This is a genomic window from Methylobacterium radiodurans (assembly GCF_003173735.1).
GTDB lineage: Bacteria > Pseudomonadota > Alphaproteobacteria > Rhizobiales > Beijerinckiaceae > Methylobacterium > Methylobacterium radiodurans.
This window is the reverse complement of sequence record NZ_CP029551.1, coordinates 3,844,099-3,952,281: the sequence shown is the minus strand read 5'-3', so window position 1 is coordinate 3,952,281 and position 108,183 is coordinate 3,844,099. Positions and strand designations below refer to the sequence as shown.

Below are 108,183 nucleotides of genomic sequence, written 5' to 3'. Positions count from 1 at the left end.
TCGGACGACGACTACGCGGCGATGCGCAAGGTGGTGGGCTACGTCCACCGGCACCTGAAGCAGGGCGGCAAGGCCCGCAACGACCCGGATTCGGCCTGGCGCATGTCGCTGATGAACTGGGGACACGACCCGCAGAAGGATTGAGCGTCGCACCGCACCGCTCTTCCCTCCCCGGCAGAAGGGGGAGGGAGACGACGCGCGTGTCAGCGCAGGGCAGCCCCAAGCGTCTCCGCGCGGTACGTCCCCGACCCGGCGGCAACCGTCTCCGCCTCCCGCAGCACGCCCGCATAGACCCCCTCCAGCCCGTCGAGATGGCGGTCGAGCGTCAGCGGGTCGGCCCAGAAGCGGTCGTAGGCCGCATCCGACATCGCCCGCGCCAGGGCGTCGTCGGCGAGGCGCCGCATCGCGTCGGCCAGCGCGTCGGCGCTCCCTGAGCGGAACCACAGCCCGGTGACCCCGTCCGCCACCGCCTCGCGGCCGGCGCAGACGTCGCTGACGATGACGGGCAGGCCCAGAGCCTGCGCCTCCAGCACGGTGAGCGGCTGGCCCTCGTACCAGACGGAGGGGAAGACCAGGGCGCGGGCGTCCCGCATCAGGGCGTGCACCTCGGCGGGCGCCTTCCAGCCGAGGATGCGGGCCTCGGGGTAGCGCGCCCGGATCTCGTCAGCCTGCGGCCCGTCGCCCACGAAGGTCGCGGGCAATCCGGCCCGGCGCGCCGCCTCGGCGAAGAGGAGCGGGCCCTTCTCGGGCGAGATCCGGCCGACGAAGACGAAGCCGCCGGGCGCGCCCGTCCGGCGCCCGAGCGGGGCGACGTCGACCGGGTTGCCGACCTCGGCGAAGCGGGTGTCGGCGGGCAGGTAGGGTGCCATCGCGGCCCGCTGCAGGCGGCTGATCGTGACGACCGCGTCGGCGCTCCGGGCGAGCCCCGTCCCCTGCATCAGCCAGTGCCGGCCGACCCGCATCAGCTTGCGGGCGTAGCTGCGGGAATCGCAATTGTGCGCGAGGCAGGCCGGCGAGCCGGGCTTGCGGTGGCAGGGGGCCGAGACGGGATAGTCGTAGAAGCCGCCGTTCGGGCAGGCGAGGTAGTACTCGTGCAGCGTGAACACCACCGGCAAGCCGCAGCCGCGCAGCACCGGTCCGATGGAGGGCGAGAGCGCCTTGGCCCAGCCATGGACGTGGACCACGCTGGCGCGCGGGTCGAGCCCGGCGAGCAGGGCCCGCAGGCGCGCGGCGGCCGTGCCGTTCCAGAGCCACTGCGCGCCGAACCGGGTGAGCGAGCGCGTGTTCATCACGTCGACCTGGTCGGTGAGAACCACCGCCACGCCGGCATCCGCGAGCCGGGGATCGGCCGGCCCCACCGCCGCGAAGACGGTGACAACGTGGCCGCGGGCGGCGAGCCCCAGCGCGCTCTCCACCACCACCTTGGCCTGTCCGCCGTTGATGTAGGCGTGGTCGGCCACCAGCACGATCTGCATGGGGTCGGCTCCTCTCCTACTTGCGCGCCACCACGTAGGCGAAGCTCGTGACGGCGCGCCAGTCGCGGGCGCGGGCGAGGCGGGTGAAGGCGGCATCGACTTGGCGGACGCCCGGGATCTTCCAGAAGTAGCTGTAGCCGTAGAACGGCAGCACGATCACCTCGCGGAACCCGATCTCGCGGAGCAGCGGCACCAGCGGCGCCTCGGAGCCGCGGCAGAGGTTGTAGTGGGCCGGGAATTTCGGGTTGTCGCCGTCGTCGTGCCGGTCCGGGAACAGGGTGTGGACGATCGCCCGGGACAGGCGCTCGGGCATCAGCTCGTTCAGCACGAAGGGCGGCGCGAACAGGGTCGGGAAGAAGCTCAGCGCCACGCCGCCCGGCGCCAGGATGTCGTGGACATTGCGCCACATCCGGGCGACGTCGGGCACGTGCTCCATCACCATGCGGCAATAGGCGAAGTCGAAGCGCTCGCGCCCGACGCGGTCCACCGTGTCGGGTGCGGCGATGTCGCAGCGCAGCTTGGCGAAGGCCGGCGGCGCCAGCATCAGCTCGTGCTCGGAGATGTCGTTGAGCGTCACCGAGAAGCCGTGGCGGCCGAGTTCGTCCGGCGTGAAGAGCGGGTCGCGCCCCCCGCCGATCTCGAGGTGCCGTCGCAGGCCGTAGCCCTGCGCCAGGGCCAGCACCATCGGCTTGTAGTTCTCCCAGGCCCAGTTCCAGTCCGAGGAATAGCCGAGCCCGTCGGCGACCGCCCGCAGGCCCTCCGGCGCTGGGGCGGCCGGGCAGGGGTCGCGGAAGGTCGGAGGCGGGGTCACGTGGACGGTCATGGGCACGGCCTTCGGCGTCTGATCGCCGAAGACTGGCCACGGGCGGCTCAACACTCCGCAAAGATCGAGGGTTAACGAAAAACCCTTCTCCGTCCGGCGCGCTACCGTCAGCCGAACTGCTCGCGCAGGATGCGCTCGTCGAGGCTGTGGCCGGGATCGTGCAGCAGGACGAGCTCGGTCGCCCGGTCGAGCCAAGTCTCGACGGTGCAGACCCGGCGGAACTCGGTGTGGTCGGCCACCGCCGCGACGGGGCGGTGGGCGGCGTCGAGCACCTCGACCCGGATGCGGGCGTAGTCGGGCAGGAGCGCGCCGCGCCAGCGCCGGGGACGGAAGGCCGAGATCGGGGTCAGCGCGAGCAGCTTGGCGTTGAGCGGCAGGATCGGCCCCCCGACCGAGAAGTTGTAGGCGGTCGAGCCCGCGGCGGTGGCGCAGAGCACGCCGTCGGCGATCAGCTCCTCCAGCCGCACCTGCCCGTCGATGGCGATCTTCAGCTTGGCGGTCTGGTGGGTCTGGCGCAGCAGGTAGACCTCGTTGATCGCCCGCGCGGTGTGGCCGCGCCCCTCGGTGTCGCGCGCCTCCATCAGCAGGGGATGGATCACGCTGCGATGGGCGGCCTCCAGGCGCTCCAGAAGGCCGTCGCCCCGGTACTCGTTCATCAGGAAGCCGACGGTGCCGCGGTTCATGCCGTAGATCGGCTTGGCGATGTCCATGAAGCGGTGCAGCGCCTGCAGCATCAGGCCGTCGCCGCCGAGCGCCACCACCACGTCGGCCTCCTCGGGGGGCACGTTGTCGTAGCGCCGCATCAGGGTCTCGGCGGCCTCGCGCGCATCCGGCGTCGGGCTCGCGATGAAGGCGATCTTCTGGAAGCGCATGCGCGTCGGATCCGCCCTCGTCCCCGGGTTGACGCCGGCGCACCGGCGCGCCTGAATCCCGGCGCCACCTGCCCGGTCCCATCCTCTGGGGAGAGCCATAGCATGGAGCGCGCGCTCCTCGTCTATACCACATTCGCCGATGCCGAGACCGCGCTCGCGGTCGGCGAGAGCCTCGTGCGCGACCGGCTCGCCGCCTGCGTCAACGTCCTGCCGGGGATGCGCTCGGTCTACGCCTGGAAGGGCGCGGTCGAGCGGGGCGCGGAGGTGGTGGCCCTGGTCAAGAGCCGCGAGGGGCTCGGGCCCGCGCTCGCGGCGGCGCTCAAGGCGCGCCATCCCTACGAGACGCCGATCATCCTGCACTTGGCCGTGGAGGGGGCCGATCCCGATACGCTCGCCTGGATCCTGGCCGAGACGGGCGCCGCCTGACGAGCCCACGCGGACGGCGGATCGCGGGCGAGGGCGCCGACTCGCCCCGTCCCCTTCGGATCCGGACAATCGAAGCGGCCTACGCCGCTGTTTCCCAACACGATAGCCGTGAAATTCAGCCAATTCCGATGATAAAAATCAAATAACCACGAGCTTTTTCTGAAATTTCGCTTGATAATTTTCCTGACGATCTGTACGTATCGATCCATCGGACCAGATCCTGTCGGCCCGCTCTCTTGCTCTTAATCGAGCGCCGAGTCCGGTTTTCCGCTTCCATCGACGTTTGATCGCCGCACGACCTGCGGCGCGCCCGTTGCACGCCGCGTCGCGCAACGCTCCGAAATACGCCCGCCGTGCCGCGCCCAGAGCCGACACGGCCTATGGACACCCATGCATTCCATCCCCGATCCGAGGCCCGCGACGGCACAGCTCCGTCCGCAGGCGACCGTGCGGCCCGTCTCCGGCCCGGCGCCGTGGAGGCCCCAATCCTGCGGCCTGTCCCGCGAAGAACTGCGCAGGATCGTCCTGGAGGCCATCGGCTGACCCTCGGGTCGCCCGAGACGCATCGACGATCCGACCAGACATCCTGACCAACATCCAGACCAGAGGAATTCCCATGACCATCGGCACCGTGAAGTGGTTCAACGGCACCAAGGGCTTCGGCTTCATCCAGCCCGAGGACGGCAGCAAGGACGTCTTCGTGCACATCTCGGCCGTCGAGCGGTCCGGCATGCAGACCCTCAGCGAGGGCCAGCGCATCGCCTTCGAGATGGAGACCGACCGCCGCACCGGCAAGCAATCGGCCGGAAACCTGAAGGCGGCCTGAGGTCGGCCTCCGGCTCCGCCTGAGCCTCGCCTCGGCGGAACCGACGCTTCGGGAGATCGCTCCGGCCGGAGCGGCTTCCCTCCTACTTTCCCATCCGCCGCGGGTGCGGTCCGTTCAGGGAGTCCACGTGGGTCAATTCAAAGAGAACCAACTCGTCGATCGTCTCGCCGCCGCCGCAAAGGCGCGGGAGGCCACCATCGCCCGTCTCCGGGCCCGGCCCGGGGCCGACGACCCGACCGTCCTCGCACGGCAGGCCGCTCGCCGGGCGATCGTCCAGGCCCGTGAGGTCAGGGTGGCGGAGCGGGAGGCGGCCCGCCAAGCCGCGGAGGCCCGTCGCGCCGCCGAGGCGGCCGCCGAGCTGGAGCGCCAAGCCGCCGAGGTCGCGCGCCTCGCCGCCGAGCGCGCCGAGCAGCAGGCACAACTCGCCGCCGCCCAGAAGGCCGCCCGCGACGCGCGCTTCGCCGCCCGGAAGGCCAAGGCCCGTCGCTGACCCGCCGCCGAGGAGCGGCACCCGCCCTCAGCCGAGATCTCAAGGAGGTCCGATGTCCCACAAGTTCAAGATCGGTCAGCACGTCAGGCAGGCCAGGATCGGCTACGCCGATGCCGGTGGCGTCCCGGGCGCTCTCTTCGTCGTGGTGCGCTTGATGCCGGAGGATCGGACGGGCGAGGTCTCGTATCGCGTCAAGTCCGCGGCCGGCGAGCGGGTCATGCGCGAAGGTGAGATGACGCTCGCCTCGTGATAAAGCCCGCTCTTCAGCCGGTTCCATTGCCGGGACAGGCTCGCAAAGCCGCGTCCCAGCACCCATTTACAATCGTTCCCTCCGCGCGATCCTGTGCCTTGGGCGTCGATGGAGGCCGGACATGGCACGCACACTCAACACAGGCCGGGCGTCGTCCGTCTCGACGGACGACTTCAACGCGCGCGTGAAGCAGCTCCTGGCCGACAAGCCGGACCCGCGCAGGCCCGACGACCAGCGCAAGAAAGCGCCACGCCGTTCGAAGCCCGAGCCGACGCAGCCGGCCTGAGAGGCGATTTCGGGCCCGTCCAGCCGACAGTCGTGGAACGGGCCACCAGGACGCCTCAGCCCGGCCATCGCGCACGGGATCGCGCGCGGAAAGCCGCGCTTGTCCCGGAGCGTCGGCCGAAACCCGCCGACGAGGCCCCATGCGTCTGACGCTCTCCCTTCTCCTCATCGCAGCCGTCGCGCTCTACGGCGCCTCGTTCCTGCAAGCCGCCGGCTCCGCGCCCTGAGATCCGTCCCCTGGCTGGAAGCGGGCGCGTCCCGCCCGGCGACGGGCACAGCCGGCCGACGGGCGGAGTGGCGCGGCAACCCGATTGTGCTGCTCGAACCCAGTGGGGGGCGCGCAGGCCGTACAGGCGCTGGGGGACGGCGCCGGCATCGGGCGTCCTAGCCGTAACGGGCGGCGCGGCCCGGCAGGAGGATCTCGACCAGGGTGCCCTCGTCCTTGCGGCTGGAGATGGAGAGGCGCCCGTCATTGGCCTCGACCAGCGCCCGGCTCAGCGGCAGGCCGAGGCCGGCTCCCGCCTGGGTACCGTCGAGGCCGCCGGCCTCGGGACGGCCGCGGAACGGCTCCAGCGCGAAGGCAATCTCCTCCGGGCTCATGCCGGTGCCGGTGTCGCGCACCCGCAGCGCCACGCCGCCGCGCTCGGCCGGGTTCGTCGAGACGATGACCTGCCCGCCCGCGCCGGTGAGCCGGATCGCGTTGCCGATGACGAGGCGCGCGGCGCGCGCCAGCGACGGCTCGTCCGCCTCCAGCGGCGCCAGGTCCTCGGCGAAGCTCGTGCGCAGCACGATCCGGCCGCGGGCGGCCTCGGCCTGCATCTCGGCGACGCAAGCCGCGACGAGGTCGTTCAGCGGCAGGGGCCGGCGGCTCATGGGCAGCCCCCCGGTCTCGACGGTGGCGAGGTCCACGAGGTCGGCGACGAGGCCGAGGACCTGCTCGCCCGAGGCTCGGACATCGCTGAGATAGGAGCGGTAGCGGGCGTGGCCGAGCGGCCCGTAGGGCTCCTTCAGCATCACGTCGACGAAGCCCAGGATGCCGGTCAGCGGCGTGCGGATCTCGCGGTCGAGCTGGGCGAGGAAGCGGGCCACGAAACCCGGGCCCTCCGGCGGCGGCGGCTCCGGCCGCAGCAACAGCGCCCGCCGCCCCGCGCCGAGGGCGGCGGAGTGCAGGGCGAGACGCCGGCCATCTATCGCGATCGCGCCGTCCGGGCCCTCATCCGCCCCGGGCAGGAGGTCGCCGAGCGCCGCGCCGCGCGCGGCGCGGGGGTCGCGGCCGAGGAGATCCGCCGCGGCCCGGTTGAGCGCCAGGACCCGGCCCGCCGCATCGGCCACGACGACCCCCTCGGCCACCGCGTCGAGGGCGGCGCCCAGGGTGTCGGCATCGGCGCCGGGCTCGGCTTCCCGGCCCGGGAGCGGCAGGGCGGGCCGAGTGGCGGGCGCAAGAGCCGGCCCGTCCGACGTCGCCTCCGCGAGCGGGCGGAGCAGCAGGCAGGCGGCCGGCCCGCCGGGCCAGGGCATCGCGCCTTGGGCGAGCGCGACGGTCCGGACGGTGCCGTTCCGGGTTTGCAGGGCCCGCGTCGCGCCCTCCGGGAGCGGATCGGGCAGCGGGGCCGGGAACAGCCGCGCGAGCCCCGCCGCCCGGAGCGCGGCGAGATCCGGGTAGCCGGCGAGATCGAGGAAGGCCCGGTTGGCCGCCAGGATCTCGGGTCCGCGGAGCAGGAGGAGCGGGCCCGGCACCCCGTCGAGCAGCGCCGCCGGCTCCGGCTCGGGCCGGGCGGTGGGGGCGGCGAACGAGAAGGGCATCACCGCACCCCGCTCGGCCGGGTCGGCGGGCGCTCCCTCGGAGGCCGCGTCCACCGCGTCGCCCGCGTAGCGCACGCCGAGCGCGCGCGCGATCTCCCGGAAGGCGTCGTGCTCGCTCATCGAGAGCGCGGATGCCGGTGGTTCGGCCTCCTCCGCCACGGGGTCAGGCTCCGGCCCGTCCTCCGGACGATCCGCGATCATCGGCGCGGGATCCAGCGTCGCCGCAGGGTTGGCCGCCGCAGGCACGGGCGCCTGCACGGCGGCCGGCTCTTGGACAGGCCCTTGGACAGGTTCTTGGACAGGCCCTTGGACGAGCCCTTGCGCAGGCACCGGGTCGGAGATCCGGGCGGGCGGGCCGAACCAGTCCTGCCGGAGCCAGGCGGCGAGGAGCGGGGCGGCCATCGTGGCCATCGCGACCGTGTCGGCGCCCAGGCCCGGACCGAAGGGCGGGGCCAGCGGGTAGGACGCGGCGAGGGCATCCGGCTCTCGGGGCACGGATGCGGGCTCGGCAGGCTCGAGGGCAGGCTTGGAGACGACCTCGGCCAGGTCCTCTGTCTCCGCCGCGCCCGCGGCGTCCCGGTGCCCGACCGCGTCCTCCCGGACCGCGGTCGCGGCCGCGCCGGCGACGGGCGTCTGGGGCGCCGCCGCGGCACCGTCGGCCTCCCGTTTGCCAACGGCGCGCACGATGCCGAAGCCGCCGTAGCCCTGGAAGGCCTGGCCCGGCCGGCCGAGGGGGGCGCCCGACAGGTCGGCGGCGACCGCGAGGCCGTCGTCGAGCGCGAGGACAGCCCCGAGCCCGCGGAAGGTGCGGCGCTGCGCCAGCGCGTCGAGGAAGGCGGCAGCCTCGTCGAGCCGGCCCGAGCCGGCGAGGTCGGCCCAGGACGCGCCGACGAGGCCGGCGAGTGCGTCGCCCCCGCCGGAGACCTGGGTGAGCGCGTCCGCGGCGTCGCTCCGCCAGAGGAAGCGGTCGCCCGGGCGCGGCGCGTCCGGCTCCGAGGCGGTGGGCGAGGGGACGGCCGAGGGCGGCGATGGGTTGGGATCTTCGTCGGGCGACGCGGCCGGAGCTGCGTCGGGCACCCGGACCGGAGCGGGCGCGGCGCGCAGGGCCGGCAGCGTTCCGATCACCGCCAGCAGGATCAGGCCGCTTCCGTCCGCCGCCCGGCCCTGCACGGCGCGGCAGAGGGTCGGCGGCGCGATCCCGCGCGGATCGAGGCGCAGGCGCAGCATCCGGGGACCGCGCCCAGCCTCGACACCCCGGCGGATCTGCCGGGCGATGGCGGGCGGCAGCGCACCCTCCGGCGCGAGGGCGCGCACGAGGCCGCTCGCGCCGGGCTCGGCGCGCAGCACCCGCGCACCGTCCTCCGCGAGCACGAGGCGGGCGCCCCCGGCGCTGGGCGGCTCGCCGTCCCAGGAGTCATCCCAGTTGGTATCCCAGGCGGCGTCGGGTGCCGGCACGGTCCCAGAGCCGCTGCTGTCCCTGTCGTTCAACCCTGCGCCCCCGGCCATCCGGCCCCGTTTAGCGGCAAAAATCTGACGTCGGCAGTCTTTCTTAGCGCCCCGGCCCGGCCGGCCGCTGGACACTTCAATGTCGCGTCACACGTTTACGTCATGTCAACCTTAATGGCGCTGCCCGCGTGGGGCCCGGGGGCTGGCATTTGGCGGCGCACGTGCTATTGTGCACTGCACAATGCGTCCTGGCAGGACGTCCTGAGGACGCGAATCAAGAGGAGACGACATGAGCACCAACCCGACCTACGAAGTGCCGACCGAGATGCGCGACTTCGCCGAGAAGAGCGTCGAGCAGGCGCGCAAGGCCTTCGACAGCTTCATCGGCGCCGCCCGCCGCACCGCCGACACTGTGCACGGCTCCGCGGAACTCGCCCGGACCAACGCTCAGGACGTCTCCGCCCGCGGCTTTGAGTACGCCGAGCAGAACGTGAACGCCGCCTTCGACCTCGCCCAGAAGCTTGTGCGCTCGCGCGATCTCCAGGAGGCGATGCAGCATCAGGCCGAGTTCGTCCGCAGCCAGTTCGCGGCGATCCAGTCGCAGGCCAAGGAGTTCAGCGGCCTCGCCCAGAGCGCGATGCAGCAGGGCGCCGAGCGCGCCAAGAGCGCCATGCAGGAGAGCGCCGACCAGGCCCGCAAGGCGATGGAGCAGGGCGCCAACGCGGCCCAGCAGACCGCCCAGGACGCGCAGCACGCCGCCCAGAACACCGCCGAGAAGTCGGGCTACTGAGCTCAGGCGGCCGCGCACCGCGCGGCCTCGACGAACCATCGACGGCCCGCCCGTTCCTCCGCGGCGGGCCGTTCCACGTCCGGAACGCCCGCACTTTCGCCCGTATTGCCGCGAAGACGGGTTCCGGACCCGGCGCTTCCGCCGGTGCAGGATGGAGAGAGCCATGCGGCAGATCCGCGGATTCGGTCTCGCGACCGGCGCGCTCGCCGGACTTCTGGCGGCCGGGAGCGCGCAGGCGCAGTATTACGACGCGCCTCCGCGGCGGGGCACCTACGAGGATCGCCCCTACGCGCCGCCGCCGCCGCCGCCGCGCCGGGCGGTCGGGCTCAATTGCGACGCGGTCCAGCGCGGCCTGACCGGGCCGCAGCCCTTCTCCTGCCCGCTGCCGGGCCCGCGCCCGCTCGGCGCGCGCTGCTTCTGCGACCTGCCGCTCGCCCCGCTGAGCGCGCCTCAGACCGCCGTCGGCCGCGTGGTGCCCTGATCGGCGGAACGCCGCACGCGGTGCGGTATCCTTCCGCCGCCGGGCTATCGCAAGCACATAACGGGTGTCGGACACTCACAACACCCACCCTCCTGTGCGGGGGAGGGAGAGCGGCTGATGTCAGGGCACGGTGACCGTCCGTACCTGAAACGAAAAACGGGACGGCTCCCGCCGTCCCGTTTCGAGGCCTCGCCCTAGCGGCCGAGGAAGATGGATGCCAGTCGCTGGAGCAGGCCCCGCGGTGCGGGCGGAGGCGCGCTCTGCCCAGGACTGTCCCCGATCTAAGCGTTCGCGGCGAAGGGGTGCGAGGCCGAGTTGCGCTGCTCGGTGACCGTCGAAGCCTTCGGCTCACCGTTCACGGCGCGCTGGATCGAGAGCTTGGTGGCCTCGTAGTTGTACTGCTGGATCTTGGCGTCGTCGGCCGCCTCCCAGTGGATGAACACGCCGACCAGGATGTAGAGGTCGTCGGCCTCGTCGGCCGGGATGATGCCCTCGGCGACGCAGTCCTGCACGGCCTTGGCGACGCCGTGCTGGGCGGGGCCGAACATCTGGACGGCCTGACGGGCGTCGTTGATGGTGACCTTGTTGAACATCAGCGTGTTCGGCTTGCACGGCAGGTTCGGCGCGATGACCGCGAGCAGGCTGGTGAAGCCGTGCTTGTTGTTCACGAGGCCGTTGCAGAAAGCCGTCTCGGCCGGCGAGCCGCGCGGTCCGATGATGAGGTCGATGTGGGCGACCTCGTTGCCGTCGCCGACGAGAGCCTCGCCGACCTGAACCTTGGTGATCTTCGCCATTCGGGGTCTCTCCCTGGAATTCCAAGTGTAGGGCTGCGGCTAAGGGCAGGGCCACAGCCGGGGAGCCATCCTTGTTTGCGACGCGCGGCGCCCTCGCGGGGCCGCACCGGTTTGCCCGGATAGCGGCGCGGACCCTACAGCGGGCCCCTGCCTGTCACAACCCTGGGCAAGGCGCTGAAATCGATAAATCTTTGCAATGGCCGGCGCGGGCCGGCGGGTACAGTTCCGCATGGTCGGACCGGGGCTTTCGTCAAGTCCCATCTGCGACATCGCGGGTCGCCGCGGGGCCCTCTTGCGCGCCGTCTTGGCTCCGCAGTCTTGGCACCGCCAGCTCGGCTACGCGGCCGCGCGCAGGGCCTCGGCGAACAGAGTCGCGACCGTGAAATCGGCGCTCGTGCCCGGATTGATGCCGCGCGCCTTCAGGGCACGGTCGAGAGCGAGGAGCGCGGCGACCGGCTCCGTCCGAAGATCGATCTCCGTCCGGACTGCCTCGGCCCGGGCCCTCACCGCAGCGGCGACCTCGGGGCCGTGCTTGCGGCGGACGTGGCTGTCCTCCACCGCGGCGAGGTAGGCGAGGTGCACGGCAGTGGTGCACCAGGTCGGCCCGAGACCCGCCCCGCGCGCGGCCGCGAGCGCCGGCAGCCCGATCGCGTCGAGATCGGCGAAGCCGTCGACGTAGGCGCGGGCGATCGCGTCCCGGGAGGCGGCCTCCGACATGGCGTCGAGCAGGGACGGGGGCGCCGCCTCCGCGACGTCGTGGCGGCCCGCCTGCCCGAGCCCGCCGGGATTGGCTTGGCGGATCGCCGCGAAGACGTCCTGCGCATCGCGCGCGTCAAGGTCGGCGAGCACCGCGGCGACGCTCTCGCACCGCTCGGCCGCGCGGGCGAGCGGGGCACAGAGCAGCAGGATGCCGAGATTCGTGTTCTGCCCGACCGCCTCCCTGGTGGCGGCGACGCCGCCGAGCACCCGGGCGCCGACCCGGGCACCCGCCGCGGCGAGCGGGGGGGCCGAGACCTCGGCGCTGGCGACGAAGTCGGAAACCGCCATGCGGTGGCCGGCCGCGAAGGCGTGGACGTTGCCGGGCTTCAGCGCGTCGAGTTCGGCGAGGCAGGCCGCGCGGTAGAGCGTCGCGATCTGAGCGGGGGGAAGACCCGGCATCTCAGGCGACGACCCGCGCCGGGCGGTGCGCGCCCCGCACCGCCGCCAGGAAGCCGCGGCAGACCGCTGTGGCGATGTCGGTCTCGCAGACCTGCTGCAGGCCGGACCAGGCGGGCATCGAGTTCACCTCCAGCACGAGGTAGCCGCCGTTCCCGTCTTCCACGAGGTCGATGCCGGTATAGTCGACGCCGACGGCCGCCGCCGCGGCCTCGGCGAGCTCGGCCGCGCGGGCCGGCATCGCCCAGGCCAGCGGCCGGCCGCCCCGGTGCACGTTGGTGATCCAGCCGTCGCCCTCGCGGATCATGCCGGCGACCGCCCGGCCCTCGCAGACGAAGACCCGGTAGTCGCGCCAGAGCCCGTCGGCGCGCGGCACGTAGCGCTGCAGGTAGTAGACGCGGGAGACGGCCGCCTCGTCGGGCAGGTCCTCCGGGCGCTCGACCAGCATCAGCCCTTCCCCTTGCGAACCGAACAGGGGCTTGAGCACCAGCGGCCGGCCCGGCCGCGCCTCGCGGGTGATGCAGTCCGCGGCGGCCTCGCGCCTGGAGAACACCCAGGTCTCGGGGGTCGGCAGGCCGGCGCGCGCGACGAGCAGCGAGGTCGCCGCCTTGTCGACGGAGCGCTCGATCGCGACCGGGTGGTTCCAGACCGTGACGCCGGAGGCGACCAGCGCGTGCAGCACGCCGAGCCGCATCGTGGTGGCCTCGAAGGTGCCGCCCGCGATGGTGCGGAGCAGGACGCCGTCCGGCAGGGCGTCGGAGAAGCCCGGCACCCGCAGCGGCTCGGCCGCCGAGGTGACCACCGCGACGTCGGCCAGCGAGAACAGCACCGGCTCGACCCCGAGCGCGCGGAGCGCCGCCAGCAGGCGGTTCTTGTGCCAGTTGCCGTTGTCGGCCGCGAGCCCGATGCGCATGGGGTCAAAACATCCGCGACATCAGCCCTCCCCCCTTGCGGGGGAGGGTGGCCCTCGCGTCGGCGAGGGTCGGTTCGGGACAAAGTCCCGCAGAGAGGGGAGCGACGGTGCAGATGAGGGCACCGACGCTGACGAAGGGTGCGCCTGTACCGGAAGCGGGGCTCCCCCTTGCGGGACTTCGCCCCAGCCCGTCGCCCTTCGGGCGCCACCCTCCCCCGCAGAGGGGGAGGGAGAGTTGCGCTTACGCGAACGAGGCCTCGACCAGCGTCGGCTCCAGCCGCCCGCCCCGGAAGGTCGCGCCGGTGCGCACCGAGGTGACGATGGCCTCGGCCGGCGAGAACAGGGCGCCGTCGATCTTGTAGAAGTCGCCGTTCACCCGCCCGAAGATGTCGGCGAAGGGCGCGCCGTGGTCGGCCGAGGTGGTCGAGGGCAGCTGCTCGGCGAGCTGCTTGGCGTCGGCGTCGTCCGCGTCCACGAAGAGCTGCACCCGGCCGCCGTAGATGATGGCGTCGTTGGTGCGGCCCATCGCCTTGATGAAGTCCGGGTGCTGCGGCGAGAGCGGGGCCGTGCCGATGCCGTCCACGATGGCGTGCAGGTCGAAGCCGACCGTGTGGGCCTTGTGCAGCGCCACCTCCAGCACGCGGGCCACCACCTGGGTGGCGCCGGCGAGGCTCTGCGTCGGGGCGAAGATGAAGGTGAGGTTCTCGGGCGCGATCCCCGTGGCCTCCGCCACCTTGGCGACGACGCTCGACGGGGGACCGCCCGCGGCCTCCAAGACCAGGGCGGTGTGCGTGGCGGAATCCTTGTAGGCGAGCTCGGTGTAGAGTTCCTCGACGGTCGCCACCGCGCGGCCCGGGCCCGAGCCGAGGGCGAAGAAGCCCGAATCACCCGTCTCGTCCGCGAGACTCCAGCCCGCGTACTGGCTGCCCAGGCAGGCGAGGACCGGGTCGGCGGCATGCACCACCACCGAGTTCGGCCAGGCGGCGATCGGCCCGGTTGGGCTGATGCTCACGGTGCCGAGCCCCCCGAGGCAGATCTCGGCGATGCGCCGGCCCGCCTCGATCGAGCCGCGGGCGCTGGCGCCGGCATCGACCATGCGGGCGCCGCCGGGCTCCTGCCGGACGTCGAGCCGGAGCAGGCCGGCATCCGCCACGAGGCGCTCGACCAGGGGGGCGCTCAGCGCGTTGAGACTCGGGTACTGGGTGCTCATCCGGGGGCTTCCTCCTGCGCGAGCGCGGTCCGCAGCGCCGTCGCCCGCGCCCGCAGCGTTTCTCTGGTTGCCGCCGCGTCCGCGCCCGTGGCCAGCACGGTGCAGAGCGGCGCGTCCCGCCGCACCGTGGTGCCGGCGCGGGGACGGTCGCGCACGTGGTCCGGCCAGGCGTGGGCCGGCACGGGCGCGAGGTCCCGGTCCGCGTAACAGATCTCGGCGGCTGCCGCATCAACCGGTTGCGAATCGACGGGCGGCATGCCTCCGCGGCTTGCCGCCAGATGGGCGAGGAGGAGCGGCGTCGCGCGCCGGTCGAGCACGTCGAGGGTGGCGCCGGGACGGGGATTGATCTCGGTGAGCCACCAGCCCGTCTCGGCCACGAGGCAGTCGGCGCTGGCGAGGCCGCGGAGCCCGGTGCGGGCGACGAGCCGGGCGACCGCGCCCGCGATCTCCGCGGCGATGGCGGGCTGAACGGGCGGGGCCTCGGCCGCGCCGCGGGCCAGCGCCCCGGCGTAGCGGAACGGCCGGAGCGGGGAGGGGGCGCACCATTGCTCGGTGAGCGCCAGCACCCGGATCTCGCGCCCGTCGCTCAGAAAATTCAGGGCGTGCGGCCGGCCCGGTACCCGGGCCTGGAAATACGCGCCCGGCGGGGCCCGGCCCCGTCCCGCCCGGCGGATATGACTGCCCCCGGAGCCGCCGACGCGCTTGCAGAGCCAGTTCGCCGGGTCGGGCCGCGGCTCCACCGCGACCGCCGGGTGCGGGATCGCGAGTTCCACGCAGAGCGCCGCGAGGCGGAACGGGTCCTTGAGCGCCGCGACGGAAGCGGGCGCGGCGCCGAGCAGGCGGTGGCGGGCTGCGATGCCCCCCATCAGGTCGGGCGCTCCCTCGAAGCCGCTGCCGAGCACCACACCGACCGGACGCCGGCCGGCCTCTGCCGTGAGATCGTCGAGAGCGTCGAGCAGGGCCGACCCGCCGACCCGCCCCGAGCCGAACCGGCCGGGCAGGGGGCGGTAGGCCTCCGCGAGCTCGAGGGTGTCGGCGTCACCGAACAGGTCGGCGACGAGCGGGCGCAGGCCGGCCCGCCGGGCGGCCTGCGCGAGGGCCCGGCCGGACTGGGCCGCGATGAGGATGGCGTCGGTCACGACCGCCGCTCTCCCTCCACCCTCTGCGGGGAGGGCGCGCGCCCGGCCGCTCCAGGTCAGCCCGTCACCTCGACGGCAAGTTCGTAGGCGTCGCGGAAATCGAGGCAGAGCGGCTGGTCGGCCTGGAGCATGCGGCGGAACAGGCGGCACTGGGTCTGGTACTTCACGTTGCCGACCGCGAGCGCGCCGATGCCGATCCCCTTGCCCGTGGGGAGCGGCACGTCGATCGCGTTCACGTCGATGCCCGCGATGCCGGCGGGCGGCACCGCGTTGACATCGGAGGCGACGAGCAGCTTGGGCGCGGATTCGAGATCCTCCGCCGAGAGGATCGGGATGCCGGCGGGCCCGGCCGAGAGGATCACGTCGGCGTCGGCGATCGCCCGGCGCCGGTCCTCGGGCGCGGTGCCGTCGACGGCATCCACCTCGATGCCGAAGCGCCACTTCATGGTGAAGGCGATCTTCGAGACGCGCTCCTCGCCGTCATGGCCGACGAGCACGGACTTCGCCCCTTCGAGCGCCCCGATCACCGCCGCCACGTAGGCGACGACGCCGGCGCCCCCGAAGATCACGATGCGCTTGCCCTTGAGATCGGTGCCGTGCCGCTGGCGGAGCGCGCGCGCCACCTGCGCCACCATCGCGGCGCCCGTGGTGAAGGAACCGGCCGGGTCGGCGAAGATGTGGTTGGCGAAGGGGGGGACGAAGGCTTTCTTGGCCCGGTCCACCATGTCGAGGGCGTCCTCGGCGTTCTTGCCGCCGATGAAGAGGCCGGTGCGCACCCCGTCCTCCGGTGCGCGGGAGAAGATCGAGTCCTGGGTCAGAGAGACGACGTCGGGCAGCGTCACGTCCGTGTAGGTGACGATGGTCTCGAAGCCGGCATCGATCGCCATGTTCACGTCGAAGGGGCTCATGTGCTTGAGCGGCGTGAGCATGTGCAGGATCGAGCGGGCCATGGTCGTCTCCTCGTCGTCTTCGGCGGGCTCTTCGGGCGTCGCGCACCGTTACATATCGCGCAAACCCTTAAGCCGGGCTTCTAAGGTGCGCCGCGCCCGGCGCCTACCACCCCCTGACGCAACCCTTGCCCGCAGGGCAGGGATCGGGCGCGGAGGTCAGGCGGCCGAGACGCTCGCCCCGGTGTTGCGTCCGCGGGCGACGACGAAGCGCAGGCGCCCGGCCCCGGCCGCGCGCGCCTCCAGGTCGGCGACGAGGGCGCGCGCCCGGCGCTCGTCCGGCACCAGCGCGAAGCCGGTCGGCCCCCAGGAACTCTGGCCGTAGCCGGAGATGCCGAGCTCCGCGATCCGGGCCAAGGCCTCGGCCACGGCGGGGCTCGCGAAGCGCCCGCCCTGGTGGGGCGCGAAATGATCGCCGACGAGCCGCTGGATCCGCGTGATTCCCGCCCCGAAGGCCTCGGGCTCGGCGGTGACGGCGGCCGGAAGCACCTGCATCAGCACGATCCGGCAGATCTCGGCGGCCTGTTCCTCGGGGAAACGCGGAAGATCGCGAAATGCTTCGACCTCGCGGGTGCCGTGCACGCCGGTCATCGCCTCGTCGAGGATCAGCACCACCCGCCACGCCTCCGGGTAGGGGAGGCGGGCGACGACCGGGGGCGGGGCGCCGGTCGCGTCGCGGCCGCCATCGACGATCAGGCCGCCCTCCGTGAAGGCGCGCAGGCCCACCCCTGAGCGGTTGCCGCGATCGAGGGCGTTGGAAAAGTCCTCCGGCGCGAAGGCCCTTCCGTGCAGCCGGGCGAGCGCCGCGGCGACCGCGAGCGCGAGTTGCGTGCCCGAGCCGAAGCCCGCATGGGCGGGGATCGCCTCCGAGACCCGGATCCGCACGCCCTCGCCCACACCGAGATGGCCGGCTGCCGCCCGGATATAGCCCAGCACCCGCTCCGCCTCCGGTCCATCGGCCGCGGGCTCGGGCGCCGGCTCGGCGGTGAGCCGGAGGGCCGGCGCGTCGATGGCGAGCCCGACGCTGCCGAAGCGGCGCCCGAGGCCCCCGTGCAGGTCGAGGAATCCGAAATGCAGCCGGGCGGGGGCCTCGACCGTGACGGCTCCCGCCGGTCCCGCCGCGGGCTCGCTCCGGCTCGGCAGTTCGGGCACCCGGTCTCTCCTCGGCTCGTCGCGCGGTCCGGCCCGCGTGGTCTGGTCTAGAGCGCCCGCACCGCCCGCGGAGTTCCGTATCGGCGGGCGCCGGCTTCTCACATGCGGGCGTCCGGCGGGCAACCGGTGCCCGCCGGGATGCGAATCGGCGCGCGAGGGCCTTGCCTGCTGGGGCCGCGCAATGCAAACCTGCCCTCGAGGCGGCCCGGATGCCGTCCGCCGAGGGTTGTGCCGTGGCCGCGCCGCGGGTGCGGCCCACCCGGCGGGCAGGCCATTCCGGCACGCCGGGCCCGACCGCGCGGCCCGGCGGCATCGGTCTTAGGCGACCGCCCCCGCGCAGCGACGAGCCTGCGATGCGCGCGGCCCAACGATAAAACACGCGAGGGTGGATGGCAGCCTGGGTCAAGGGTGGGGCGACCGACGCCGACGCCGCCGTGGAAGCGGCGGCCGCGCTCCTGTCGTCCGCGCGCGCGCCGGTCTTCGCCGGCCTCAACGCCGAGGTGGCGGCGATCCGCGCCGCCTACGATCTCGCCGGGCGCATCGGCGCCTCCGTCGACAGCGCGGGCGGCGAGGCGACCTACGCCGATCTCGGGGCGCTGGCCCGGGTCGGCGCCATGCAGGCCCCGCCCGCCGAGGTGGTCGGCCGGGCCGACGCGGTGCTGCTGGTGGGCGAGGCGCCCGGCAGGAGCCCGCTGGTCGAGCGCCTGCGGGCGACGAAGCCGGTGCGCGGCCGTGCCGCGGGCGCGGAGCGCCGCGTCCTGTCGCTTCCCGGGACCGGAGATCTCGCGGTCCGGCTCGCGCATCTGCGGGCCCATGCCCGCGGCCACATGACCTCCGACGCCGAACTCTCGGAGACCGCCCGGGCGCTGTCCGCCGCGCTCTACGGCGCCGTGCTGTACGATCCGGGCGAGCTCGGCACGCTCGGCATCGAGATGCTGCAGGGGCTGGTGATGGACCTCAACGAGGCCACCCGCTGCTTCGCGCTCTCGCTGGGCGACGGCACCCAGGACCGCGCCGCCCTCCAAGTCGCGGCCTGGACGACGGGACAGGCCACCCGCGTCGGCTTCGGCCGGCGCGTCCCCGAGCAGGATCCCTGGCGCTTCGACGCCGCCCGCCAGGTGGAAGCCGGCGAGGCCGACGTCGCGCTCTGGCTCGCCAGCCTGCCGACCGCGCGGCCGGACTGGCTGAAGACCCTGCCCGCCGTGGCACTGGTGGGCGGCGAGGCCTCGCCCGACATCGCCGAGGTGGTGATCCGGGTGGGCGAGCCCGGCCGGGAGACCGGCGGCGTGCTCTGGAACGAGGGCCGCGCCGGCCTGAGCTACCGCGCGCCCGAGCAGGCGGGCGACCTGCCGAGCGCCGCCGAGATCATCGTGCGCATCGCGGCGGCCGTCGCCGGCCGCAACGCCCTCGCCAGCAGGGCCCCCGCGAACAGGAAGGACTCCTGATGCTGATCCGGATCCAGGGCGGTCGGGTCGTCGATCCGACCGCCGGCCGCGACGCGGTGGGCGACGTCTGGGTCGAGGACGGCCGCATCGTCGAGCCCCCGCCGGGCGCCAAGCCCGACCAGACCCTCGATGCCTCCGGCTGCGTGGTGATGGCGGGCGGCGTCGAGGTGCACTCGCACATCGCGGGCGGCAACGTCGTCACCTCGCGCCTGCTGCTGCCTGAGCTCTACGTGAGCGAGGCCGCGCCCGAGGGTCATCCCTTCGCGCATGCGGGAGGCGCGGCCGGCTGGATCGGCGCCACCTACGCGCGGATGGGCTACACCACCGCCGTCGAGCCCGCGATGCCGCCGGTCCACGCGCTCGCGACCCAGCTCGAACTCGCCGACATCCCCCTGCTCGACCGCGGCGCGCTGACCGTGCTCGGCAACGACGACCACCTCCTGCAGATCCTGCGGGACGGAGAGGGCAGGGCCGCGGTGCGCGACCTCGTGGCGCTCAACGTCGCGGCCTCGCGGGGCCTCGGCGTCAAGTGCATCAACGCAGGCGGCGCCTCGGCCTTCAAGGACGGCGCGCTCAAGCTCAGCCTCGACGACGAGATCCCCTGCTACGGGCTCTCGACGCGCAAGATCATGGGCGCGCTCCTCGACGCGGTCGAGGAGATCGGCGTGCCGCACCCGCTCCACGTCCACTGCAACAATCTCGGGCTTCCCGGCGCCGACGATTCGCTGATCGCCACGCTCGACGCGGCTGAGGGGCGGCGTATCCACTTCGCGCACGCCCAGTTCTACGCCTACGGCGTCTCGGACCCCGAGAACCCGATGACCGGCGGTTTCCGCTCGGCGGCAAGGCGCATCGTGGACGCCATGATGGCGAACCCGCAGGCGAGCCTCGATATCGGCCAGGTGGTGTTCGGCCAGACGGTCACGGTCTCGCTCGACATCCTGCGCCAGTTCGGCGGCCGCAAGGGCGCGAAGCCGAAGAAGTGGGTGCTGAACGCGGGCGACGCGGAAGGGGGCGGCGTGGTGCCGTTCCTGTACCGGCCGAAGGGCCCGACGAGTTCGCTGCAATGGGCGATCGGCCTGGAGATCATGCTGCTCTCAGGGGACCCCGAGCGCACCATCCTCACCACCGACCACCCGAACGGCGGCCCCTTCACCCAGTACCCGCGCATCATCCACCTCTTGATGGACAAGGAGGCGCGCGACCGCGAGATCGCGACGCTGCCGGCCATCGTGAAGGAGCGCTCGGAGATCGCCACGATCGAGCGCGAGTACAGCTTCTCGGAGATCGCCCAGCTCACCCGCTCGGGGCCGGCCAAGCTGCTGGGCCTCGACGACCGCGGGCACCTGCGCGCGGGGGGACGCGCCGACATCGCAATCTACCGCGACGACCCGGACCGGACCGCGATGTTCACCGCGGCCAAGTTCGTGCTCAAGGACGGCCACGTCATCGTCGAGGACGGGCAGGTCGTGGACTGGCGCGCGGGCCGGTCCCTGTCGCTCACCGTCGAGTCCGACCGGGCGATGGAGCGGCGCACCGAGACCTACCTGCAGGACCGCTACGGCCAGGGCCTCGACAGCTTCGCGGTGCCGGAGGCGGCGTTCGCGAAGGACAAGCCCGTGTTCGAGGACGTGGCATGCCGGGCGTGACGCTGTCGCGGATGCTCCGCGGATCCGAGGGGCCGATGCGGCTTTCGAACCATGGCTGAGATGACGCACCTCACCCTCAACGGCATCCCGGTCGAGGACACCTTCGCGGAGGCCTTCGACGTCGCCGGAACCGCGCTCATCGTGACGAACGACACCGCCCGCTGGGCGATGATCGCCGCCACCGTGATGACGGGCTTCGCCACCTCGGTGATCGGCTGCGGCGCCGAGGCCGGGATCGACGCCGAGCTCTCCCCCGAGGAGACGCCGGACGGGCGCCCCGGCGTGCGCATCCTGCTGTTCGGCTTCGAGCCGAACGGGCTGAAGGACCAGCTGATCAAGCGGGTCGGCCAGTGCATCCTGACCTGCCCGGGCACCGCGGCCTACGCGGGCGTCGACGGGCCGACCAAGATCAAGCTCGGCGGCGCGATCCGCTATTTCGGCGACGGCTTCGCGGTCGCCAAGCGGATGCCCGACGAGACGGGGAAGATGCGCCGCTACTGGCGCATCCCGGTCATGGACGGCGAGTTCCTGTGCGAGGACTTCGTGCGGGCGGTCGACGGCGCGGTCGGCGGCGGCAACCTCCTGTTCCTCGGCCGCAAGCACGCCGACACGCTCAAAGTGGCCGAGATCGCCGTTGAGGCGGCGGCCGCGGTGCCCGGCGCGATCCTGCCCTTCCCGGGTGGCATCGTGCGCTCAGGGTCCAAGGTCGGCGGGCGCACCAAGGGCATGATGGCCTCGACCAACGACGCCTACTGCCCGACGCTCAAAGGCCGGGCCGGCTCGCTGCTGCCCCCAGAGTGCAACGTGGTCCTGGAGATCGTCATCGACGCGCTGACCTCGCAGGGCGTCTCCGACTCGATGCGGGCGGCGCTCCACGCCGCGACCGAGGTCGGGGCCGCCCACGGCCTCGTGGCGGTCACGGCCGGCAATTACGGCGGCAATCTCGGCCGGCACCATTACCACTTGCGCGACCTGCTCGCGAAGGAGGCCTGAGATGCCCGTCCTCACCCTCCGCGAGGCGCCCCCCGAGCGCCTCGACTTCCTCAACATCAACCCGCTGGCGCTCTCCGGCCTGAGCCAGGGCGATGCCGAGCGCCTCGGCGTCGGCACCACCCGGCGCGGGCTCGTGCTCGGCGACTGCTTCACGGTCGCGCTCGACGGCTCGGACACGCTGACCATCGCGGGCGGTGACGCGCGGCTCGACCGGGTCGGCGCATCGCTGTCCGCGGGTGCGATCCGCGTCGAGGGCGATGTCGGCCAGCGCCTCGGCGCCGGCATGGCGGGCGGCAGCCTCACCGTCACCGGCAATGCCGGGCCGTTCGCGGGCTCGGGCGCCACCGGCGGCACCATCGTGATCGAGGGCGATGCCGGCGACCACGCGGGCGGGGCGGTCCACGCCGCGAAGGTCGGCCTCGACGGCGCCACCCTGGTGATCCGCGGCGCGGCCGGCGACCGTCTCGGCGACAGCATGCGGCGCGGCCTGATCGTGGTCGAGCGGGCCGGCGCTTTTGCCGGCGCGCGCATGATCGCCGGCACGATCGCGGCCGGCGCGGTCGGCGACCATCCGGGCTACGGCATGCGCCGCGGCACCCTGGTCACGGGCAGCCACGGCGCCCTGATGCCGACCTTCGTCGAGACCGGCGCGCTCGATCTCGTCTACCTGCGGCTGCTCGCGAAGTCGCTCCGCCCGGTGAGCGCCCGCCACGCCGACCTGCTCGCCGGCGCGCCCAAGCGCTACTCGGGCGACCTCGCCACGATCGGCAAGGGCGAGCTCTGGGTCGCGGCGTAGCCGCGACGCCGCGGCGTAGCCGCGACGCGGCGGCCCGAGATCCTCGCGCTCCCCCCCCCCCGATTCCCCGGATGGGTGCGGGAGACAGCCTCAGGCCGCCCGGCGGCGCAGGCGCATCACGAAGCCGATCACCTCGGCCACCGCCCGGTAGTGCTCGGCCGGGATCTCCTGGTCGATCTCGACCGTGGCGTGGAGCGCGCGGGCGAGCGGGGGGTTCTCCAGAACCGGCACGTCGTGCTCGGCCGCGACCTTGCGGATGCGCAGGGCCAGGGCATCGACGCCCTTGGCGACGCAGACCGGGGCGGTCATGCCGGCCTCGTAGCGGAGCGCCACGGCGTAGTGGGTCGGGTTGGTCACGACGACGGTGGCGGAGGGGACGGCCGCCATCATGCGCTTCTTGGTGCGCTGGGCGCGCAGCTGCCGCATGCGGCCTTTCACCTCCGGGTTGCCGTCCGTCTCCTTCATCTCCTGCTTCTGCTCCTCCTTCGACATGCGCAGACCCTTGCGCCAGTTGAAGCGCTGATAGAGCGCGTCGGCCAGCGCGATCAGGAGGTGGACGGCGAGGACGCCGCCGAGAAGCTTCAGGCTGATCGAGAACACCGCCGCGAGGCAGGCGGCGACGTCGAGGCGCACGAAGGCCTCCAGCCGGTCACGGTCGTTCCACAGCAGGGTGCCGACGACCACGCCGACGACCCCGATCTTGGCGAGGCCCTTGCCGAACTGCACCATCGCCTCGACGCCGAAGATCCGCTTGACCCCGGCCATCGGCGAGATCCGGTCGAATTTCGGCATCAGGGCATCGGTTGTGAAGACGAGCGGGTGCTGCAAGAGGCCGGCGGCAAGCCCGGCCGCCACCGCGAGCCCCGCCGGCACCGCGAGCGCCTGGAGCCAGAGCAGCAGGACGCGCGAGACCACACCCTGCATGGTGTGGGCGTCGTCCGGCAGGGCGTGCGCGTTCATCAGGAAGGCGCGCATCTCGATCGTCAGGGTGCGGGCGATGTCGGGGCCCGCGATCACCAGCGCCAGCGTGAAGGCGCCGAGCGCCGCGAAGGTGTTGATCTCGACGCTGTTGGCGACCTGACCGCGCTCGATCGCTTGGTCGAGCCGCCGTTGCGACGGCTCCTCGGTCTTGTCCTCCTGCTCCGCGTCGTCAGACATCGCGGCCTCGGGCAGACAGGGCGCCCAGCGCCCGGACGGCGTCTAGCGCCCGGAGAGCTGGGCGAGGAAGCGCCCGATATCGTCCAGGAAGACGCCCATCATCACGCCGAGGCAGCCCACGAAGATCGCCATGCCGATCAGGATCGAGGCCGGCACCGCGACGAAGAAGACCTGGAGCTGCGGCATCATCCGGGAGAGCACGCCGAGCCCGAGGTTGAACAGGATGCCGAAGGCAATGAAGGGCGCCGCGATCTGCACCGCCAGCGCGAAGCCGCGGGCGATCGCCTTCAGGGCCAGCTGCACCGCGTCGCCGAAGCCCGGCACCCCGTCCGGCGGCAGCAGCGCGTAGCTGCGCCCGATCCCCTCCAGGGCGATGTGGTGCAGGTCGGCGGCCAGGATCAGGGTGATGCCGAGCAGCGTCAGGAAGTTGCCGAAGGTCGCCTGCTGCCCGCCCATCGTCGGATCGACCGTCATGGCGTAGGACAGGCCGAGCTGCTGCGAGACGATCAGACCCGCGGTCTGGAGCGCGGCGACCAGCATGCGGATCGTGAGCCCGAGCACGAGTCCGATCAGCGTCTCGCCGAACAGCAGCGCGATCAGCCGCGGCCCGGCGAGCGTCTCGGGGGTCCCGAGCAGCGGGCGCACGGTCGGGAACAGCACCAGCGCGACCAGCAGCGCGAAGGCGAGCCTCAGGCGCGGGGAGATGGTGTTCTCGCCGATCCCCGGCATCAGCATGATCAGCGTGCCGACGCGCGCGAACGTGAGGAGGTAAGCCGCCGCGATCCCGGGCAGGAGCAGGTTCATGCGTGGTTCTATAGCAGGTCTCCGGGGTTGCGACCCCGGAGGTCCGGTGGACGCCCGCCGCGCCGTCGCGCGGGCGGGACCCGCGGGGACGAACCCATCGGGTCCCGGAGCCGGCAGCGGAGGCCATCATCCGCCGGCCGCGATGCGGGCGGCGATGCGGGTCATGTAGCCGGCCATGGCGTCGCCCATGAAGGGCAGCATCAGGAGGAGCACCGCGAAGACCGCCACGATCTTGGGCACGTAGATCAGGGTCTGCTCCTGGATCTGAGTGAGCGCCTGGACGAGCGAGACCAAAAGGCCGACGACGAGCGCCACCAGCATCAGGGGCCCGGCCATCTTCAGGAAGACGAAGATGCCGTCGCGGGCGACGTCGAGGATGGCGAGGCCGGTCATGGATTCGGAGGGGATGCGGCGACGGGACGGGCGCGGAAGGTCCGAAAGGACTCAGATCTGCATGCGCATGATTTCCTCGTAGGCGGAGATCATGCGGTCGCGCACCGCGACCATGGTCTGCAGGGCGGTCTCGCTCTCGGCGACCGCGGTGACGACGTCGACGACGTTGGCCTTGCCGGCGGCCACCGACATCGCCTGCGCGTCGGCCCGTTGGCCGGCGGCGCCCACCGAATCGATGGCCTGGCCGAGGAGCTGGGTGAAGTCGGTGCCGGTGCCCGAGACGGGCCCGATCTTCGGTGCCGGGCGGCCGGTGCCGATGCCCTGGACCGCCGCGTAGGCGCCGGCCGCGAAGTTGCTGCTCGCCATGGCCCGCCTACTTCAGGATCTCGAGGGTTCGGGAGATCATCCGGCGGGTCGCCGTGACCATGTTGAGGTTGGCCTCGTAGGAGCGCTGGGCCTCGCGCATGTCCATGTTCTCGATCAGCGCGTTGACGTTGGGCATGCGCACAGCTCCCTTCTCGTCGGCGGCCGGGTTGCCGGGATCGTACTTGGTGCGGAAGGCGGTCTGGTCGCGGCGGACCCGGCCGGTCTCGACGAGGCTCGCGCCGGTGTCGCGGTCGAGATGGCTCGTGAAGGTCGGGATCTTGCGCCGGTAGGGCTCGGCGGTCGGGCTCTGGGGCGCCGAATCCGCGTTGGCGATGTTCTCCGCGATGATGCGCATGCGGCCGGACTGGGCCTTGAGGCCCGAGGCGGCGATGGTGAGCGATTTCGAGAAATCCACGGCGGCGGCTCCTCAGGGATTGTCCGGGGCCTCAGCGCTTGCCGATGGCGATCTTCAGGGTGTCGAGGCTCTTCTGGTACATCGAGGCGGCGAGCTGATAGTCCGACTGGTTGTCGCCGGCCTTCATCATCTCCTCCTCCAGGTTCACCGCGTTGCCGCTCGGGCGGACCTCGAAGCTCTTGGTCTTGCGCGGGTCGGCGCCCGGGCCGGCGGCCCCGGCGGGCGCCATGTGGCCCGCCTGCGTCAGTGCGAGGGTACCGGAGGCCGCGGGCTTGCCGGTCGCCGGGTCGAAGCGGAGCGCCGTGAGGTCGCGCGGGCGGAATCCCGGCATGTCGGCGTTGGCGACGTTCTCGGCGATGAGGGTCTGGCGCGCCTGCTGCCACTGCATCCGGGAGCGCAGCATGGCGAGCAGCGGCAGGTCGGTGACGGCCACGGGCCTCGCCTCCAGCGGGGTCGGACGAAACTTCCGACCGGCAGAATCTGCCGGGTCCATGGTTAACGGTCGGTTAAGCCGTCCAGCCTGCCCCGCCGGCCCGGCGGGGGAAGCTGTTAACGAAAGTTTAAGTGCGATTGCACGCCGCACCCGTCCACATGCTAAACTGCGCAGCGATGTTGCGTTGAGGCCGCGCGGGCCCAGAACGAGAGTGCGAAGCCTTGTTGCAGTCCGTGTTCGGCTCCGAGGGCTCCCCGATCATCCAGTACGTCAGCATCTTCGCCGTGATCTTCGCGGTCCTGGCGGTGATCGTGCTGGTGCTGCGCCGACTCACCGGGGGCGGGCTCGCCGCGCCGGGCCGGAGCAACCAGCGCGGGCGCCAGCCGCGGCTCGGCATCGTCGACGTGTACGAGCTCGACCGGCAGCGCCAGCTCATCCTGCTGCGGCGGGACAACGTGGAACACCTGCTCCTCGTGGGCGGGCCGAACGACGTGGTGATCGAGCGCAACATCCAGCGCGGGCGCGCGTTCGGCGAGCCGTCCCTGCGGCCCGAGCCGCTGCCCGAGACCCTGCCCGAGCCCGACGCCCTGCCTGAACCGTCCGAGGACGCTCTCGAGCCGCCTGGACCGCTCCCGGGCCCACTTGCCGGCCTGACCGCGCGCCGGCCCGAGCCCGCCTTCGAGCCGCGCTTCGAGATGCCGGTGGTGGTGCCGCCGGCCGTGCCGCGCTCGAACGCCGCCCCGCCGGTGACCCACCCGCTCGACGCCGCCGCCCTCGGGCCCGATGCCGGCGGCGAGACCGCCCCGATGCCGCCGGCCCGGCCTGAAGTGACGGCGCCGACCCCGCAGGTCCCGGCCCGCGACGCGGCACAGGAGCGGCCGGTCGCGGCGGAGGCGCCCGCCGGGAGCGGGCCGGTCGAAGCGCCTGCCAGGGAGGCCCCGAAAGAGGCGACCAAGGAGGGGCCCGCCCGGCGCCTCCTGCGCCGGACCGCGCCGCCCCTGGCCAGTCCGCCGGCCAGTTCGCCGGCAGCCGCCCCGGCACCCGCCTCCGAGGCTCCGGCCGAGCCCCCGGCCGCCCCGTCGGGACCGCCGCGCCGCTCCGTCGATCCGGTGATCCTCTCCGACATGGCGCGCCAACTTCAGGAAGCGCTGAGCCGGCCATCCTCCGCCGTGACGCCGCCGCCCGCGGGCCCCGCGCCGCAACCGGCGGCTCAGCAGGCTCAGGTCCCGCAGCCCCAGGTCTCCCAATCCCAGGTCCCGCAGCCCCAGGCCCCGCAATCGCAGGTCCCGGAGCCGCAAGGCCCGCGGCCCGGTCCGGCGGTCGATCCGATGGCCGCCGCGATGGCGGCGCCCGTTCCGCACCCCGCCGTGCCGACGCCCACCCCGCCCGCGCCGACGCCGCCCGCCTCCGCGGCTCCTGCCGCGGCGCCCGCGGCCGAGCCGACCGCGAAGCCGGCCACCAAGCCCGCGTCCGCGCCGAACCCGTTCTCGGTCGAGGAGATCGAGGCCGAGTTCGCCCGCCTGCTGGGCCGCCCGCTGGACAAGCGGTAGCCGGCCTGGGGCCTCAGGCCGGCGGGTAGGTGATGAACTCCATCAGCGACCCGTCCGGATCCCGGAAGTAGACGCTGATGCCGGGCCCAGCGGCGCCGCTGCGCTCGACGGGACCGCGCTCGACGACCACGCCGTGGCGGTGGAGATGGGCCATCGCCTCCTCCAGCGTGCCCGGCCAGCGGAAGCAGAGGTCGCTGTTGCCGGGCAGGACCGGCTTCTCGGCGAGTGGCTCGGCCACCACGCCCGGCCCGTGGCAGTTCAGCTGCACCCCGCCGAAGCGGTAGGCGAAGCCGGCCCCCCGCTCGATCACCTCGGCCCCCATGACGTCGCGGTAGAAGGCGGTGGCGCGTGCCCAGTCCGTGACGTGGATCACGCAATGGTCGAGATGAATCGCCGGCCGGGTCGGGATCTCGGGGCCAGCGGAAGCCGGCTCGCCCTCGGTCTGGGGCAAAATGCCCTCCGGAAGGGTCTCGGTCGTGGGCATCGGTGGACTCCGGCACAGGTCTCGCGGACGAGATAGGGCGTTCTGCGGGATCAGTCCTCGGCCCCGGGAGGCGCTCGTCTCGGCGGGCGCTTCACGTCCGCGTGCGGCGCAAAAGCTACATCCCGGGCCGGCCTGAGGGGCTAGGCAGGTCGTCCACGACGAAGCTCGCAAGGTGAAACCCATGCTCGCCCGCCGGACCCTGCTGGCCGCCCTCGCGGTCGCGCCGCTCGCCGCCTGCCAGAGCCGCGGCCCCGCGCAGCTCGCCGCGACCGACGAGGAAGCCGCGTGGTACGTCGGTACCAAGCCCGACAAGCCGCACGACATCCCGCTGGTCGATACCGACCGGCTCGACCCGAAATACCGCCGCCAGGTGGTGCGCTACACCGGTCTCGAGGCGCCCGGCACCATCGTGGTCGACATCGACAACCGTCAGCTCACCCTGGTCCAGGCCGAGGGCACGGCGATCCGGTACGGCATCGGCGTGGGCAAGCTCGGCTTCTCGTGGAAGGGCGAGGCCCGCGTCGGCCGCAAGGGCGTCTGGCCCGACTGGAGCCCGACCACCACGATGGTCTCGCTCAACCCCGACCTGCCGCGCACGCTCAAGGGCGGCGTGGACAACCCGCTGGGCGCGCGCGCGCTCTACCTCTACCAGGGCAACCGCGACACGCTGTTCCGCCTGCACGGCACCAACGAGCCCTGGAGCATCGGCGAGCAGATGTCCTCGGGCTGCGTGCGCATGCTCAACGAGGACATCGCCGACCTCTACGAGCGGGTGCCGGTGGGCACGCGGGTGCTGGTCAAGCGCAACGGCAAGTATCGGGTGTGAGGGTCCGGGCGCGAGGGGCGGGCGGCTCTCAGCCCGCCCGCTCAGCACCGCCGGTGAAGTCCCGCCACAGCAGCACCAGGGCCGCCATCACGGCCGGCCCGAGGAACAGGCCGAGCAGGCCGAAGGTCTCGACGCCGCCCAGGATCCCGAGGAGCACCCAGAGGAAGGGCAGCTGCGTGGTGCCGCCGATGAGGACCGGGCGCACGAAGTGGTCGGCCACGAAGGTGACGACGAAGCCCGAGGCGACCACGACGAGGGCCGGCACGGTCTGGCCCTGGGCGAGCAGCAGCACGGCCGCCAGCCCGAAGGCGACGGGCGCCCCGAACGGGATCATCGCGGCGATCGCCGTCAGCGCGCCGAGCAGCACCGGGTGCGGCACGCCCGCGAAGTGATAGACGAGTCCGAGCAGCACGCCCTCGCCGAGGCCCACCAGCACGAGCCCGTCCACCGTGCCGTGCACCGAGGCCACCATCTGCCGGGCGACCCGCTCGCCGTGCGGGCCGAACAGGCGGTTGCAGGCGGCGAGCGCCTGGTCGCGCACCGCGTCGCGGTCCCGGAACAGGAAGAACAGGGCGAGCAGGCTGAAGCCGAACAGCACCGCGCGGTGCACCACCTCGCGCCCCAGATTGCGCGAGACGCCGAGCACCCGGCCGTTGTCGAGGCGGTGCAGCAGGTCGGAGGCCGCTTCCGGATGCCCGAAGGTCCGGCCCCACCAGGCCGAGGCCTGGGCGGCGCCGAAGGGCAGGTGGTTCAGGAACTCGGGCGCCGGGATGCCCGTCCGCTCGGCGGAGCGGACGAAATCCAGCACGTCGTGAGCCTCGCGCGCCGCCTCGATGCCGAGGATCACCAGCGGCCCGAGGATGACCAAGGCGACGAGGAGCGTGGCGAGGCCCGGCAGCAAGAGGTTGTGCCGGTCGCGGGGCAGGCGGCGCTCGGCGCGGTCGTAGAGGGGGCCGAGCGCGATCACCAGAACGACCGCCCAGGCGAGCGCCGGCAGGAAACCGTGCAGGATCCAGAGGCCGAGGCCGGCGAGTACCAGGACGAGGGCGGTGCGGGCGATCCCCTGGGCGCGGGGGCTGCGCGTCGGCGCGGCGGCACCGGGATCGTCACCCGGATCGCGCGCGACGGACCCCGGCCCGGGCCGGGCGACCAGCTTCGAATCCATCGCACATCCCTCCGCACGCTACGCGCTCGGGATCTAGGACGGGACACCGGTCCCGGCATGGCTCGCGCGGCCGGAAGAGCCTCGAAAGATCCTGCGGAGTCTTCACGAAACCGACACGGTTGCCCCTCCGGAACCCCTCGTGTAGAGGTCGCGCCCATCCGAAGGGGCCCGGGCGCGGCCCCGCGACGCGTTGGCTTGGCAGGCGGGGACGAGCGCGGGGGCGGCGTCGCCCACCGATCCCGCGAGGCCGCGCGCTGCAGAACACCTGACGGAACCGGCGAGAACGCATGTCTGAGCCCCAGAACGGCAGCACGGCCACCTTCGAGCGCGTGGCCGACATCATCGCCGAGACCGCAGACATCCCGCGCGAGAAGATCACGCCCGAGAGCCACGCCATCGACGATCTCGGCATCGACAGCCTCGCCTTCCTCGACATCGCCTTCGCGGTCGACAAGGCCTTCGGGATCAAGCTGCCGCTGGAGCGCTGGACCCAGGAGGTCAACGAGGGCAAGGTCCCGGCCGAGGAATACTTCGTGCTGAAGAACCTCTGCGCCCGCATCGACGCCCTGGTGGCCGAGAAGGCCGCCAAGGCCTGACCCGGCAAGGCCCGACTCGCAGCGAATAGACCGCCATGCGCCTCGAATATTTCGAGATGATCGATTCCGTACGGCTACTCGACCGGGCGGCGGGGCGGATCGAGGCGCTGGCGCGGGTGCCGGAGGCGAGCCCCGTCTTCGAGGGGCACTTCCCGGGCTACCCCCTGGTGCCGGGCGTGCTCCTCACCGAGACCATGGCGCAGGCCTCGGGATATCTCGTGCTGGCCCATCTCGACTTCGCGCTGATGCCGTTCCTGATGGCGGTCGACAAGGCGCGCTTCCGCTCCTTCGTGGGGCCGGGCGCGGAGCTGACCGTCACGGCGAGCCTCGTCCACGACGGCTCGGGCTACGCGGTGACGAAGGCCGCGATCCGGCACGGGGACAAGGCGCTCGCCGACGCGGAGCTGCGCTTCCGCACCATGCCGTTTCCCGCGGAGCTCGACGGGCTGATGCGCGCACGGGCACGCGAGATCGGCCTGACCGAGGCGACCGGATCGAGCGAAGCCAGCGCATGACCCGCCAGAAGACCTGCCAGCAGACCCGCGACGTCGTCGTCACCGGCCTCGGCCTGGTGTCCTGCCGGGGCGAGGGCGTGGCCGCCCATCTCGCCGCGCTCGAATCCGGCACCGCGCCCGCCACCGACACGGAGCGCTTCGCGCCCTACGCGGTCCACCCGGCGCCCGCCATCGCCTGGGACGGGCAGATCCCGAAGAAATCCGACCAGCGCCAGATGGAGGCGTGGCAGCGCCTCGGCGTCTACGCGGCGGGCCTCGCCCTCGACGCGGCGGGCGTGCGGGACGACGCCGCCTTCAAGCAGGGCCTGCACCTCGTGGTCGCGGCGGGCGGCGGCGAGCGCGACTACGCGGTCGACGGGGCGATCCTCACCGGCCTGCGCGACGCGGCCGACCCGGGCGCCTACCTCAACGAGCGGCTGCAGAACGACCTGCGCCCGACCCTGTTCCTGGCCCAGCTCTCGAACCTGCTCGCCGGCAACATCGCCATCGTGCACGGGGTCACGGGGGCGTCGCGCACCTTCATGGGCGAGGAATCCGCGGGCGTCGACGCGCTGCGGATCGGCGCCGCGCGGGTGGCCTCCGGCCAGATCGACGCGGTGCTGGTCGGCGGCTCCTACAACGCCGAGCGGCCCGACGTGCTGGTGATCCACGAGATGGGCGGCTACCTGCGCCGCGGCGCCTACGCGCCGGTCTTCGATCGCGCGGACGCACCGGGCTTCGTGCTGGGCAGTTGCGCGGCCTTCCTGCTGCTCGAATCCGCCGAGAGCGCTTCGGCCCGCGGCGCGCGGGCTCTCGCCCGGCTCGCGCCGGTGGCGAGCGACCTGACCCGGCGCGAGCCGGGCCGGGCGGGAACGAGCCTCGCCGGCCTCTGGTCTGCGGCCGGGTTCGCGGGCCCGGAGGCGGTGGTCTCGGGCGCCACCGGCGTCGCCCCGGTGACAGCCGAGGAGGCGGAGGCGCTCGCCCGCCTCGCGCCGGATATCCCGGTCCACGCGCTCGGCGACCTCATCGGCCATGGACTCGAGGTCGCGGCGCCCTTCGGCGCGGCGCTGGCCACCGCCCTGGTGGCGGAGCGCGGGCTGCGGGAGGTCGCCATCACGGCGGTCGGCCACCGCCGCGGCGAGGGCGTGCTGCGGGTGCTGGCGGCGTAGACCGCGCCCGGCGGTTCCAGACTCGACCTCCGACCCTGCGAGCCTCCACGCCTCGCCGAGCGGCCGGCTTCACACGTCTCTGGCAGACAGCCTTGCGGCTTCCCTCCCCCTCTGCGGGGGAGGAAGAGCGCGAGGACGTAGGGTCGCGTGAACTTGGTCACCGCGCGGAAGAGGATCCGTGGGGTCGGCAGCGCCGCCCCGCGCCCTATCCCCCGTAGCTCTGAACCAGCGATCCGGCCACCAGCCCCCAGCCGTCGACCAGCACGAAGAAGATCAGCTTGAACGGCAGCGCCACGCTCGCCGGCGGCACCATCATCATGCCCACCGCCATGAGCACCGAGGCCACCACGAGGTCGATGATCAGGAAGGGGATGAACAGCAGGAAGCCGATCTCGAAGGCCCGGCGCAGCTCCGAGATCATGAAGGCGGGGGTGACGATCTCCAGCCCCACCTGCTCCGGCCCGGCGGGGACGGGGGCCTTGGCCATGTCGAGGAAGAGCTTCAGGTCCTTCTCGCGCACGTTCTTCAGCATGAAGGTCTTGAACGGGGCGGACGCCCGCTCGAAGGCCTGTCCTTGCGTGATCTGGCCGGCGATCAGTGGCTCGATGCCGGCGCGGTAGGCCTCGCGGCCGGTCGGCGCCATCACGAAGGCGGTGAGGAAGAGCGCGAGGCTGATGATCACCGCGGTCGGCGGCGCGGTCTGGGTGCCGAGCGCCGAGCGCAGCAGCGAGAGCACCACCACGATCCGCGTGAAGGCGGTGGCCATCACCAGCACGGACGGCGCCAGCGCCAGCACCGTGATCAGCGCGACGAGCTGCAGCGCCCGCTCGGTGACGCCGCCCGCGCCGAGATCCACCGTCACGCTCTGCGCGGCGGCGGGCGCGGCCCAGAGGAGGGCGAGACCGGCGAGGATCAGGCCGGCCGCGCGCGATTCCGCGCTCCACCGCTTGCGCAACATCCGCATCATCCCCGGCCGTCCGCCCCCGGCGGCCGCACGCTCGCGCGGCGCGCCTCGATGTTCTGCCAGGCCAGGAGCGCGGGCAGGCCCAGCACCACGTCCGGCACCCGCTTGGCGAGCGAGAGCGCGATCGCCGTGTGCGCGTCGATGCCGAACAGGGCGCAGACCACCACGAAGCCGCCCTCCTGCACCCCGAGGCCGCTCGGCACCGGGAAGGCCGCCGACTTGATCGCCTGGCTCAGGGCCTCGATCACCACGACCTCGGCGAGGCTCGCCTCGACGCCGATGCAGGCGAGCGCGATCCAGATCTCGGCCGCGCCCAGGGTCCAGGCCGCGAGATGCAGCGCGACCGATTCGGCGAGCCGGCCCCGGCGCCCGCCGTGCCAGACCGCGTCGAGGGCGGCCTGGACGCTGCCCTGTCCGGGGCGCTGCGGCTCGGCCTCGCGCACGAAGCGGCGGGAGAGGGCGCCGATCTTCTCCTCGATGAAGCGGGCCGCGCCCGTGCGCTGGACGGCGAAGAAAGCGGCGAGCACGAGCGCCGCGACGGCGAGCGCCCGCAGCATCCAGCGGGCGAGGTCGGCCGCGGCCTCGCCCTCCATGCGGGAGAGGAGCGCGGCGCCGATGCCGGCGAAGAGCGCCTGGGTGCCGACCTGGATCAGCATGTCGGCGAGGATCGAGGCGGCGGCGAGCGCACCGGCCACGCCCCAGAAGGTGAGGAGCCGCCCGCCCAGCACGTCGCCGCCGATCGAGGCCACCGGCAGCAGGACGTTGATGCCCTCGCGCACGTAGCGCAGCACCACGAAGGGACCGGGACCGAGCGGCGCGAGCCCGTCGAGGATGCGCGCCCAGGCGAGCCCGCACAGGAACACGATCAGCGCCCGCACCAGCACGATGCCGACGAGCCCGAAGACCCCGATGCGCCCGAAGGCGGCCCCGATCGCCGCGAGGTCGTTCGTCGCCACCAGCCAGGCGGCGAGCCCCAGCCCCGCCAGGGTGCCGATCAGCGGCAGGCGGCGCAGCAGGGTCCGGCCGAGCCCGCCTCGGGCGGCGGCGGTCACGGCAGGTTCCGGCGCGACCGCTCAGGGCGGCCCGGCAAGCTCGGGGAGGATGTCACGGCGGCGCTCGCTCACGCGGGGGCGCCACGATCCGTCGCGGACATGTCCCCCGGGCGGGCGCCTAGCTTCGCATTGGGGCCGAAATCAGGGCCGAACGCCGGAAAGGCGGCGGTCGGATCCCGCGGATCGACGAGCAGGACCCGCCCGGCCGCGACGCTGGCGCCGGTCGCGACCGCCAGCATCCGCTTGGGGCAGGGCCCGAGGCAGCCGCTCTCGACGATCCGGGGCTTGGCGCCCGTCTTCCCGCCGGCCCGGGCACCGGCCCTGCGGCCGGCGGCCTTGTAGCCGGCCTTGGCGAGCGCCCGCGCCTCTCCCTTGCCGAGGCCCTGGCGCCGGGCGCATTTGCGGCAGACCAGCACCACCTCGGCGAACTTCGCCTTGGCGGTCCGGACCTCGGGGGCAGGGGCCTTCGAGGCAGGGGTCTTTGCGGGAAGGGTCTCGGGTGAAGGGGACTCGCGCATCGCGCCGGGGTACTGCGCGGGGCCGGGACGGCGCAACGGTCACGTCGCCGCTCCCCGCCCACGCCGCCGGCCTGGTCAGCCCGGGCAGGCCGTACGCCATAAAAAGGGCCGAAAAGCGCAGGACTTCCCGGTACGGACGATCGCGGCGGCGCGCATCCGCGCCGGCCCCCTCCGCGCCGGACCATCGCGGCGGCACCAGGACACATCACCGGCATGAGCGTCGACGAAGTCAAGCAGGGCGAGCGGATCCGCGGACTCGTGGATTTCGCGCAGCGCTCGCTGACGGAGCTGCGCCGCGGCGCCGAGACGATCGAGCCGATCCGGACCGAGGGCGGCCGCGCGCTGGTGCAGCGGGCGCGCGAGCGCCTGGCCTGGACGCGGCTGCCCGGCCTCAGGCCGCCCGACACGCGCCCCGTCAGCTACACCCGCGTCCTGCTTTGGCGCTTCGGCCTGTTCGTGGCCCTGCCCACCGCGGTGATCGGCCTCTACCTCTTCGTCTTCGCCTCGAACCAGTACGTCGCCGAGGCGAAGTTCGCGGTGCGCGGCAACGTCGAGCCGATGGAACACTCGAACCTCGGCGAGTTCGCCGCGCTGATCCAGAAGCACAACAGCCAGGACAGCTACATCGTCCGCGACTTCATCCGCAGCCAGACCCTGGTCGCGGCGATGGAGAAGAGCGTCGGCCTGTCGAAGATCTTCTCGCGCGACGAGGCCGATTTCTGGGCCCGTTACAGTGACCCGCAACCGATCGAGGAGCTGACCAAGTATTGGCGCAGCCAGATCGGGGCCCATATCGACGCGATCTCGGGCGTGATCCAGCTCTCGGTCCGGACCTTCACGCCCCAGGACTCGTTGACCATCGCTCAGGAGATCGTCACCCGCGCGGAGCGGCTGATCAACGAGATCTCGCGCCGGGCCCAGGCCGACATGCTGGTCCAGGCCCAGAAGGACGCCGACGTGGCGCAGGCGCGGTTGCGCGAGGCGCACCTCGCCCTCCAACGCTTCCGCAACAGCTGGGGCATCATCGACCCGGTCAAGGCGGCGGAATCGACGATGACGACGATGCTCACCCTGCGCCGGGACAAGATCAAGGCCGAGAACGACCTGCAGGTGCTGCGCGCCTCGAACCTCGACGAGAAGTCGCGCTCGATCCAGGTGCTGGTGGCCAACGTCGCGGCGATCGACCAGCAGATGCGGGACCTGCAGGCCCAGCTCACCCGCGACGGGCTCGGCCAGGACGGCTCGCCCACCATGGCCAACGCCCTCCTCGAGTACGAGGGCCTGATGGTGGAGCGCACCATCGCCGAGAAGCTGCACGAATCGGCCAGCAACCTGCTCGACCGCGCCCGGGTCTCGGCGGGCAAGCAGCACATCTTCCTGGCAGTGATCGAGCCGCCGGTCCTGCCGACCGACAGCCTCTACCCGCACCGGGGCCACGCTCTGTTCGTGGCCTTCTTCTGCTGCGTGCTGGTGTTCTGCTCGTTCTCGCTGATCCTCAGCGGCATCCGCGACCAGCGGATCTAAGGGGCTCCCCCTCCGCTCCCGCGCGGGCGCTGTCCGATCCACACGTCGCCGCGGCACGGCCGGTTCGGACCTCCCGGATGATCACTTCCGGGATCGCGGATCCCCTCTCCCCACCGTGCGGGGGAGGGGATGCGGCGATGACCCGAACCCATCCTCCGGAAACGGTATGAGGCAGGTGGGCGCGCGGCCGAGGGGCCACGATCCCCTTCGTCGGCATGGTGTGCGCCCGCTACGGGGCGGCCGGCAGCGGCGCGGCCACGGCACCTTCGGCAGGCGCAGTCGCGCCGGCCTGCCCGGCGCGGCGCTCGCGGAAATGCGGGATCGCGGCCTCGAACACCGCGTCGGCCGCCGCCCGGTCGCCGGCCTCGACCGCCGCGGCGAGCCGCACCACCCAGCCGTCGAGCCGGGCCCGGTCGGCGAAGACGGGGCGGGCCGCCATCACGCCGTCGATCCCGTCGAGGCTGACTCGGGGCTCCTCGCTGGCGAACAGGATCTCGTTGAGGCGCTCGCCCGGCCGCGCACCGGAATAGGCGATCTCGATCTCCTCGCCCGGCTCGAAGCCGGCGAGCCGGATCATCCGCTCGGCCAGCTCCCGGATGCGCACGGGCTGGCCCATCTTCAGCACGTAGACCGCGGCGTGCTGGTCGGAGGCGCCCTCGTTGAGCGCGCGGGCCTCGCCGTCCGCGTGGGAGGCCGCGGTGAGAACGAGGTCGGCCGCTTCCCGCACGGTCATGAAGTAGCGCACCATCTCGGGATGCGTGACGGTGACGGGGCCGCCCCGGGCGATTTGCGCCTTGAACACCGGCACCACCGAGCCGACCGAGCCCAGCACGTTGCCGAAGCGTACGGCCACCAGCCGGGTCGGGTGGCCGGGGATCCGCGCCTGCTCGGCATCGCGGGCCTGGGCCACCATCTCGGCGAAGCGCTTGGTGACGCCGAGCTGCGAGACCGGCTCGATTGCCTTGTCGGTCGAGATCATCACAAGCGCCCGGGCGCCCGCCGCCGCGGTCGCGTCGGCCACGTTGATCGAGCCGAAGACGTTGGTCTTGATGCCCTCGCTCCAGTCCTGCTCCAGGTAGGGTACCTGCTTCAAGGCGGCGGCGTGGAAGACGTAGTCCGGCCGGAAGGTCTCGAAGATCGCCCGGATCCGGCCCGCGTCACGGATGTCGGCGATGATGCCCCGCGCCCGGCCCCCGGCGGCCAGCACCAGCGGGTGGCTCAGGATGCCGTGCAGCGCCGGCTCGGAATTCTCCAGGACCAGCACCTCGGCGGCCCCGAAGGCCAGCGCGCGAAGGCAGATCTCGGAGCCGATCGAGCCGCCGCCCCCCGTGACGACGACGCGGCGCCCCGCGAGGAAGCGCTCCAGGCGCGGCCGGTCGATCGCGACGGTCGGGCGCAGAAGCAGATCCTCGATCTCGAGCGGCGCGAGCTCCGCCTCGCGCGCTCCCTCGCCGAGGCTCGCCACCCGCACCAGCGGCAGGCCGAGGCGGCGGGCCTGGGCCACCAGAGCGTCCGGCTCGGCCTCGAGCGCGCTCGGCGTGGCGACGAGGCGGCGCACCGGCTGGCCGCGCTCGGCGAGCCGCGCGATCACCCGCTCGAGGTCGTCGAAGCCGCCGAGCACGGGCACGCCGCGCATCATCTGCCCGGCCTCGTCGGCGCGCGGCGACAGGATGCCCTTCGGGGCGAGCTTCCTCACGGAGCCGGATTCGATGGCGCGCAGCAGCACGTCGATGTCGGAGCCGCGCCCGAGGAGCAGGGTCGGCACCGTGGCGGTCCGCGCGCTCGACTGCCGCGAGCGTGTGTATTTCAGGTAGCGGAAGGCGAGCCGCGCCCCCCCGAGCAGGAAGATCTGCAGCACCCAGTAGAGGACGATGGCGATCTTGCCGAAGAAGTAGAACCCGTAGAGGTCGGCCGAGACCAGCACGTAGTCGGTCACCAGCAGCGCCAGCGCCAGGACGCTGGCGGCCCGCACGATCGCGGCCAGATCCGGCAGCGAGGCGAAGCGCCACTTGGTCCGGTAGAGCCGCAGCCGCGCGTAGACGAGGCCAGCGAGCACGAGGAAGGGCGGCAGCAGGAGCGGCAGCGCGTGCAGGCGCTCGTCCAGCTGCGCGCCGGTGAAGCGGAACCAGAAGGTGAGGAGCACGGCCAGCGCCGTCGCCACGAGGTCGTGGACGACCATCACGGCGGTCTTGGCGTGACTCTTGGCGGGGCTTCTGGCGGGGCGCGGCAGCATGGGCGGGGGCGGTATCCGCCGCGGGGACCTGTGCTGTCAACGCGGCGGAAGGGGCGGGCTGAAGGGCCCGGCCCGGGGGCGCCCGTTCAGGTCCGCTCGTAGAGGAGGCGCGCCCGCACCGTGCCCTCGATGGCGGCGAGATCCCGCAGCACGGCGTCGGGCCCGGCGAGACCCGCGTCGGTGTCGATCACCACGTAACCGAGATCGCCGTCGGTCTGCAGGATCTGGCCGGCAATGTTGATGCCGGCGCGGGCGAACACGTCGTTGATGCGGCCGAGCACGCCCGGCAGGTTGCGGTGCAGGTGCGCGAACCGGGCGCCGCTCGGCCGCGCGCTGATGAAGGCTTGAGGGAAGTTGACGGTGCCCACCGTGGCGCCGGTATCGGCGTAGTCCACGAGCTTGCGGGCGACCTCCGAGCCGATGCGCTCCTGCGCCTCTTCCGTCGAGCCGCCGATATGCGGGGTCAGGATCACGTTGGAGAGCCCCTGCAGCGGGCTCACGAAGCGCTCGGCGTTCGAGCCCGGCTCCTTCGGGAACACGTCCACCGCCGCGCCCGCCAGATGCCCGGACGCCAGGGCCGCCGCCAGCGCGTCGAGATCCACCACCGTGCCGCGCGCGTTGTTGATCAGGTAGGCGCCGCGCTTCATCCGGGCGATCTCGGCCGCCCCGATCATGTTGGCGGTCGCCTCCGTCTCCGGCACGTGCAGCGAGACCACGTCCGCCTGTGCGAGCAGCTCGGCCAGGCTCTCGGTCGGCTCGGTGTTGCCGTGGCGCAGCTTGTCCGTGTGGTCGTAGAAGATCACCCGCATGCCCATGGCCTCGGCCAGCGTCGAGAGCTGCGTGCCGATGTTGCCGTAGCCCACGATGCCCAGCGTCTTGCCCCGCACCTCGACCGAGCCCGTGGCCGACTTGTCCCACGCGCCCGCATGCGCCCCCGCCGAGCGCGGCGTGATGCGGCGCAGGAGCATCACGATCTCGCCGATGACGAGTTCGGCCACCGAGCGCGTGTTCGAGAAGGGCGCGTTGAAGACCGGGATGCCGCGGCTGCGGGCGGCCTCCAGATCGACCTGGTTGGTGCCCACCGAGAAGCAGCCCACCGCCAGCAGCCGGTCGGCGGCGGCAAACGCCGCCTCGTCGAGCTGGGTGCGCGAGCGGATGCCCAGGATGTGCACGCCGCGGATCGCCTCGTGCAGCGCCTCGCGATCGAGCGCCTTCGGCAGCCGCACGAGGTTCGTGTAGCCCGCTCCCTGCATCAGCGCGACCGCGCTGTCGTTGATCCCTTCCAGCAGAAGGACGCGGGTGTCGGCGCGGGAACGGGGCAGGGAGGAGGTCATGTGCGGCGCATCGATCGAATGATGCGCCGCACAGATGCGCGTTCGCCGCCGCGGGTCAAGCACCGGCAGCCGGCCTGCGCTCCGGGCGGGCCCTCAAGCGGAACCGGCCCCGTCCGGGGCTTGCGCGGGCCCGCGAGGTTGAACACTCTGCAGAAGTCAGGGACCGGAGAAGATCCGATGCGCAGATCGTGCCGCGCAAGCGTCCGACAGCCGATAGCCGGCCCGGGGGCTGCCCTGTGAGCCGGCGCGGTCCCGAGCCGGAATCGGGTCAGCGGCCCCTGCCAGAATGCCTGACCCGCTTCCTCGACATGCCGACACCGGCCAAGTCGAGGCAGGACACGCTGTCCCAGCCCACCCCATCACCGGCCAAGCCCACGCTCGCCGTGTCGGAGCGGACCGCGGCCCGCCAGCCGAATCGGGCGCTGCGCGGTACGCTCCTCTGGGCGCTCTTGTACAACCTGATCGGGCTCACGGTGGTCGCCCTGCTCTGGCAGGCGATGCCCTGACCCAGGCGCGGCGCCTCAGCGCGCCTCGCTGACCCGCCGGGTCGCGCGCTGCTCCTGCTTGTAGGCCGTGATGGCCGAGGAGCAGGCGGGCGTGAGCTTCTTCATGTTGGCCTTGAAGCAGGCCTCCACCTCCGGGCCGCCGGGGGCGTGCTCGCTGCAATACTCCATGTAGTCGCCGGTGCAGGCGCGCTTGAGCGCGTCGCGGGCCGGGGATTGCTGGGCGAGCGCCGCGGCCGGGACGAGGCTGAGGCCGATGGCGAGGAACGCCGCCTTGCTCGGGGTCATGGGAAGTCCTGTCGTTTCCAGTGCCGCCGGACGGGCCGAACGGCGAGACGGCAGGGCGCATGCCCCCGAAGCATGGCGTCAGCGTGACGAAGCGGGTTCGAGCCCTGCGGGTGGCTCATGCCTCAGCCAGCACCGTAGCCACCTTTTGCGTTGTCCGGGGCGCGGCTCGGGGAATGGTTGTCGTAGCCGCCGGTCTCGGGGCCCGGGTCGGCGGGCGGGGCCGGATGGCCGGGTGTGTTCGGTCCGGCCTCGCCGGCCTCCAAGGCGCGGCGCTCGGCGGCGGAGAGATCCTGGGCCCGGCGGGGTGCGGGCGGCGGGGTGCGGGGATCGTCGGGCTGGGACATCGGCGAAGACTCCGGCTCGTCTAACCGGAGCAAGGCGGCCCGGGCCGCGCCGGTTCCGCGGTTTTGGCGGATGCAGAGAGCGATGAACATCGGTGCCTGGAACGTCGGTGCCTGGAACCTTGGCAATTGAACCTTGGCGATTGAACCTTGGCGATTGAACCTTGGCCGCGACCGGGTCGTTGCCCGGCGGGTCTGCAGGCACCCGAGCGGAGCGGCCTCGCGAGGCGGCGGGCTGGGCGGGCGGGATGCGGGGGGCGAAGACAGGGCAGCGATGAGCGATTTCGCCGATTCCTACCTCGGCGGCCTCCGCCGCCTCGTCGGCTCGCGGCTGCTGCTGGTGCCAGGCACCCGCGTCGTGGTGACGGATGCGGTGGACCGGATCCTGCTGGAGCAGCGCTCCGACTTCCGGCTCTGGGGCCTGCCCGGCGGGGTGCCGGACGCGGGCGAGGACATCACCGCCTGCGCCATCCGCGAGGTTCGCGAGGAGACGGGCCTGCGGATCCGCGATCCCGTGCCGTTCGGCTTCGCCTCGGCGCCCGAGCACGAGACCTGGGCCTACCCGAACGGCGACCGCTGCCACTACTTCACGCTGCTCTACGCCGCCCGCGCGGAGCCCGGCCCGCTGCGGGTGCCGGGCGGCGAGAACCTCGACCTCGCCTGGTTCGACGCGCAGGACCTGCCCGACCTCCTGCCCGTCATGGCCCGCACCCTCGCGGCCTATCGGCGCTGGCGCGAGACCAGCGCCTTCCAGATGCTGTAAGACTCGGCACCGCAGACGAGACCGACGGAGCGTGCGGCGCCGGCGCGGTCGATCCTGAACCGGGCGCCCGACGCCCCTTCAGCCGCGGTTCAACCGGCACCGCCTAGCTTGGGCAGCCTTCCCCGAGCGGCCCGGCGCGGAGCCCCGGCCCGGCGGACGGCGTGCAGAGGCTCGTCCGCATCGTGTGCGCTCCCGTTCTCAGCGGCCTCGCCGCCGCGGTTCACCTGTCGGGCGATCCGGCGCTTCGCTTCGCGCGCAGCGTGGCGGCCCCGCCGCGGCCCCTGCCGCCGCTCTTCCTGCACAGCATCCGCCCCGCGCTCGACTGCGCCTTCGGCACGGAGGACGAGGCCCATTTTCCCGACGCCCTCGCGGCGCTGGTCGCCCGGCTCCGCGCCAACCCGGTCTCTGCGGCCTTCGAACCCGCGACCGCAGAGGCCTGAGGGCCGCGCCGGAAGGGCCCGCCGGAATTCATGACGGTTTCATCCCCTTGCCGAAAGGTCACGTCGCGTCCCGGGAGAAAACGGGGTACATCCGCCGGTCGATGCCTAAACAATCGGCACCTGCGGCTGGTCGTCCGTGAGCGTACCATGCCAGACTCCGATCCGGACCCGATCGGCCCCAGGCTCGAAGGGAGGTGGACGTCCATGACGAATCCGGACCCGGACAAGCCGCCGGCGATCGACCGAACCCGGCGCCTGATCGCCGAGATGCGTCAGGTCATCGAGGATGCGCGCCTCTCCGTGCTCGCTGCGCGGGACCTGCTGAAGCAGTTTCCGCGACCCGAGGGCCCCGCCCCGGCGGATGGGCCAGCGGACGGCCGGACCGATGGACCTGCCGCATCGCCCGATGACGGCCTCCTCATGGATCCGACGCTGCGCCTCGTCGACACGCTGCTCGACGCGCACAACCTCGCGAGCCTGGACGGCGATCCCGAGACCCGGGCCCTGCTGGAGACGGCGCTTCTGCGGGTCGGGCAGCGCCTGGCGCGGCAGGCAGGTCCGCGGGCCGCGGGGCTGGTCCTCCAATAGTCAGCAGGTTAGAAGGGAGGAGTCCGGCGGGCGGTGTGTCCGGAAGCCATCGCAACCGCGAGACATCATGGCCAAGAACACGCTGAAGGACAGGGCCGCGGCCGCTGCCGCTCTGACCCGCATCGCCGACTTCCTGGACGTGCCGATCGCTGCTTTCTACGAGGTCCCGCCCGGGGCGAACGGCGCCGCGGCGGCGGATCCGGACCGGCAGGCCGAGATCCGCGAGCTGATCCGGCAGTTCCAGCGGCTGCACGACCCGCGGGCGCGGGGACGCTGCCTGGCCTATGTCCGGCGCCTCGCCGACGAGGCAGGCGGGACCGCCCCGCACAAGCCCGGCTCGGAAGGCGCCGCTACCTCCGGCCTCGGCGGTTCGTGAAGCGTTAACCTTCGGGGCGGAGAACCGGACCGAGGGGCTGGTCCCGCCCGGAGACGATTGTTTGATCCCACGACCGAGGCTGCTCGCCGCAGCCGCGCTCCTCGCCGCGCTCGCGCTCGCCTTCGGGCGCACGCCGCCCAAGCCGCAGGATCCGTGCTCGGAGCGCCCCCGGGCCTATCCGTGCGCGCTGTTCGGGCCGGCACCGATCGCCACCGCCCCGCTGCGACCCGAGACGGACACGGTCCCGGCGGACGGCACGTCGTAGCAGGGCGGCAAGCCCCGGCCATTCCTCGACCGCGCCGGCGTTCAGGCGACGAGGTCGCGATAGGCGTGGCTGCGGCGCAGCCACGCCCCGGCATAGCCGCAGAGGGGCACGATCCGCACGCCCTCCGCCCGCGCCCGCTCCGCCACCGCGCGCATCAGCCGGTCGGCGGTGCCGGTCCCGCGCAGGGGCGGAGGCGCGTAGACGTAGGCGATGACGAGGCCCTGCGGCCCGCGACGGTAATCGGCGTAGGCGGTCAGGCCCCGCTCGGTCAGCTCGAAACGGCTCAGGGCGCGGTTGTCGTGCATCGGGTCCTCCGCGAGTGACGGCCGTGCGGCGCTCGCCTCCGGCCAACGCCGCATCGCTCCGGATGGTCCCGCTCGCCGCCGCGGCACCGGCCGCTATCTGGGGGCACCGACAGGAGGTGCACAGGAGGTGCCATGAGCGAACTGCCGGACGACAATCTCGACCACTACGCGCTGGGCTTCTACGCCCTGGGCAAGGGCGTCGCCCGCGACGCGTGCCCCTACGCCGCCGGCACCCGGGCCGAGGCCGACTGGCACGCGGGTTACGATGCGGCCGCGCGCGGCGATCCGGAGCCGGCGCCCGAATCCCGGCAGGGGGCATGATGCGGCAAAGGGCGTGATCGAGGCCGCCAGCGTCCTGCACTGGGCGGGGCGGCCCGCTCCGTGCTTCTCGCCACCGCGTGTGGGAGAAACGGGAAGACAGCCGCGATGCAGTGGTCAGCCGCCTACGCCGCCTACAACGTGTTTCGCCGTCGCCAGTACCCGGCCTTGCGCTGCGCCGTGCGCCAGGACTGCCCGGTGCCGAGCTTCATCCAGGGGGTGATCTGGGAGTACGGTGGCACGGTGATGGAGGAGCGCCCACCGGAGGGCTTCCAGCCCGGAGACGCACAGGCCGCGACGGAGCGGGCCGGCTACTACCTGTTCCGGGCGCCCGGCGGCCGGGCCTGAACGGCCGGACCGTCCTAAAAGGCGGCGGCCAGCTGGGTGCGGACAGCCTCGCCCACGGCGGCGACGGTCTGGGCCACCGGATAGTCCGAGAGATAGACGCGGCAGCCGACGAGGAGCAGCGCGAGCCCCCAGAACACCGCGGCGACCGCACGGTGACCGGCGCCGTCGCGCAAAGTCGCGGGAGCGGCGGTCTGGGAGGTCTCCAAGGGCTCGCCGAACGGGTCGAAGCACACGGCCTCGGCAGAGCCCTGTCCGGAACCCTCTGCGAGCGAACTGTTCGCGGTCTGACGCATGAACGGACATGTCGCGCGCGGGGAGGGCTGGATCAAGGAACGGGTTTTTCGAAGATTCAGCGCCCGGGAGAACGCCGTGCTCCGGCGAAGCGGCTCCGTGGAAGATTCTACCGCGCCCGCCCGTCCGGCGGCGAATCGGGCCGCGCCAGCCCGTCTGGCGCGCAGCTCCGGCCCGTGCCAGAGGCCCCGGATGCCGACCACCTTCGCCGCCTACGCCGCCGCCGCGCTCGCCGAGATCGTGGGCTGCTTCGCCTTCTGGGCTTGGCTCCGGCTCGGCCGCTCGGCCCTGTGGCTCGGGCCCGGAATGCTCAGCCTCGCGCTGTTCGCGTGGCTGCTGACCCGGGTCGAGGCCGAGGCGGCGGGGCGCGCCTACGCGGCCTATGGCGGCGTCTACATCGCGGCCTCGATCCTCTGGCTCTGGCTGGCGGAGGGGCGCCGGCCGGACCGCTTCGACCTCGCGGGCGCCGCCCTGTGCCTGGCCGGCACCCTGGTGATCCTGCTGGGGCCGCGCGGGCGCTGAGCCGCCGGCCGAGCGAGGAGCTGGGCGCGGGGCTGGGCGCGGCGCGGACCTGCATCATATCGCAGGTCCGCCACGCACGCGGAGCCGGCCATGTTCATCCTTCTGTCGATCTGCCTCCTGGCGCAGCCCAGCACCTGTAAGGAGGACCGGATCGACCTATCCTACGAGGCGCGCAGCCCCTTCGTCTGCCTGCGCAACGCCCAGAGCGCGCTCGCCGCGTGGCAGGAGAGCCATCCCGAGTGGCACGTGGCGCGCTGGCGCTGCGTCGCCCGCGGGAGCCAGCCGCGGGACCTGTAGGCGGCGGACCGACCCGCCGCGCCCGGGACCCACGATCGCTGCGGCGCGTTCCGGGCAGAGGCGCCGCAGCGCGCGGCGCGACAGCCCAATCCCGGAGACCCGTCCCGATGGCCGCCCCCCTCGAACCCGCCGCCTTCGCGGTGCCCGCCGTACTGCTCTCCGGCTCCGTCGATCACGCCATGTATCATGCCTTCCGGCAGCAGCTCGCGGCGGCTGCCGAGCGCGATCTCGTCGTGGTCGAACTCTCGACGCTGGGCGGCGACCCCGAGATCGCCCGCATGATGGGCGAGGACATCCGCTTCCACAGCGCGCTTGAGCCGGAACGCCGCTTCGTCTTCCTGGGCAAGGCGGCGATCTACTCGGCGGGCACCACCTTCATGAGCTTCTTCGCGCGGCAGAACCGCTACCTCACCCGCGGGACGCGGCTGATGGTGCACGAGCGCAAGCTCGACAAGACGCTGAAGCTCAACGGGCCGCTCACCACCTGCGTCGCCACCGTCAAGGCCGCGCTCCACGAGATCGAGACCTCGATCGCGATCCAGAACGAGGGATTCGCCAACCTCGTGACGGGCTCGCGGGTGAGCCTAGAGGAGGTGCTGCGGCGCGCGCCCGAGAACTGGTACGTCGAGGCCGGGGAGGCGCAGGAACTCGGGCTGATCGAGGCGGTGCTGTAGGCGCCTCTAAAGCACCGCCTCGCCGGGCGAGGGCTCGGCCGCGGCCGCGCCCGCCTCGGGCGGCGCGCCCGTCACCGGGACCGCCTCGGCCAGGGTCGCCACGAGGTCGATGAGGGCGCGCCGCTCCGGCGCGGCCGGGTCGCCGTCGAGGAAGCGGGCGAGCCCGATCCGCTCGGGCGCCCCGCCCGCCTCGTGCAGGACGAAGACCTCCCGGTCCTCGCGGGCGAGCGACCAGCGGGCGCCCTCCGGGCTCGTGTGCAGCAGGCGTCGCGCGCTCATGGTCCCCATTCCCCCTCAGTAGCCCCGCCAGAGCCCCGGCGTCGCGATCTCCAGGAGATGGCCGTCGGGATCGCGGAAATAGAGGCTGCGCCCGCCGCGGGGCCAGCGGGTGCGCCCCTCGACGTCGATGCCGGCCTCGGCAAGGTGCCGCTCCCAGTCCGGCAGCGCCTCCGCGCCGATCGCGAAGGCGACGTGCTGCGGCCCCGAGCCGTCATGGGGCGGGATGGTGCCGCCGGGAATCTCGATCGGCTCCAGCGAGCCGCCGCGCGGGAAGAGCAGCAGCACGCCGCGACCGCCCACGTCGTAGGCCCGCATCCGGGCGTCCTCGTGGATGCAGGGCAGGCCCATGGTGCCGCGGTAGAACGCGTCGGCGCGGGCGAGATCCGCTACGTACAGGACCGTCTCCAGGACACCGTCGAGCGCGGGCATGCGGTCACCTCCGCCGGGTCAACGCGGCATGAGCCGGTCTTGGTTTCCAAAGGTCGAGACCTTTGGCGGGTGCAGGGCAGAGCCCGCTTCGTCGCCCGCCGTCCGGCTCGGCCGGAAGGCGGGCGACGACCCCGGGGTTTCGCGCCCCGGACCCCGCCCAAGGGTGTGATACCCTTGGGGATCCCCAAACCTCAGCCCGCGCGGCGGCGGACGGCGACGACCCGGCTCAGCACGTGCGAGAGTTGCTCGACCGAGTAGGGCTTGTGCAGCAACTCGAAGCCGTGCGTGCCCTCCTGGGCGAGCACGTGGCTGTAGCCGGAGGTCAGCACCACCGGCACCTCGGGCCAGCGCCGCCGGATCTCGCCCGCGAGGTCGACCCCGTCGCGGCCCGGCATCACCACGTCGGAGAAGACGACGTCGAAGCGGCCGGGCTCGTGCTCCAGCGCCGCCACCGCCGCGTCGGCGTCGCGGACCCAGACGGTGCCGTAGCCGAGCTCGGCCAGGGTCTGGGTGGCGAAGCTGCCGACCTCGGCATTGTCCTCGACCACCAGCACGCAGGTGCCGTGGCCGCTGCCGGGCGCCAGTGCGGGCCCGCTCGGCAGGGCGGCTGCGGCGGGCGCCTCGGCGCGCGGCAGGTAGAGCGTGAAGGTGGTGCCGCGCCCGAGCGCGCTGTCGACCGTGACCTCGCCGCCGGACTGCTTGGCGAAGCCGAAGACCTGGGAGAGGCCGAGGCCCGTGCCCTGGCCGACGCCCTTGGTGGTGAAGAAGGGCTCGAAGATGCGCGCCAGCACCTCCGGCGCGATGCCGGTGCCGGTGTCGCCGATCGAGACCGCCACGAAGCGGCCCCGCACCGGCATCTGGCCGCGCGAGGCCGGCACGGATTCGGCTGCCGCGACCGCGATCGTCAGCGTGCCCTCGCCCTCCATCGCGTCGCGCGCGTTCACGGCGATGTTGACCAAAGCCGTGTCGAACTGGCTCGGATCGGCGTGGACGTAGCAGGGCTGCTCGGGCAGGCGCACGCTCACCCGGATGCGGGCACCCGTGAGCGTGCCCACCATGTCGCCGATTGCGGCCACGCTCGCGCCCGCGTCGAAGGTCTCGGGCTGGAGCGCCTGCCGCCGGGCGAAGGCGAGGAGCTGCCCGGTGAGCTTGGCGGCCCGGTCCACCGTGTCGGAGATCGCCAGCACGTAGCGGGCGCGCCGCTCCTCGGGCAGCTCGCGCCGCTTCAGGAGGTCGGTCGAGGACCGGATGACGGTGAGCAGGTTGTTGAAGTCGTGGGCGACGCCCCCCGTGAGCTGGCCCACCGCCTCCATCTTCTGCGACTGGCGCAGAGCGTCCTCGATGCGCTCGCGCTCGGCGATCTCGGCGGTCAGGCGGGCGTTGGCGGCGGCGAGCTCGTCCAGGCGCCCGCGCTGCTCGGTGAGGTCGGTGAGCACGCCGCAGAGGAGCGGTGCCTCGCCGTCGCGCTCCAGCCGGGCGAGGGAGAGGTGGACCGGGTGGAGCGCGCCCTCGGCATCGCGGAAGCCGATCTCGGCCCGGGCCGGAGCCTCGGCCGCCCCGGCGACGAGCGCGTCCAGGGCGTCGGCGTCCTCCGGCAGCACGAAGCGGCGGAGCGGCTGGCCGATCAGTCGCTCCTGGCGCAGGCCCAGCATCGCGGCGAGCCGGCGGTTGCCGTAGAGCAGCGTGCCCTCGGCCGAGAGCGTGAAGGCGCCCTCCTGGATCTGCTCGATCAGCACCCGGTAGGGCCGGTCGGCGTTCTCCAGGGTGTAGACGAGGCGCTCGCCGTTCGGGCCCTCGACCACGACCGCGTCGAAATCGCCCCGGCGGATCGCCGCCAGCGTGTCCTCGCTCTCCTCCAGCCGCGCTTCGAGCTCCGCGATGCGGGCGCGGGCGGCGGCGAGTTCAGCGCTCATCGGCACAGGCCCCGACCGCCCCGGGCGCTCCCTCGGGCGCGTCGAGGCCGAGCCCCTGGAGGACGCGGCGCGCGTCGGTGAGATCGCCGGCCACGCGCCGGGACGGGCCGGGGCTCACCCGCACCAGGGTCGGGGCGGCGACCACCCGGTCGGCCTCGGCGAGCTGGGGCTGCTGGTAGAGGTCGACGACCTCCAGCTCGTAGCCGGGCAGGTGCGCGTCGCGGAGCTGCCGGACCGCCTCGACGGTCCGGCCGGAGCGCGGCGCGGTGCCGGCGATGAACAGGCGCAGCAGCGGCCGGCCAGACGCGGGCGAGGTCCCGGCGCTCAAGGCGCGTCCTTCGGGCGGATGTCGAGGCCGACCAGCACCTTCTCGGTGTTCGAGAGGTCGCCGATGATGCGCTTGAGCGGAGAGGGCAGGCGGCGCACCAGCGTCGGGATCGCCAGGATCTGGTCCCCGGCGGCGAGCTGCGGGTTCTGCATCAGGTCGATGACCTCGATGTCGTAGCGGCCGGCCAGGTGCTCCTCGCAGAAGCGCCGCAGGTTCGCCGTCGCGGCGAGCGACTTGGCGGTCTGCCCGGCCACGTAGAGGCGCAGGTGGTAGTGGTTCGGGTCGAGATCCGCCTCGGCGGCCGCGTCGGGGTCCGGCCCCGTCTCCAAGCTCTTGTCGCTCATCGGGCCGGTCCTCAGCTCGCCGCGCCGCGCCGGGCCGCGCGCTCGCGGCGCTCGGCCTCCAGCTGGCTCTCGCGCGCCTCGGTCTCGCCGAGGAGCACGCTCTCCTCTTCCTCGGCCGCCTCGAGCCCCGCGCGCAGCTCCGCGATCTGGCGCTCGAGGGCGTCGCGGCGGCGGACGATCTCGCGGCGGCGGCGCTCGGTCTCCTGCCGGAGCCGCAGCACCTCGGCCCGCTCCTCGGCCTCCCGGACGAGGCGGGCGGTGCCGGTGAGCACGCCCGCCGGACCGATATAGGCCTCCACGAGCTCGATGCCCGCCGACGACATCCGGAACTCGCGCACCTGGTGCGAGTGGCTCATGCCGCGGGCCTTGATGACGTAGAGCGTGCGGGTGCGCTCGCCGTTCGCCTCGACGTTGAGGAGCTTGACCCAGGCATCCATCAGCGAGGAGACGCCGAACTCGTCCTGGGCGTCGAACCCGCCCTCGGTGCGCAGGCTGGTGAACACGGCCGTGATGCCACGGCTCTTCAGGAGATCGACCATGCGCAGCAGGGTGGCCTGCAACTCGCTCGCGGGGCCCCGCAGAGCCGAGAGCGGGTCGACCACGACGAGGCTCGGGGCGAACAGGTCGATGTCCCGGTGCATGCGGGCCAGATGCGTCTCCAGCCCGTAGAGGCTCGGGCGGGCCGACTCGAAGCGCAGCAAGCCGGCATCGACGTGGGCCTGCAGGTCGAGGCCGATCGAGCGGGCGTTGCGGGCGATCTGCTGCCCGCTCTCCTCGAACACGAAGGCCATGCAGCGCTCGCCCCGGGCGCAAGCCGCCGCGACCATGCTCGACGAGATCATGGTCTTGCCGGTGCCGGCCTCGCCCGAGATCAGGATGCCGGAGCCGCGGTGGAAGCCGCCGGGCTCCAGCATGGCATCGAGGCCCGGGATCCCCGACGAGATCACGCCCTCGGTCACGCCGTAATCGAGGTCCGCCGAGGTGACCGGCAGGACGCTGATGCCCTCGGCATCGATCAGGAACGGATACTCGTTGGTGCCGTGGGCCGAGCCGCGGTACTTCACCACCCGGAGGCGCCGCGTGGTGATCTGGTCCTCGACCCGGTTGTCGAGCAGCACCACGCAGTCCGAGACGTACTCCTCCAGCCCCTGGCGGGTGAGCTGGCCGCCGCCGCGCTCGCCCGTGATGATCGCGGTCAAGCCCCGGTCCTTGATCCAGCCGAACAGGCGGCGCAGCTCGGCGCGCAGAACCGTCTCGTCCGTGAAGGCGGCGAACAGGGTCTCGATCGTGTCGAGCACCACGCGCTTGGCGCCGATGGAATCGACCGCGAAGCCGAGGCGGATGAACAGCCCCTCCAGGTCGTACTCGCCGGTCTCCTCGATCTCGCTGCGCTCGACCCGGACGTGGTCGACCGCGAGCTTCCCCTCGGCCACGAGGCCGCCGATGTCGTAGCCCAGCGAGGCGACGTTCGCCGCGATGTCCTCGGCGCGCTCCTCGAAGCTCACGAAGACGCCGGGCTCGCCGAAGAGCGTCGCGCCGTTGATCAGGAAGGTGGTGGCGAAGAGCGTCTTGCCGCAGCCGGCCGCGCCGCAGACGAGCGTCGGCCGCCCGGCGGGAAGGCCCCCGAAGGTGATCTCGTCGAATCCCGTGATGCCGGTCTCGACCTTGGCCAGCGCCGGCCTGCGATCGCTCGCCACTGTTGACCTATCCCCGGTTGCAACCGCCCGGTCCGGCCGTACTGCATAGGCGGGGCCGCAGCAATACAAGCCACCGTCAGCGTCCGCGCAGGATCCCGGCGAGGAGTGCGGGGGTGACCCGCGCCAGGAGGCCGGCCCCGCGCAGGGTCTCGGCGGCCTCCGCGGGCGCGCGCCGCGCCGCGGCCCGCGCGAGGCGCAGCGGCACCTCGGCGAGGAAGGAGGCCGCCAGGAGCGCCAGCGCCGTGGCCCGGCCGTGGTGCTTGGCGGCGTACTGCACCCGGGCGCGCAGGATGTAGAACAGGCGGTGCGCCCGCGCCTGCCGGGTCGTGCCCTGGCCCGCATGGCCGATCACCGCCCCGGCCACGTGCCGGACTGCCCAACCCGCAGACCGGGCGCGCCGGCACAGATCGACGTCCTCGTAGTAGACGAAGAAGCGCTCGTCGAAGCCGCCGAGCCTCTCGAACAGGGGGCGCCGGATCATCAGGAAGGCGCCCATCACCTGGTCGACGGCGCGGTCCTCGGCATGGTCCCACTCGGTCATGAAGTGGGGCGGCACGAGGCCGAGCCGGTCGAGGGCGAGCGCCTGGCCGAGGAGGCTCGCGGGGGTGGGCGCGCGGGCGCAGCTGCGCTCGACCGTGCCGTCGTCGGCGATCTGGCGGGCGCCGACGATGCCGGTACCGGGATCGGCGAGGAGGGCGGCGCGGGCCGCGAGCAGGGCCGGACCGTCCGCCCGGGTGTCGGGGTTGAGGAACAGGATCGTCTTGGCGCTCCCCGCCGCCGCGCCGATGTTGCAGGCCCGGGCGAAGCCGAGGTTTTCGCCGTTTCGGATCACCCGCACCGCGAACCTCCCTTCCCCCTCCGCGGGGGAGGGGGACGCGCGGTGATCGATGCGCGCGAACGCCTCCAGAGCCTCGGCCGACCCGTCCGTCGAGGCGTTGTCGACCACCACCACCCGCAGGTCGAGCGCCGCCGCGGCGCGCGCGAGGCTCGCGACGCAGGCCTGCACCAGCGCGCCGCCGTTCCAGTTGACGATCACCACGTCGAGGGCGGCGTGGGCGGTCACGGCAGGGGTCACGGCAAAGGTCAAGGCAAATCCCGGGGCGGCCCGAGGCGGCCCAGGAGGCCGTCGCGCAGGGCTGCGAGGAGGCGCAGCAGCACGCGGGGGCGGAAGCCTGCGTCGCGCCAGTAGAGGAGCACCTGCACCGGCAGGTAGGCCCCCTGGCGCAGCTTCCAGCCGGGCGGCAGGTGGGGCAGGCGCAGGCCGTAGGCGCTGTTGCGCAGGTAGGTCGCCATGCGGAACAGGGGCTGGCGCGGCATGGCGAGGCCGAAGGGCCCCCGGATCGTGCCGCTGCCGACATGGTGGGCGAGGCCGGCCTCCGGCGCCATCCAGCAGCTGTAGCCCCGGGCCCAGGCGCGGAAGCACCATTCGAGATCGACCGCGTCGATGAAGTAGTCGGCGCGGAACGGGCCGACCTCGGCGAAGGCCGCGAGATCCACGAGCGAGCCGGAGGTCGCCAGGAAATCGACCGGCACCAGCCCGTCGCGCGGGGCCGTGCCGGCGCGGACCGGGTAGGCCGGCGCCTTGTGGCCGGGCCCCGCGAGCGGGCGCGGCCCGATCACGGCGGGGGGCGGATGCGCGCCGGCGAGCCTCACGGCCGCGTCGAGGAGCGCGCGCAGCATCGCGCCCTGCGGGCCGGCATCCTGGTCGAGCAGGAGGAGGTGGCGGGCACCCGAAGCGGCCGCCGCCTCGGCGAGCGCGTTCAGCGCCGCCCCGATGCCGACGTTGCGGCCGGCCGAGAGCAGCCGGATGCCGGCGCGCGCCAGCGCCTCGGCCGCGCCCGCGGGCAGGCCGCCGTTGTCGAAGGCCAGGACCGGTCCCGCGCCGGCAGTCGCGAGGCGGCAGGCCGCCTCGACCTGCGCGGGGCTCGGCCGGAACAGCGTGAGGCCGACGGCGACGCTGGCAGGGTCGAGGCTTGCGGGCTCGTTCCCGGGCACCGTCTCGCTCCTGACCAGTCCCGCGCCGGTCGGACACGCCGGCGCGCGTCATTGGCCGCCTGGGCGGGCGCGGTCAACCGCGGGCGATCAGGCGATCAGGCGGCCCGCGCCGAACAGGAAGCCGAACACCACCATGATGAACAGGATCAGCCCGGCGATGATCGCGATGGTCTGGAACGACTGTCGCTTGGCCCGCTCCGAGTAGGCGGCGGCGCGAGGGGTCGTCGGATCCTGGGGCGTGTCGGGCATGGGCGGCGTCCGTTCGGTCGAGAGGGCGACGGGGGGTCAAAGCCGCAGGCGGGAATCGGCTCCCGCCGCGCGCGTGCTCGGGCGCACGCGGCATCACGCGGCATGCGACAAGCCGGGCCGTGTCACCCGATCTCGTACTGGATCGGCTTGAAGGCGTAGTTGTTCGACTGGAGCGCCGAGCAGGCGGTCAGCCCGACGATCAGGTCCTCCCGCGCCTCGAAGGTCACGTGGTCACCCGCCCGGCTCAAGGGGGGGCGGACCTCCAGCGCACCGCTGGTGCCATCGACCGCCACGTTCATGAAGACGTTGAAGGCCACCGGGATCCGGTCCGGCCCGATGCCGTAGGGCGCGAGCGCGTGGGCGAGGTTGCCGAAGCAGCCCCGGTGGGGCTCGGTGTCGCCGTAGATGATCCGGAACGTGTCGGCGGAGCAGGGGGTCAGCAGGAAATCGTGCCGCCCGACCGTGTCGGCCACGATCTCCAGGAGGACGTTCGACCGGTTCGAGTAGATCTTGTCGCCCGTCGTCAGGAAGATCCGGCTGGCGTAGTCGAGGGTGCGGCCGGACGAGATCACCTCGTCGGTGTCGTCGCGCCGGAAGGCCAGGAGGTCGGCCACCTGCTCGCCCTGCGGATCGATCACGGTGAGGCGCTGGCCCCGGTCGAGGGTGAAGGCGGTGCCGGAGCGCGGCGGGATCTCGTGACGCATGGTGGGGCGGGTCTCGGGCTTCGTCTGCGGATGATGCGCGGGGCGGGCGCCCCGGACGGCAACGCGGCAGGTGGCCGAGCGTCACCGGGAAAGCGTCACCGGGAAAGCGTCGCCGGAGAAGATCGCTCGCGCGCGGCGCGCGGGTGAGGGATCCGATCCGCTATCCCCGGGCGCGACAATGGGAGTCTTTGCGTCCTGAGGGTGACGGGGCTATCTGGCGAAGACAGAACAAGAGGCAGCCGAATCGGCGCGGTCCCGCAGGGCGATCGGCGCGGTCGAGCATGTCAGGGTATCGCGCGGCGCGGGGCACGGAATCTTGCGTGTCCCGGACGTTGCGCTAGGGAGGGGGCGCCCGCGCGGCCGAGGCCCGTTCGTGGCCAGAGCCCTTCTGTACGAGGCCGTCGCCAGACATGACACCGGACCACGCCATAGCCTCATCGGCGCCGCTGGAGCGCGACGCGCAGCTCGCCATGAGCGGCCACAAGGTCGCCCCCGGCGAGATCGCCATCGGCGTCGTGATCGGTCGGGCGGCCGAGTATTTCGACTTCTTCGTCTACGGCATCGCCTCGGTCCTGGTCTTCCCGAAGGTGTTCTTCCCCTTCGCGTCGCCGCTCCAGGGCACGCTGTACAGCTTCGTCGTCTTCGCCCTCGCCTTCATCGCCCGGCCGATCGGCTCGGTGATCTTCATGGCGATCGACCGGCGCCACGGCCGCGGGGTCAAGCTGACCATCGCGCTGTTCCTGCTCGGCGGCTCGACCATGCTGATCAGCTTCCTGCCGGGCTACGACCACATCGGCGCCTCGGCGATCTGGCTGCTCGCGGCGCTCCGCATCGGTCAGGGGCTGGCGCTCGGCGGCGCCTGGGACGGGCTCGCCTCGCTCTTGGCCCTCAACGCGCCTGTGGAGCGGCGCGGCTGGTACGCGATGATGCCCCAGCTCGGCGCGCCGATCGGCTTCATGCTGGCGAGCCTGCTCTTCGCCTTCTTCACCATGAACCTCTCCGAGGCGGACTTCATCGACTGGGGCTGGCGCTACCCGTTCTTCTGCGCCTTCACCATCAACGTGGTGGCGCTGTTCGCCCGGCTGCGGCTGGTGGCCACCGAGGAGTTCACCCGCCTGATCGAGCGGGGCCGGCTCGAGCCTGCCCGCTTCTTCCCCCTGCTCAAGGCCCACGGCGACGACGTGCTCATCGGCGCCCTGGTGCCGCTGGCGAGCTTCGCGCTCTTCCACCTCGTCACGATCTTCCCGATCTCCTGGATCACGCTGTTCACCCAGCGCTCGGCGGGCGAGTTCCTGCTCGTCCAGTTCGGCGGCGCGATCCTGTTCGCGGGCGCCATCGTGTTCTCCGGGCTGATGGCCGACCAGATCGGCCGGCGCATGCACCTCATCGTCTCGGCCGGCCTGATCGCTGCCTTCGCCATCGCCAGCACCATCGCACCGCTGGTGATCGAGGAGAACGTCATCGGCCAGACCGTCTACGTGCTCGCCGGCTTCTCGCTGCTCGGCCTCGCCTACGGGCAGGCGACCGGCGCGGTGAGCTCGCGGCTCGGCGCCCGCTACCGCTACACCGGCGCCGCCCTGATGGCCGATCTCGGCTGGCTGCTCGGTGCCGGCTTCGCGCCGCTCGTGGCGCTCGGTCTCTCGGCCAAGTTCGGGCTCGCCTGCGTCGGTCTCTACCTGCTGTCGGGCGCGGTCGCCACGCTCGTCGCGCTGAGCATCAACCGCTCCGAGATCCGGCAGATGTAGCCGGGCCGAGGGGCTCGATCGTCACGCGCGGCGCCGGAGAGCGCCGCCGACACCGCCACGCGACGCCCCGCGTCGCCGACACCAGCCTGCGACGCCTCGCGTCGCCGAGACAATCGAGCGGCGCTGAGCGCCGCGCCTGACGCCTCCCGGGGCCATCTCGCCGCCCAGCGGCAAGGGGACACGATGTTGATCGCCGCGGCCAAATCCGCCCTCTCCACGCGCACCGGTTCCGCGCGCCTCAAGCGCCTGACCCGCGCCGCCGCCCTGCTGCCGCTGCTCGCCACGGTGGCCGGCTGCAACATGGTGGTGATGCATCCCTCGGGCGACGTGGCGATGCAGCAGCGCAACCTCGTCCTCGCCTCCACGGGCCTGATGCTGCTGATCATCGTGCCGGTGATCCTGCTGACGCTGCTCTTCGCCTGGCGCTACCGGGCCAACAACACGTCTGCCACCTACGATCCGGACTGGCACCACTCGACCCAACTCGAGGTGGTGATCTGGGCAGCCCCCCTGGTGATCATCATCGCGCTGGGGGCGCTGACCTGGATCAGCACCCACACGCTCGATCCCTACCGCCCCCTGTCGCGCATCGAGCCGGGCCGGCCGGTGCCGGCCGACACCAAGCCGCTCGAGGTGCAGGTGGTCGCCCTCGATTGGAAGTGGCTGTTCTTCTATCCCGAATACGGGATCGCCACGGTGAACGAGCTGGCCGCCCCCGTGGACCGGCCGATCAACTTCCGGCTCACCGCGGCCTCCGTGATGAACACCTTCTACGTCCCCGCGCTCGCCGGCATGGTCTACACGATGCCCGGGATGGAGATGAAGCTGCACGCGGTGATCAACAAGCCGGGCACCTATCACGGCCAGTCGGCCCACTACAGCGGCAGCGGCTTCTCACGCATGACCTTCAACTTCCTCGGCCAGGAGCCGAAGGAATTCGAGGCCTGGGTCGCCAAGGCGAAGACTGAGGGCAAGGATCTCAGCCGCGACGCCTATCTCCAGCTGGAGAAGCCTAGCGAGCGCGAGCCGATCCAGTACTTCGCCTCGGTCGCCGACAATCTCTACAGCCAGATTCTCAACATGTGCGCCCTGCCCGGCAAGATGTGCATGAGCGAGATGATGAAGATCGACGCCCGCGGCGGCGCGGGCGTGCACAGCCGGGAGAACCGCGAGAAGCTCCGCTACGACAACCGGCACGTGGAGCAGGGCGACGAGGCCCCCGGGGCGACCGGGCCGGCTTCGGGCCGCCCGCCGCGCTCGGAGCCGGAGCCCGGCACCAAGCCCTCATCGGGCCACGACGACCAGGGGACCCCGGCCCCCGCGCAGCTCAACAACCGTTAAGGCCGGCGGTCAGCCGACGCATCGCCAGAGAGCCGATCACATGTTCTCCAACGTCGATCTCCAGAAGCTCGTCTTCGGACGCTTCACGCTCGCGGACATCCCGTACCACGAGCCGATCCTGCTCGTGACCTTCGCGGGCGTCGCGCTCGGCGGCATCGCCGTGCTCGGAACCATCACCTACTACCGCTTCTGGGGCGCGCTTTGGCGCGACTGGGTGACCTCCGTCGATCACAAGAAGATCGGCATCATGTACGTCATCCTGGCGTTCGTGATGCTGCTGCGGGGCTTCGCCGACGCGCTGCTGATGCGCGCCCAGCAGTCGATCGCCTTCGGCTCGCAGGAGGGCTTCCTGCCGCCGCACCACTACGACCAGATCTTCACGGCGCACGGCGTGATCATGATCTTCTTCGTGGCGATGCCCTTCGTCACAGGCCTGATGAACTACGTCGTGCCGCTGCAGATCGGCGCGCGCGACGTCTCGTTCCCCTTCCTGAACAACTTCTCGTTCTGGATGACCACCGCCGGCGCGATCATCATCATGATCTCGCTCTTCGTCGGCGAGTTCTCGCGCGCTACCTGGCTCGGCTACCCGCCCCTGTCGGGCGCCGACATGAGCCCGGGCGTCGGGGTCGATTACTGGATCTGGGGCCTGCAGATCGCGGGCATCGGCACGCTGCTCTCAGGCATCAACCTGGTCGCAACCATCGTGAAGATGCGCGCGCCCGGCATGACCATGATGAAGCTGCCGGTCTTCGTCTGGACCTCGCTCTGCACCAACGTGCTGATCGTGGCCGCCTTCCCGATCCTCACGGCCGTTCTCGCGCTGCTGTCGCTCGACCGCTACGTCGGCACGCACTTCTTCACGAACGACCTGGGCGGCAGCCCGATGATGTACTTCAACCTCATCTGGATCTGGGGCCACCCGGAGGTCTACATCCTCATCCTGCCGGCCTTCGGCATCTTCTCGGAGGTGACCTCGACCTTCTGCGGCAAGCGCCTCTTCGGCTACGCCTCGATGGTCTACGCCACGGTCGTTATCACGATCCTCTCCTACCTCGTCTGGCTGCACCACTTCTTCACTATGGGGTCGGGCGCCAACGTGAACTCGTTCTTCGGCATCACGACGATGATCATCTCGATCCCGACGGGTGCGAAGATCTTCAACTGGCTGTTCACCATGTACCGCGGGCGCATCCGCTTCGAGGTGCCGATGCTCTGGACGGTCGGCTTCATGGTGACCTTCGTCATCGGCGGCATGACCGGCGTTCTGCTCGCCGTGCCGCCGGCCGACTTCGTGCTGCACAACTCGCTGTTCCTGATCGCGCACTTCCACAACGTGATCATCGGCGGCGTGCTGTTCGGCATGATGGCCGGCGTGACCTACTGGTTCCCGAAGGCCTTCGGCTTCAAGCTCGACCCGTTCTGGGGGAAGATGAGCTTCTGGTTCTGGCTCGTCGGCTTCTACGTCGCCTTCATGCCGCTCTACGTGCTGGGGCTCATGGGCGTGACGCGCCGGATGCAGCACTTCGACGACCCGTCGCTGCAGATCTGGTTCGTTGTCGCGGCGGGCGGCGCGGCGCTCATCGGCCTCGGCATCCTCTCGACGATCATCCAGTTCGTCGTCTCGATCCGCAACCGCGAGGCCCTGCGCGACACGACCGGCGACCCGTGGGGCGGCCGGACGCTCGAGTGGGCCACCTCCTCGCCGCCGCCGGACTACAACTTCGCCTTCACGCCGGTCGTGCACGACCTCGACGCCTGGTACGACATGAAGAACCGCGGCTACGCCCGCCCGCTCCAGGGCTTCAAGCCGATCCACATGCCGAAGAACACCGGCACGGGCGCGATCATCGGCGGCCTCAGCGTCGTCTTCGGCTTCGCCATGATCTGGTACATCTGGTGGCTGGCGGCGCTCTCAGGCCTGGCGATCTTCGTCGTCTCGGTCGCCCACACCTTCAACTACAACCGCGACTTCTACATCCCGGCCGACACGGTCGCCCGGACCGAGTCGCAGCGGACCGCCGCGCTGGCGGGGCAGGCCTGAGCCCATGATGCACACGGACACCGCGCCCCCCGGCACCGCACCGGTCTTCCACCACGAGGAGGAGCACCACCCCGAGACCAGCACCCTCCTGGGGTTCTGGATCTATCTGATGAGCGACTGCCTCATCTTCGCGGTGCTGTTCGCGACCTACGGAGTTCTCGGCCGCAACTACGCGGCCGGGCCGTCACCCAAGGACCTGTTCGACCTGCCGCTGGTGGCGTTGAACACCTCGATGCTCCTGTTCTCGTCCATCACCTACGGCTTCGCCATGCTGGCGATGGACAAGGGCCGCACGGCCGCGACGCAAGCTTGGCTCGCGGTCACGGGCCTGTTCGGCGCGGCCTTCCTGGGCATCGAGCTCTACGAGTTCGCGCACCTGATCCACGAGGGCGCGGGGCCGGGCCGCTCGGCCTTCCTGTCGGCCTTCTTCACGCTGGTCGGCACGCACGGCCTGCACGTCACCTTCGGGTTGATCTGGCTGATCGTGCTGATGATCCAGGTCGCCCAGCGCGGCCTGATTCCTGAGAACACCCGCCGGCTGATGTGCCTGTCGATGTTCTGGCACTTCCTCGACGTGATCTGGATCGGCGTCTTCACCTTCGTGTACCTGATGGGAGTCCTGCAATGAGCGCCGAGGCGGCCCACCACGACCACGGGCACGGTCACGAGGGCGGCGCGAGCCACGGCTCGTTCGGCGGCTACGTCACCGGCTTCGTGCTCTCGGTGATCCTCACCGCGATCCCGTTCTGGCTGGTGATGGCGCGCCCGCTGGAGAGCGGGCTCTGGACCGGCATCATCATCATGGCCTTCGCGGCGGTGCAGATCGTGGTCCACATGATCTACTTCCTGCACATGAACACGAAGTCCGAGGGCGGCTGGACGGTGCTGGCGCTGATCTTCACCGTGACGCTGGTGGTGATCACGCTCACCGGCTCGCTCTGGGTGATGCACCACATGAACGCCAACATGATGCCGATGTCGGTGGAGCAGCTGCGCCACCAGCCCTGAGCGGGAGGCACAGGCTCTGACCGGCACTCCGACGCCCGGCCCGGTGACGCGCAGGCATCCGCGCCTCGCCGGGCTGATCCTCGCCAACCTCCTGGCGGTCCTGCTCTGCGGCGCGCTCGTAGCGCTCGGCACCTGGCAGGTCCACCGCCGCGCCTGGAAACTCGAACTGATCGCCCGGGTCGAGGCCAACGCCCACGGCGACCCGGTCGCGGCGCCCGGGCCCGCCGACTGGCCGGCCCTATCGGATCGCGACGCCTACCGGCGCGTGCGGCTCGACGGCACCTGGCTCGACGGCCCCGACACCCTGGTCCGGGCGGTCACCGATCTCGGCGGCGGCTTCTGGGTTCTCACGCCCCTGCGGACCGAGGACGGCTTCGTGGTGCTGGTGAACCGCGGCTTCGTGCCGGGCGACCGCCGCGACCCGGCGACCCGCACGGGCGTCGGCGGCACGCGCGCGGCGGTGACGGGCCTGCTGCGCCTGGACGAGCCGGGCGGGGCCTTCCTGCGCAAGAACGATCCGGGGGCGGATACGTGGTACTCCCGCGACGTCGCGGCGATCGCGCGGGCGCGCGGCCTCGCGGGACCCGTCGCGCCCTACTTCGTGGATGCGGAGCGGCGGCCGGGCAGCGATGTGGACCGGGATCTCGGCGCGGGCCTGCCGGTCGGCGGCCTCACGGTGATCCGCTTCCACAACAACCACCTGATATACGCGATCACGTGGTACACGCTGGCCCTGATGGTCGCGGGCGGCGCGCTCTACCTCGACCGCGACGCGTGGCGCCGCGGCCGGGCAGCCTGAGTCCTATTCCTGAATCCTGGTTTCCAAAGGTCGAGACCTTTGGCGGGTGCAGGGCAGAGCCCTGCATTTGAACCCTCCGTCCCGGCTTTGCCGGGTCGAAAAGGCCAACCCAGGGCTGCGCGCCCCGGGACCCGCCCGCAGCGCCTTCAGGCGCCGAAAGGGCCTCAAGCCCTTGGGATCCCATGACTCCGAGATCAGCGTGCGCCGGCCTCGTCGGTCATCGCGGCGAGCAGGAGGGGCCTGAGCCGGGCCCCCGGATCCGCATCGGCCCGGCGCTCCGCCCGGATCGCCGACCAGAGCAGGGCGGCCTGGCTGCGCGCCGCCTCGCGCGCGTGCCGCTCCGCGGCCCAGCGCGCCTCACGATCGTTCTGCCGTTCCATGACGGCTCCTCCCGTTGGGGCCGGGCCGATTCGTGCCGCGGCACCTTTGGCGAACCGGATAAGTCTTCGCGCCGGGGAGGTCCAGCCTCAAGGTTGGGCAGGACTGGACAAAGTCCGGCGAATGTCCGCCGACAGCGGGAAATCCTGAGCCAAAATCAAGAAAACCCGCCGCCCGGTTTCACGGGCGGCGGGTTTTCCGCGTCGGCGTGCGACGCGGCTCAGGCGGCGTCGCGGCGCCCGGATTGCGGGGCCGGACGGCCGAGGCCGATCTCCTTGGCGAGCGCAGAGCGCTGCGCCGCGTAGCTCGGCGCCACCATCGGATAGTCAGCGGGCAGACCGTAGCGCTGGCGATAGGCCTGCGGCGTCAGCCCGTGCTTGGTCAGGTGGCGCTTCAGCGTCTTGTAGGCGCGGCCGTCGATGAAGCTGACGATCCCGTCCTCGGCAATCGACTTTCGGATCTGGGCCTGGCTCGGCTGCTCCACGGGCTCCTCCGGCGCGGCCGCGGCGGCCGGCGCGCCGACGAGGTTCGCCAGGGCTGCGTGGACGTTGCCGATCAGCGCCGGCAACTCGGAGGCCGGCACAGGATTGTTCGAGACGTAGGCCGCGACGATGTCCCCCGCGAAGGTGATGATGTCGGGTCCTTGCTCCAGCGCTTCTTCTGCCATCTGTGATCCGTCCTGGTTCTCCGTGGCCCTGAAGATTGCCATTCCGCCTCGAAGATCAAGGGTTCAGCCCTGAAGTCTCACGCAAACCTCCTCGAACATGCGCGCATGTTGTGGACAGATCCACGCGGGCGTGCAGCGATTCCGGAGATATCGTCGTGCGCTGAGCTGCGTAGAAAAGAGGCCGACCCTGTGCAAACAACATAGATCAATCTAAGGGGCAGATCCGTCTGCGGCAGAGCTTGCTCGACAGCGATGCCACCCGCGGCGCGCTGGGGCTGAGAATACTATCCTGCGCCGGCTATGCACCGATCAAGAGCCTACTGGTCAGGCTGCCGCAGCGACCGTTCGCACGCTGGCCAAGCGTCCGGCCGCCGCCTATCCGGCAGTGATGGATCTCACCGCGCTCACCCTCATGGCCTCGGCCCTCACCTTCTCGGGCTTCCTCGTGCTGCTCGGCTGGCGCTGAGGCGCGGCCCCCAGCCTCAGCCCGCGACGAGTGCGAGATATGCCGAGACCGTGACGACGGAGAGCACCGTGGAGACCAGCACGGTGTCGGCGGTGAGCGCGGCCTCGCGGCGGTAGAACTCCGCCAGCATGAACGGCCCGGTGCCGGTGGGCAGGGCCGCCATCAGAACTGCGGTGTGCAGCGCGAGCGGCGGCAGGTCGAACACGAAGCGTCCGAGCCCGTAGGCGAGGAGCGGGTGGGCGACGAGCTTCAGCCCGGCGAGCCGCGCGGTCGCGCGCCGGTCCGCGCGCTGGTCCGGGCCGGGGCTTGGCCCGACTCCGCGCCGCTCGGCGAGGAACAGCCCGAGCGCCACCAGCGCGCAGGGCGAGGCGGCCCCGCCGAGGAGTTTGAGGAAAGCCTCGACGGGGGCCGGCACGCCGAACCCGAGGAGTGGGACTAGCGCCCCGCAGAAGGGGGCGACGAGCAGCGGGTTGCGGACGAGTGCCAGCGCCACCGTGAGGGCGACCGGCCCGCGGCGCGCGCTCGCCTCCGCACTCGCCTCGGCACCGCCGCGGGCCTGGAGCCCCGCCTCGATCAGCACGATCGCGCCGGCGAAGACGACGCAGACCGTGAGGATCACCGCGATGGTGGTGGGCCCGAGCGCGGCGGGCCCGAAGGCGGCGAGCGCCAGGGGGAAGCCCATGTAGCCGGTGTTCGGGTAGCTAGCGTTGAGCCCGTCGATCGCCGCGTCGGCCAGCGGCCGGCCCCGGCGCCGGGCGAGCCACGCGGTCAGGCCGAGCAGCGCGCCGCTGCTCAGGCCAAAGGTGGCCAGGAAGCCCGGTTGCCAGATCTCGGGACCGACGCTGCGGGCCATCACGTCGAAGAGCAGCGCCGGCAGGGCGAGCCAGACCACGAAGCGGTTCAGCTCCGCCACGGCGTGGGGCCCGAGCAGGCCGGTCCGCCGCGCCAGCCAGCCGGCAAGGATCAGGGCGAAGATCGGCAGCACGACCCCGAGCGTCGTGAGCATGGCGGGCCTCTGGCGGTGGAGGGGAGGGAGAAACGGGCCGCGTCCTATCGCGGGCGGGAGCCGACACCGTTCGGAGCGGTTGCCCCGGCAGCAGCCCCACGCCGCCGAAGCGCCCGACGAGGAACGATGCGATGACCCAGCCCGACAGCACCAGACCCGAGACCAATCCCGCCGAGGCGCCCGCCGGGGCGCGGGCCTACGGGGACAGGCCCGTGGAGGGGCGGCAGCAGGGCGGCCGGGCACCGGGCGCGAGCGAGCCCGCCGACATGGGCTCGCCCGACGGGGCCGACGCCGCCGGGCGCGACCTGGGCGGAGGCGAGCGCCCCGGGCCGGCGGGTGGCTATCGTGGCGCTTGAGCGGGTCTGCGAGGCGTCCATTCCGGCTGGCACGATTGCGCGGGCGGGTCGGGAACGGGGATCCCAAACAGGAAAAAGCCCGCCCGGCCGGGGCCGAACGGGCTGAAGGCAGGGCCATGAGCCCTTGGGAGGAGCCCACATCCTAGCCAGATCCGAAGCACGCACAATTTCGCGGCACGCCGGTCTGGTATACCGAGAATGCGCGGCCAAGCTCGCGGATGCGGCTTCTCAGACCACGCCCGCGGTCAGTAGGTCGTGGACGTGGATCAGACCGACCGGACGCCCGCCATCGACCACGAAGACCGCGGTGATGCGCTTGCGGTTCATCAGCTCCAGCGCCGAGCCCGCGAGGCTGTCGGGCTCGATGGTGACGGGGCGGGCCGTCATCACCTGCTCGACCGGCGTGGCGAGTAGGGCCGGGCCCATGTGGCGGCGCAGGTCGCCGTCCGTGACAATGCCGACGATGGCGCCGGCCTCGTCGAGCACGCCCGCGCAGCCGAAGCGGTGCTCGGCGATGCGGACCAGCACCTCCGACATCGGCGTGCCGCGCGCCACCACAGGCATGGCCGCGCCCGCGTGCATGAGCTGGCGCACAGTCTTGAGGCGGGCGGCCAGCGTGCCGCCCGGGTGCAGGATCTTGAAGCGCGAGGAGGTGAAGCCGCGCTGGCGCAGCAGCGCCACCGCGAGCGCGTCGCCGAGCGCCAGCTGGATCAGGCTGGAGGAGGTCGGCGCGAGGTCGTGCGGGCAGGATTCGCGCACCCGCGGCAGGGCCAGCACCACGTCGGCGGCCCGGCCGAGCGAGCTGTCGGCGCGCGAGGTGATGGCGATGAGGGGAATCGAGAAGCGGCGCGAGAAGTTGGTGAGGTCGCCGAGTTCCGCGGTCTCGCCCGACCACGACAGCGCCAGGATCGTGTCCTCGGGCGTGATCATGCCGAGGTCGCCGTGGCTCGCCTCGGTCGGGTGCACGAAGAAGGCCGGCGTGCCGGTGGAAGCCAAGGTCGCGGCGATCTTGCGGCCGATATGCCCGCTCTTGCCGACGCCGCAGACGATGACCCGCCCCTCGGTCTCGATCAGCCGCTCGACCGCCGCCGCGAAGGCCGGGCCGAGCTCGCCGCCGAGCGCCGCGCCGAGCGCCCGCATCGCGCCCATCCCGATCTCGATGCTCTGCAGGCCCGCCGCGCAGATCTCCGCCGCCTGTCCTCCGGCCGCGTCCGGCTCGAACTCGACGACGGTCTCCTGCGCGCGCGCCACCATATCCGGATCTCGCTGCCGGGAAGGGATGCGGCGGCGCGGGCAGAGCGCGCGACCGGTGCCGCCGGACCGTTAGCGTGGCCAAATGCGGCTGTTTGATGGTTCGCCGGCTCCACCGGAGCCGCGGCCGGCGCGGGCGTGCGGGTCGGGCGCCGGACCAGAGCGCTCTCCGCCGAATGGGATGCCGGTTCGGCGAGAGAGAGAGAGCGTCGAGACGATGGCCTGGAGCGCCCGGAAGTCCCGGAAGATTCAGAGTTTTCACTCAGGAGAAAATACAACCTCCGATTGCAAAACTGAATAGCACTAGTGAATATGTACCATAGTCTGGAATGATGCGCCCACATAGGCGGGATGATCTTGCAACAGACTGGGCTTTAATCATTCTTTATTGGCACCCTGCGAGGGTGGCACGAACCAGCAGCCGGACCGGCAACGATTATGCGATCCGCCACCCGCTCTCCATCCGATCCAACACCTCCGGCCGTCGATCCGTCCGACGCGGTGCCCGGGCAGCGCGGGCCCGCCTTCTCGAACGACGACGCGATGTACCGCCTGCTCGTGCAGGGGGTGACGGACTACGCGATCTACATGCTCGCGCCCGACGGGACGGTGGTGAACTGGAATGCGGGCGCGGCGCGTGCCAAGGGCTACACGGCCGATGAGATCGTCGGGCGGAACTTCGCCTGCTTCTACGCGCCGGAGGACCGGGCGGCGGGGCTGCCCGAGCGGGGGCTCGCGACCGCCCACGAGACCGGCCGGTTCGAGGCGGAGGGCTGGCGCCTGCGCAAGGACGGGACCCGCTTCTGGGCGCATGTGGTGATCGACGCGATCCGCGACGGCGGCGCGCTCGTGGGCTTCGCCAAGATCACCCGCGACCGCACCGAGCAGCGCGCCGCCGCGATGATGCTGAAGGCGGCCTCCGACAACCTCGACCTCGCCCTGTCCAACATGACGGACGGGCTCTGCCTGCTCGGCGCGGACGGGCGGCTCCTGCTCGCCAACGCGCGGCTCGGCGAGATCCTGGGCCTGGAGGCCGGCGCGCTGGAGGCGGGCGAGCCGCTGGTGCCGATCCTGCGCCGCGTGCTCGGCGGCGGCGCGGCCGACCTGTTCGCCCGGACCCACCTGCGCCCGGCCTCGGGCACGCGCGAGCCGGCGATCTCGGAATGCGTGCGCGACGGCAGCGCCCTGTCGATCCGCACCCGCGCCCTGGAGGCGGGCGGCTGGGTCTCGACCTTCGAGGACGTGAGCGAGCGGCGCCAGATCGAGGGCCGCCTGCGCCACCTCGCCCGGCACGACCCGCTGACCGGCCTGACCAACCGCGCCGCCCTGCGCACCCATCTCGACGAGCGCCTGCGCCGGGCGCCTGCGCCGGAGCGGGCGGCGCGGGCACGCTCGGCGGTGCTCCGCATCGACCTCGACCGGTTCAAGGCGGTCAACGACACGTTCGGGCACGCGCTCGGCGACGGGGTCCTGCGCGAGGCCGCGGCGCGGCTGCGCGCCTGCGTCCGCGGCGGGGATCTGGTCGCCCGCCTCGGGGGCGACGAGTTCGCGGTGGTCGTCGAGGCGCGCACGACAGGCGCCCTCGCGGGCCTCGCCGAGCGGGTCGTGCGGGCGGTCGGCGAGCCCTACGAGATCGACGGCATCCCGCTCGCGCTCGGCGCCAGCGCCGGCCTCGCCGTGGCCGGGGAGGCGGGCTACACCGCCGACGCGCTGCTCGGGGCGGCCGACCTCGCCCTGCGCCAGGCCAAGGAGGCGGGCCGCAACGGCTGGCGCCGCTACGAGCCCGGGATGGGCGACCGGGCCGCCGCCCGGCGGGGGATGGAGCGCGACCTGCGCCAAGCGCTGTGCGAGGGCGGCTTCGCGCTGCACTACCAGCCGATCTTCCGCAATCGCAGCGGCGCCCTTGTCGGGTTCGAGGCGCTGCTGCGCTGGAACCTGCCCGACGGCCGGACGGTCTCGCCCACCGATTTCATCCCGCTCGCCGAGGAGATCGGGCTGATGCCCGAGATCGGCGCCTGGGTGCTGCGCGAGGCCTGCCGCACGGCCGCGGGCTGGCCGGACCATCTCAGCGTGGCGGTGAACGTCTCGCCGACGCAGCTGCGCAGCGCGGCCTTCCTGGGCAGCGTCGAGGCGGCGCTGGCGCGTACCGGCCTGCCCGCGTCGCGGCTGGAACTGGAGATCACCGAGACGGCGATCCTGGAGAACCGGGACACGGCCCGCGACCTGCTCGGACGCCTGCGGGCGCTCGGCACGCTGCTGGCGCTCGACGATTTCGGCACCGGCTACTCGTCCCTGAGCTTCGTGCACAGCTTCCCGCTGAGCCGGATCAAGATCGACCGCAGCTTCGTGCGCGAGTTGAGCGAGAATCCGCAATCGACGGCGATCGTGCGGGCCGTGGTCGGGCTGGCGCGCGGCCTCGGCCTCGCGGTGACGGCCGAGGGCGTAGAGACCGAGGCGCAGCGCCGGTTGCTGGCCGAGGAGGCCGACCTCGACATCCAGGGCTTCCTCACGGGCCGGCCGATGCCGGCCGGGCACCTCGCGGCCTTCCTGGACGCGTCCGGGGGCCGGGCGACCGCAGCCTGAAAGTTCTGGTTTCCAAAGGTCGAGACCTTTGGCGGGTGCAGGGCAGAGCCCTGCATTTGGCTCCTCCGTCCCGGCTTTGCCGGGTCGAAGGAGCCAAGCCCGGGGCGCCGCCCCGGGACCCCGCCCAAGGAGCTCGCCCCTTGGAGATCCCGGGACCGATCAGCCCTCGGCGACCTGATGGTTCGCCATGATCTCGAGCGACCGCACCAGGGCGGAATGGTCGAGGCCGCCGGCGCCGTTGGCCGCGCAGGCGCCGAAGAGCTGCTGGGCGAGCGCGGTTGCCGGCAGGGCGAGGTTCAGGGCCTTGGCGCCCTCCAGCGCGAGGTTGAGGTCCTTGCGGTGCAGGTCGATGCGGAAGCCCGGCTGGAAGGTCCGCTCGATCATCCGGGCGCCGTGCAGCTCGAGGATGCGCGAGGTGGCCAAGCCCCCGGTGATGGCCTGACGGACCTTGGCCGGGTCGGCGCCGGCTTTCGACGCGAAGAGCAGCCCCTCCGCCACCGCCTCGATGGTGAGCGCCACGATGATCTGGTTGGCGACCTTGGCGACCTGGCCGGCGCCGCTCTCGCCCACATGCGTCACGGTCTTGCCCATGAGCTTGAACAGCGGCTCGGCCCTGGCGAAGGCGGCTTCCGAGCCGCCCACCATGATCGACAGGGCGGCGTTCTTCGCCCCCACCTCTCCGCCGGAGACCGGGGCGTCGAGGTAGTCGCAGCCGGCCTGCGCGACCCGGGCCGCGAAGTCCTTGGTGGCGATCGGCGAGATCGAGCTCATGTCGATCACGGTCTTGCCGGGCTTCAGCCCCTCGGCGACGCCGCCCTGCCCGAACAGCACCGTCTCGACGTCCGGCGTGTCGGGCAGCATGAGGATGATCACGTCGGCGCGCTCGGCAACCTCGGCGGCGCTGGCGCAGGCGGTGCCGCCCGCGCCCAGGAGGGCGTCCGGCACGGAGCGGCGGCTCTTCAGGAACAGGCTGTGCCCGCCCGCGATCAGGTGGCCGGCCATGGGCGCGCCCATGATGCCGAGGCCGATGAAGCCGATGTTCATGGTGAGGTCTCCTGAAATAGCGCGGCGCGTTCTCCCTCCCCCTCTGCGGGGGAGGGTGGCCCGCGAAGCGGGTCGGGAGAGGGGACCCCAGTTTCCGGCCCGGCCGCAGCCTTCATGCAGGACAGAGCCTCTGCCTGAAGCGCCGTCCCCTCTCCCGCCTCGCTCCGCTCGGCACCCTCCCCCACGGAGGGGGGAGGGTTGTGGCGCGTCAGCCCTTGAAGCGGGCGGCCAACGCCTCGGTCTGGCGGGCGAGCACGCCCATGTCGGAGCCGACCGCCGTGAAGCGGGTGCCGGCCGCGATGTAGCGGCGGGCCAGATCCTCGTTGGCCGTGAGGATGCCGGCGAGCTTGCCCGTGCGGGTGATGCGCGCCACCGTCTCCTCGATGATCGCCACCACCTCAGGGTGGTTCTGCTGGCCGAGATAGGCGAGGCTGGTCGAGAGGTCGCCGGGCCCGATGAAGACGCCGTCGACGCCCTCCACGCCCGCGATCTCCTCCAGGTTGTCCAGCGCCCGGCGCGACTCGATCTGCACCGCGACGAAGATCTCGCTCTCGCAGCGGGCGTGGTAGTCCGGGATCCGGCCGAAGCGGGCGGCGCGGGGCGCCTGCGAGAAGCCGCGCACGCCGCGCGGCGCGTAGCGGGTCGCCGCCACCGCCCGGCGGGCCTGCTCGGCGTCGTCGATGTTCGGGATCATCAGCGACTGCGCGCCCGTGTCGAGGATGCGCTTGATCGTGATCGGCTCATCGCTCGGCACCCGCACCATGGCGTGGGCCTCGCCCTCCATGATCGCCTGGAGCTGGCCGTAGATGTCGCGCAGGTCGTTGGCCGAGTGCTCCATGTCGAGGAGCAGCCAGTCGAAGCCGGAGCCGGCCACGATCTCGGTCGAGATTGGGCTGGCGAGGCTGCACCACAGGCCGATCTGCTGGCGGTCCGCCTTGAGCGCGGCCTTGAAGCGGTTGGTCAGGACGTCCATCGGGTTCTCCTCTAGCTCGGGTGCGGGAGCCCCAGTTCCCGGGGCGCCCGCGATCCGCCGCATGGGCGGCGGCGCGCGGTCGCGCTTGCGCTCCGCGGGGTTCGGATGCCCGCGGAGCGGAGGTCTCAGCGCACGAGGCAGGGCTTCTTGTTGTCGAAGGTCCAGTTCGGGATCAGGAACTGCATCGCCTGCGCGTCGTCGCGGGCACCCAGCCCGTGGTCGCGGTAGAGGGCGTGCGCCCGCTCCACCTCGGCCCAGTCGAGCTCGATCCCGAGGCCCGGCCGCTCCGGCACCGCGACGAGGCCGCCGCGGATCTGCAAGGGCTCCTTGGTCAGGCGCTCGCCGTCCTGCCAGATCCAGTGCGTGTCGATCGCCGTGACGTTGCCGGGGGCGGCCGCCGCCACGTGGGTGAACATCGCCAGCGACACGTCGAAATGGTTGTTCGAGTGCGAGCCCCAGGTCAGGCCGTGGTCGCGGCAGAGTTGGGCGACGCGCACCGAGCCGGCGAGCGTCCAGAAGTGCGGGTCGGCCAGCGGGATGTCGACGGAGCCGAGCTGGATCGCGTGGTTCATCTGGCGCCAGTCGGTGGCGATCATGTTGGTGGCGGTGGGCAGCCCCGTGGCCCGGCGGAACTCCGCCATGATCTCGCGGCCGGAAAAGCCTTGTTCGGCCCCGCACGGGTCCTCGGCGTAGGCCAGCACGTGGCCCTGGCCCTTGCAGAGCCGGATCGCCTCTTCGAGCGACCACGCGCCGTTCGGGTCGAGGGTGACGCGGGCCTGCGGGAAGCGCTCGTGGATCGCCGTGACGGCGGCGATCTCGTCCTCGCCCGCCAGTACGCCGCCCTTCAGCTTGAAGTCGTTGAAGCCGTACTGCTCGTAGGCGGCTTCCGCGAGCCGCGCGACGGCCTCGGGCGTCAGCGCCTCCTCGTCGCGCAGGCGGAACCAGCCGTCGCGGGCGGTGGGCTCGCGGTAGCCGAGATCCGTCTTGCGGCGGTCGCCGACGTAGAACAGGTAGCCCAGCATCTCGACCGCGTCGCGCTGCTGGCCCTCCCCGAGGAGGGCGGCCACCGGCACGTCGAGGAATTGGCCGAGGAGGTCGAGGAAGGCGGATTCGACCGCCGTGACCGCGTGGATGGTGATGCGCAGGTCGAAGGTCTGGAGACCGCGCCCGCCGGAATCTCGGTCGGCGAAGCGGGTCCGCATGGCGTTGAGCACCCGGTTCCAGGCGCCGAGCGGCTGGCCGACCACGAGATCGCGGGCATCCTCCAGGGTCCGGCGGATGCCCTCGCCGCCGGGGACCTCACCGAGGCCGGTGGCGCCGGTCGAGTCGGTGAGCACCACGAGGTTGCGGGTGAAGAAGGGTCCGTGCGCGCCCGAGAGGTTCAGCAGCATGCTGTCGCGTCCAGCGACGGGCACGACCTTCATCTCGGTGATCGTGGGGGCGCGCGAAAGCCCGCGCGCGGGCGCCTTGGCTGCATCGGCCAGCATGAGCGTTCTCCCGGAATTCGACGGCATCTGACGCGCCGCTCTTGCCGATCCTGTTCTAGAAACCCCGCCGATGCAGGTCCAAGCCAAAGGCTAGATCAATCGATGCTTCGAATGCATCGATCGGCGCCGGCTAGAACTCCGGGCGCACGGGCCGGATTGACCCGCCGAGCCCACGATCAGGATCGCCCGTGACCGACGTCACCTACCCGCCCCTCGATGTGCCGAAGCCCGTCGCGCAGGATCTCTGGATCGTCGACAGCGGGCCGCTGCGCGCGGCCGGCGTGATGCCGCTGCCGGTGCGGATGACGGTGGTGCGCCTCGCGGATGGCGGGCTCTGGCTGCACTCGCCGACGCGCTACGATCCTGGCCTGCACCGGGCGCTCGGCGAACTCGGGCCGATCCGCCACCTCGTGGCCCCGAACATCGCGCACTGGACCCTGCTGCGGGACTGGCAGCACCACTGCCCGGAAGCCGTGACCTGGGCCGCGCCGAACCTGCGCCACCGGGGGCAGGTGCGGCGGCGGATGCGCGCGGGCCTGCGCCTCGACCGCGACCTCGGCGATGCGCCGCCGCCCGACTGGGCCGGCGACCTGCGGCAGGTGGTGGTGCCGGGAGGCCTCGGCTTTCGCGAGGTGGCCTTCTTCCACGAGGCCTCGCGCAGCCTGATCCTCACCGACCTCGTGCTCAACCTGGAGCCCGAACGGCTGCCCCTCTGGATGCGCCCGCTGGCGCGGCTGGTCGGCATCACCGCCCCGGACGGACGGGCGCCGGCCTATCTGCGCGGCGCGGTCCGCCTGGGCGGGGCCGAGGCCGCGCGGGCGGCGGCGGCGCTCGTGGCGCTCGCGCCCGAGCGGGTCCTCTTCGCCCACGGCGCGTGGTTCGCCCGCAACGGTGCCGCGGCGCTGCGCCGCTCCCTGCGCTGGCTGCTTCCGTGAGGATGGTCCTGGGATCCCTAAGGGCCCAAGGCCCTGAGGCGGGGCCCGAGGCGCGCAGCCCCGGATTTGATCTCTGCCCCCGCCTGTGCCGGGGGCAGAGATCAACAGCAGGGCTCTGCCCTGCACCCGCGAGAGGTCTCGACCTCTCGACTCCATAACACTCCCGCTGCGACGACCCGCCTCGGCCGCCAACCGGAACGGCAGGGGCGCGGCCGTCGTTGGCCGAACCGCGCCGCTTGTTGGGCGCCCTTGGCCAGCCCCTTATCCCGATGATCCAGATCCTTGTGGCCGACGGAAACGTGGCCGAGGCGCGCCGTGAGCACGTCCGCGCTACGGGCGAGACCTCGGCCGAGGCCTACGCCGCGCTCCTGGCCGAACTCGCCCCTGACGCGGCCTGCACGATCCTCGAACCGGCCGATACCGGAGCCGCGCTGCCGGCGGGCGCGGATCTCGCGGGCTTCGACGGCGTGGTCTTCACCGGCTCGCAGCTCCACGTCAGCGACGACAGCGAGCCGGTGCGGCGCCAGCGCGCCCTGATGCGGACGGCCCTGGAGGCCGGCCTGCCAGTCTTCGGCTCATGCTGGGGCGTCCAGCTCGCCGCCGCGGCCGCCGGCGGATCCGCCGGACCGAACCCGCGCGGACCCGAATACGGCTTCGCCCGGCGCCTCGTGCCGACGGGGCCGGGGCGGGAGCACCCGCTGCTGGCCGGTCGGCCGCCGACCTGGGACGCGCCCGCGATGCATCTCGACGCGGTGCTGGAGCCGCCGCCCGGCGCGGAGGTGCTGGCCGGGAACGGCCTGCTCGACGTGCAGGCGCTGGCGCTCCGGCTCGGGGCGGGCACCTTCTGGGGCACGCAGTACCATCCGGAACTCGACTTCGGCGCGCTCTCCGCGATGCTGCGCCTGTCCGAGCCCGACATCCTCAAGTCCGGGCTGTGCCGGGACGGCGCGGCGCTCACCGCCTACGCCGACGAGGTGGGATTGCTCGGGTCGGGCGACCGGCCCGACCTCGCCTGGCGCCACGGGCTCGGCCCCGAGGTGCTGGAGGCGCCTCGCCGCCGGCGCGAGATCGGCAACTTCCTGGCCCATCTGGTGCGCCCGCGCGCCGCGCGGCGCTGACGGGCCGAGCATGCCGCAGCGGCACGCCGGAACCGGGCAGGCGCGGGCGCGTCGTTCCTGATAGCATCGCGCCAGCACCACGATCCCGTCAGCCCCGAGGTGGACCATGCGCATTCCGACGCGGACCCCGACCCTCCGGATGCCGACCCTGTGCCTTCTCGCCGCCCTCGCCCTGCCCGGTGCGGCCGAGGCCCAGGTCACGCCCGACCTGAACAGCTGGAACCGCTCGCTCTCCTACCAGAGCGACATGCGCTCGCAGCAGCTCTCGCAGACGAGCGAGCTGAACACCCTGCGGATGCAGGCCCAGCGCAACGTGCAGTTCGCCCCGGCCCCCATCGTCGTGCCGGGCGTGGTTCTGCGGCGCGGCGGCTTCTCGGCCGGCGGTCCGCGCCACTCGGGCGTGCGCGCCGGCCGCACCGGCCGCGACCGCTCCCTCGACACCGGCATCTGCGTCGGCTGCTGAGGCCTGCTCCGGCGGGCGCGCGGACCGGGTTGCGATCGCGGGATCCGGCCCCACGTCAGGGTGGTCCAGAGCACGGACAAGAGCACGGACACAGGGAGCCCTGCATGGCCACCGTCATGCCCGCCCGCGCACCGACCCCGGACCATCCGCCGCGGCGCCTCGTCAACCCGGGCATGCCGCCAGGGATCCCTCCGGGCATCCCGACGCCCCCCAACCCCGGCGAGATGCCGCCGCCGAACCTGCCGCCGCCGGAGGATCCCGATACGGAGCCGACCGGCCCGCGCGTGCCGGGCCCCGACCCGGACGTGGACGAGCCGCCGAACCCGGCCCAGGTGCCGGACCGGCTCCCGGGAATCCCGACCGGCCCCGGCCCCCGCCACGCCGCGCATCACGCGGCGCCCTGACGCGCCCCCGCCTCAATGCTCCGTTCCGGGCCGGTTGGGGCGCGGCGGCCCGCCGTGGTGCTCGGTGAAGCTGGAGCGCCGGGGATCGCCCTTCGACTGCGCGACCCGGCGCCTGAAGTAGGCGGCCACCACGAGCACGATGGCCAGGGTGGCGACCGCCAGGATGATGATGAGATAATCGTTGTCCGGCATGTCGAAATTCTCCGCGGGCTTCCACGGAGCAAAGTCCTTATCTCCGCAAAGTTCCTCCGCGACAGTCGCGCATTCGATATTACCATTCTCTTCGCGCGCAGTGCGTCGCACCGAACAGGTAAGTTCGATGGGTCTGAATAGAAAATAATCTATCCTGTATGATGGCTGCCCTCGATCCTCTGACAAGCTTCCGGGCCCGGCGCGGCCGGACAGGCATTGCGGACGGCGCAGCTTAGGATCAAGATCCCCGAAACGGCGACGCCGACCGGCTCCGTGCCGGCCCGCCGCGGGAGGGCCCACACGCATGGCCGACAAGAGCGAGGAGCCGGGCGCGCTGACGCGGGCTTCGACCTTCCTATTCCTGCACACCGAGCACGCGATCTACGCCATCCTCGGCCTGCTGCTCGCCGTGACGGCGCTGCTCGCGCTGTTCGATGCCGGCCGCCTGACCCTGGAGGCAGTCCATGCCTACGGCCGGGCGCCGCAACTCCTGGAGGTGGTGGACCGGCTGCTGTTCCTGCTGATGCTGGTCGAGATCCTGCACACGGTGCGGGTCTCGATGCGCTCCGGGCGGCTGACCTGCGAGCCGTTCCTGATCGTCGGGCTGATCGCCTCGATCCGGCGGGTGCTGGTGGTCACGCTGCAATCGGCCGAGGTGATGCACGGCCAGGACTGGACGCCCGAGAAGGAGGCCCTGTTCCGGGCCTCGATGATCGAGCTCGGGGTACTGGCGGGCCTGATCCTGGCGCTCGTGCTGTCGATCTTCCTGCTCCACCGTGCCCGCGACGACAACCGGCCAGCCGGGGAGGAGAGCGGGGCGTGACCGGCACCGCCGGGCGGAGCCCGAGGCTGCATCCCTGTCACGAACGGTACAGAGAGCCCCGCGAGGACGCGCTACCAGGGCCTGGTACCCATCTTGGTACCCATGCCGGAGCCCGGGATCCAGGGAGCGCCCACATGCCCGTGGAAGACATGCCCGTGGAAGATGAGATCCGCCCCTACCTCGCCGCGATCGCGGAGCGCCTGCGCTGTCCCGTCGAGAGCCGGGACGGCCGCTCCGTCTCGCTGGTGATGGACGAGCGCCAGGGGAGGCTGACCCCCGAGCAGCAGGAGCGGGCTAGGAAGCTCATGGAGCGCTACAACGCGACGGTCCCGACCGCGACCGTGAGCGCCGAGTTGATGGACAAGATGACCTCGGCGGTCGCCGACCCGGACGCCGCTCCGGACGGAACGCGCCCGGCCGCCACGCGCCCGGCAGCCGGGCGTCCCGAGCGGGACTGACGGTCCGAGACCTCCCGCGGCCCGTTCCGTCGCCCGACCGGAGAATCCGATGCCCCTGAGCCCTCAGGCCCGCGCCCTGCTCGACGCGATGGCGAGGGACCACGGCCTTCGCGCGCACGACTTCGACCGGGACGGCCTGATCCCCATCCGGCTCGATCCCGACCTGGATGTCGGCTTCGCCTGGGATGCCGCGACCGACAGCCTCTACGTGATGGCCGTGATCGCCGCCGACGGCCTTCCCGACCACCGGGATCCGGCCTGGGCGTTCCGGCACAACCGCGGTCTGGCCGCCCGGCGCACCCGGATCGCGATCGAGCCCGCGACCGGCGCCCTCACGCTGGTGCGGGATATTCCGTTCGCCGGCGTCGCGTACTGGCAGTTCGCGGAGATGCTCGACGCGTTCGTCGGCGACGCGCGAACGGTGCGGAAGCAGTGCGGCGCGATCCCCGTCCCGGCGGCGGCGACCGCCGGGACGCTCGAGGAGCTGAGCCAGCACTTCGTGATGATGCGGGTCTGACGGGATGCCGACGGCCGCGGATGCGGCGACCCGAGACCGGGCGCTGGGTGCCTTCCTGGGCCTCGCGATCGGGGACGTCCTCGGCACGACGCTGGAATTCGCGCCGCGCGACCGCCACCCGCGCCTGACGGACATCGTCGGCGGCGGCCCGTTCGGTCTGCCGGCCGGGGAGTGGACGGACGACACCTCGATGGCGCTGGCCCTGGCCAGAGCCTCGCCGCGCGGGGCGGCCTCGCCCCCGACGACCTCATGCGGCGCTTCACGGCCTGGTATCGCGACGGCGCCTACTCGCCCCGCGGCCGCTGCTTCGACATCGGCGAGGCGACCCGGGCCGCGCTGGAGCGCTTCGCCCGGACCGGTGACCCCGTCGCGGGATCGACCGCGCCGGACTCGGCCGGGAACGGCTCGATCATGCGGCTCGCCCCCGTCGCGCTCCTGGCCTACCCCGATGCGGAGGCGGCCGCCCGTCTTGGGCGCGAGCAGAGCCGGACCACGCACGCGGCCGGCGAGTGCCTGGAGAGCTGCGACCTGCTCGCGCGCATCCTCTGCGCCGCGATCGCGGGCGGCGGCAAGGCCGCGCGGCGCCAGGACGGCTGGCAGGGGGGCGATCGGCTGACCGCCATCGCCGGAGGCTCCTACGAAACCCGGACGCGCACCGATATCAGTTCGTCGGGCTACGTCGTCGCGACGCTCGAGGCCGCGCTCTGGTGCACGGCCCGGGCCGAGTCCTTCGAGGAGGCGCTCGTCCTGGCGGTCAACCTCGCGGACGACGCCGACACGGTCGGCGCGGTCACGGGCCAGGTCGCCGGCGCCGTCTTCGGTGCCTCCGCCATCCCAGCGCGCTGGATGGCGAAGCTCGCTTGGCGCGAGCGGCTGGAGCAGGCGGCGGACCGGCTGATCAAGGCACGGCTCACCGCGGATTGAGGCCGGCGCGCCCGTTCGGCGCGCGGCGGGAGCGCGGCCTTCAATAGGGTCGAGGCGGGTTCAGGTAGGTCGAGGTCTCCGGCCGCACGAAGGTGACGAGCCCCTCTGCCTCCAGGGCGGTGCGCCGCCGGAAGGCCAGCACCTCCAGCACGATGAAGACCAGCCATGCGCCGATGATGACGACGAAGAGGCCCATTCGCAGTTCTCCAGGTTCCGTGCGTGGGTGTGCTGTCAGTTCCGCGCCGGGGGCATCATCGGCGCGGGCGCGTCGGCGCTCGCCCGCTTCTCCGGGTTGCGGGCCTGGGAATAGGCGATGTTGGCGAAGTTGCCGATCACGCTCGCCCAAGGCCGCGTCGCCTCGGGCGCCCCCGCCCGCTGCCGCTCCAGATAAGGCTCCTTGCCGACTTGGCAGTAGAGCGTGGTGAGGCCGTTCACCAGCTCGTCGTCCACGTTCTGGCCGCCGGTCTCGGCCGGCCTGTCGCCGTAGGCGGCCTTCAGCTGGGGCAGGAGCTTGGCGAGGGCGGGTACGAACTGCTCCTGGGTCAGCCCCTTCAGAGCGTGGGCGGCGCCGGTCGATTCGAAGGCCTTGAGCACCGTCCCTTGCGCGACCTCGGCGCAGGGTGCGGTGCCGGCGAGCATGGTCTGCGTGGCGGCGCGCGCATCCGAGGCGGCGCTGTCGGAGCCGATCGCCGGGGCGCTGTTGCCCCAGGAATTCCGGATGTAGTCGGTGACGTTGCGGACCTCGACGTCGGTCATCTCCTGGCCGATCGCCGGCATCGGCGCGTAGCCGCTCTGGGCGGCGAGCCCGCCGTAGATCACCCGCAGCACAGTCTCGGGCCCGGCCGACTGCACCGAGGTATTGCCGGCCAGTGCCGGCACCGCGCCCGGGATGCCCTTGCCGTCCGGCTGGTGGCAGGAGGAGCAGTAGGTCAGGTAGGTGTCGGCCCCCGGTGCGCCGGGCTTGTTGAAGGCCTGCAGATCACGCGCCTTGTAGGTCTGCTTGGCGGGAATCGTGCGGAGATACGCGACCATCGCCTTCAGGTCGGCGTCGGTCATCTTCGAGAGCGACTCCTCGATGGTCTGGCGCATTGGGCCGGCTGCGACGCCCGGCCGGTTGCCCGGGGCTGTGCCGGTCTTGAGGTAGGTCACCACCTGCTCGTCGGTCCAGGCGCCGATGCCCTGGTGGCCGTCGGGCGTGATGTTGGGCGCGTACCAGCCGTCGATCACGCCGCCGCCGAAGCGGCCCGCGAGGTTGGTGTTGCCCACGAGCTTGCGCTCGTTGTGGCACATGCCGCAATGGCCGAGCCCCTCCACGAGGTAGCCGCCGCGGTTGACCTCGGCGCTCGCCTGCGGGTCCGGCTCGAACCGGCCCTCGCTGAAGAAGGCGGTGCGCCAGGTGATGAGCGCCGTGCGGACGTTGAACGGGAAGGGGATCTCGTTGTCCTTGCGCGCCTCGTTCACCGGCGGCAGCGACTTCAGGTAGGCGAAGATCGCCCGCGTGTCCTCGTCCGTGACCTTGGTGTACCAGCCGAAGGGGAAGGCCGGGTAGAGGTACTCGCCCCCGTCGCCGATGCCCTGCCGGAAGGCGCGCTCGAAGGTGGCGTAGTCCCACTTGCCGATGCCGGTCTCGGGGTCGGGCGTCAGGTTCGGCGTCAGGATCGCGCCGATCGGCGTGTTGAGCCGGTAATTGCCGGCGAACGGCTTGCCGCCGGGCGCCGTGTGACAGGCGACGCAATCGCCCGCCGTGACGAGGTACTTGCCCCGCGCGATCAGATCGGGATCGGTGAGGTTCGGCTCCTGCGCGGCGGCCGGCGCCACCGGCAGCGTGGCCGAGACGACGCCTGCTAGGACGGCGCCCGCGAGGGCGAGGGCGGCGATGCGGTCCATGGGCCTCTCCTCCTGGGTCGTCGGGACCCTGCCGTCGTGACGATCGCGTCGGGACTCTTCGTGTTCAGCGGGACCGCGCACTCATGCGCCGCGGCCTCCCGTCCCCGCCGCGGGGGCAGGGGGGTGGGCCGGCTGGCGGGGCCGGGACAGGAACGCTTGCAGGAGCGCTTGCGTGCCGGCCCGGCGGCGCGAGACCGAACCCAACGCCAGCGCCGCGGCCGATGTTGCCGCTGGTTCCCTGCGGCGAAGCGTCTTCGGCCGGCGTGTCCTCGACCGACGCAAGGCCAGCTCGGTGAGATGAGCGCCGCCCGCGAGCGCGAGCGCCCCGGCGGTCCAGGGCCAGGGCGCGCCGGCAAGCCCCGTGCGCAGCGCCAGCAGCAGGCCCGCCCCCGCGGCGAGCCCGGCGAGCAGCGGCGCGCGCGGGCCGAACCGCACGAATCCGAGCGCCACGAGCGCGGCCTCCGCCGCCACGAGGAGGAGGATCATGTCGACGATCCGGCCCGAGACGACGAGCGGGCCGAGAAGGGAGCCGAGCGCGTCCATCTCAGAGGCCCCGCAGGCCGGCGCGGCCGGGATTGAGCCGCACGATCCGGAGGTTCAGGAGCCCCGCGACCCCGACCCAGGCCAGGTAGGGCAGGACGAGCGCGGCCGCGAGGCCGCTCACCCGGGCGAGCACGGCCACCAGCAGCAGGACCGAGAGCCAGAGCAGCCCGACCTCGGCGAGCGCCCAGTCCGGCCGGCGCAGACGGAAGAAGATCACGCTCCAGGCGACGTTGAGCGCCGCGTTGAGGCCGAAGGCCCAGAGCAGCAGGAGGCGGTCGGCCGCACCCGGGCTCGCGACCCAGCCGAGCGCCGCGGCGCCGGCGGCGAGCGCCAGGATCGTGGCCCAGATCGGCCCGAAGGCCCAGTCCGGCGGTTTCCAGGCCGGCTGGCGCAGGGCGTGGTACCACGCGTCGGTGCGCGTCGCGAAGCCGTTGGCGAAGCCGACGAGCAGGGCGGCGGCGCCGGCCACCAGCACCGCGCTCACGGCGAGACCCAGCGGAACAGGTGGGCGAGATCCTTCAGGAAGATCCGCACATGCGCGACGGGCTTCCGCCGGACCAGCTCCTTGTTCATGTAGGCGTCCCAGGTGAGCTGCTGGACATCCTTGTCGCGGCAGATCGAGACGAAGCGCTCGCGCAGGGGATCGTTGCGGTACCAGACCGCCTGCATCAGCCGCAGGATCCAGAAGACGCGCCCGTGCAGGCGCATGAAGCGGGCCCGCGCCGCTTTCAGCGCCCGGACGTCGCCGGTGGCCAGGAAGGCCTGCGCCGCCTCCGCCGCCAGCCGGCCGCCGAGCATCGCGTAGTAGATGCCCTCGCCCGAGGCCGGGGCGACGATGCCGGCGGCGTCCCCGGTGAGCAGCACGTCGCGCCCGTTGTCCCAGCGCCGCAGCGGCTTCAGGGGCAGCGGCGCGCCCTCGCGGCGCACGGTGGCGCCCCGGTCGAGGCCGGATTCGGCCAGCAGCGTCCGCACCGCGCCGCGCAGCGAGAAGCCCTTGCGGGCGCTGCCGGTGCCGACGCTGATCGTGTCGCCGTGCGGGAAGATCCAGGCGTAGAAGTCGGGCGAGAGCCGGCCCTGGTAGTAGACGTCGCAGCGCGTCGGCTCGGTATCGGCGGCGCTCGCCTCCGGTCGCCGCACGATCTCGTGGTAGGCGAAGACCTGGCGCATGGCGGCATGGCCCGGCACCTCGGCCCGGCCGACCGCCGAGCTCGCCCCGTCGGCGCCAACGACGAGGCGGGCCCGCACCGCGGCCTCGGCCCCCGCGCGATCGCGAAAATGCACGGTGGCGAGGCCCGTCGCCTCGCGGGTGATGCGGGTGAACAGGCCGTCGCGCCGCTCGGCCCCGGCGGCGCGCGCGCGCTCCCTGAGCCAGGGGTCGAAATGCTCGCGGTCGACCATGCCGACGAAGCCCTCGCCGACCGGCATGTCGACCTGTTTCCCCGAGGGCGCCACCATGCGGGCGGAGCGGATGCGGGCGACGAGGAGGTGATCGGGGATCGCGAAGTCGCGGATCAGCCGGGGCGGGATCGCGCCGCCGCAGGGCTTGATCCGCCCCGCCCGGTCGAGGAGCAGCACCCGCCGTCCCGCCCGCGCGAGATCGGTCGCGGCGGTCGCGCCGGCCGGCCCGCCGCCCACCACCACGACGTCGAAGGTCTCAGGGTCGGCGGGCAGGGCGGAGACGGGCATGGCTATCTCGCTTCGAATCCGGAACCGAGGGCGAGGCGCGCCGCGCCCGCCAGGGCGTTCTCGCGCCGCGGGGGAGATGTCGCGGGGGCGGCGAGCCGCAGGGCGATGACCGCTGAGAGCCCGAACAGGACGGCCTCGGCGCTGAAGACGGCGGCGTAGGCGCGGGCCGGCTCGTCGACCGCGAGGCGCGCGAGATCGACGCAGAGCGTGCCGAGAACGCCGCCCGCCCCGAAGGCGACGCCCTGCGCCGCGCCCCAGACCCCCATGCGGGTGCCGCGCTCGGCCGGGTCGCCCGCGCCCGCGAGCCCCATCATCGTGCCGATGGCCGCGACCGCGTAGACGCCGTTGGCGATGCCCAGCGCGAAGACCGCGCCGCGAAGCGGGAAGCCCGGCCCGGCGGAGGCCGCCGCGGCGATCGCGAGCAGCGCCGCTCCTGAGCCGAGGCAGCCCGCCACGGTCCAGAGCCGCAGCGAGCCGAGGACCGGCCCGCCGATCCCGGCGGTGACCGCGGCCACCGCCAGCATGCCCAGGAGCACGCCCCCGTGCTGCAGCCCGGAGAGCTTGGTGGTGGCGCCCGGCGTCATCGCGAAGGCGAGGCCGGCATAGGGCTCCAGGATCAGCTCTTGGGCACTGTAGGCCAGCATCGAGACGAAGATGAACAGCGTGAAGCGGCGCGCCTCGGGCTCGGCCAGCACCCGGGCGAGCACAGCGCGGAAGGGCGCCTTCTGGGTGGCGGCGGCCGGCGCCGCGCCCCGGCGCTCGACGCCCGCGACCGCCAGGCACGCCACCGCGAAGGCGAGCACCGAGACGGTGCCGGAGACCGCGACGAGGCGCCCGCCCGAGAACGGGTCGAGGAAGTGACCGGCGAGCGGCGCCGTCACCGCGAAGCCCGCGATCATCATCACCCAGACGATCGTGGCCGCGGCTCCGCGCCGCCCGTCCGCGACGCCGCTCGACAGGAGAACCAGGAGCGAGGTGCCGGCCGCCCCCGCCCCCATGCCGACCGCGACGAACGACAGGACGGCGAGCGCGAGGCCCGCCGCGAGATGGCTCGCCGCGAGCGCGGTGGCGCAGGCGGCGCCGAAGCCGCCGAGGCAGAGCGCGGCCATGCCGCCGACGATCCAGGGCGTGCGCCGCCCGTGCCGGTCGGAGCCGTAGCCCCAGCGCGGGCGCAAGCACTGCACGGCGTAGTGCAGGCCGAGCAGCAGGCCCGGCACCAGGGCGGGCAGCGCCAGCTCCACCACCATCACCCGGTTGATGGTCGAGGTGATCAGCACCACGACGGCGCCGAGCGCGGTCTGGACGAGGCCGAGGCGGGCGATCTGGCCCCAGCCGAAGCCGGCGGGCGCGGAGCGGGCGGCCATCACGCGGCTCCCTGCAGGAGCGGGCGCAGGGCGAAGGCCGCGGCCAGCATGCCGAGCACGTAGAGGGTGGTGCCGGTGCCGTTGTACCACGCGGCCCGCCCGCGCGGGTCCTTCAGGAAGCGCACCATCAGGGCCGCTTGGCCCGCCAGCAGCGCCGCCACCAGGGCAGCATGGACCGGCCGGTCCCAGGCGGCGAGCAGGGCGATCACCGCGACCTGCGGCAGCCCCATCACCCAGCAGGCGAAGCGGGCGGCCCGCGCCGGCCCGAGTTGCACGGGAAGCGAGGCGATGCCGGTGCGCCGGTCGCCCTCGACCGACTTGAAGTCGTTGAGCGTCATGATGCCGTGGGCGCCCACCGAGTAGAGCAGGGCGAGCGCCAGCACGCGCCGGTCGGGGAGCGCGGCGGCCATCACGGCGGCGCCGGTGAACCAGGGCAGGCCCTCGTAGCAGATGGCCACGGCGGCGTTGCCCCACCAGCCGTTGCGCTTCAGCCGCACGGGGGGCGCCGAGTAGATCCAGGCCAGGATCAGCCCGAACACGGCCGCCGCCAGGATCCAGGGCCCGAGCGCCGCCGCCACCGCGAGCGAGAGCGCCGTCCAGGCGGCCGCGAGCCAGAGGCCCCAGCGCCCCGGCACCCGCCCCGAGGGGATCGGCCGGGCGGGCTCGTTGATGGCGTCGACCTCGCGGTCGAACCAGTCGTTGGCGGCCTGGCTGGTGGCGCAGACGAGGGGACCGGCGAGCAGCACGCCCGCGGCGATCACCGGCCACTGCCCGGAGGCAGGGATGCCCGACGAGACCACGCCGCAGGCGAAGGCCCACATCGGGGCGAACCACGTGAGTGGCTTGAGAAGCTCGACGACGGCGCTCGGAGCTGGCGTGGCCATGAGGGGAGGCTAGGTTCGGAGCGGCGCGAGTGTCAAGTCAAATTTACACTCGATCGCGTGCTGCGCCGCCGCGAACCGGCGCCGACATGCTGCGCCGCACGAAGAGTTGCCGGCTGAACCGTCCGCCGGATACTGTATTTCGTATTCTGCCGCGCCCGGCCGGAAGACTCGGCGCGGACCCGCTCCAGATGGCCGGGCTCGCGCCTCAGGCCTCGTCCGGCCCGTCGAGGTCGCCGATGCCGTAGCGGCGCATTTTGGCGTAGAGGCCCTGACGGCTGAGGCCGAGCATCTCGGCGGCCGAGGCGCGGTTGTCGCGGGTGATGCGCAGGGCCGCCTCGATGCAGAGCTTCTCGATCAGGTCGGTGGTCTCGCGCACCAGGGTCTTCATCGAGACGCGGCCGACGAGCTCGGTCATCTGCTCGACGGAGCGGGGCAGGGCGGTGCCGACGGGCGGTGCGGCCCGGCGCGGCCCCGCGCGGAAGGAGAATCCGAGACAGCCCTGGCCCGGCACCGCGACGGCGGCAACCTCGACGTCCTCCACCGAGCCGTACTGGCCGCGCAGCACCGTGCTGAAGCGGCGCACCGAGCCGTGGTCGCGCAGCGTGGCGAAGAGCGCCTGCGCCTCGGTCTCGTCGTGGCCGAGCCAGGCTTCCAGGGGCTGGCCCCGGGCCTGCTCCTCGGTGGCGAGCTGCGAGAGTTCCAGGAAGGCCGTGTTGGCGGCCAGCACCCGCCGCCCCGCATCGGTGACCACGAAGCCCTCCGGCATGGCGCGCAGCACCTCGGCCGCGTGGGCGGCCAGGCCCTGGGCGGCCTCGCCCTCGGCCGGCAGGCTGAGGCGCAGCAGCACGCTGGTGGCGCTCTCGCCGCGGAACAGCGAGGCCGAGACCGTGCTGGTTCCCCGCCCGTGGGCGAGCCGGGCCGGGACGTCGGCGGCCTCGCCCGCGACCCGCAGGGTGGCGAACAGGGTCTCGACCGCCCGCGCGCTGCCCGCCTCGAACAGGTCGACCGCGTCGAGGCCGGCGAGGCGCTTCGGCTGGCGGCCGAGCAGGCGGGCGGCGGCCGGGTTCGCCTCGGTGATCCGGCGCGTGCCGGCGTCCGCCACCAGCACGGGCTCGCCCGAGAGCTGGAACAGCAGCCGGTAGCGGGTCTCGGCGGCGCGCTGGCGGTCGTAGTCGCGCTCCAGCGCCTGCTGGGCCTCGGCCAGCCGGTGCTGCAGGGCCGCCACCGACCGCAAGTTGCGCCCGACCACGATGACCGGTCCGCCCGCCTTGGGCCGCAGGGCCGCGTAGCGCACCGGCAGGTCGGGCCCCTCGGGGCTCGGGTGGTTGACTTGGCGCCAGCGGGTCACCGCATCGGCCCGCGCCTCGCGCAGCAGCGCCTCGACCTTCGGGCGGCTCTCGACCGTGACGGTGTCGCTGAAGGGCCGGCCGCGCCAGGCCGCCACCGCGAAGGGCCCCGGATCCTCGCCCCCGGAGGCCGCCTCGCGGATCACCCCGTCCGCGTCGACGACCAGGGACAGGTCACTGCCCGCCGCAACGATCAGCCCCGCCGCCTCGCCGTCGAGGAGGCCGGCCGGAAGCGGCAGGGCCGCGACGGGCGGCACGGGCTGGGGCGCGTGCGGGGCAGGGCGGGCAGGTGCGCTCACGGTCACCACGTGTGATGGGCCAAACAGGTCCTTTCAACAGGCTCGCGCCCGCATTTCAAGCAAGGATTCGGCGACTGCCGGCGCGGCCGCGGCCTCGCACAGGCAGGCATCGGCCCCGGCGGCGACGGCGCGCTCGGGGTACCGCGCCACGTAGGCGCCGCCGACGAGGACGCGCAACTCCCGATTGCAAGATGCCGCGCGCAGGGTCGCGATCGCCGCGGCCAGCGACGGAGCGTTCACGTCGCAGGCCAGCGTCAGGCCGACGACGTCGTGGAAATCCCGAGCGAGGGTGGTCGCGCCCTCCGACGCCTCGGCGGTCTCGACCGTCCAGCCCGCCTCGCGGAAGGCGCTCGCCACGAGGGTGAGCCCGAACACGTGGGTCTCGCCGGGGCAGGGCAGGAGCAGAGCGCTGCGCCCGCGCGGCGGCGGCTCGCCCTCGAGGCGCGCGCAGAGCATCCGGGCGACGGCCTGGAGCCGGCCGAGCCCCACGGTCACCGCCAGGAAATCGCACGCGTCCTCCTCCCAGAGCGCGCCGAGATGGCGGGCCGCCGGGGCGAGCAGGTCGCCGAGCAGGCTCTCCAGCGGCAGCCCGCGGGCGCGCAGCGTCTCCACGGCGGGCCGGAGGTCGTCGCCGGTCGCGTCGCCACCCGTGCGGGGCGCGAGGAGGAGGTTGGCGAAGCGGGCGATCTCGTCGGGGCCCGGACGCCGGACCGCCCGCGGGGGCGGCGGCTCGGCATGGACCAGCATCAGGCGCGGCAGGATCTCGCCCTCGATGAGCCGGGCCAGGGCGCCGGGGCGGTCGAGCGACGCCCGGGACGCGGAGAGCGCCTCCTCGTCCGGCAGCCGGTCCTCCAGCACCGTGCAGCCGAACGGGTCGCCGAGGCCCGAAGGGCGGCGGGAACACCGTGCCTCGCTCATCGGCGACCTCCCTGATCGCGCGTCGACGGACCTCTTGGCCAGGTTCCCGTCGGCTTGCCAGCGGAACGGCCGCGGGGAAGCCGCGGGATCCACCCGGCAGCCGGGCGTTCCGGTGAAGGCGTCGGGACCGGCCTCGCGGCGACGGCGCCCGGCGACCGGGCTTCCGTGATGGCGTGCTCCCCTACCGGGAGTCTGTTCGGGTCGGCCGGACGATGCAGCCGAAGCCTGACGATACGCCGATCCGACAGTCTGGCAATGGTCTGAACTGAAAAAATTCGTCTCTTAAGAGATGAGCATTGTCACTTCTCAGTTACGTAAAGCCAGCTTGACACTCCTCGGAGTGCGGGCCTAGGCTCTCCCTGTCGGGTCCCCAGGGGCTCGGAAGCGGACAGGGGTGGACGCGATGGGTCCAGGCCGGCCGACGACACCGCTCTACACGCGGGAGGAGCGCCTGCGCCGGGACGCCACGCCCTGGACGCTGGTGCAGGGGGTGCTGGCCCCGCTGCAATTCGCGGTCTTCCTCGTGAGCCTCGCCCTGGTGCTGCGCACGCTCGCCACGGGTGAGGGGCTTTGGGCCGCCAACCTCTCGGTCGTGATCAAGACGGGCGTGCTCTACGCCATCATGGTCACCGGCTCGATCTGGGAGAAGGCAGTGTTCGGGCGCTACCTGTTCGCCCCGGCCTTCTTCTGGGAGGACGCGGTGAGCATGCTGGTGCTGGCGCTGCACACCGCCTACCTCGCCGCGCTCGTCGGCGGGTGGCTCGTCCCAGACGCGCTCCTCGGCCTCGCGCTGGCCGCCTACGCCGCCTACGTGGTCAACGCGGCCCAATTCCTCCTGAAGCTGCGCGCGGCGCGACTCCAGATCGCGGGAGGCCGGCCGTGAACGCACCTGTCCGTGCCGAGAGCTGCGGCATCGATCTCGCGCGCGAGCGCGGCCAGCGGGCGGTGTTCTGCGGCCTCACCGGCATCGTCTGGCTGCACCGCAAGATCCAGGACGCCTTCTTCCTCGTGGTCGGCTCGCGCACCTGCGCGCACCTGATCCAGTCGGCGGCCGGCGTGATGATCTTCGCCGAGCCCCGCTTCGCCACCGCGATCCTCGACGAGCGGGATCTCGCCGGCCTCGCCGACGCCGAGGACGAGCTCGACCGGGTGGTCGAGCGGCTGGTCGCCCGGCGGCCCGACATCAAGCTCCTGTTCCTCGTGGGCTCCTGCCCGTCCGAGGTGATCAAGCTCGACCTGACCCGGGCTGCCTTGCGGCTCTCGCGCCGCCTCGCCCCCGTGCGGGTGCTCTCCTACTCGGGCTCGGGCATCGAGACCACCTTCACGGAGGGCGAGGATGCCTGCCTCGCGGCCCTCGTTCCCGACTTGCCGGAGGCACCGGCAGGGGAGACCGGGCTCCTGGTTGCGGGCGCGCTCGGCGACGTGGTCGAGGACCAGTTCGCGCGCCTCTTCGCCGATCTCGGCATCCCGGTCCGCTTCCTGCCGGGGCGCAGCGCCGGGACGATGCCCGGGATCGCGCCCGGCCAGCCCTTCCTGCTGGCCCAGCCCTTCCTCGCCGGCACCGCCCGGGCGCTGGAGGGGCGCGGCCTGCACCATCTGCCGGCCCCGTTCCCGCTCGGCGCGGAGGGCACCACCGGCTGGCTCCGGGCGGCGGCCGACGCCTTCGGGGTCGATCCCGCCCGGTTCGAGGCCGCGACCGCCCCGGGCCGGCGCCGGGCCGCGACGGCGCTCGCTTCCCACCGGGAGCGGCTGACGGGCCGCCGGGTGTTCTTCTTCCCCGATTCGCAGCTCGAAGTGCCGCTGGCCCGCTTCCTCTGGGCGGAACTCGGCGCCGAGATCGTCGAGGTCGGCACGCCATACCTGCACCGGGGGCACCTCGCCCACGAGATCGCGGGCCTGCCGCCCGGCACCCGCGTGGTCGAGGGCCAGAGCCTCGACGACCAGATGGACCGGGCCCGCGCGGCGCGGCCCGATCTCACGGTCTGCGGACTCGGCCTCGCCAACCCGCTGGAGGCGGAGGGGCTCGCCACCAAGTGGTCGATCGAGCTGCTGTTCACCCCCGTCCAGGGCTACGAGCAGGCGGGCGACCTCGCCGAACTGTTTGCCCGCCCCCTGCGGCGGCGCGGGCGGCTGGAGGTCTAGATGCAGCTCACGCTCTGGACCTACGAGGGGCCCCCTCATATCGGCGCCCTGCGCGTCGCCACCGCGATGCGCGGCCTGCACTACGTGCTGCACGCGCCCCAGGGCGACACCTACGCCGACCTCCTGTTCACCATGATCGAGCGGCGGGACCGGCGCCCGCCCGTCACCTACACCACCTTCCGGGCCGAGGATCTCGGGCGCGACACCGCCGCCCTGTTCAAGCAGGCGGTGTCGGACGCCTACGAGCGGTTCCGGCCGGAGGCGATCATCGTCGGCGCCTCTTGCACGGCGGAGCTGATCCAGGACGATCCGGGCGGGCTCGCCCGGGCGCTCGGCCTGCCGGTGCCGGTGATCGGGCTGGAGCTACCCGCTTACCAGAAGAAGGAGAACTGGGGCGCCTCCGAGACCTTCTACCGTCTCGTGCGGGCACTCTCGGGCGCGCGGCGAGACACCCCGGCCGAGCCGCGGCTCTGCAACATCCTCGGCCCGACCGCGCTCGGCTTCCGCCACCGCGACGACCTCGTGGAGGTGCGGCGCATCCTGGACCAGCTCGGCATCCGCGTGAACGTGGTGGCGCCGCTGGGCGCGAGCCCCGGCGATCTCGGCCGGCTGCCCGAGGCCGCCTTCAACGTGGTGCTCTATCCCGAGATCGGGCGGGCGGCGGCGCAGTATCTGGAGAAGGCGCACGGTCAGCCCTTCTGCGAGATCCCGCCGATCGGCGTCGGCGCCACCCGGGACTTCATCGCGGCGGTGGCGGCGCTCGCCGGCGTCGATCCGGCCCCGGCGCGCGACGCGGCCGATTCGCGCCTGCCCTGGTACGCCCGCTCGGTCGATTCGACCTACCTCACCGACAAGCGCGTCTTCGTCTTCGGCGACGCCGCCCACGCGGTGGCGCTCGCCCGGGTCGCGGCCCGGGAGATCGGATTCCGGGTCGTCGGGCTCGGCACCTACGAGCGCGGGTTCTCCCGCGAGGTCCGGGCGGAGGCCGCGGCCCACGGGATCGAGGCGCTGATCGCCGACGACTATCTCGACGTCGAGGCGGCGATCCAGGCCGCCGCGCCCGACCTCGTGCTCGGCACCCAGATGGAGCGCCACGTCGCCAAGCGGCTCGGCATCCCCTGCGCGGTGATCTCGGCGCCCGCCCACGTGCAGGACTACCCGGCCCGGCACTCGCCGCTGATGGGGTTCGAGGGCGCCAACGTCCTGTTCGACACCCTGGTCCATCCGCTGATGATGGGGCTGGAGGAGCACCTGCTCGGCCTGTTCCGCGAGGACCGCGAGTTCCACGCCGACGCCGCACCGTCGCATCTGAGGGCACGCTCCCTCCGCGCAGATCTTCCTCCCCCCTCTGCGGGGGAGGGTGGCCCTCGCGTCAGCGAGGGTCGGTCGGGACGTAGTCCCGCAGAGAGGGGACCCCAGCGAAAGGAAGGGGCTGCGCCCGTCATGGAGGTCGCGCTCACTCCGGAAGCCGGGTTCCCCTCTCCCGACCCGCTTCGCGGGCCACCCTCCCCCGCGGAGGGGGGAGGGAAGGCTGTGGTGGCCGCCGCTTCGAGCATCTGGGCCCCCGAAGCCGAGCGCGAACTCAAGAAAATCCCCTTCTTCGTCCGCGGCCGGGCGCGGACCAACACGGAAACCTTCGCCCGGGAGCGGGCGATCCCGCTCATCACCGTCGAGACCCTGTACGATGCCAAGGCGCATTTCAGCCGATAGCGCGGCGGATGCCGGCCGGCGGCCGGGCATCCGCGTCGTGATCGTCACGCTCGACAACCACCTGGCGAGCGCGGTCGAGCGGGCGCGCCTGCGCCTCAGGTCCGAGATGCCGGGGCTGGAGCTGGCCTTCCACGCCGCGGCCGAGTGGGAGACCGACCCGACCGGGGTGGCCCGCGCCGAGGCCGACATCGCGGCGGCCGACATCGTGCTCTGCGCGATGCTGTTCCTGGACGAGCACGTCCGGGCGATCCTGCCCGCGCTGAATGCCCGCCGCGAGGCCTGTGACGCGATGGTGGGCTGCCTCTCGGCCGCCGAGATCGTGCGCACGACGAAGCTCAACCGCTTCGACATGAGCGGCACCAAGCGCAGCGCGCTCGACTTCCTGAAGCGCCTGCGCGGCAAGCCCGGCGCCGAGGGGAACGCCGCCCGCCAGATGGCCCTGGTGCGCAAGCTCCCGAAGATCCTGCGCTTCATCCCGGGCTCAGCCCAGGACGTGCGAGCCTACTTCCTCACCCTGCAATACTGGCTCGCGGGCTCCGAGGCGAACGTCGCCGCGCTGGTGCGCTTCCTCGTGCAGCGCTATGCGGCCGGCCCCCGCGCCGGCTGGCGGGACCTCCCCCCGGCGCCTGCGCCCCGCGACTACCCCGAGACCGGGCTCTACCACCCGGCGCTGGCGCAGCGGATCACCGAGGATCCGGCCGCGCTGCCGCGGCGGGCGGGCGCGCGCGGCCGGGTCGGCCTGCTGCTGATGCGCTCCTACGTGCTGGCCGGCAACACGGCCCATTACGACGGGGTGATCGCGGCGCTGGAAGCGCGCGGCCTCGACGTGGTGCCGGCCTTCGCGGCGGGGCTCGACAACCGCCCGGCGGTGGAGGCCTACTTCACCCGGAACGGGCGGGCCACGATCGACGCTCTGGTCTCGCTCACCGGCTTCTCGCTCGTCGGCGGCCCGGCCTACAACGATGCGGCGGCGGCGGAAGCGACACTCGCCCGCCTCGACGTGCCCTACCTCGCCGCCCAGGCGCTGGAGTTCCAGACGATCGAGCAGTGGGAGGCCGGCGCGCGCGGCCTCTCGCCGGTCGAGGCCACCATGATGGTGGCGATCCCCGAACTCGACGGCGCCACCGCACCGATGGTGTTCGGCGGGCGCTCCTCGGCGTCGGGGGCCGACAACGCCCGCGACATGCGGGCCCATCCGGAGCGTGCCGCCCGGCTGGCCGAGCGCGTCGCCCGGCTCGTCGCCCTGCGGCGCACCCCGAAGGCGGCGCGCAAGCTCGGCGTCGTGCTGTTCAACTTCCCGCCGAATTCGGGGGCCACCGGCTCGGCGGCCTTCCTCTCGGTCTACGCCTCGCTCCTCAACACCCTGAAAGCCCTCAAGGCGGACGGCTACGACGTGGCGGTGCCCGAGAGCGCCGACGCCCTGAGACAAAAAATCCTCGGCGGGAACGCGGAGCGCTACGGCACGCCGGCCAACGTCCACGCCCGCATCGCGGCCGACGACCACGTCGCCCGCGAGCCGCACCTGCCCGAGATCGAGGCGCAGTGGGGCCCGGCGCCCGGCCGCCACCAGAGCGACGGCCGCGCGATCCTGGTGCTCGGGGCGCAGTTCGGAAACGTCTTCGTCGGGGTGCAGCCAGCCTTCGGCTACGAGGGCGATCCGATGCGGCTCCTGTTCGAGCAGGGTTTCGCGCCGACCCACGCCTTCTCGGCCTTCTACCGCTGGCTGCGCGAGGATTTCGGCGCCGACGCGCTGCTGCATTTCGGCACGCACGGGGCGCTCGAATTCATGCCCGGCAAGCAGACCGGGCTGTCGGCCGCCTGCTGGCCCGAGCGCCTGATCGGCGCCACGCCCAACGTCTACCTCTACGCCGCCAACAACCCGTCCGAGGGCACGCTCGCCAAGCGCCGCTCGGCCGCGACGCTGGTGAGCTACCTGACGCCGAGCCTCGCGGCGGCCGGGCTCTACCGCGGCCTCGTGGACCTGCGCGCCGGGCTGGAGCGCTGGCGCGCCCTGCCGCCGGAAGCCGCGCACGAGCGGGCGGCTCTGGCCGCGGTGATACAGTCCCAGGGCGCCGCCCTCGACCTCGTCCCGGCCGAGCCCGCCTGGACCGGCGACCCGGCCCCCGTCGAGGCCCTGCGCGTCGCGCTCGACGAGCTGGAGCAGACCCTGATCCCGCACGGCCTGCACGTGCTGGGCGAGGGGCTGTCCGAGCCCGAGCGCGTGGATTTGCTGGCGGCCCTGGCCGAGGCCTCGCACGGGCTCAAGCCCGACCGCGCCGCGCTCGCGGCGCTCGCGGCCGGGGAGGGGGCGGAGGCCGCGCTTACCCGCGCCGGCCTGCCCCCGAGCGAGGCCCTGCGCGCCGCCTTCGCGGATCTGGCGGCGCTCGACCGGCAGCTCGCCACCTCCGAGGAGATGACCGGGCTGCTGCGGGCGCTGGACGGGCGCTTCGTCGCCCCGGTCCCGGGCGGCGACCTGCTGCGCAACCCGGCGATCCTGCCCACCGGCCGCAACCTCCACGGCTTCGACCCCTACCGCCTGCCCTCCGCCTTCGCGGTGGCCGACGGGGCCGCCCAGGTCGCCCGCGTGCTGGCCCGCCACCGGGCGGACGGGCAGCCCTATCCGGAGAGCGTCGCGCTGGTGCTCTGGGGCACCGACAACCTGAAGAGCGAGGGCGGCCCGATCGCGCAGGCGCTGGCGCTCGTCGGCGCGGCGCCCCGCTTCGACGGCTACGGGCGGCTGGCCGGCGCGACGCTGATCCCGCTGGAACAGCTCGGCCGCCCGCGCATCGACGCGGTGGTCACGCTCTCCGGCATCTTTCGCGACCTGCTGCCGCTCCAGACGAAGCTGATCGCCGAGGCAAGTTACCTTGCCGCCACCGCCGACGAGCCCGTCGAAAAAAACTTCGTGCGCAAGCACGCGCTGGCGATCCAGGCCGAGCAGGGCTGCGACCTCGAGACGGCGGCGCTCCGCGTCTTCTCGAACGCGGAGGGGGCCTACGGCGCCAACGTCAACCAGTTGGTCGAATCGGGCCGCTGGGACGACGAGGCGGAGCTGACCGAGGCGTTCTCGCGCCGCAAGTCCTTCGCGTACGGCCGCACCGGCAAGCCCGCCCCGCAGCGCGCCCTGATGCAGGCGGTGCTGGCCCGGGTCGATCTCGCCTACCAGAACCTCGACTCGGTCGAGCTCGGGGTCACCTCCGTCGACCACTATTTCGACGGGCTCGGCGGCGTCGGGCGGGCGGTGGCGCGCGCCAAGGGCGCGGCGGTGCCGATCTACATCAGCGACCAGACCCGCGGGGAGGGCCGCGTGCGCTCGCTGCCCGAGCAGGTGGCGTTGGAGACGCGCACCCGCATGCTCAACCCGAAATGGTACGAGGGCCTCTTGGGCCACGGCTACGAGGGCGTGCGCCAGATCGAGGCGACGCTCACCAACACGGTCGGCTGGTCGGCCACCGCGGGCGCGGTCCAGCCCTGGATCTACCAGCGCATCACCGAGACCTTCGTGCTCGACGACGCGATGCGCGCCCGCCTCTCCGAACTCAACCCCACCGCCTCCGCGAAGGTCGCGAGCCGCCTGATCGAGGCGCACCGTCGCGGCTTCTGGACGCCGGACCCGGCCACCCGCGACGCGCTGGCGCGCGCCGAGGAGGAGCTGGAGGACCGGCTGGAGGGGGTCTTCGCGAACGCCACGCCGGGAGTCGCCGCATGAACATCGCGATCCGCAACCCCGTGCCGCGACGGGAGGAGGGCAGCCTCCAGGTCTCGCTCGACCCGAACCTCAAGATCGAGGGCGCCAAGGTCTTCGCCGTCTACGGCAAAGGCGGCATCGGCAAGTCCACCACCTCCTCGAACCTCTCGGTGGCGTTCTCCAAGCTCGGCAAGCGGGTCCTGCAGATCGGCTGCGACCCGAAGCACGACTCGACCTTCACGCTGACCAAGCGCCTCGCCCCCACCGTGATCGACGCGCTGGAGGCGGTGAACTTCCACTCCGAGGAGCTGCGCCCCGAGGACTTCGTGGTGCCGGGCTACAACGGCGTGATGTGCGTCGAGGCGGGCGGGCCGCCCGCCGGCACCGGCTGCGGCGGCTACGTGGTCGGCCAGACGGTGAAGCTCCTCAAGGAGCATCACCTGCTCGAAGACACGGACGTGGTGGTCTTCGACGTGCTGGGCGACGTGGTCTGCGGCGGCTTCGCCTCGCCGCTCCAGCACGCCGACCGGGGGCTGATCGTCACGGCCAACGACTTCGACTCGATCTTCGCGATGAACCGGATCGTCGCGGCGATCCAGGCCAAGGCGAAGAATTACGGCGTGCGGATCGGCGGCGTCATCGCCAACCGCTCGGCGGCCACCAACGAGATCGACCGCTTCAACGCGGCCACCGGCCTGCGGCGCCTCGCGCACTTCCCCGATCTCGACGTGGTGCGGCGCTCGCGCCTGAAGAAGGCGACGCTCTTCGAGATGGATGAGACGCCGGAACTGCGCGCAGTGACCGACGAGTACATGCGGCTCGCCGAGGCGCTCTGGTCCGGGGTGGAGCCCTGCGAGGCCGCGCCGATGAAGGACCGCGACCTCTTCGAGTTCCTGGGGTTCGACTGATGAGCGGCGGCACCACCTACGACGCCCGCCGGGGCGAGCTGACCACCTATTTCGACCGCACCGCGGCCGAGGCCTGGGCCCGGCTGACCTCGGACGCGCCGGTGAGCCGGATCCGCGCCACGGTGCGGGCGGGCCGGGACGCCATGCGGGACAACCTGCTGGCCTGGCTGCCGGAGGATCTGACCGGCGCCCGGCTTCTCGATGCCGGCTGCGGCACCGGCGCGCTCGCCGTCGAGGCCGCGCGCCGCGGCGCCGCGGTGGTGGCGGTCGACGTCTCCCCGACCCTGGTCGACCTCGCCCGCGAGCGCCTGCCGGAGATCCCCGGGCCCGGACGCATCGATTTCCGGGTCGGCGACATGCTCGATCCCGCGCTCGGGCGCTTCGACCACGTCGTGGCGATGGATTCGCTGATCCACTACCGCGCCGCCGACATCGTGCGGGCGCTCGCAGCGCTCGCGCCCCGCACCTCGGGCTCGCTCCTCCTCACGGTGGCGCCGCGCACCGCGCTCCTCACGCTGATGCACGCGGCCGGAAAGCTCTTCCCGAAGGCCGACCGGGCGCCCGCCATCGTGCCGATCACGGAAGGGGGGCTGCGGCGGCGCATCGCCGGGGAGCCGGCGCTGTCGGACTTCGCGGTGGCACGCACGCGGCGGATCGACAGCGGCTTCTACCTCTCCAACGCGATCGCGCTTGAGCGCCACCCCACTCCCCGCACGCGGGGAGAGGGGCGATCCCCCCTTGTCGGGGGCGAGCCGAGCGATCGATCCCGTAGGGATCGACGTGGGGGTGAGGGGGCTTCGACGGAGGAGGCTCCTCCGGCATCGCCCCCTCACCCTCGGCTGCCACCTCGCCGCGCCGACGACGAGGTCGCCGCGGCCCTCTCCCCGCAAGCGGGGAGAGGGGATCAGAAGGGGCGACCGTCGTGACCGCCCCAACCCAAAATATCACCCGCGCCCTGATGCGCCTGACCCCCGCGATCCTGCCCTTCGCGGACGCGGCGACGCCCGAACTGCCCCTCGGCCGTCTTCTGCGGCTCGCGCTGTTCCAGGTCACGGTCGGCATGGCCGCGGTGCTGCTCATCGGCACGCTCAACCGGGTGATGATCGTCGAGCTGAAGGTCCAGGCCTCGGTCGTCGCCGCGATGCTGGCGCTGCCGCTCGTCTTCGCCCCCTTGCGGGCGCTGGTTGGCTTCCGCTCGGACACGCACCGCTCGGTGCTGGGCTGGCGGCGGGTGCCCTACATCTGGTTCGGCACGCTGCTGCAGTTCGGCGGGCTGGCCATCATGCCCTTCGCCCTGCTGATCCTGTCGGGCGACACCACCGGCCCGCTCTGGGTCGGGGACGCGGCGGCCGCGCTCGCCTTCCTGCTCGTCGGCGCCGGCCTCCACACCGTCCAGACCGCGGGCCTCGCGCTCGCCACCGACCTCGCCCCGGCCCGGGCCCGCCCGCGGGTGGTGGCGCTCCTCTGCGCCGCGCTGGTGGCCGGCATGATGGCGAGCGCCGTGCTGTTCGGGCTGCTGCTGGCGAACTTCTCCCCCGTGCGGCTGATCCAGGTGATCCAGGGCGCGGCGCTGCTCACGATGCTGCTCAACGGCATCGCCCTCTGGAAGCAGGAGCCGCGCGCCCCCGCCCGCACCCGTGCCGCGTCATCGCGCCCGGCCTTCTCGGAATCCTGGCGCGGCTACGCAGGGACCGGCCGGGCGCGGCGGCGGCTCGTGGCGATCGGGCTCGGCACGGCCGGGTTCTCGATGCAGGACGTGCTGCTCGAACCCTATGGCGGCGAGATCCTGCGCCTCTCGGTCGCCGCCACCACGGCGCTCACCGCGATCCTGGCGGCAGGCGGCGGCATCGGCCTCTGGCTCGCCGCGCGCTGGCTCGCCCGTGGGGGCGACCCGTTCCGCGTCGCGGCGGCCGGCTGCGGCATCGGCATCCTGGCCTTCTCGGCCGTCACCTTCGCGAGCCCGCTCGATTCCGCCCGTCTCTTCGGAACCGGCGTCGCGCTGATCGGGCTCGGCGGCGGGCTCTTCGCCCACGGCACGCTGACCGCCGCGATGAATGCGGCCGGCCCCGAGGAGACCGGCCTCGCGCTCGGCGCCTGGGGCGCCGCCCAGGCGAGCGCGGCGGGCCTCGCCATCGCGGCGGGCGGCCTCGTGCGGGATGCGGGCGGCGCGCTCGCCCGCACCGGGGCGTTCGGCGAGGGGCTGGACGGGCCCGCCAGCGGCTACCTCATCGTCTACCACGTCGAGATCGCGCTGCTCTTCGGCGCCCTCGTCGCCCTCGGGCCCCTGGTCCGCACGCACGCTCCCGGCCCCGTCGCGGGCCGGGACCGCACCCGCCTGAACGAACGACCCGCCTGAAGAGGGGAGGACGCCACAATGCCGACCGCTCTGCCGAACGCCGTCCCGATCGGGGGACTGACCAGCTACCTCGACGTCGCCCAGGTGGTGCTCTACGCCTTCTGGCTCTTCTTCGCGGGGTTGGTCTTCTACCTGCGCCGCGAGGACCGGCGCGAGGGCTATCCCCTGGAGAACGAGGCGGTCGGCCGCCTCAAGGCGCCGGACCCGATCCTGATCCCGAGTCCGAAGGCGTTCCGCCTCACCAGCGGCCACACGATGTGGGCGCCCCAGACCAACGTCGCGGTCGACACCGAGGTGCCGAGCCGCAAGGTCGAGCCCTGGCCGGGCGCGCCCTACGAGCGCACCGACACCTCGCTCCGGGCCGGTGTCGGACCCGGCTCCTACGCGCCGCGCCACGACGAGCACGACCGCACCTGGGACGGGGAGTACCGGATCGTGCCCCTGCGGGTCGCCGACCATTTCGTGGTTCACGAGGACGGGCCGAACCCGATCGGCCGCACGGTGGTGGGTGCCGACCGCAAGCTCGCGGGCGTCGTGGTCGATCTCTGGGTCGATCGGGGCGAGTCCTTCGTGCGCTACTACGAGGTGGAGCTGCCGGGCGGCGGGCGGCGGCTGATGCCGGTCACCTTCTGCCGCGGACCGCTCTTCGGCCGGAACGTCACCACCGAGGCCCTTCTCGGCGAGCAGTTCGCCGACATCCCGACCACGAAGGATCCGGATTCGGTGACCCTCTGGGAGGAGGAGCGGATCATGGCCTATTTCGGCGCCGGCACGCTCTACGCCACGCCCGCACGCGCGGAGCCCCTGCTGTGAGCGCGCACAGCGACTTCCTGCCCGAGGGCACGCCCCGGGGCCTGCCGGGGCCGCTGCCCCCGGGCGAGCGCATCCTCTGGCAGGGCGCGCCGACGACCCGCGGCCTCTGGCTGCGCGTCTTCCACGCTCCCCTCGTCGGGCTCTGGTTCGGCCTCTGCGGGATCGGCGTCGTGGCGGTGGCCCAGAACCCGGCCGGCACGGCCGCCGCGCTCGTCGGCGTGCTGGGCCTGGCGCTCGCCCTCCTCGGCGCCCTCGCTTACGTGGCCCACCGCACCACGCTCTACACGGTGACGAACCGGCGCCTCGTGCTCCAGATCGGCATCGCGCTGCCCGTCACCTACAACCTGCCCTTCGGTGAGGTGGAGAGCGCAGACCTGCGCCTCTTCGGCGACGGCAGCGGAGACGTGCCCCTGCGGCTGAAGCCCGCCGCCCGCATCGCCTACCTGCAGCTCTGGCCGCACGCCCGGCCCTGGCGGGTCACCCAGCCCGAGCCGATGCTGCGCAGCGTGCCGGGGGCGACCGCCACCGCCGCGATCCTGGCCCGCGCGCTCGCCGAGGCGCGGGACGCCGCAACCCTCGCGGGCCAGGAGGCCGGCATCGCGCCCGGCACTGCCCCGGCCCACGTGCCGGTGATCGTGGCGCGCCCCGGCCGGGCCGCGCCCGGCCGCCTCGTCGCCGCGGAGTAGGGCGTATGCGCGCGCCGCCCGCCCATTCCGAGATCCTGGGCTCCGGCCCGGGGCCCGTGCTCCTCGGAGCCGGCGGCCTCCTGGCCTTCGTGCTGGTGGCCGTGCTGGCCGGCCGCGGCCCGCCCGTGGCCGCGCCGCCCGAGATCGAGGCCCGGCCGGCCGCCGCGCTCGCCTTCCGGGCTGAGGACCGGGACGACGGCTCGGTCGCGCTGCGCGAGGCCGGCAGCCTGCGCGTCGTGGCGACCATCCGCCCTGGCGAGGACGGCTTTGTCCGCGGCACGCTGCGCGGCCTCGCCCAGGCCCGCCAGCGCGAGGGGCTGGGCCCCGAGGCGCCCTTCCGCCTCGTGCGCTACGCCGACGGGCGCCTCGCCCTCGAGGACGCGTCCACCGGCCGGACCGTGGCGCTCCAGGCCTTCGGCCCGACCAACGCCGCCGCCTTCGGGCGGATCCTAGAGGAGGCGCAACGATGAGCTGGCTCACCCGAACCGAGGTCGAGGTGCCCTGCACCGTCGAGATCGAGCAGACGCCCGAGAGCCTGCACGCCCACGTCACCCTGGAGGCCGGCTTCGAGATCGAGCCCGGCGACGCGGTGACGGTGCACGATTCCCCCGATTCCGTTCCCTACGGCGAGCGACTGGTCGTGCGCCGCCAGGCCACCGTCTCGCGCGCCTCGCGGCTGGAGCGCGCCTGGACCAAGCTGATCGCCCATCTCGAGCTGACCGAGCTCTACGAGGTGAGCTTTTCCGAGAGGAGGAGCCTGTGAACGCGCACGTCCATCCCGCTCAGGTCCAACCGGTCCCCGGCCAGCCTGTCCCCGGCCAGCCCGTGCCGAAGCTGCCGATGAACGAGTCCACCCGCGCCGCGCAGGAGACGACGTTCCTGTCCCCGCGCTTCTACACCACCGATTTCGAGGAGCTCGACCGCACCGACGTCGAGCCGGTGCGCGCCCAGTGGGACGTGCTGATCGCCGAACTCCGCTCCGACCCGAACAAGCGCCACTTCATCCGCAACGCGGAGTTCGACTGCGACCTCTCGCACATGGATCCGGAACTCCGGAAGGAGTTCCTCGACTTCCTGGTCTCGTCGATCACCGCGGAATTCTCGGGCTGCGTGCTCTACGCCGAGATGAGGAAGCGCGCCAAGAACAAGGACATCCGCGAGCTGTTCGGCTTCATGAGCCGGGACGAGGCGCGGCACGCCGGCTTCATCAACGACACGCTGAAGGACTTCGGCATCGGCGTCGACCTCGGCTTCCTGACGAAGACGAAGAAATACACCTTCTTCCGCCCGAAGTTCATCTTCTACGCGACGTATCTCTCGGAGAAGATCGGCTACGCGCGCTACATCACCATCTTCCGCCACTTGGAGCGGCACCCGGACCGGCGCATCCACCCGATCTTCAAGTGGTTCGAGCTCTGGTGCAACGACGAGTTCCGCCACGGCGAGGCCTTCGCGCTCCTGATGCGGGCCAATCCCAAGCTGACCAGCGGGCGCAACCGCCTCTGGATCCGCTTCTTCCTGCTCGCGGTCTTCGCCACGATGTACGTGCGCGACCATCACCGCCCGGCCTTCCACGCCGCGCTCGGCATCGACCCGACCGACTACGATTTCCGGGTCTTCCGCATCACCCAGGAGATCGCGCGCCAGACCTTCCCGGTGCTCCTCGACCTCGACGACCCGCGCTTCCGGGCGGGGCTCGACCGGCTGCTCGCCTGCGCGCGGGGCATCGACGGGGCCCGAGCCCGCGGCGGGATTGCGGGCCGGCTGGCGCAGGGCTGGCACGCGGCGCGCGGCGCGCTCACCTTCGCGCGGCTCTACCTGCTGCCGGTGCGCGAGAACGCGATGCCCGCCGACATCCGCCTGAACCCGGTCTGGTAGGGGTCCCGATGCCGGCGCTCGCCCTCCCGGTCGTCCTCGCGCTCGTGGCCTGGTGGTTCTCCACCGGGCTGATCCTGGCGCTGCAGCACCTGCCCCGGCGCACCCACGCCTGGAGCCTGGGCGGCGCCACGCTGGTGCTGGCGGGCGCGCTCTGGACGATCGGGCGGAGCGCGGGCGATCCGTCCGAGGCGGCCGCCTATGCGGGCTTCCTGGCCGCGCTCGCGGTCTGGGGCTGGCAGGAGATGGCCTACTACATGGGCTTCGTCTCCGGCCCGCGGCCCGTGGCCTGCCCACCCTCCGCGCGGGGGCTCGACCGGTTCCTGGCGGCGCTCGCCACCAGCCTCTGGCACGAATTCGCGATCCTGGCCGGGGGCCTGGTCATCCTCTGCCTGGTCTGGGGCGAGCCGAACCGGGTCGGCTTATGGACCTACGCCGTCCTGGTGCTGATGAACGCCTCGGCCCGGCTCAACCTGTTCCTGGGGGTGCGCAACCTCCAGCTCGAATTCCTGCCCGCGCATCTCGGCTACCTCGCCTGCTACCTGCGCCAGCGCGCGATGAACGGGCTGTTCCCGCTCTCCGTGAGCCTCGGGACCGCGGCCGCCGTGCTGCTCGGAGCGGCGGCGCTCGGGGCCGAGGCCGGACAGGCCCGCACCGGGCTGGCGCTGGTGGCCACGCTCACCGCGCTGGCGGTGCTGGAGCACTGGTTCCTGATGCTGCCCCTGCCGGCCGCCGCGCTCTGGCGCTGGAGCCTGCCGGAGGCGGGGAAATCCGCCGCGACCGAGGCCGGACCGGCCGGGGAGGGGGCGTGATGGCAAGGCAACGACCGGCAAGCCAACAACCGGCGAGACAACAACCAGCAGGGGAGACGCGGCCCATGGACTACGAAGCTTTCTTCGGCGCCGAGATCGCGGGCCTGCGCGGCGAGGGCCGCTACCGGGTCTTCACCGAGCTGGAGCGGCGCGCCGGCGCCTTCCCGCGGGCGACGCACCACCACCCGGAGGGCACGCGCCCCGTCACGGTCTGGTGCTCGAACGATTATCTGGGCATGGGCCAGCACTCGGACGTGCTGGCGGCGATGCACGAGGCGATCGACCGCTGCGGGGCGGGCGCCGGGGGCACCCGCAACATCTCGGGCACCAACCACGCGCACGTTGTGCTGGAGGCCGAGCTCGCCGACCTGCACGGCAAGGAGGCGGCGCTCCTCTTCACCTCGGGCTACGTCTCGAACTGGGCGGCGCTGGGCACGCTGGCCGCCCGGCTGCCCCACTGCGCCGTGTTCTCGGATTCGGAGAACCACGCCTCGATGATCGAGGGCATCCGAGCCAGCCGCGCCGAGCGCCACATCTTCCGCCACAACGACCCGGCCGACCTCGACGCGAAGCTCCGCCTCGTCGACCCGGCCCGGCCGAAGATCGTGGCCTTCGAGTCGGTCTACTCGATGGACGGCGACATCGCGCCGATCGCCGAGATCTGCGACGTGGCTGGAGGACACGGGGCGCTCACCTACCTCGACGAGGTGCACGCGGTCGGCCTCTACGGCGCGCGGGGCGGGGGCATCTCGGAGCGCGACGGCCTCGCGGACCGGCTCGACGTGATCGAGGGGACGCTCGGCAAGGCCTTCGGCGTGCACGGTGGCTACATCACGGGCTCGGCGAAGCTCTGCGACTTCGTGCGGAGCTTTAGTTCGGGCTTCATCTTCACCACCTCGCTGCCGCCCGCGGTCGCGGCGGGGGCGGCGGCGAGCATCCGCCACCTCAAGGCGAGCGGCGCCGAGCGCGCCCGCCACCAGGACCGGGTCGCTCGCACCCGCGCGGCGCTGACGCGGGCCGGGATCCCGGTCCTGCCGAATGACAGCCACATCGTGCCGGTGATGGTCGGCGACCCCGTGCTCTGCAAGGCGATCTCCGACACGCTGCTGGACGAGTTCCGGATCTACGTGCAGCCGATCAACTATCCGACGGTCGCGCGCGGCACCGAGCGCCTGCGCATCACCCCCTCGCCGCTGCACACGGACGCCGACATCGCGCATCTGGTGGCGGCGCTGTCGCTGATCTGGGCGCGGATGGGCGTGGAGCGGCGGGCGGCGGAGTGAGGGCGCGACGCGCTCCCTCCCCCCTGCGGGGGGAGGGAGAGTTGCGGCAGTGAACCAGGAGCGACGCCGATGGACAGCGTGACCGCACGGCACCGGGACGGCGAGCCGGACATCGCCTTCGAATCCGCGTCCGTCTCGGGCGGCACCACCCCCGTGCCCGCACCCGTCTTCCCCTTCTCGGCCATCGTCGGCCAGGACGCGATGCGCGAGGCGCTGCTGATCGCGGCGGTCGATCCGCTGATCGGCGGCGTGCTGGTGCTGGGCGACCGCGGCACCGGCAAGTCCACCGCGATCCGGGCGCTCGCCGCCCTGCTGCCGCCGATGCGGGCGGTCGCCGGCTGCCCCTATGCCTGCGATCCCGAAGCGCCGGCCGCCGCCTGCCCGCACTGCGCGCGCGGGGCCCCGCGCCGGGCGGAGACGCGGGCCGTGCCGGTGGTCGACCTGCCGCTCGGCGCCACCGAGGACCGCGTCGTCGGCGCGCTCGATCTGGAGCGGGCGCTCACCCGCGGCGAGCGGGCCTTCGAGCCGGGGCTGCTCGCCCGGGCCAACCGCGGCTTCCTCTACATCGACGAGGTCAACCTCCTGGAGGACCACCTCGTGGACCTCCTGCTCGACGTGGCGGCTTCAGGGATCAACACGGTCGAGCGCGAGGGGCTGTCCCTGCGCCACCCGGCCCGCTTCGTCCTCGTCGGCTCCGGCAACCCGGAGGAGGGGGAGCTGCGCCCGCAGCTCCTCGACCGGTTCGGGCTGGCCTGCGAGGTCGCGACGCCCGCCGACATCCCGACCCGGGTCGCGGTGGTGCGCGCCCGGGACGCCTTCGAGCGGGATCCGGCGGGCTTCCACGCCGCCCACGCCGCCGCCGAGCGGGCGACCCGTGAGACGATCCTGGCGGCCCGCGCCCGGCTCGGCGCGGTCGCGGTGCCGGACGCCGCCCTGGAGCAGGCCGCCCGGCTCTGCCTCGCGCTCGGCACCGACGGGTTGCGCGGCGAGCTGACCCTGATGCGCGCCGCCCGCGCGCTCGCCGCCCTCGACGGTGCCGGGACGGTCGACGACGGGCATCTGGCGCGCGTCGCCCCCGCCGCCCTGCGCCATCGCCTGCGCCGCAACCCGCTGGACGAGGCCGGCTCGACCGCCCGTGTCGCGCGGGCGGTGGCGGAGGTGTTTTCGGCGTGAGCGGGCAGGCGTCACCGTCCGAGGCGGGCGCCCTACCGGAACAGGCGGCATCCGGGCACGCGCCGGAACCTTCACGCGCTCCCTCTCCGGCACGGGAGAGGGGACCTGCGCCTTGCGCGGCACCGATGAGCCATGCTCAAGGGGAAGCGTATCAGGAAGCGCCCTGGGCCACCGCCCTGCGGGTCGCAGCCCTCCTGGCAGCGGCCCCCCACGAGCTCGGCGGCGTCGTGGTGCGGGCGGGCGCCGGGCCGGTGCGGGAGCGCTGGCTCGAGGCCCTGCGGGTCGCGCTGGACGCCCGACCCCTGCGCCGCCTGCCGCCTGGGACCGGCGACGACCGGCTGATCGGCGGGCTCGACCTGCCCGCGACCCTGGCGCTCGGGCGCCCCGTGCTCGGGCGCGGCCTGCTGGCGGAGGCCGATGGCGGCGTGCTGGTGGTGGCGATGGCCGAGCGCATGAGCCCCGCCACGGCCGCACGCCTCGCGGCCGCGCTCGACACCGGTGCGGTCGCGGTCGAGCGCGACGGGATCGGCGCCCGCCTCCCAGCCCGGATCGGGCTGGTTCTGCTCGACGAGGGGGAGGGGGACGAGACGGTGCCGGAGGGGCTGGCCGACCGCCTCGCTTTCCGGATCGATCTCGACGGGATCGGGCTGGGGGAGACGCAAGCGCCGGACGCGCACGCCTCCGCGGACGACTGCGTGCCCGCCTCTCGGGCCGACGGCCCCCGCGCATTCCCTCCCCCCTCTGCGGAGGAGGGTGGCCCTCGCGTCAGCGAGGGTCGGGAGAGGGGACCCCAGCTTCCGGCACGGGGGCGACCTTCACGAAGGGCAGTGCCCCAATCAGAAGCGTGGTTCCCCTCTCCCGACCCGCTTCGCGGGCCACCCTCCCCCGCGGAGGGGGGAGGGGGAGTGGTGGGGGCCGGCGTAAGCAACGAAGGACCTCAGCGCGACCTGACCCAGGAGACGCCCGGCGATCCGGCAACCGATCCCGTCGCCACCCTCTGCACCACCGCCGCCGCACTCGGCATCGCCTCGCCGCGGGGCTCGCTCCTCGCCCTGCGGGTCGCGCGCCGGATCGCCGGAACGGGCGCGCCGGACGCGGGGGCGCTGGCCGAGGCCGCGCGCCTCGTCCTCGCGCCGCGGGCGACCTGCCTGCCGGTCCCGGAGGCGCCACCGGACCCGGCCGAGGTCCCGCAGGACGAGGCTCAAGACGAGGACCGGGACGGATCCGCGCCCGAGCCCCCGCCGGACGACGAACCAGACGACGCCTCCGCCGCGCCCGAGGACGTCGTACTGGCCGCCGCACGCGCCGCGATTCCCGCGGACCTCCTCGCGAAACTCGCGGGCGCCGCGCCCCGGGCGGCCCCCGCCGCACGGGCCGGCCGCTTCGGCGCGGGGGCGCCCGATCCCCGCCGGGGCCGCCCGGCGGGCGCGCGGCCCGGCGACCCGCGCCGGGGCCGGCTCGACCTCTTGGCGACCTTGCGCGCCGCCGCCCCCTGGCAGCGCCTGCGGCCGGGCCCGCAGCCGATCCGCGTCCGGGCCTCGGACCTGCGCGTGCGCCGCCTCGTGCGGGCGCCGGAGACCACCACGATCGTCTGCGTCGACGCCTCCGGCTCGGCCGCGCGCGAGCGGCTCGCCGAGACCAAGGGCGCCGTCGAGCTGATGCTGGCCGAGGCCTATGCCCGCCGCGACCGGGTGGCGCTGGTGGCGTTCCGGGGGGCCGGCGCCGAGATCGTCCTGCCGCCGACCCGGGCGCTGGCCCGGGCGCGCCGCGATCTCGCCGGGCTGCCCGGCGGCGGCGGCACGCCGCTCGCCGCCGGCCTCGACGTCGCCGCAGGCCTCGCCCGCGGGGTGGCCCGGGGCGGGGGGCGGCCGGTGGTGGTGGTGCTCACCGACGGGCGGGCCAACGTCGCCCGCTCCAGGATGGCCGGTCGCGCGGCCGCGCGGGCCGACGCGGAGGACGCGGCCCGGATGCTCGGTGCCCTCGGCCTGCCGGTGCTCGTGCTCGATACCGGCGCGGCCGGGGAGGGCGCGCGGGCGCTGGCCGCGGCCGCGGGCGCCCGCTACGCCACCCTGCCCCGCGCCGACGCGGCGGCGCTCGCCGCAGCCGCGCGGAACGCCGGCGCGTGAGCGCGCGCCGCGACCCGGACCGCCCGGACTGGTCGCGGGAGGGCGCCGACTGGCCGAACCGCACGGCCAGCCGCTTTGTCGCGGCGGGCGGCCTCACCTGGCATCTGCAGGAATTCGGCGCCGCGGACGCCCCCGTCCTGCTGCTCCTGCACGGCACCGGGGCGGCGAGCCACTCGTTCCGGGACGTCGCGCCGCGCCTCGCCGACACCCACCGGGTGCTGGTGCCCGACCTGCCCGGCCACGGATTCAGCGACCCGCTGCCGCCGGGGCGCCTCTCCCTGCCGGGCATGGCGGCGGCCGTGGCGGATCTCCTGCGGGCGCTCGGCGCCGAGCCTGCCCGCGTCGCCGGGCACTCGGCCGGGGCGGCGATCCTCGCGCGGATGTGCCTCGACGGCGCGCTTCACCCGGACCGAATCGTCGCCCTCAACGGCGCGCTGGCGCCCTTCCCGGGGGCGGGCAGCCTGCTGTTTCCCGCCATGGCGCGGGCGCTGTTCCTCAATCCGTTCACCCCGCGGCTCTTCGCCTGGAGCGCGGACCGGGCCGCGGTCGAGCGGCTGATCGCCGGCACCGGCTCGCGGCTCGACGCGGCCGGGGTGGCGTATTACCGGCGCCTGTTCGCCAAGCCCGGCCATGTGCGCGGCGCGCTCGGCATGATGGCGAACTGGGACCTCGCCGCCCTCGACCGCGACCTCGGCCGGCTCGCCGTGCCGCTCCTGCTCGTCGTCGGCGGCAACGACCGGGCGATCCGCCCGGAGGACGCCTTTCAGCTGCGCGACCGGCTGCCCGGCACCCGGGTCGAGTTGATCCGCGGCCTCGGCCATCTCGCCCACGAGGAGGATCCGGCTCGCGCCGCGGCGCTGATCCTTGATGACGGCCCGCCGCAGGGCAGCGCGTCCGCTTGAGCCGCGCTGGTGGTTCCGGGCATCGGGCCCAGGCCTTCGAGCAGCGATGGGATGAAATCCGCGCTTGCACCGCACCGTTCCCGCCCATACTGTCATCCTATGTTGACACTCGTCGACAAGCCGGCTTCACAGAACCGCACCGATCCGCGGCCGCACGCGCTGGTGATCGGCTCCGGCTTCGGCGGGCTCGCGGCGGCGGTGCGGCTGGGCGCGCGGGGCTACCGGGTCACGGTGCTGGAGCGGCTGGACCAGCCCGGTGGGCGCGCCCGGGTGCACCGGCAGGACGGCTTCACGTTCGATGCCGGCCCCACCATCGTCACCGCGCCCTTCCTGCTGGAGGAGTTGTGGCGGCTCGCCGGCCGGCGCCTCGCCGACGACGTGGCGCTGGTGCCGATGGAGCCGTTCTACCGGATCCGCTTCGACGACGGCACGGACTTCGCCTACACGGGCAACCCCGCCCGGATGCGGGCGGAGGTGGAGCGGCTCTCGCCCGCGGACGTCGCCGGCTACGAGCGCTTCATGGCCTTCAGCCGGCAGGTCTGCCGGATCGGCTTCGAGGAGCTCGGCCACGTGCCCTTCGGCCGGATCCGCGACATGCTGCGGATTGCGCCCGACCTCCTGCGCCTCCAAGGCCACCGCAGCCTGCACGCGGTCGTGGCTCGCCACATCCGCGACCCGCGCCTGCGCCAGGTCTTCAGCTTTCACCCGCTGCTCATCGGCGGCAACCCCTTCCGGGCGAGCGCGCTCTACGGGCTGATCGCCCATCTGGAGCGGGCCTGGGGCGTTCATTTCTGCATGGGCGGCACCGGCCGGCTGGTGGACGGCCTCGCCGGGCTGATCCGGGGCCAGGGCGGGGCCGTGTGCTGCGGGGCCGAGGTCGCCCGGATCACCCTGGCGGGGACCCGCGCCACCGGCGTGGCGCTCGCCGACGGCACCGAGATCCCCGCCGACCTCGTCGTCTCGAACGCCGATTCCGCCTACACCTACGGCACGCTGCTGGCCGGGCAGGCCCGGCGCTGGAATCAAAAGAAGCTCGGCCGCGCGCGCTCCTCGATGGGGCTGTTCGTCTGGTATTTCGGCACGCGCCGGAAATACCCGGGCGTCGACCACCACACGATCCTGCTCGGGCCCCGCTACCGGGAGCTGCTGGCCGACATCTTCGACCGCAAGGTTCTGGCCGAGGACATGAGCCTCTACCTGCACCGCCCGACCGCGACCGACCCGCTGCTGGCACCGCCCGGCCACGACGCCTTCTACGTGCTCTCGCCCGTGCCGAACCTCGCGGGCGGGCAGGACTGGGCCCACATCGCCGAGCCCTACCGCCAGCGGATCGCCGCGCGGCTGGAGGCGACCGTGCTGCCGGGACTCTCCGAGTCCATCGTCACCTCGCGGGTCACGACGCCCCAGGACTTCGCCGACGACTTCCTCAGCGTGCGCGGCTCCGGCTTCGGGCTGGAGCCCGTGCTGACGCAATCCGCGTGGTTCCGCCCGCACAACCGCTCCGAGGGGATCGAGAACCTCTACCTCGTGGGCGCCGGCACCCATCCGGGCGCCGGCCTGCCCGGCGTCCTCTCCTCCGCCCGTGTCCTCGATGCGCTGGTGCCCGATGCAAGCAGCCTCCCACGCCAGGTCTGAGGTCAAGACCGAGGTCGAGTCCGAGGCGAGCCCCGCCGACCGCGCCGCCTGCCGGGCGGCGATCCGGGGGGGCTCGAAGAGCTTCTTCGCGGCCTCGCTGCTGCTGCCCGCCCGGGTGCGGCACCCGGCTTACGGGCTCTACGCCTTCTGCCGTCTGGCCGACGACGCGGTGGACGGCGCGCGCGATGCGCAGAGCCGCGGCGCCGCGGTGGAGCACCTCGCCGGGCGGCTGACCCGCGCCGCCTCGGGCCGGCCCGCCGACCACCCGGC

At 73.0% G+C, this 108,183-nt stretch carries 117 protein-coding genes and 2 pseudogenes (2 of these 119 cut by a window edge); 64 read left to right on the top strand and 55 right to left on the bottom strand.

Annotated elements, in window-relative coordinates:
- On the top strand, positions 1-144 hold the 3' end of the coding sequence (locus DK427_RS18515; protein WP_109952548.1) for a DUF3140 domain-containing protein. The gene continues 195 nt to the left of window position 1, outside the view; the window shows 144 of its 339 coding nt (coding positions 196-339); its start codon lies off the left edge, out of view; its stop codon occupies positions 142-144.
- Between the two features lie 59 nt (positions 145-203).
- Here DK427_RS18515 and DK427_RS18510 read toward each other — a convergent pair whose 3' ends face one another.
- The 3 genes from DK427_RS18510 to DK427_RS18500 all read right to left on the bottom strand — a co-directional run bounded on the left by DK427_RS18510 (position 204) and on the right by DK427_RS18500 (position 3,170).
- Complete coding sequence (locus DK427_RS18510) at positions 204-1,475, bottom strand: glycosyltransferase family 4 protein (RefSeq protein ID WP_109952547.1); 1,272 nt, start codon at positions 1,473-1,475, stop codon at positions 204-206.
- 16 nt (positions 1,476-1,491) lie between these two features.
- Positions 1,492-2,298 (bottom strand): class I SAM-dependent methyltransferase, encoded by an 807-nt coding sequence (locus DK427_RS18505; protein ID WP_109952546.1) that lies wholly within the window; start codon positions 2,296-2,298, stop codon positions 1,492-1,494.
- Between the two features lie 107 nt (positions 2,299-2,405).
- A complete protein-coding gene (locus DK427_RS18500) occupies positions 2,406-3,170 on the bottom strand; it encodes an NAD kinase (RefSeq protein WP_109952545.1) in 765 nt (254 codons plus the stop codon).
- 102 nt (positions 3,171-3,272) lie between these two features.
- Here DK427_RS18500 and cutA point away from each other — a divergent pair, with 102 nt between their 5' ends.
- The 5 genes from cutA to DK427_RS26755 all read left to right on the top strand — a co-directional run bounded on the left by cutA (position 3,273) and on the right by DK427_RS26755 (position 5,448).
- Positions 3,273-3,596, top strand: coding sequence for a divalent-cation tolerance protein CutA (cutA, locus tag DK427_RS18495; protein ID WP_109952544.1), 324 nt, complete (start codon positions 3,273-3,275; stop codon positions 3,594-3,596).
- Positions 3,597-4,212: 616 nt separating this feature from the next.
- A complete protein-coding gene (locus DK427_RS18490) occupies positions 4,213-4,422 on the top strand; it encodes a cold-shock protein (RefSeq protein WP_109952543.1) in 210 nt (69 codons plus the stop codon).
- A 127-nt stretch (positions 4,423-4,549) separates the two neighbouring features.
- A complete protein-coding gene (locus DK427_RS18485; protein WP_109952542.1) occupies positions 4,550-4,912 on the top strand; it encodes a DUF6481 family protein in 363 nt (120 codons plus the stop codon).
- A 52-nt stretch (positions 4,913-4,964) separates the two neighbouring features.
- Positions 4,965-5,162: a hypothetical protein gene (locus DK427_RS18480; protein ID WP_109952541.1), complete on the top strand. Its 198-nt coding sequence runs from the start codon at positions 4,965-4,967 to the stop codon at positions 5,160-5,162.
- 121 nt (positions 5,163-5,283) lie between these two features.
- Positions 5,284-5,448 (top strand): hypothetical protein, encoded by a 165-nt coding sequence (locus DK427_RS26755; RefSeq protein ID WP_204165187.1) that lies wholly within the window; start codon positions 5,284-5,286, stop codon positions 5,446-5,448.
- A 383-nt stretch (positions 5,449-5,831) separates the two neighbouring features.
- On the opposite strand, the gene DK427_RS18475 is transcribed toward DK427_RS26755, so the two are convergent.
- Positions 5,832-8,705: a sensor histidine kinase gene (locus tag DK427_RS18475; RefSeq protein ID WP_162559832.1), complete on the bottom strand. Its 2,874-nt coding sequence runs from the start codon at positions 8,703-8,705 to the stop codon at positions 5,832-5,834.
- A 280-nt stretch (positions 8,706-8,985) separates the two neighbouring features.
- Between DK427_RS18475 and DK427_RS18470 the strand changes: the two genes are divergently transcribed.
- Both DK427_RS18470 and DK427_RS18465 read left to right on the top strand, forming a co-directional pair.
- A complete protein-coding gene (locus DK427_RS18470) occupies positions 8,986-9,486 on the top strand; it encodes a phasin (protein ID WP_109952539.1) in 501 nt (166 codons plus the stop codon).
- 163 nt (positions 9,487-9,649) lie between these two features.
- Complete coding sequence (locus DK427_RS18465) at positions 9,650-9,967, top strand: hypothetical protein (RefSeq protein ID WP_204165186.1); 318 nt, start codon at positions 9,650-9,652, stop codon at positions 9,965-9,967.
- Between the two features lie 281 nt (positions 9,968-10,248).
- On the opposite strand, the gene fae is transcribed toward DK427_RS18465, so the two are convergent.
- From fae to DK427_RS18430, 7 genes are all read right to left on the bottom strand, one after another.
- A complete protein-coding gene (fae, locus tag DK427_RS18460; RefSeq protein WP_066921708.1) occupies positions 10,249-10,761 on the bottom strand; it encodes a 5,6,7,8-tetrahydromethanopterin hydro-lyase in 513 nt (170 codons plus the stop codon).
- Between the two features lie 336 nt (positions 10,762-11,097).
- Complete coding sequence (locus DK427_RS18455) at positions 11,098-11,919, bottom strand: triphosphoribosyl-dephospho-CoA synthase (RefSeq protein ID WP_109952537.1); 822 nt, start codon at positions 11,917-11,919, stop codon at positions 11,098-11,100.
- Position 11,920: 1 nt separating this feature from the next.
- Positions 11,921-12,829 carry an ATP-grasp domain-containing protein gene (locus DK427_RS18450; RefSeq protein ID WP_109952536.1) on the bottom strand — a complete coding sequence of 303 codons (909 nt, stop codon included), beginning with the start codon at positions 12,827-12,829 and terminating at the stop codon, positions 11,921-11,923.
- A gap of 241 nt (positions 12,830-13,070) precedes the next feature.
- Positions 13,071-14,039 carry a methenyltetrahydromethanopterin cyclohydrolase gene (gene mch, locus DK427_RS18445; protein ID WP_109952535.1) on the bottom strand — a complete coding sequence of 323 codons (969 nt, stop codon included), beginning with the start codon at positions 14,037-14,039 and terminating at the stop codon, positions 13,071-13,073.
- Positions 14,036-15,178 (bottom strand): ATP-grasp domain-containing protein, encoded by a 1,143-nt coding sequence (locus DK427_RS18440; protein WP_109952534.1) that lies wholly within the window; start codon positions 15,176-15,178, stop codon positions 14,036-14,038. Before DK427_RS18440 ends, mch begins: the two co-directional genes overlap by 4 nt.
- A gap of 56 nt (positions 15,179-15,234) precedes the next feature.
- Positions 15,235-16,128, bottom strand: a complete 894-nt coding sequence (locus DK427_RS18435; RefSeq protein ID WP_109952533.1) for an NADP-dependent methylenetetrahydromethanopterin/methylenetetrahydrofolate dehydrogenase — start codon at positions 16,126-16,128, stop codon at positions 15,235-15,237.
- 156 nt (positions 16,129-16,284) lie between these two features.
- Positions 16,285-17,277: a beta-ribofuranosylaminobenzene 5'-phosphate synthase family protein gene (locus DK427_RS18430; protein ID WP_109952532.1), complete on the bottom strand. Its 993-nt coding sequence runs from the start codon at positions 17,275-17,277 to the stop codon at positions 16,285-16,287.
- A gap of 389 nt (positions 17,278-17,666) precedes the next feature.
- On the opposite strand from DK427_RS18430, the gene DK427_RS18425 reads away from it, so the two are divergent.
- Genes DK427_RS18425 through DK427_RS18410 form a run of 4 tightly spaced genes read left to right on the top strand, consistent with a single transcriptional unit; the run spans position 17,667 to position 22,160 of the window.
- On the top strand, positions 17,667-18,722 hold the full coding sequence (locus tag DK427_RS18425) for a molybdopterin-binding domain-containing protein (RefSeq protein ID WP_109952531.1): 1,056 nt from the start codon (positions 17,667-17,669) through the stop codon (positions 18,720-18,722).
- Positions 18,722-20,371, top strand: a complete 1,650-nt coding sequence (locus tag DK427_RS18420; RefSeq protein ID WP_109952530.1) for a formylmethanofuran dehydrogenase subunit A — start codon at positions 18,722-18,724, stop codon at positions 20,369-20,371. The genes DK427_RS18425 and DK427_RS18420 overlap by 1 nt, the downstream gene beginning before the upstream one ends.
- A gap of 60 nt (positions 20,372-20,431) precedes the next feature.
- On the top strand, positions 20,432-21,364 hold the full coding sequence (gene fhcD / locus DK427_RS18415; protein WP_109954258.1) for a formylmethanofuran--tetrahydromethanopterin N-formyltransferase: 933 nt from the start codon (positions 20,432-20,434) through the stop codon (positions 21,362-21,364).
- 1 nt (position 21,365) lies between these two features.
- Positions 21,366-22,160 (top strand): formylmethanofuran dehydrogenase subunit C, encoded by a 795-nt coding sequence (locus DK427_RS18410; protein ID WP_109952529.1) that lies wholly within the window; start codon positions 21,366-21,368, stop codon positions 22,158-22,160.
- 90 nt (positions 22,161-22,250) lie between these two features.
- Here the strand turns inward: DK427_RS18410 and flhB are convergent, their stop codons facing one another.
- The 6 genes from flhB to flgB all read right to left on the bottom strand — a co-directional run bounded on the left by flhB (position 22,251) and on the right by flgB (position 25,729).
- Complete coding sequence (gene flhB, locus DK427_RS18405) at positions 22,251-23,318, bottom strand: flagellar biosynthesis protein FlhB (RefSeq protein ID WP_109952528.1); 1,068 nt, start codon at positions 23,316-23,318, stop codon at positions 22,251-22,253.
- A 42-nt stretch (positions 23,319-23,360) separates the two neighbouring features.
- Entirely contained in the window at positions 23,361-24,122 is a 762-nt protein-coding gene (fliR, locus tag DK427_RS18400; RefSeq protein WP_109952527.1) for a flagellar biosynthetic protein FliR, read from the bottom strand.
- Between the two features lie 126 nt (positions 24,123-24,248).
- Positions 24,249-24,515 carry a flagellar biosynthesis protein FliQ gene (gene fliQ, locus DK427_RS18395; RefSeq protein WP_109952526.1) on the bottom strand — a complete coding sequence of 89 codons (267 nt, stop codon included), beginning with the start codon at positions 24,513-24,515 and terminating at the stop codon, positions 24,249-24,251.
- Positions 24,516-24,566: 51 nt separating this feature from the next.
- The gene (gene fliE, locus DK427_RS18390) at positions 24,567-24,881 is read right to left on the bottom strand and encodes a flagellar hook-basal body complex protein FliE (protein ID WP_109952525.1); all 315 of its coding nucleotides are present in this window, start codon (positions 24,879-24,881) and stop codon (positions 24,567-24,569) included.
- 7 nt (positions 24,882-24,888) lie between these two features.
- Entirely contained in the window at positions 24,889-25,296 is a 408-nt protein-coding gene (gene flgC / locus DK427_RS18385) for a flagellar basal body rod protein FlgC (protein ID WP_109952524.1), read from the bottom strand.
- 31 nt (positions 25,297-25,327) lie between these two features.
- Positions 25,328-25,729 (bottom strand): flagellar basal body rod protein FlgB, encoded by a 402-nt coding sequence (flgB, locus tag DK427_RS18380; RefSeq protein WP_109952523.1) that lies wholly within the window; start codon positions 25,727-25,729, stop codon positions 25,328-25,330.
- A gap of 221 nt (positions 25,730-25,950) precedes the next feature.
- Between flgB and DK427_RS18375 the strand changes: the two genes are divergently transcribed.
- On the top strand, positions 25,951-27,279 hold the full coding sequence (locus DK427_RS18375; protein WP_204165185.1) for a flagellar biosynthetic protein FliO: 1,329 nt from the start codon (positions 25,951-25,953) through the stop codon (positions 27,277-27,279).
- A 13-nt stretch (positions 27,280-27,292) separates the two neighbouring features.
- Here DK427_RS18375 and DK427_RS18370 read toward each other — a convergent pair whose 3' ends face one another.
- Positions 27,293-27,763, bottom strand: a complete 471-nt coding sequence (locus tag DK427_RS18370) for a VOC family protein (protein ID WP_109952522.1) — start codon at positions 27,761-27,763, stop codon at positions 27,293-27,295.
- 181 nt (positions 27,764-27,944) lie between these two features.
- Between DK427_RS18370 and DK427_RS18365 the strand changes: the two genes are divergently transcribed.
- Complete coding sequence (locus DK427_RS18365) at positions 27,945-28,589, top strand: L,D-transpeptidase (RefSeq protein ID WP_109952521.1); 645 nt, start codon at positions 27,945-27,947, stop codon at positions 28,587-28,589.
- 28 nt (positions 28,590-28,617) lie between these two features.
- Here the strand turns inward: DK427_RS18365 and DK427_RS18360 are convergent, their stop codons facing one another.
- Positions 28,618-29,754: an AI-2E family transporter gene (locus DK427_RS18360; protein WP_109952520.1), complete on the bottom strand. Its 1,137-nt coding sequence runs from the start codon at positions 29,752-29,754 to the stop codon at positions 28,618-28,620.
- A 287-nt stretch (positions 29,755-30,041) separates the two neighbouring features.
- Here DK427_RS18360 and DK427_RS18355 point away from each other — a divergent pair, with 287 nt between their 5' ends.
- Genes DK427_RS18355 through DK427_RS18345 form a run of 3 tightly spaced genes read left to right on the top strand, consistent with a single transcriptional unit; the run spans position 30,042 to position 32,013 of the window.
- Complete coding sequence (locus tag DK427_RS18355) at positions 30,042-30,350, top strand: acyl carrier protein (protein ID WP_066918869.1); 309 nt, start codon at positions 30,042-30,044, stop codon at positions 30,348-30,350.
- 35 nt (positions 30,351-30,385) lie between these two features.
- Entirely contained in the window at positions 30,386-30,865 is a 480-nt protein-coding gene (locus DK427_RS18350; protein WP_109952519.1) for a 3-hydroxyacyl-ACP dehydratase FabZ family protein, read from the top strand.
- Positions 30,862-32,013: a beta-ketoacyl-ACP synthase gene (locus DK427_RS18345; RefSeq protein WP_109952518.1), complete on the top strand. Its 1,152-nt coding sequence runs from the start codon at positions 30,862-30,864 to the stop codon at positions 32,011-32,013. Before DK427_RS18350 ends, DK427_RS18345 begins: the two co-directional genes overlap by 4 nt.
- 205 nt (positions 32,014-32,218) lie before the next feature.
- Here the strand turns inward: DK427_RS18345 and fliP are convergent, their stop codons facing one another.
- The 3 genes from fliP to DK427_RS26750 form a co-directional block, all read right to left on the bottom strand.
- Positions 32,219-32,977: a flagellar type III secretion system pore protein FliP gene (gene fliP / locus DK427_RS18340; RefSeq protein WP_425452602.1), complete on the bottom strand. Its 759-nt coding sequence runs from the start codon at positions 32,975-32,977 to the stop codon at positions 32,219-32,221.
- Positions 32,977-34,029, bottom strand: a complete 1,053-nt coding sequence (locus DK427_RS18335) for a lysylphosphatidylglycerol synthase domain-containing protein (RefSeq protein WP_245930626.1) — start codon at positions 34,027-34,029, stop codon at positions 32,977-32,979. Before DK427_RS18335 ends, fliP begins: the two co-directional genes overlap by 1 nt.
- Positions 34,030-34,097: 68 nt before the next feature.
- Positions 34,098-34,583 carry a hypothetical protein gene (locus tag DK427_RS26750; RefSeq protein WP_204165184.1) on the bottom strand — a complete coding sequence of 162 codons (486 nt, stop codon included), beginning with the start codon at positions 34,581-34,583 and terminating at the stop codon, positions 34,098-34,100.
- A gap of 177 nt (positions 34,584-34,760) precedes the next feature.
- Here DK427_RS26750 and DK427_RS18325 point away from each other — a divergent pair, with 177 nt between their 5' ends.
- On the top strand, positions 34,761-36,071 hold the full coding sequence (locus tag DK427_RS18325) for a KpsE/RkpR family capsule polysaccharide export protein (protein ID WP_109952516.1): 1,311 nt from the start codon (positions 34,761-34,763) through the stop codon (positions 36,069-36,071).
- Between the two features lie 229 nt (positions 36,072-36,300).
- Here DK427_RS18325 and DK427_RS18320 read toward each other — a convergent pair whose 3' ends face one another.
- Positions 36,301-38,304, bottom strand: coding sequence for an SDR family NAD(P)-dependent oxidoreductase (locus tag DK427_RS18320; protein ID WP_109952515.1), 2,004 nt, complete (start codon positions 38,302-38,304; stop codon positions 36,301-36,303).
- Positions 38,305-38,390: 86 nt separating this feature from the next.
- Positions 38,391-39,638 (bottom strand): phosphoglycerate dehydrogenase, encoded by a 1,248-nt coding sequence (serA, locus tag DK427_RS18315; RefSeq protein ID WP_109952514.1) that lies wholly within the window; start codon positions 39,636-39,638, stop codon positions 38,391-38,393.
- A 308-nt stretch (positions 39,639-39,946) separates the two neighbouring features.
- On the opposite strand from serA, the gene DK427_RS18310 reads away from it, so the two are divergent.
- Positions 39,947-40,144: a hypothetical protein gene (locus DK427_RS18310; protein ID WP_162559831.1), complete on the top strand. Its 198-nt coding sequence runs from the start codon at positions 39,947-39,949 to the stop codon at positions 40,142-40,144.
- A 15-nt stretch (positions 40,145-40,159) separates the two neighbouring features.
- Here the strand turns inward: DK427_RS18310 and DK427_RS18305 are convergent, their stop codons facing one another.
- Complete coding sequence (locus tag DK427_RS18305; RefSeq protein ID WP_066918924.1) at positions 40,160-40,429, bottom strand: hypothetical protein; 270 nt, start codon at positions 40,427-40,429, stop codon at positions 40,160-40,162.
- Between the two features lie 122 nt (positions 40,430-40,551).
- A complete protein-coding gene (locus DK427_RS18300) occupies positions 40,552-40,773 on the bottom strand; it encodes a hypothetical protein (RefSeq protein WP_109952512.1) in 222 nt (73 codons plus the stop codon).
- A gap of 271 nt (positions 40,774-41,044) precedes the next feature.
- Between DK427_RS18300 and DK427_RS18295 the strand changes: the two genes are divergently transcribed.
- From DK427_RS18295 to DK427_RS18275, 5 genes are all read left to right on the top strand, one after another.
- Positions 41,045-41,533 (top strand): NUDIX domain-containing protein, encoded by a 489-nt coding sequence (locus tag DK427_RS18295; RefSeq protein ID WP_109952511.1) that lies wholly within the window; start codon positions 41,045-41,047, stop codon positions 41,531-41,533.
- A 161-nt stretch (positions 41,534-41,694) separates the two neighbouring features.
- Positions 41,695-41,973, top strand: coding sequence for a hypothetical protein (locus DK427_RS18290; protein ID WP_109952510.1), 279 nt, complete (start codon positions 41,695-41,697; stop codon positions 41,971-41,973).
- A gap of 204 nt (positions 41,974-42,177) precedes the next feature.
- Positions 42,178-42,561 carry a hypothetical protein gene (locus tag DK427_RS18285; RefSeq protein ID WP_109952509.1) on the top strand — a complete coding sequence of 128 codons (384 nt, stop codon included), beginning with the start codon at positions 42,178-42,180 and terminating at the stop codon, positions 42,559-42,561.
- A 67-nt stretch (positions 42,562-42,628) separates the two neighbouring features.
- A complete protein-coding gene (locus tag DK427_RS18280) occupies positions 42,629-42,937 on the top strand; it encodes a hypothetical protein (RefSeq protein WP_204165183.1) in 309 nt (102 codons plus the stop codon).
- 61 nt (positions 42,938-42,998) lie between these two features.
- The gene (locus DK427_RS18275) at positions 42,999-43,202 is read left to right on the top strand and encodes a hypothetical protein (RefSeq protein ID WP_109952508.1); all 204 of its coding nucleotides are present in this window, start codon (positions 42,999-43,001) and stop codon (positions 43,200-43,202) included.
- A gap of 41 nt (positions 43,203-43,243) precedes the next feature.
- Here DK427_RS18275 and DK427_RS18270 read toward each other — a convergent pair whose 3' ends face one another.
- Positions 43,244-43,507 carry a GNAT family N-acetyltransferase gene (locus DK427_RS18270; protein ID WP_109952507.1) on the bottom strand — a complete coding sequence of 88 codons (264 nt, stop codon included), beginning with the start codon at positions 43,505-43,507 and terminating at the stop codon, positions 43,244-43,246.
- Positions 43,508-43,639: 132 nt separating this feature from the next.
- Between DK427_RS18270 and DK427_RS18265 the strand changes: the two genes are divergently transcribed.
- Together DK427_RS18265 and DK427_RS18260 are read left to right on the top strand one after the other, a co-directional pair.
- Positions 43,640-43,828 carry a ribosome modulation factor gene (locus tag DK427_RS18265; RefSeq protein WP_109952506.1) on the top strand — a complete coding sequence of 63 codons (189 nt, stop codon included), beginning with the start codon at positions 43,640-43,642 and terminating at the stop codon, positions 43,826-43,828.
- A 105-nt stretch (positions 43,829-43,933) separates the two neighbouring features.
- Entirely contained in the window at positions 43,934-44,173 is a 240-nt protein-coding gene (locus DK427_RS18260; RefSeq protein WP_109952505.1) for a hypothetical protein, read from the top strand.
- Between the two features lie 14 nt (positions 44,174-44,187).
- Here DK427_RS18260 and DK427_RS18255 read toward each other — a convergent pair whose 3' ends face one another.
- A complete protein-coding gene (locus DK427_RS18255; protein ID WP_162559830.1) occupies positions 44,188-44,466 on the bottom strand; it encodes a hypothetical protein in 279 nt (92 codons plus the stop codon).
- Positions 44,467-44,656: 190 nt separating this feature from the next.
- Here DK427_RS18255 and DK427_RS18250 point away from each other — a divergent pair, with 190 nt between their 5' ends.
- The 3 genes from DK427_RS18250 (at position 44,657) to DK427_RS18240 (ending at position 45,957) form a co-directional block, all read left to right on the top strand.
- A complete protein-coding gene (locus DK427_RS18250; RefSeq protein ID WP_109952503.1) occupies positions 44,657-44,986 on the top strand; it encodes a YnfA family protein in 330 nt (109 codons plus the stop codon).
- Positions 44,987-45,076: 90 nt separating this feature from the next.
- Positions 45,077-45,283, top strand: coding sequence for a hypothetical protein (locus DK427_RS18245; protein WP_109952502.1), 207 nt, complete (start codon positions 45,077-45,079; stop codon positions 45,281-45,283).
- A 107-nt stretch (positions 45,284-45,390) separates the two neighbouring features.
- A complete protein-coding gene (locus DK427_RS18240; protein ID WP_109952501.1) occupies positions 45,391-45,957 on the top strand; it encodes a peptidase S14 in 567 nt (188 codons plus the stop codon).
- A gap of 6 nt (positions 45,958-45,963) precedes the next feature.
- Here DK427_RS18240 and DK427_RS18235 read toward each other — a convergent pair whose 3' ends face one another.
- From DK427_RS18235 to DK427_RS18195, 10 genes are all read right to left on the bottom strand, one after another.
- Positions 45,964-46,236, bottom strand: coding sequence for a hypothetical protein (locus DK427_RS18235; RefSeq protein WP_162559829.1), 273 nt, complete (start codon positions 46,234-46,236; stop codon positions 45,964-45,966).
- Between the two features lie 15 nt (positions 46,237-46,251).
- Positions 46,252-46,665 (bottom strand): VOC family protein, encoded by a 414-nt coding sequence (locus DK427_RS18230; protein WP_109952499.1) that lies wholly within the window; start codon positions 46,663-46,665, stop codon positions 46,252-46,254.
- Between the two features lie 191 nt (positions 46,666-46,856).
- Entirely contained in the window at positions 46,857-48,578 is a 1,722-nt protein-coding gene (locus DK427_RS18225) for an ATP-binding protein (protein ID WP_109952498.1), read from the bottom strand.
- Entirely contained in the window at positions 48,568-48,906 is a 339-nt protein-coding gene (locus tag DK427_RS18220; RefSeq protein ID WP_245930625.1) for a circadian clock KaiB family protein, read from the bottom strand. The genes DK427_RS18225 and DK427_RS18220 overlap by 11 nt, the downstream gene beginning before the upstream one ends.
- A complete protein-coding gene (locus DK427_RS18215; RefSeq protein WP_109952497.1) occupies positions 48,903-49,250 on the bottom strand; it encodes a circadian clock KaiB family protein in 348 nt (115 codons plus the stop codon). Before DK427_RS18215 ends, DK427_RS18220 begins: the two co-directional genes overlap by 4 nt.
- Positions 49,251-49,261: 11 nt before the next feature.
- On the bottom strand, positions 49,262-50,947 hold the full coding sequence (gene kaiC, locus DK427_RS18210; protein ID WP_109952496.1) for a circadian clock protein KaiC: 1,686 nt from the start codon (positions 50,945-50,947) through the stop codon (positions 49,262-49,264).
- Positions 50,948-51,023: 76 nt separating this feature from the next.
- Positions 51,024-52,010, bottom strand: a complete 987-nt coding sequence (locus DK427_RS18205; RefSeq protein ID WP_204165341.1) for a glycosyltransferase family 2 protein — start codon at positions 52,008-52,010, stop codon at positions 51,024-51,026.
- Between the two features lie 20 nt (positions 52,011-52,030).
- Positions 52,031-52,942, bottom strand: a complete 912-nt coding sequence (locus DK427_RS18200; protein ID WP_109952494.1) for a glycosyltransferase family protein — start codon at positions 52,940-52,942, stop codon at positions 52,031-52,033.
- Between the two features lie 87 nt (positions 52,943-53,029).
- A complete protein-coding gene (locus tag DK427_RS26445) occupies positions 53,030-53,191 on the bottom strand; it encodes a hypothetical protein (RefSeq protein ID WP_162559828.1) in 162 nt (53 codons plus the stop codon).
- Between the two features lie 122 nt (positions 53,192-53,313).
- A complete protein-coding gene (locus tag DK427_RS18195) occupies positions 53,314-53,895 on the bottom strand; it encodes a DUF1989 domain-containing protein (RefSeq protein ID WP_109952493.1) in 582 nt (193 codons plus the stop codon).
- Between the two features lie 410 nt (positions 53,896-54,305).
- On the opposite strand from DK427_RS18195, the gene DK427_RS18190 reads away from it, so the two are divergent.
- From DK427_RS18190 to DK427_RS18165, 6 genes are all read left to right on the top strand, one after another.
- The gene (locus DK427_RS18190) at positions 54,306-55,640 is read left to right on the top strand and encodes an MFS transporter (protein WP_109952492.1); all 1,335 of its coding nucleotides are present in this window, start codon (positions 54,306-54,308) and stop codon (positions 55,638-55,640) included.
- Positions 55,641-55,940: 300 nt separating this feature from the next.
- The gene (cyoA, locus tag DK427_RS18185) at positions 55,941-56,981 is read left to right on the top strand and encodes a ubiquinol oxidase subunit II (protein ID WP_245931047.1); all 1,041 of its coding nucleotides are present in this window, start codon (positions 55,941-55,943) and stop codon (positions 56,979-56,981) included.
- Between the two features lie 40 nt (positions 56,982-57,021).
- Complete coding sequence (cyoB, locus tag DK427_RS18180) at positions 57,022-59,025, top strand: cytochrome o ubiquinol oxidase subunit I (protein WP_109952490.1); 2,004 nt, start codon at positions 57,022-57,024, stop codon at positions 59,023-59,025.
- Positions 59,026-59,032: 7 nt separating this feature from the next.
- On the top strand, positions 59,033-59,653 hold the full coding sequence (cyoC, locus tag DK427_RS18175; protein ID WP_162559906.1) for a cytochrome o ubiquinol oxidase subunit III: 621 nt from the start codon (positions 59,033-59,035) through the stop codon (positions 59,651-59,653).
- A complete protein-coding gene (gene cyoD, locus DK427_RS18170) occupies positions 59,650-60,033 on the top strand; it encodes a cytochrome o ubiquinol oxidase subunit IV (protein ID WP_109952488.1) in 384 nt (127 codons plus the stop codon). Before cyoC ends, cyoD begins: the two co-directional genes overlap by 4 nt.
- A 43-nt stretch (positions 60,034-60,076) precedes the next feature.
- A complete protein-coding gene (locus tag DK427_RS18165; protein ID WP_281276958.1) occupies positions 60,077-60,832 on the top strand; it encodes an SURF1 family protein in 756 nt (251 codons plus the stop codon).
- Positions 60,833-61,026: 194 nt separating this feature from the next.
- Here DK427_RS18165 and DK427_RS18160 read toward each other — a convergent pair whose 3' ends face one another.
- The 3 genes from DK427_RS18160 to DK427_RS18150 form a co-directional block, all read right to left on the bottom strand.
- Positions 61,027-61,212, bottom strand: coding sequence for a hypothetical protein (locus tag DK427_RS18160; RefSeq protein ID WP_109952486.1), 186 nt, complete (start codon positions 61,210-61,212; stop codon positions 61,027-61,029).
- Between the two features lie 218 nt (positions 61,213-61,430).
- A complete protein-coding gene (locus tag DK427_RS18155; protein ID WP_109952485.1) occupies positions 61,431-61,877 on the bottom strand; it encodes a Ros/MucR family transcriptional regulator in 447 nt (148 codons plus the stop codon).
- Between the two features lie 482 nt (positions 61,878-62,359).
- The gene (locus tag DK427_RS18150; RefSeq protein ID WP_109952484.1) at positions 62,360-63,349 is read right to left on the bottom strand and encodes an AEC family transporter; all 990 of its coding nucleotides are present in this window, start codon (positions 63,347-63,349) and stop codon (positions 62,360-62,362) included.
- 131 nt (positions 63,350-63,480) lie between these two features.
- Here DK427_RS18150 and DK427_RS18145 point away from each other — a divergent pair, with 131 nt between their 5' ends.
- Complete coding sequence (locus DK427_RS18145; RefSeq protein ID WP_109952483.1) at positions 63,481-63,705, top strand: hypothetical protein; 225 nt, start codon at positions 63,481-63,483, stop codon at positions 63,703-63,705.
- A 228-nt stretch (positions 63,706-63,933) separates the two neighbouring features.
- Here DK427_RS18145 and DK427_RS18140 read toward each other — a convergent pair whose 3' ends face one another.
- Positions 63,934-64,959, bottom strand: a complete 1,026-nt coding sequence (locus DK427_RS18140; RefSeq protein WP_109952482.1) for a KpsF/GutQ family sugar-phosphate isomerase — start codon at positions 64,957-64,959, stop codon at positions 63,934-63,936.
- A gap of 498 nt (positions 64,960-65,457) precedes the next feature.
- Here DK427_RS18140 and DK427_RS18135 point away from each other — a divergent pair, with 498 nt between their 5' ends.
- A complete protein-coding gene (locus tag DK427_RS18135; RefSeq protein ID WP_245930624.1) occupies positions 65,458-67,539 on the top strand; it encodes a putative bifunctional diguanylate cyclase/phosphodiesterase in 2,082 nt (693 codons plus the stop codon).
- Between the two features lie 159 nt (positions 67,540-67,698).
- Here DK427_RS18135 and DK427_RS18130 read toward each other — a convergent pair whose 3' ends face one another.
- The 3 genes from DK427_RS18130 to gudD all read right to left on the bottom strand — a co-directional run bounded on the left by DK427_RS18130 (position 67,699) and on the right by gudD (position 71,043).
- Positions 67,699-68,583 (bottom strand): 2-hydroxy-3-oxopropionate reductase, encoded by an 885-nt coding sequence (locus tag DK427_RS18130; protein WP_109952480.1) that lies wholly within the window; start codon positions 68,581-68,583, stop codon positions 67,699-67,701.
- 208 nt (positions 68,584-68,791) lie between these two features.
- Positions 68,792-69,556 (bottom strand): HpcH/HpaI aldolase family protein, encoded by a 765-nt coding sequence (locus DK427_RS18125; protein ID WP_109952479.1) that lies wholly within the window; start codon positions 69,554-69,556, stop codon positions 68,792-68,794.
- 125 nt (positions 69,557-69,681) lie between these two features.
- Positions 69,682-71,043 (bottom strand): glucarate dehydratase, encoded by a 1,362-nt coding sequence (gudD, locus tag DK427_RS18120; RefSeq protein ID WP_109952478.1) that lies wholly within the window; start codon positions 71,041-71,043, stop codon positions 69,682-69,684.
- Positions 71,044-71,231: 188 nt separating this feature from the next.
- Between gudD and DK427_RS18115 the strand changes: the two genes are divergently transcribed.
- The 4 genes from DK427_RS18115 to DK427_RS18100 all read left to right on the top strand — a co-directional run bounded on the left by DK427_RS18115 (position 71,232) and on the right by DK427_RS18100 (position 73,963).
- Positions 71,232-71,978, top strand: coding sequence for a DUF4336 domain-containing protein (locus DK427_RS18115; protein ID WP_109952477.1), 747 nt, complete (start codon positions 71,232-71,234; stop codon positions 71,976-71,978).
- Between the two features lie 269 nt (positions 71,979-72,247).
- Positions 72,248-73,096, top strand: a complete 849-nt coding sequence (locus tag DK427_RS18110; RefSeq protein WP_109954254.1) for a glutamine amidotransferase-related protein — start codon at positions 72,248-72,250, stop codon at positions 73,094-73,096.
- A gap of 106 nt (positions 73,097-73,202) precedes the next feature.
- Entirely contained in the window at positions 73,203-73,559 is a 357-nt protein-coding gene (locus DK427_RS18105; RefSeq protein WP_109952476.1) for a hypothetical protein, read from the top strand.
- 104 nt (positions 73,560-73,663) lie between these two features.
- Positions 73,664-73,963: a hypothetical protein gene (locus DK427_RS18100; RefSeq protein WP_245930623.1), complete on the top strand. Its 300-nt coding sequence runs from the start codon at positions 73,664-73,666 to the stop codon at positions 73,961-73,963.
- Positions 73,964-73,975: 12 nt separating this feature from the next.
- Here the strand turns inward: DK427_RS18100 and DK427_RS18095 are convergent, their stop codons facing one another.
- Entirely contained in the window at positions 73,976-74,155 is a 180-nt protein-coding gene (locus DK427_RS18095) for a hypothetical protein (protein WP_109952475.1), read from the bottom strand.
- A gap of 304 nt (positions 74,156-74,459) precedes the next feature.
- Between DK427_RS18095 and DK427_RS18090 the strand changes: the two genes are divergently transcribed.
- From DK427_RS18090 to DK427_RS18075, 4 genes and pseudogenes are all read left to right on the top strand, one after another.
- Complete coding sequence (locus tag DK427_RS18090) at positions 74,460-74,978, top strand: phosphate-starvation-inducible PsiE family protein (protein ID WP_109952474.1); 519 nt, start codon at positions 74,460-74,462, stop codon at positions 74,976-74,978.
- A 134-nt stretch (positions 74,979-75,112) separates the two neighbouring features.
- Entirely contained in the window at positions 75,113-75,436 is a 324-nt protein-coding gene (locus DK427_RS18085; protein WP_109952473.1) for a hypothetical protein, read from the top strand.
- A gap of 49 nt (positions 75,437-75,485) precedes the next feature.
- On the top strand, positions 75,486-75,953 hold the full coding sequence (locus tag DK427_RS18080; RefSeq protein ID WP_109952472.1) for a type III secretion system chaperone: 468 nt from the start codon (positions 75,486-75,488) through the stop codon (positions 75,951-75,953).
- 4 nt (positions 75,954-75,957) lie between these two features.
- Positions 75,958-76,877, top strand: a pseudogene (locus tag DK427_RS18075) (ADP-ribosylglycohydrolase family protein).
- A gap of 40 nt (positions 76,878-76,917) precedes the next feature.
- Here the strand turns inward: DK427_RS18075 and DK427_RS26440 are convergent.
- The 9 genes from DK427_RS26440 to DK427_RS18035 all read right to left on the bottom strand — a co-directional run bounded on the left by DK427_RS26440 (position 76,918) and on the right by DK427_RS18035 (position 85,804).
- A complete protein-coding gene (locus DK427_RS26440) occupies positions 76,918-77,073 on the bottom strand; it encodes a hypothetical protein (RefSeq protein WP_162559827.1) in 156 nt (51 codons plus the stop codon).
- Positions 77,074-77,108: 35 nt separating this feature from the next.
- On the bottom strand, positions 77,109-78,764 hold the full coding sequence (locus DK427_RS18070; RefSeq protein ID WP_109952471.1) for a cytochrome c: 1,656 nt from the start codon (positions 78,762-78,764) through the stop codon (positions 77,109-77,111).
- A gap of 81 nt (positions 78,765-78,845) precedes the next feature.
- Positions 78,846-79,307, bottom strand: a complete 462-nt coding sequence (locus DK427_RS26745) for a hypothetical protein (protein ID WP_204165182.1) — start codon at positions 79,305-79,307, stop codon at positions 78,846-78,848.
- Between the two features lies 1 nt (position 79,308).
- Entirely contained in the window at positions 79,309-79,791 is a 483-nt protein-coding gene (locus DK427_RS18060; RefSeq protein WP_245930621.1) for a TspO/MBR family protein, read from the bottom strand.
- On the bottom strand, positions 79,788-80,993 hold the full coding sequence (locus DK427_RS18055; protein WP_109952469.1) for a geranylgeranyl diphosphate reductase: 1,206 nt from the start codon (positions 80,991-80,993) through the stop codon (positions 79,788-79,790). The genes DK427_RS18060 and DK427_RS18055 overlap by 4 nt, the downstream gene beginning before the upstream one ends.
- A 2-nt stretch (positions 80,994-80,995) precedes the next feature.
- Positions 80,996-82,357, bottom strand: a complete 1,362-nt coding sequence (locus tag DK427_RS18050; protein WP_109952468.1) for a BCD family MFS transporter — start codon at positions 82,355-82,357, stop codon at positions 80,996-80,998.
- Positions 82,357-83,241, bottom strand: coding sequence for a chlorophyll synthase ChlG (gene chlG / locus DK427_RS18045; RefSeq protein ID WP_109952467.1), 885 nt, complete (start codon positions 83,239-83,241; stop codon positions 82,357-82,359). Before chlG ends, DK427_RS18050 begins: the two co-directional genes overlap by 1 nt.
- Before the next feature lie 205 nt (positions 83,242-83,446).
- Complete coding sequence (ppsR, locus tag DK427_RS18040) at positions 83,447-84,895, bottom strand: transcriptional regulator PpsR (protein ID WP_109952466.1); 1,449 nt, start codon at positions 84,893-84,895, stop codon at positions 83,447-83,449.
- A 24-nt stretch (positions 84,896-84,919) separates the two neighbouring features.
- The gene (locus DK427_RS18035; RefSeq protein ID WP_109952465.1) at positions 84,920-85,804 is read right to left on the bottom strand and encodes a cobalamin B12-binding domain-containing protein; all 885 of its coding nucleotides are present in this window, start codon (positions 85,802-85,804) and stop codon (positions 84,920-84,922) included.
- Between the two features lie 403 nt (positions 85,805-86,207).
- Here DK427_RS18035 and bchF point away from each other — a divergent pair, with 403 nt between their 5' ends.
- The 19 genes and pseudogenes from bchF to DK427_RS17935 form a co-directional block, all read left to right on the top strand.
- The gene (gene bchF, locus DK427_RS18030; RefSeq protein WP_109954252.1) at positions 86,208-86,687 is read left to right on the top strand and encodes a 2-vinyl bacteriochlorophyllide hydratase; all 480 of its coding nucleotides are present in this window, start codon (positions 86,208-86,210) and stop codon (positions 86,685-86,687) included.
- A complete protein-coding gene (locus DK427_RS18025; RefSeq protein WP_109952464.1) occupies positions 86,684-87,946 on the top strand; it encodes a ferredoxin:protochlorophyllide reductase (ATP-dependent) subunit N in 1,263 nt (420 codons plus the stop codon). The genes bchF and DK427_RS18025 overlap by 4 nt, the downstream gene beginning before the upstream one ends.
- Positions 87,947-89,656: a ferredoxin:protochlorophyllide reductase (ATP-dependent) subunit B gene (gene bchB, locus DK427_RS18020; RefSeq protein WP_109952463.1), complete on the top strand. Its 1,710-nt coding sequence runs from the start codon at positions 87,947-87,949 to the stop codon at positions 89,654-89,656.
- Positions 89,631-93,365 (top strand): magnesium chelatase subunit H, encoded by a 3,735-nt coding sequence (locus DK427_RS18015; RefSeq protein WP_109952462.1) that lies wholly within the window; start codon positions 89,631-89,633, stop codon positions 93,363-93,365. The genes bchB and DK427_RS18015 overlap by 26 nt, the downstream gene beginning before the upstream one ends.
- Positions 93,362-94,252 carry a ferredoxin:protochlorophyllide reductase (ATP-dependent) iron-sulfur ATP-binding protein gene (gene bchL / locus DK427_RS18010; RefSeq protein WP_109952461.1) on the top strand — a complete coding sequence of 297 codons (891 nt, stop codon included), beginning with the start codon at positions 93,362-93,364 and terminating at the stop codon, positions 94,250-94,252. Before DK427_RS18015 ends, bchL begins: the two co-directional genes overlap by 4 nt.
- Positions 94,252-94,962: pseudogene (gene bchM / locus DK427_RS18005) on the top strand (magnesium protoporphyrin IX methyltransferase); the annotation flags it as partial. The gene bchL and the pseudogene bchM, both read left to right, overlap by 1 nt.
- Positions 94,963-95,210: 248 nt before the next feature.
- On the top strand, positions 95,211-96,608 hold the full coding sequence (locus DK427_RS17995) for a BCD family MFS transporter (protein ID WP_109952460.1): 1,398 nt from the start codon (positions 95,211-95,213) through the stop codon (positions 96,606-96,608).
- An 18-nt stretch (positions 96,609-96,626) separates the two neighbouring features.
- Positions 96,627-97,421: a photosynthetic reaction center subunit H gene (puhA, locus tag DK427_RS17990; RefSeq protein ID WP_109952459.1), complete on the top strand. Its 795-nt coding sequence runs from the start codon at positions 96,627-96,629 to the stop codon at positions 97,419-97,421.
- The gene (gene puhB / locus DK427_RS17985; RefSeq protein ID WP_109952458.1) at positions 97,418-98,107 is read left to right on the top strand and encodes a photosynthetic complex putative assembly protein PuhB; all 690 of its coding nucleotides are present in this window, start codon (positions 97,418-97,420) and stop codon (positions 98,105-98,107) included. Before puhA ends, puhB begins: the two co-directional genes overlap by 4 nt.
- 5 nt (positions 98,108-98,112) lie before the next feature.
- A complete protein-coding gene (gene puhC, locus DK427_RS17980) occupies positions 98,113-98,577 on the top strand; it encodes a photosynthetic complex assembly protein PuhC (RefSeq protein WP_109952457.1) in 465 nt (154 codons plus the stop codon).
- Entirely contained in the window at positions 98,574-98,870 is a 297-nt protein-coding gene (locus DK427_RS17975) for a hypothetical protein (protein ID WP_109952456.1), read from the top strand. The genes puhC and DK427_RS17975 overlap by 4 nt, the downstream gene beginning before the upstream one ends.
- Positions 98,867-99,985: a magnesium-protoporphyrin IX monomethyl ester (oxidative) cyclase gene (gene acsF / locus DK427_RS17970; protein ID WP_425452480.1), complete on the top strand. Its 1,119-nt coding sequence runs from the start codon at positions 98,867-98,869 to the stop codon at positions 99,983-99,985. The genes DK427_RS17975 and acsF overlap by 4 nt, the downstream gene beginning before the upstream one ends.
- Before the next feature lie 8 nt (positions 99,986-99,993).
- Positions 99,994-100,794: a putative photosynthetic complex assembly protein PuhE gene (puhE, locus tag DK427_RS17965; RefSeq protein WP_109952455.1), complete on the top strand. Its 801-nt coding sequence runs from the start codon at positions 99,994-99,996 to the stop codon at positions 100,792-100,794.
- A gap of 65 nt (positions 100,795-100,859) precedes the next feature.
- Positions 100,860-102,077, top strand: a complete 1,218-nt coding sequence (gene hemA / locus DK427_RS17960) for a 5-aminolevulinate synthase (RefSeq protein ID WP_109952454.1) — start codon at positions 100,860-100,862, stop codon at positions 102,075-102,077.
- 201 nt (positions 102,078-102,278) lie between these two features.
- A complete protein-coding gene (locus DK427_RS17955; RefSeq protein WP_245931045.1) occupies positions 102,279-103,250 on the top strand; it encodes a magnesium chelatase ATPase subunit I in 972 nt (323 codons plus the stop codon).
- A gap of 125 nt (positions 103,251-103,375) precedes the next feature.
- Complete coding sequence (locus DK427_RS17950) at positions 103,376-105,376, top strand: VWA domain-containing protein (RefSeq protein ID WP_109952452.1); 2,001 nt, start codon at positions 103,376-103,378, stop codon at positions 105,374-105,376.
- Positions 105,373-106,278 carry an alpha/beta fold hydrolase BchO gene (gene bchO / locus DK427_RS17945; protein ID WP_109952451.1) on the top strand — a complete coding sequence of 302 codons (906 nt, stop codon included), beginning with the start codon at positions 105,373-105,375 and terminating at the stop codon, positions 106,276-106,278. Before DK427_RS17950 ends, bchO begins: the two co-directional genes overlap by 4 nt.
- A 99-nt stretch (positions 106,279-106,377) precedes the next feature.
- Complete coding sequence (locus tag DK427_RS17940) at positions 106,378-107,913, top strand: phytoene desaturase (protein WP_109952450.1); 1,536 nt, start codon at positions 106,378-106,380, stop codon at positions 107,911-107,913.
- Positions 107,885-108,183, top strand: the 5' end (the start) of a protein-coding gene (locus tag DK427_RS17935) for a phytoene/squalene synthase family protein (protein ID WP_109952449.1). Its footprint extends 793 nt past the window's final position; 299 of the gene's 1,092 nt are visible here — the first part of the coding sequence; its start codon is at positions 107,885-107,887; the stop codon falls past the right edge of the window. Before DK427_RS17940 ends, DK427_RS17935 begins: the two co-directional genes overlap by 29 nt.

Bases quoted from the DNA above. Each gene is read 5' to 3' on its own strand.
- DK427_RS18510 (WP_109952547.1), bottom strand. From the start codon at position 1,475: ATGCAGATCGTGCTGGTGGCCGACCACGCCTACATCAACGGCGGACAG.
- DK427_RS18505 (WP_109952546.1), bottom strand. From the start codon at position 2,298: ATGACCGTCCACGTGACCCCGCCTCCGACCTTCCGCGACCCCTGCCCG.
- DK427_RS18500 (WP_109952545.1), bottom strand. From the start codon at position 3,170: ATGCGCTTCCAGAAGATCGCCTTCATCGCGAGCCCGACGCCGGATGCG.
- cutA (WP_109952544.1), top strand. From the start codon at position 3,273: ATGGAGCGCGCGCTCCTCGTCTATACCACATTCGCCGATGCCGAGACC.
- DK427_RS18490 (WP_109952543.1), top strand. From the start codon at position 4,213: ATGACCATCGGCACCGTGAAGTGGTTCAACGGCACCAAGGGCTTCGGC.
- DK427_RS18480 (WP_109952541.1), top strand. From the start codon at position 4,965: ATGTCCCACAAGTTCAAGATCGGTCAGCACGTCAGGCAGGCCAGGATC.
- DK427_RS26755 (WP_204165187.1), top strand. From the start codon at position 5,284: ATGGCACGCACACTCAACACAGGCCGGGCGTCGTCCGTCTCGACGGAC.
- DK427_RS18470 (WP_109952539.1), top strand. From the start codon at position 8,986: ATGAGCACCAACCCGACCTACGAAGTGCCGACCGAGATGCGCGACTTC.
- DK427_RS18465 (WP_204165186.1), top strand. From the start codon at position 9,650: ATGCGGCAGATCCGCGGATTCGGTCTCGCGACCGGCGCGCTCGCCGGA.
- fae (WP_066921708.1), bottom strand. From the start codon at position 10,761: ATGGCGAAGATCACCAAGGTTCAGGTCGGCGAGGCTCTCGTCGGCGAC.
- DK427_RS18455 (WP_109952537.1), bottom strand. From the start codon at position 11,919: ATGCCGGGTCTTCCCCCCGCTCAGATCGCGACGCTCTACCGCGCGGCC.
- DK427_RS18450 (WP_109952536.1), bottom strand. From the start codon at position 12,829: ATGCGCATCGGGCTCGCGGCCGACAACGGCAACTGGCACAAGAACCGC.
- mch (WP_109952535.1), bottom strand. From the start codon at position 14,039: ATGAGCACCCAGTACCCGAGTCTCAACGCGCTGAGCGCCCCCCTGGTC.
- DK427_RS18435 (WP_109952533.1), bottom strand. From the start codon at position 16,128: ATGGCCCGCTCGATCCTGCACATGCTCACGCCGCTCAAGCACATGAGC.
- DK427_RS18425 (WP_109952531.1), top strand. From the start codon at position 17,667: ATGGCAGCCTGGGTCAAGGGTGGGGCGACCGACGCCGACGCCGCCGTG.
- DK427_RS18420 (WP_109952530.1), top strand. From the start codon at position 18,722: ATGCTGATCCGGATCCAGGGCGGTCGGGTCGTCGATCCGACCGCCGGC.
- fhcD (WP_109954258.1), top strand. From the start codon at position 20,432: ATGACGCACCTCACCCTCAACGGCATCCCGGTCGAGGACACCTTCGCG.
- DK427_RS18410 (WP_109952529.1), top strand. From the start codon at position 21,366: ATGCCCGTCCTCACCCTCCGCGAGGCGCCCCCCGAGCGCCTCGACTTC.
- flhB (WP_109952528.1), bottom strand. From the start codon at position 23,318: ATGTCTGACGACGCGGAGCAGGAGGACAAGACCGAGGAGCCGTCGCAA.
- fliR (WP_109952527.1), bottom strand. From the start codon at position 24,122: ATGAACCTGCTCCTGCCCGGGATCGCGGCGGCTTACCTCCTCACGTTC.
- fliQ (WP_109952526.1), bottom strand. From the start codon at position 24,515: ATGACCGGCCTCGCCATCCTCGACGTCGCCCGCGACGGCATCTTCGTC.
- fliE (WP_109952525.1), bottom strand. From the start codon at position 24,881: ATGGCGAGCAGCAACTTCGCGGCCGGCGCCTACGCGGCGGTCCAGGGC.
- DK427_RS18370 (WP_109952522.1), bottom strand. From the start codon at position 27,763: ATGCCCACGACCGAGACCCTTCCGGAGGGCATTTTGCCCCAGACCGAG.
- DK427_RS18365 (WP_109952521.1), top strand. From the start codon at position 27,945: ATGCTCGCCCGCCGGACCCTGCTGGCCGCCCTCGCGGTCGCGCCGCTC.
- DK427_RS18360 (WP_109952520.1), bottom strand. From the start codon at position 29,754: ATGGATTCGAAGCTGGTCGCCCGGCCCGGGCCGGGGTCCGTCGCGCGC.
- DK427_RS18355 (WP_066918869.1), top strand. From the start codon at position 30,042: ATGTCTGAGCCCCAGAACGGCAGCACGGCCACCTTCGAGCGCGTGGCC.
- DK427_RS18350 (WP_109952519.1), top strand. From the start codon at position 30,386: ATGCGCCTCGAATATTTCGAGATGATCGATTCCGTACGGCTACTCGAC.
- DK427_RS18345 (WP_109952518.1), top strand. From the start codon at position 30,862: ATGACCCGCCAGAAGACCTGCCAGCAGACCCGCGACGTCGTCGTCACC.
- fliP (WP_425452602.1), bottom strand. From the start codon at position 32,977: ATGCGGATGTTGCGCAAGCGGTGGAGCGCGGAATCGCGCGCGGCCGGC.
- DK427_RS18325 (WP_109952516.1), top strand. From the start codon at position 34,761: ATGAGCGTCGACGAAGTCAAGCAGGGCGAGCGGATCCGCGGACTCGTG.
- DK427_RS18320 (WP_109952515.1), bottom strand. From the start codon at position 38,304: ATGCTGCCGCGCCCCGCCAGAAGCCCCGCCAAGAGTCACGCCAAGACC.
- serA (WP_109952514.1), bottom strand. From the start codon at position 39,638: ATGACCTCCTCCCTGCCCCGTTCCCGCGCCGACACCCGCGTCCTTCTG.
- DK427_RS18310 (WP_162559831.1), top strand. From the start codon at position 39,947: ATGCCGACACCGGCCAAGTCGAGGCAGGACACGCTGTCCCAGCCCACC.
- DK427_RS18305 (WP_066918924.1), bottom strand. From the start codon at position 40,429: ATGACCCCGAGCAAGGCGGCGTTCCTCGCCATCGGCCTCAGCCTCGTC.
- DK427_RS18300 (WP_109952512.1), bottom strand. From the start codon at position 40,773: ATGTCCCAGCCCGACGATCCCCGCACCCCGCCGCCCGCACCCCGCCGG.
- DK427_RS18295 (WP_109952511.1), top strand. From the start codon at position 41,045: ATGAGCGATTTCGCCGATTCCTACCTCGGCGGCCTCCGCCGCCTCGTC.
- DK427_RS18285 (WP_109952509.1), top strand. From the start codon at position 42,178: ATGACGAATCCGGACCCGGACAAGCCGCCGGCGATCGACCGAACCCGG.
- DK427_RS18280 (WP_204165183.1), top strand. From the start codon at position 42,629: ATGGCCAAGAACACGCTGAAGGACAGGGCCGCGGCCGCTGCCGCTCTG.
- DK427_RS18270 (WP_109952507.1), bottom strand. From the start codon at position 43,507: ATGCACGACAACCGCGCCCTGAGCCGTTTCGAGCTGACCGAGCGGGGC.
- DK427_RS18265 (WP_109952506.1), top strand. From the start codon at position 43,640: ATGAGCGAACTGCCGGACGACAATCTCGACCACTACGCGCTGGGCTTC.
- DK427_RS18260 (WP_109952505.1), top strand. From the start codon at position 43,934: ATGCAGTGGTCAGCCGCCTACGCCGCCTACAACGTGTTTCGCCGTCGC.
- DK427_RS18255 (WP_162559830.1), bottom strand. From the start codon at position 44,466: ATGCGTCAGACCGCGAACAGTTCGCTCGCAGAGGGTTCCGGACAGGGC.
- DK427_RS18250 (WP_109952503.1), top strand. From the start codon at position 44,657: ATGCCGACCACCTTCGCCGCCTACGCCGCCGCCGCGCTCGCCGAGATC.
- DK427_RS18245 (WP_109952502.1), top strand. From the start codon at position 45,077: ATGTTCATCCTTCTGTCGATCTGCCTCCTGGCGCAGCCCAGCACCTGT.
- DK427_RS18240 (WP_109952501.1), top strand. From the start codon at position 45,391: ATGGCCGCCCCCCTCGAACCCGCCGCCTTCGCGGTGCCCGCCGTACTG.
- DK427_RS18235 (WP_162559829.1), bottom strand. From the start codon at position 46,236: ATGAGCGCGCGACGCCTGCTGCACACGAGCCCGGAGGGCGCCCGCTGG.
- DK427_RS18230 (WP_109952499.1), bottom strand. From the start codon at position 46,665: ATGCCCGCGCTCGACGGTGTCCTGGAGACGGTCCTGTACGTAGCGGAT.
- DK427_RS18225 (WP_109952498.1), bottom strand. From the start codon at position 48,578: ATGAGCGCTGAACTCGCCGCCGCCCGCGCCCGCATCGCGGAGCTCGAA.
- DK427_RS18215 (WP_109952497.1), bottom strand. From the start codon at position 49,250: ATGAGCGACAAGAGCTTGGAGACGGGGCCGGACCCCGACGCGGCCGCC.
- DK427_RS26445 (WP_162559828.1), bottom strand. From the start codon at position 53,191: ATGCCCGACACGCCCCAGGATCCGACGACCCCTCGCGCCGCCGCCTAC.
- DK427_RS18195 (WP_109952493.1), bottom strand. From the start codon at position 53,895: ATGCGTCACGAGATCCCGCCGCGCTCCGGCACCGCCTTCACCCTCGAC.
- DK427_RS18190 (WP_109952492.1), top strand. From the start codon at position 54,306: ATGACACCGGACCACGCCATAGCCTCATCGGCGCCGCTGGAGCGCGAC.
- cyoA (WP_245931047.1), top strand. From the start codon at position 55,941: ATGGTGGTGATGCATCCCTCGGGCGACGTGGCGATGCAGCAGCGCAAC.
- cyoB (WP_109952490.1), top strand. From the start codon at position 57,022: ATGTTCTCCAACGTCGATCTCCAGAAGCTCGTCTTCGGACGCTTCACG.
- cyoC (WP_162559906.1), top strand. From the start codon at position 59,033: ATGCACACGGACACCGCGCCCCCCGGCACCGCACCGGTCTTCCACCAC.
- cyoD (WP_109952488.1), top strand. From the start codon at position 59,650: ATGAGCGCCGAGGCGGCCCACCACGACCACGGGCACGGTCACGAGGGC.
- DK427_RS18160 (WP_109952486.1), bottom strand. From the start codon at position 61,212: ATGGAACGGCAGAACGATCGTGAGGCGCGCTGGGCCGCGGAGCGGCAC.
- DK427_RS18155 (WP_109952485.1), bottom strand. From the start codon at position 61,877: ATGGCAGAAGAAGCGCTGGAGCAAGGACCCGACATCATCACCTTCGCG.
- DK427_RS18150 (WP_109952484.1), bottom strand. From the start codon at position 63,349: ATGCTCACGACGCTCGGGGTCGTGCTGCCGATCTTCGCCCTGATCCTT.
- DK427_RS18145 (WP_109952483.1), top strand. From the start codon at position 63,481: ATGACCCAGCCCGACAGCACCAGACCCGAGACCAATCCCGCCGAGGCG.
- DK427_RS18140 (WP_109952482.1), bottom strand. From the start codon at position 64,959: ATGGTGGCGCGCGCGCAGGAGACCGTCGTCGAGTTCGAGCCGGACGCG.
- DK427_RS18130 (WP_109952480.1), bottom strand. From the start codon at position 68,583: ATGAACATCGGCTTCATCGGCCTCGGCATCATGGGCGCGCCCATGGCC.
- DK427_RS18125 (WP_109952479.1), bottom strand. From the start codon at position 69,556: ATGGACGTCCTGACCAACCGCTTCAAGGCCGCGCTCAAGGCGGACCGC.
- gudD (WP_109952478.1), bottom strand. From the start codon at position 71,043: ATGCTGGCCGATGCAGCCAAGGCGCCCGCGCGCGGGCTTTCGCGCGCC.
- DK427_RS18110 (WP_109954254.1), top strand. From the start codon at position 72,248: ATGATCCAGATCCTTGTGGCCGACGGAAACGTGGCCGAGGCGCGCCGT.
- DK427_RS18105 (WP_109952476.1), top strand. From the start codon at position 73,203: ATGCGCATTCCGACGCGGACCCCGACCCTCCGGATGCCGACCCTGTGC.
- DK427_RS18100 (WP_245930623.1), top strand. From the start codon at position 73,664: ATGGCCACCGTCATGCCCGCCCGCGCACCGACCCCGGACCATCCGCCG.
- DK427_RS18095 (WP_109952475.1), bottom strand. From the start codon at position 74,155: ATGCCGGACAACGATTATCTCATCATCATCCTGGCGGTCGCCACCCTG.
- DK427_RS18090 (WP_109952474.1), top strand. From the start codon at position 74,460: ATGGCCGACAAGAGCGAGGAGCCGGGCGCGCTGACGCGGGCTTCGACC.
- DK427_RS18085 (WP_109952473.1), top strand. From the start codon at position 75,113: ATGCCCGTGGAAGACATGCCCGTGGAAGATGAGATCCGCCCCTACCTC.
- DK427_RS18080 (WP_109952472.1), top strand. From the start codon at position 75,486: ATGCCCCTGAGCCCTCAGGCCCGCGCCCTGCTCGACGCGATGGCGAGG.
- DK427_RS26440 (WP_162559827.1), bottom strand. From the start codon at position 77,073: ATGGGCCTCTTCGTCGTCATCATCGGCGCATGGCTGGTCTTCATCGTG.
- DK427_RS18070 (WP_109952471.1), bottom strand. From the start codon at position 78,764: ATGGACCGCATCGCCGCCCTCGCCCTCGCGGGCGCCGTCCTAGCAGGC.
- DK427_RS26745 (WP_204165182.1), bottom strand. From the start codon at position 79,307: ATGGACGCGCTCGGCTCCCTTCTCGGCCCGCTCGTCGTCTCGGGCCGG.
- DK427_RS18055 (WP_109952469.1), bottom strand. From the start codon at position 80,993: ATGCCCGTCTCCGCCCTGCCCGCCGACCCTGAGACCTTCGACGTCGTG.
- DK427_RS18050 (WP_109952468.1), bottom strand. From the start codon at position 82,357: ATGGCCGCCCGCTCCGCGCCCGCCGGCTTCGGCTGGGGCCAGATCGCC.
- chlG (WP_109952467.1), bottom strand. From the start codon at position 83,241: ATGGCCACGCCAGCTCCGAGCGCCGTCGTCGAGCTTCTCAAGCCACTC.
- DK427_RS18035 (WP_109952465.1), bottom strand. From the start codon at position 85,804: ATGAGCGAGGCACGGTGTTCCCGCCGCCCTTCGGGCCTCGGCGACCCG.
- bchF (WP_109954252.1), top strand. From the start codon at position 86,208: ATGGGTCCAGGCCGGCCGACGACACCGCTCTACACGCGGGAGGAGCGC.
- bchB (WP_109952463.1), top strand. From the start codon at position 87,947: ATGCAGCTCACGCTCTGGACCTACGAGGGGCCCCCTCATATCGGCGCC.
- DK427_RS18015 (WP_109952462.1), top strand. From the start codon at position 89,631: ATGCCAAGGCGCATTTCAGCCGATAGCGCGGCGGATGCCGGCCGGCGG.
- bchL (WP_109952461.1), top strand. From the start codon at position 93,362: ATGAACATCGCGATCCGCAACCCCGTGCCGCGACGGGAGGAGGGCAGC.
- DK427_RS17995 (WP_109952460.1), top strand. From the start codon at position 95,211: ATGCGCCTGACCCCCGCGATCCTGCCCTTCGCGGACGCGGCGACGCCC.
- puhA (WP_109952459.1), top strand. From the start codon at position 96,627: ATGCCGACCGCTCTGCCGAACGCCGTCCCGATCGGGGGACTGACCAGC.
- puhC (WP_109952457.1), top strand. From the start codon at position 98,113: ATGCGCGCGCCGCCCGCCCATTCCGAGATCCTGGGCTCCGGCCCGGGG.
- DK427_RS17975 (WP_109952456.1), top strand. From the start codon at position 98,574: ATGAGCTGGCTCACCCGAACCGAGGTCGAGGTGCCCTGCACCGTCGAG.
- puhE (WP_109952455.1), top strand. From the start codon at position 99,994: ATGCCGGCGCTCGCCCTCCCGGTCGTCCTCGCGCTCGTGGCCTGGTGG.
- hemA (WP_109952454.1), top strand. From the start codon at position 100,860: ATGGACTACGAAGCTTTCTTCGGCGCCGAGATCGCGGGCCTGCGCGGC.
- DK427_RS17955 (WP_245931045.1), top strand. From the start codon at position 102,279: ATGCGCGAGGCGCTGCTGATCGCGGCGGTCGATCCGCTGATCGGCGGC.
- DK427_RS17950 (WP_109952452.1), top strand. From the start codon at position 103,376: ATGAGCCATGCTCAAGGGGAAGCGTATCAGGAAGCGCCCTGGGCCACC.
- DK427_RS17940 (WP_109952450.1), top strand. From the start codon at position 106,378: ATGTTGACACTCGTCGACAAGCCGGCTTCACAGAACCGCACCGATCCG.